Source organism: Bradyrhizobium sp. SRS-191 (genome assembly GCF_024586915.1).
In the GTDB taxonomy this organism is placed as follows: domain Bacteria; phylum Pseudomonadota; class Alphaproteobacteria; order Rhizobiales; family Xanthobacteraceae; genus Bradyrhizobium.
On sequence record NZ_JANBVS010000021.1, the window covers coordinates 1 to 113,364 of the forward strand.

The window sequence follows — 113,364 nt, forward strand, 5'->3', positions numbered from 1 at the left end:
GGATCTGTCCGGCTGTACCTGTGGTTCCTGCCCCGTGCATTTTTATCGCACGGGGGCCACGGGCCTCAGCCGAGGTCCGGCCTTCCCTGCGCCCTCTCGTCGCCGAGAGGGACACCGTCGATGCATCACCCGGGCGCCAGGCGTCGCGGGACTGCGATCGCATATCCCGTGCTGTCCTGATGTCCGTACTGATCCGTTACGCCGCGCTCTTTGAAATGTGAATCAGCCGTTCCCCCATCATCGTCCCGGACAAGCCGCGACGCGCGACAGCGCGTTGCGGCGCCGATCCGGGACCCATACTCCGCAGCGCTGGCGATGAGCAAGAAAGCCGATAACCAGCGTGCCTCGAACCGCTGCCTGGGGGTATGGGTCCCGGCTCAAGGCCGGGACGACAGCGGAGTTTGGAGCCGCCGTAGGGTGGGCAAAGCAGCCGTCCAAAGGACGGCAGCGTGCCCACCGTCGATCCGCTGACGCGGCGAGAATGGTGGGCACGGCGCGCGCTGGAGCTGCGCATCACGCGGACGGCGTCGGTGCGCCTTTGCCCACCCTACGGATCAAGCGCGTGCCGCCTGCTCAGCGATGTCTGCGCTTCTACTGCGCGCCCGCCCACGCCGCGAGCACTGCGCGCTCCTCGCCGGTGATCTCGGTGATGTTGCCGGGCGGCATGGCGCTCGACCACGCTGCATTGCGCGCGATCAGCCGTGCGTTGCGCTGGATGTTGTCGGCGGTGTCGAGCCGCACGCCTTTCGGCGCTGTGACGATGCCGTCCCACACCGGCTCGGCCGCGTGGCACATGCTGCAGCGGGAGGTCACGATCTCCTCGACCTGCGCGAAGCTCGGCTGCGTCGCGGCCGCCGTCTTGGCGTCGCGGGGCCCGGCGGCGGACAACAACAGGATCGCGATCATGCCCGCGGCGGCCACGCCCCACACCCACCACGGCGAGGGATGGCCCTTGTGACGCTCGTTGAAGAAATGCCGGATGACGGGGCCCAGCGCCAGCACGATGGCGACGATCGCCCAATTGTAGCGGGTGCCGAACAGCAGCGGATAGTGATTGCTGATCATCAGCACCACGACCGGCAGGGTCAGATAGTTGTTGTGGACCGAGCGCTCCTTGCCGGCCTTGCCGAGCCTGGGATCCGGCGCTTGACCCGCGAGCAGCGCGGCCACGATCTTCTTCTGATTGGGAATGATCACCGCGAACACGTTGGCGACCATGATGGTGCCGATGATCGCGCCGATCTGGTTGAAGGCGCCGCGGCCGCTCAGCACATGGGTGAAGGCGTAGGTGAGGGCGACGAGAAAAATGTAGCCGCCGATGGCGAATGGCAGCTCGTGCCTCGCCAGTCCGCTGCGGCAGGCGCCTTCGTAGAGCAGCCAGGCGAGCGCCAGCGAGCCGAAGCTGAACAGGCCCGCCTGCAACGGCGTCAGGTCGAGAATGGACTTGTCGATCAGGAACAGATCGGCGTTGAGATAATACACCACGATCATCAGCACGAAGCCGGACAGCCAGGTGGTGTAGGCTTCCCATTTGAACCAGGTCAGCTCGCTCGGCATCTGCGCCGGCGCCACCAGATATTTGACGATGTGGTAGAAGCCGCCGCCATGCACCTGCCAGGCCTCGCCCATCACGCCCTTTGGCAGGCCCTCGCGCGGCTTCAGGCTGAGGTCGAGCGCGATGAAGTAGAACGAGCTGCCGATCCACGCCACCGCCGCGATCACATGCAGCCAGCGGAAGATCAGGCTCAGCCATTCCGATATGATCGAAGCCAACATCGCGCGGTCATCTCCTTCAACAGGGCACGTCCGGCGACGCGCGCCTGCGTCTCATCTGTGGCATCGATCGCGCACGATTTCCAGCGCATCGCTGTGGCAGTCGGTGCACAACAGATTAGCTTCCACGCACGCGCGACATGGTGGACTTCAGCGACCCGATTGCGTTCAATGCGATGGTCGGCAAAGCGAGACGAGCGCGATGAAGAGATTGGCTGTGATCATGGTGGTCCTGGGACAGTTCGGCGCTGCATCTTCGGCGTGGGCGCAGACGGGGCCGAAGCCCAACTCGGCCAAGCGCGCCGATGCCTGCGCACCGATCGGCCGCACCGAGGACGGCAAGCTGGTCTATGCGATGAAGTGCGAGACCATTCCGAAGCCGGTCGCGCCCCCAACGCCACCGCAAGCCGCCGCTCAACCGGCACCGGAACCGGCGGCCGAGCCGGAGCCGGAGACCCAGCGCAGTGGCGTGTTCGGCTGGTCCTACGACCGTCGGCCCAAATAGGTGCGCGGCCATCTCCTGGCACTCCCCTGAACGCGTCAATCGCCGAAGGTCTCCTGCAGTTGCGGAAACAGCCGGTCCGGCTTGAACGGCACGGCGGTGAAGCGGATGCCGGTGGCGGCGCGGATCGCGTTGCCGAGGGCGGCGGCGACAGGATTGTACGGGCTCTCGCTCATCGACTTCGCGCCGAGCGGGCCGATGCTGTCATGGGTCGCGGCGAACAGCACTTCGGTGCGCGGCACGTCGGCGTAGGACGGCAAATGATAGTCGCGGAAGCGCGGGTTGACCACGCGCCCAGTGGCGTCGATGACGATCTCCTCATAGAGCGCTGCTCCCAGCGACTGCGCGACACCGCCCTCGATCTGGCCGCGGCACTGCATCGGATTGGCGACGCGGCCGGCATCCGCCGCCTGCACGCTCTTGAGAATCCTGACCACGCCGGTGTGCTTGTTCACGGCGACGCGAAAACCCTGGACGTTGAACGCAACCGAGCGCGGCGTGCCTTGCGAGTTGCCGGTCGCTGTCAGCCCGTCGCCGCCGAGGCTGGCGATGCTTGCGAAGGAGAGCCGCTGCGCCCCGCAACTGACGGCCTCGTCGGCGATCGCGCAGTCGGCCGGGTCAACCGTCCAGCGATCCGCTGCGAAGCGCTTGATGTTCTCCGCCATCGCTTCTGCCGCGGCCTGCGTCGCGCGTCCCGCCACGAAGGTGCCGGTCGAGCCATAGGCACCGGTGTCGTGACCGCCATGCGCGGTGTCGGATTGACGGAGGCTGATACGATCGACGGTCGTGCCCAGCACGCTCGCCGCGATCTGGCGATGCACGGTGCTGGTGCCGTTGCCGAACTCGGCGGTGCCCACGGTGAGCGTGAAGCCGCCATCGTCGCGCAGGCTGATGCTGGCGTCGGCAAAGTGGCCGTCAGGCGGCACGGTGTCGATCATGGTCAGTGCGATGCCATCGCCCGTGAGCCAATCGTCCGACAATTCCGGTGCCGGCGTGGCCTCGGCCATGGCGCGTTCGACCAGATCGAGGCACTGGTCGAGACCGTAGGAGCCGTACAACACGTCGCTATGGTCGGAGCCGGGCGGCGTCAGCATGGGATCGCCCGGCCTGACGATGTTGCGGCGGCGCATCTCGAATGGGTCGATGCCAAGCTTGAGCGCCAGCTCGTCGATCGCCGCCTCGACGGCGAAAGTGGTCTGCGGCAGGCCGTAGCCGCGATAGGCGCCGGCCGGCACCGTGTTGGTATAGACGGCGACGCCGTCGACCTTCTTGTTCGGGCAGTTGTAGACCGAGATCGACTCGCTGCAGGCGTGAAACAGCACGGGCCCGGCGTGATTGCCGTAAGCGCCGGTGTTGGAGAGCACGTCGAGCTGCAGCGCGGTCAGCCTGCCATCCTTGTCGGCACCGGCCCTGACCGTGACGCGCATCGGATGCCGAGTCGAGGTCGCGATGAACTGCTCTTCCCTGGTGAACTCGAGCTTGACGGGACGGCCCGTCTTCAAGGCCGCGAGCGCCAGGATGTCCTCGACGAACATTTCCTGCTTGCCGCCGAAGCCGCCGCCGACACGCGCACAGAACACGCGGACCTTGTCGGGCGCAAGATCGAAGATCTCGCACAGGGCCCGACGCGTCAGGAACGGCACCTGCGTGCTGGTGCGGACGGTGAGCATGCCGCCATCGTCGAGCCAGGCGAGACCGCCGTGGGTCTCCAGCGCAGCATGCTGGACGCGCTGCGTCGTGAAGGTGCCTTCGTAGGTCGCAGCGGACGACGCGAGCGCGGCCGCGACATCGCCGAATTCGCCATGGGTCTCGGCGGCGATGTTGCGGCTGACATCGGCGATGCGATGCTCGCTGCCATGGCCGGCGTGGATGACCGGCGCGCCCGGCGCGATGGCCGCTTCGGGATCGATCACGGCGGGCAGAATCTCGTAGTCGACGACAAGCCGCCTGCACCCTTCCTCGGCGGCGGCCTCGGACTCCGCGACCACGGCCGCGACCTTCTGGCCGATGAAGCGGACGGTGTCGTCGAGCACGCGGGTGTCGGCCGGATCCATCCAGGCCTGTTCGTGCCGCGCCGTCGAGAACAGCATGCCCGGCGCGTCCTCATGCGTCAGCACCGCATGCACGCCCGGCACCGCGAGCGCTTGAGCCTTGTCGATGCCGACGATGCGCGCATGCGCATGCGGCGAGCGCACGAGCTTGATGTGCAGCAGGCCCTCGACCGCGGTGTCGAAGGTGTAGCGCGCCTGGCCGCGCACCACGTCGGGGCCGGTGGGAGCCGGCAGGCTGCGGCCGAAGGCCTCGCCGGCCGCGACCTCCTCGACATGTGCGCGGCCGAGCAGCGCGTCCTCGATCGCGCGATAGCCGGTGCAGCGGCACAGATTGCCCTTGAGCGCCGCGTCGAGATCCTTCTTCTGCGCCTGGTTGAGCGAAGCGCAGGTCACGATCATGCCCGCGGTGCAGAAGCCGCACTGAAACGCCTGCGCATCCAGGAACGCCTGCTGCATCGGATGCAGGCCATCCTCGGTGGCGAGACCTTCGACCGTGGTGACCGCCTTGCCGTCGGCGCGGAACGCGGGGATCAGGCAAGAATGCACCGGCTCGCCGTCGAGCAGCACGGTGCAGGCGCCGCAATCGCCGGCGTCGCAGCCTTTCTTCACGCCGAAATGCCCGGTGTCGCGGAGGAATGTGCGCAGGCACTGTCCCGGGCGCGGCGCAGCCTCGATTGTCTTGCCGTCGACGATCAAGCTCATGGCCGCACGCCGCCTGCGAGCTCGGCGCGGATCTCCTCGGCGAGCCGCAGCGTCATCGCCTTTCGCCACGCCGGCTTGCCGTGGACATCGTCATGATAGAGCGCATCGGGAATCTCGCTGAGAATGCTTCCGCGCAGCGCGGCTTCGTCGGGCATGGCGCCGAAGTGGAGCTGCAGCGGCTTGACGGTCGAGCCGGTTACGGTGAGCATCAGGTCGCCGTCCCGCCCCAGCGTGCCGATCAGCAGCGCGCCGGAACGGCCGACCGGGCTCAGCGCGATCTGGCGGAACGCGGTCCGTCGCCTGAGCGCGGTCAAGGGAATGTCGATCTGGCGCAGCAGGTCGCCGGGCGCGAGCACGTTGCTGTTGTTGCCCGTGACGAAGTCCACGACCGCAATGCGCTGCTCGCTGCCGTCGGTCTTCCAGATCGTGCAGACCCCTTCGAGCGCGGCGAGCAGCGAGATCATCGGTCCGGCCGGCAGCGACATGCAGAGATTGCCGCCGACGGTCGCCGTCTTCCAGATCTTGAAAGAGGCCAGGAACGCCCGGCAGCATTGGTCGATCAGCGGCGCGGCGATCCAGTCGGCCGGGCAGGGCAGCGCGTCGAGCTCGGCGACGCTGCAGGTCGCGGCGATGCTCAGCCCGTCCTCGCTGATGGCGAGCGCCGGCCAGGCGAGATCGCCGAGATCGATCAGCCGCGACAGCTGCGCCTGTGGTTCCGAGAACAGCCAGGTGCCGCCGGCCAGCCAGGCATCGCCTGCCTTCCAGGCGGGCAGCTCGGCCCGTGTTCGCGGGCGCACTACCTCGGTGATGGTGTTCAGGTCCATGGTGACGCAAGCTCATTCGCGCAGCGGATCGCGGGGCAAATCCTTGCAAGACCGACGCCAACTGGCAATAGCATGACGCTGGCCCTGCGCTTGCAGGCCAGCCCGCGAGACGACCGCGCAATCAGCGAGACGAGGCAGCCATGAGCACCATGCCGATCTGGATCAAGGACCCGCTTGCCATCCTGGCGGAGGACGCCGCACGAGGCGTCGTCGTCAAGGACGGCCGCATCGTCGAGCTGGTGGCTGCCGGGAAGGAGCCTGCAACCGAAGGCGCCGTCGCGTTCGACGCGAGCGTGCATGTCGTGATCCCCGGGCTGATCAACACCCACCATCACTTCTATCAGACGCTGACGCGGGCGCTCCCGGCCGCGATGGACCGCGAGCTGTTCCCCTGGCTGAAGGCGCTGTACCCGGTCTGGGCGAAGCTGACGCCGGAGTCGCTGGACGCAGCGGTCACGCTGGCAATGTCCGAGCTGATGCTGTCGGGCTGCACCACGACGACGGACCATCATTACGTGTTTCCCGCCGGTCTTGAGGACGCCGTCGGCATCGAGGTCGCCGCCGCCAAGCGGCTCGGCATCCGCGTGCTGCTGACGCGCGGCTCGATGAACCTGTCGGAGCGCGACGGCGGCCTGCCGCCGGATAGCGTGGTACAGGACGAGGATACGATCCTCGCCGACAGCGAGCGCGTCGTCGCGACCCATCACGAGCGCGGACCAGACGCGATGGTGCAGATCGCGCTGGCGCCGTGCTCGCCGTTCTCGGTCACGGGCTCCTTGATGCAGAAGACGGCTGCGCTTGCCGACAAGCTCGATGTCCGCCTGCACACGCATCTCGCGGAGACCGAGGACGAGAACCGCTTCTGCGAGGCGATGTTCGGCTGCCGTCCGCTCGATTATCTCGAGAAGAACGGTTGGCTCGGCCCGCGCACCTGGCTGGCGCACGGCATCTTCTTCAATGCCGACGAGATGAAGCGGCTGGGCAAGGCGAAGACCACGATCAGCCATTGCGCCTGCTCCAACCAGCTGCTCGCCTCCGGCTGCTGCCCGGTGTGCGAGATGGAGGAGGCCGGCGTCGGCATCGGGATCGGTGTCGACGGCTCGGCCTCGAACGACGGCTCCAATCTGATGCAGGAGGTGCGTGCCGCCTTCCTGCTGCAGCGGGCGCGCTACGGTGTCAGCCGCATCAGCCACAAGGACGCGCTGCGTTGGGCGACGAAGGGTTCGGCGGCCTGCGTGGGACGGCCCGAACTCGGCGAGATTGCGGTTGGGAAGGCGGCGGATCTGGCGCTGTTCAAGCTCGACGAGCTGCGCTTCTCAGGCGCTGGCGATCCGATCGCGGCGCTGGTCTTGTGCGGCGCGCATCGGGCCGATCGCGTCATGGTCGGCGGCCGTTGGACAGTCGTCGACGGCGCCATTCCGGGGCTCGATGTCGCCGGCCTGATCGGCCGGCACAGCGCGGCCGCTCGTCGGATGCAGGCGGGGTGAATGCGATCGTCAGGCCGGTTGCGTGTCCAGGAGGCGTTCGGCGTAGTGGCAGGCGACGAGACGGCCATCGATCGGACGCAGCGGCGGGCGCTGCGCCCGGCAGAGATCCGTCACATGCGGGCAGCGGGTGGAAAACACGCAGCCGGCGGGCGGGGCGAGCGGCGAGGGCAGTTCGCCCTTGGGCACGATCCGCTGACGCTTGCGGCCGAGGCCCGGCGTGGCGTCGACCAGGGCCTGCGTATACGGATGCAGCGGCCGGGCGAAAATGCGCTGCTTCGGCCCGTGCTCCATCACCAGCCCGAGATACATGATCAGCACGTCGTCGGCGATGTGCCTGACCACGCCGAGGTCGTGCGAGATGAAGAGATAAGCAAGTCCCAACTCGCGCTGCAAATCGGCCAGCAAATTGAGCACCTGCGCCTGGACCGACATGTCGAGCGCCGAGACCGGCTCGTCGGCCACGACGAGCTTCGGCCGCAGCATCAGGGCGCGGGCGATCGCGATGCGCTGGCGCTGGCCGCCGGAGAACATGTGCGGGTAGCGGCCGAGATGCTCCGGACGCAGTCCGACCTTGGCCATCATGTCGAGCGCCTGCGCGCGCCGCTCCTGCTTCGACAGGCTGGTATTGATGACCAGCGGCTCCTCGAGGATGGCGCCGACGCGCTTGCGCGGGTTGAGCGAGCCATAGGGATTCTGGAACACGATCTGCACGGTCCGCCGCAACGTCCTGGCGGCGCCGGCCGGAGGATGGACGGCGTCGAGCCCATCGAGCGTGAGCGTGCCGGCATCCGGCGTCTCGATGAGCGTGACGAGTCGCGCGAGAGTCGATTTGCCGCAACCGGACTCGCCGACCACGGCCAGCGTCTTGCCGGCATCGATGGCAAAGGACACGCCGCCAACGGCGTGCAGATGCGCGGGGCTACGGAACAGGCCCTGCTTGACCTCGTAGCTGCGCTTGAGATCATGGGCGGTGACGAGCGCCGTCATGGCACGGCCTCGCCGGCAGGATTTGTCACGCCGGCACCGCGGCGATCGGCCGCGAGCCGCGCCTCCCTCGTTGGATCACCGAGCGGATAATGACAGCGCACCAGGCCATCATCCCACGGGCGCAGTTCGGGACGCACCGAATCAGTCAGCGGCGTCGCATAGGCGCAACGGGGGCTGAACAGGCAGCCGCGCGGTCGATCGTAGGCGCCGGGCACGACGCCCGGGATGGTGGCGAGCCGTCCGCCGTCGCTGGCTTCCGGCCGCGCCGCCAGCAAGGCGGCCGTATATGGATGCTGCGGCGAGGCGAACAGGCTCGCGGTCGGGCGCTGCTCCATAATCTGCCCGGCATACATCACGGCGACGCGCTCCGTCGTGTCCGAGACCACGCCCATGTTGTGGGTGATGAGAATGAGCGCCATGCCGCGATCGCGCTGCAGCGACAGCAGAAGATCGAGGATCTGGGCCTGGATGGTGACGTCGAGCGCCGTCGTCGGCTCGTCGGCGATCAGGAGCTTTGGATTGCAGGCGATCGCCATTGCGATCATGACGCGCTGGTTCATGCCGCCCGAGAGCTGATGCGGATAGGCCGACAGCCTGCTCTCGGCGGCGGGAATGCCGACCTGCTCCAGGAGTTCGATCACCCGCCGCCGCGCCGCCTTGCGGTCCATGCTCTCATGAATGCGCAGCGTCTCGGCGAGCTGATAGCCGATCGTGAAGGACGGATTGAGCGAGGTCGTCGGCTCCTGGAAGATCATCGCGACATCCTTGCCGGTGAGCGCGCGCCGCTCGCGGCCGGACAGAGCCTGCAGATCCCGTCCCTCGAACATCAATTTGTCGGCCTGGACCTGGCCGGGATAGGGCACCAGTCCCATCAGCGCGAGCATGCCGACGCTCTTGCCGGATCCGGACTCGCCGACGATCCCCAGCACCTCGCCCTTGTCGAGCGTGATGCTGACGCCATCAACGGCGCGGACCATGCCGTTGCGCGATGGAAATGCGACCGACAGATTTTCGATCTCGAGAAGCGGCATCGGATCGCCTTCACTCTCCAGCAGGCATCATCGTTTGAGCTTGGGATCAAGCGCGTCGCGCAACCCGTCGCCGAGCAGGTTGAAGGCCAGCACGGTGATGAGGATCGCGAGGCCCGGCAGCGTCACGACCCACCAGGCCCGCAGCACGAATTCGCGCGCGTCTGCCAGCATGGTGCCCCATTCCGGCAAAGGCGGCTGCGCGCCGAGGCCGAGGAAGCCGAGCGCGGCCGCGTCCAGGATCGCGGTGGAAATGCCGAGCGTCGCCTGCACGATCAGCGGCGCGGCGCAATTCGGCAGCACCTCCTTGAACATCAGCCTGAAACGGCCGGCGCCCGCGACCTTGGCGGCGATCACGTAGTCCTTCGAGACCTCACTGATCACGGCGGCGCGGGCGATGCGCACGTAATGCGGCAGCAGCACGATCGCGACCGCCAGCATGGCGTTCATCAGGCCAGGTCCGAGGATGGCGACGATGACGATCGCGAGCAGAAGGCTCGGCAAGGTCAAGGTGATGTCCATCAACCGCATGATCGCGATTTCGGTCACGCCGCGGAAGAAGCCGGCGATCAGTCCGAGAATGGTGCCCGCGATCACCGACAACGCCACGACAGCGATTCCGATCAGAAGCGACAGCCTTGCGCCATGGATGAGACGGGACAGAATATCGCGCCCGATCGCGTCGGTGCCGAGCGGGTAGGCGAGCGACCCGCTTTGCTGCCAGAACGGTGGCTTCAGGAAGGCGGCGTTGTTGGTGAGCACAGGCGAATGCGGCGCCACGATATCGGCCGACAGCGCGAGCAGGATCAGGACCGCGATCACCACGAGCCCGGCAACGGCGCCCGCGTTCTTCCTGAAGTCCTGCCAGAACTCCAGCGACGGCGAAGGCGGAGTGTCCGGCTGCGCCACGGCGATAGGGGGCTGAATGTTCTCGACGCTCATCGCGTATACCGGATGCGGGGATTGATCAGGCCATAGGCGAGGTCGACCAGCAGATTGACGCTCATGACGATCGCGCCGATCAACAGCGTGCCGCCCTGCAGCACGGGATAATCGCGGCGGTTGATGCCTTCGATCAGCCATTTGCCGACGCCCGGCCAGGAGAAGATGGTTTCGGTGAGGATGGCGCCGGTGAAGAGCACGCCGACCTGCAGCCCGATCACGGTCACGACGGGGATCAGCGCGTTGCGCAGGGCATGGATCGCGATCACGCGGAACGGCGGCAGGCCCTTGGCCCGGGCGGTGCGGATGTAGTCCTCGCCGAGAACCTCCAGCATCGCCGACCGCGTCATGCGCGCGATCACGGCGAGCGGCACGGTGCCGAGCACGATCGTGGGCAGAATCAGATGCGACAGCGCCGAGCGGAACGCGCCGACATCACCGTCCAGCAGCGTATCGATCAGCAGGAAGCCCGTGACCGGCTCGATATAGTATTGCACGGCGATCCGGCCCGACACCGGCGTCCATCCGAGCTGCACCGAGAACAGCAGGATCAGCAGCAATCCCCACCAGAAGATCGGCATCGAGTAGCCGGTGAGCGAAATGCCCATCACGCCGTGATCGAAGATCGAGTTTCGCCTGATCGCGGCGATGATGCCGGCCGGCAGCCCCACGCAGAGCGCAAACAGGATCGCGCAGATCGACAGCTCGACGGTGGCCGGGAACAGGCTCTGGAATTCAGCGATCACCGGCTCATGGGTGACGATCGACCGGCCGAGATCGCCATGCGCCAGCCGCGACAGATAGAAACCGTACTGGACCAGCACGGGCTGATCGAAGCCGTAATCCTTGCGCAGCTGCGCGAGGCGCGCCGGATCGATGCCGCGCTCGCCGGCCATCGTCTCGATCGGATCGCCTGGAATCAGTCGGATCAGCACGAACACGAGCAGCGTGATGCCGATGAATGTCGGAACCACGAGGCTCAACCGTGTGAAAACGAACCGCAGCATGCCGTTCTCTGCCAACGTCCTACGAAGGACCAAGATGCGCACGCATGTTGCGGTGGACCCGGTGCACCTCGCCCCGCTTGCGGAGAGAGGTCGGATTGCATCGGAAGATGCAATACGGGTGAGGGGGGACAGGTCTAACAACCAATACCGATCGGGCGTCTGCCCCTCACCCCAACCCTCTCCCCGTGAAGAACGGGGAGAGGGAGCCTACCGCCTTCTGCGCTACAGCTTGGCTATCATCGGGTCGCAGTGCGGAACGACGAAGGTCGCTCCACCTTGTGATCCGCTAGTCCTTGACGTCGACACCGTAGAAGACGTGTCGTCCGAACGGCGACAGCTTGAAGTCGACCACGCGCTTGCGGACCGGCTTCAACTGCACCGCATGCGCAATGGTGAACCACGGCGCCTGCTCCTTGAACACCACTTGCGCCTCGCCGTAGAGCTTGGCGCGCTCGCTCTGGTCGCTGACGGTCTTGGCCTTCATCACCAGATCATCGAACGGCTTGTAGCAGAACTTGGCGATGTTGGACCCGCCGGACTGGGCCGAGGCGCAGCCCAGCAAGGTGTGCAGGAAGTTGTCGGGATCGCCATTGTCGCCGGTCCAGCCGAACATGCCCATCTGGTGCTCGCCGGCCTGCAACCGCTTGCGATATTCCCCCCACTCGAACGACTTGATCTCGGCCTTGACGCCGATCTTGGCGAGGTCGGCCTGCATCAGCTCGGCAATGCGCTTGGCATTCGGATTGTAGGGCCGCTGCACTGGCATGGCCCATAGATCCGTCTCCAGGCCGTTCGGAAATCCGGCATCGGCCAGAAGCTTCTTGGCCGCCTCGGGGTCATAAGGGTCGTCCTTGACGGCGTCGTTGTAGGACCACATCGAGGGCGGGATCGGGTTCTTTGCCGCGATGCCGGTCGACAGATAGACGGCGTCGATGATCGCCTTCTTGTCGATCGCCATGCTCAGGGCCTTTCGCACGCGCACGTCATCGAACGGCTTCTTCTGCGTATTGAACGCGAGGTACCCGATGTTGAGGCCGGGCTGCTCCAGCACGGTGACGTTCGGATCGTTCCTGATTGCGTCGATGTCGGCCGGGTTTGGATAGGGCATCACGTCGCATTCGCCCTTCTGCAGCTTGGCCCAGCGAACGGACGAATCCGGGGTGATCGCATAGACGAGGTCGTCGATCTTGGCCTTGCCGCCCCAATATTGCGGGAACGCCTTGTACCTGATCACGGCGTCCTTCTGATACTGTACCAGATAGAACGGCCCGGTGCCGACGGGATCCTGGTCGATCTTCTCGGGCGTGCCGGCCTTCAGCATCGCATCGGCATATTCCTTCGACTGGATCGCGGCGAACGGCATCGCGAGGTCGGCGAGGAACGGGGCTTCCGGCTGATTGAGCGTCACCTTGATGGTGTAGTCGTCCATCTTCTCGACGGACTTCAAGAGTTTCGGCATCGCCATGTCGCCGAAATAGGAATGGTTCGGGCTCGTCACCTTGAAATAGGGATTATCTTCCTTCCATTGCCGCTCGATCGAGAACAACACGTCGTCAGCGTTGAAGTCGCGCGTCGGCTTGAACGATTTGGTCGTATGCCACTTCACGCCCTTGCGGAGGTTGAAGGTGTAGGTGGTGCCGTCGGGAGAGATCGTCCAGGATTCCGCGAGACCCGGCACGACTTGCGTGCCGCCGCGCTCGAATTCGACGATGCGGTTGTAGATCGGCTCATTGCCATCGAACGAGGTCCCGGTCGTATTGATGCCGGGATAAAAGTTCTCCGGGCTGCCTTCGGAGCAGAAAACCAGGGTCTTGGCGAACGCGGCCGGGCTGGTCAGAAGCGCCGCGGTGCAGACGGCAGCGAGCAGGATCGATCTGTTCACGGTTGGAACTCCCGTTTACGACTGTCGGTGGTACAACACGACATCCTCGGAAACGATCTACCGCAACATCCGTCGCAACAAAAGCACCAACTCTGAATCGCGAAGTCCGATGTGAGTTAGCACCACCCTGCCGCAAGGCAGCAGGGTGGTCAAAAGTCGAGTTGATTACTTGCCCGGCAGCTTGTCGTCGACGCCCTTGACGTAGAAGTTCATGCCAAGGATCTGCCCGTCGGCGAGATGATCGCCGCCCTTGCACTCGACCTCCTTGCCATCCTGGCCGATCACGGGACACTTGAAGGGATGCAGCTTGCCGGAGGTGATCGCGGCCTGGGTCTCCTCCGCCATCTTCTTCACGTCATCGGGCATGTTGGTGTAGGGCGCCATCTCGAACATCTTCGAGTCGAGGCCGCCCCAGGTGTCCTCCGACTTCCAGGTGCCGTCGAGCTCGGCCTTGACGCGGGCGATGTAGTAGGGGCCCCAGGTGTCGAGGATCGAGGTCAGCTGCGCCTTCGGGCCGAACTTGATCATCTCGGAATCCTGGCCGAAGGCAAGCTTGCCGCGCTCGGCCGCGACCTGCATTGCCGCCGGGCTGTCGGTGTGCTGCATGATGATGTCGGCGCCCTGGTCGAGCAGCGCCTTGGCGGCATCGGCCTCCTTGCCCGGGTCGAACCAGGTGTTGACCCAGATGATCTTGACCTTGATGTTCGGATTGACCGACTGCGCGCCCAGCATCGTCGCGTTGATGCCTGAGACGACCTCGGGGATCGGGAACGAACCGATATAGCCGAGCACGCCGACCTTCGACATCTTGGCCGCGATCTGGCCCTGGATGTAGCGGCCCTGATACCAGCGGCCCGAATAGGTCGACATGTTCTTGTCGCGCTTGTAGCCGGTCGAATGCTCGAAATGCACGTTCGGATACTTCTTGGCGACCTTCAGGGTCGGGTCCATGTAGCCGAACGACGTCGTGAAGATCAGCTTGTTGCCAGCGCGGACGAGCTGCTCGATGGCGCGCTCGGAGTCCGGGCCCTCCGGCACGTTCTCGAGATAGGTGGTCTCGATTTTGTCGCCGAGCTCCTTGACCAGCGCCTGGCGGCCGAGCTCGTGCTGATAGGTCCAGCCGAGATCGCCGATCGGGCCGAGATAGATGAAGCCGACCTTCAGCTTGTCGGCGGCGTGCGCCACGCCGGCGACGCTCCCCGCCAGCACCAGCGCGGCGGCCGCGCCCAGAAGCCTTTTCATCATGGTCATCGTCTCCAAACAGTCAGGGGAAAACGTGATGGTCCCGAGCGTCGCGCCCCATCGCAGGCGCCCGGGATGAAGTCTCTAGCGATCGGGCACGAACACCGTGCCGAGGGCCGCAGGCGCCGTCGAACCGCCGGTGCGGGCGCGCGACAGCAGCACCAGCACGATCACGGTCGCGAGGTAAGGCAGCGCTGACATGAACTGCGAGGGAATGCCGACGCCGGCGCCTTGCGCATGCAGCTGCAGGATCGTCACCGCGCCGAACAGATAGGCGCCGATCACGAGCCGTCCCGGCCTCCAGGATGCGAACACGACCAGAGCCAGTGCAATCCAGCCGCGGCCCGCGGTCATGCCGGGAATGAAGAACGGCGTGTAGGCAAGCGGCAGGTACGCGCCGGCGAGACCGGCACAGCCGCCGCCGAACAGCACGGCGAGCAGGCGGATGCGCAGCACGGGATAGCCGAGCGCATGCGCGGAGACGTGGTTGTCGCCGCAGGCGCGCAGCACGAGGCCGGCGCGGGTGCGATAAAGGAACCACCAGACGGCGACGATCAGCGCCAGCGACAGGTAGACGAAGGCGTCCTCGCCGAACAGGATGCGGCCGACCAGCGGGATATCGGTCAGACCGCGAATGGCGAGTTTGGGCGCGGTGGTGATACGTTCGCCGACGAAGCGCGCGCCGATCAGGCCGGACAGGCCGATCCCGAGGATGGTCAGCGCGAGGCCGGTCGCCACCTGGTTGACGGCGAGGCCGAGCGTCATGAAGGCGAAGATCACCGACATCAGCATGCCGGCGACGATGCCGCAGAGCGCGCCGATGATGATCGAGCCGGACATCCAGGCGCCGGCGAAGCCGCAGGCGGCGCCCACGATCATCATGCCCTCGACGCCGAGATTGAGCACGCCGGCGCGCTCGGTGACCAGCTCGCCGGTGGCGGCCAGCAGCAGCGGCGTCGATGCCGCGAGCACCGACAGGATGATGGCTTCAACGAGCAGCACGTTGCACCTGCGGCGCGGCGGAGACGAGCTTGAAACGGTAGAGGATGAGGGAATCGCAGGCGAGCACGTAGAACAGCAGAATGCCCTGGAACACCTTGGTGACGTCGAGCGGAATCTTCATCGTGATCTGGGCCTGCTCTCCACCGATGAACGTCAATGCGAGGAAAAGCCCTGCAATGAGTATTCCAACCGGGTTCAGCCGGCCGAGGAAAGCCACGATGATCGCCGTGAAGCCGTAGCCGGGGGAGATGCCGGGCTGCAGGTGTCCGATCGGTCCCGCGACCTCGATGATGCCCGCGAGACCGGCCAGGGCGCCCGAGACGGCGAAGGTGAGGAGGATGAGCTGATTGGCATTGAAGCCGCCGAAGCGCGCCGCGCGCGGCGCCACGCCGACCACGCGGATCTCAAAACCCTTGATGGTGCGATCGAGCAGCACGAAGGCGGCGGCGACCACAACGAGCGCGATGATGCTGCCGAGATGCAGGCGGCCGCCCTCGATCAGTACCGGCACCGTGGCGACAGGATCGAACTCCGCCGTCGTCGGGAAGTTGAAGCCGGCCGGATCACGCCAGGGGCCGCGGACGAGATAGTCGAGCAGCAGATCGGCGACATAGACCAGCATCAGGCTGGTGAGGATCTCGCTGGCGCCGAACTTCACCCGGCACAGCGCGGGGATCAGCGCATACAGCGCGCCAGCAGCAGCGCCTGCGACCAGCATCGCCGGCAGCACCCAATGACCGGCCTCGGTGCCTTGCGTCTTCACCGCGATCCAGCTGCCGGCGACTGCGCCGATCAGGAACTGGCCCTCGGCGCCGATGTTCCAGGCATTGGCGAGATAGCACAGCGACAATCCGATCGCGATCATCACCAGCGGCGTCGCCTTCACCGCGATCTCCTGCAGCGAGTAGCCGTCGGTGAGCGGCGCGATGAAATAGACGCCGAGCGCGGTGATCGGGTTCTTGCCGAGCACCGCGAACAGCACGCTCATGGTGACGAGCGTCAGCCCGATCGCGATCAGCGGTGACACCAGCGCAATGGTGCGCGAGCGCTCGGCACGTTTCTCAAGCACCAATTGCATGCGCGGCCTCCTTCTCGAGAGTGGCGCCGCCCATCAGCAGGCCGAGCTTCTCGCGCGTGGCGTCCGCGCGCGGCAGCGCTTCGGAGAGATGGCCGTGAAACATCACCGCGATGCGATCGGCGATCTCGATCAGTTCGTCGAGATCCTGGCTGGTGACGAGCACCGCGGCGCCGGCGCTGGCGAGATCGATCAGCGCCTGGCGGATGATTGCAGCCGCGCCGGCGTCGACGCCCCAGGTCGGCTGGTTGACGACAAGCACGGCGGGACCGCGCAGGATCTCGCGGCCGACGACGAATTTTTGCAGATTGCCGCCGGACAGGCTCGCGGCTTCCGGATCGCGCTTGGCCTTGCGAACGTCGAACGTCTCGGTTGTCAGGTCGACGGTTCGCAAAGTCGCCGCGGCGTTGATGAAGCCGTGCCGGACCATGTCGCCGGCGGCATGCCCGGTCAGCAGCGCATTTTCCGACAATCTCATGCGCGGCGCGGTGCCGTGCCCGAGACGCTCTTCTGGGACAAAGGCCGCACCCATCTTGCGACGCTGAGTGATCGAGAGATGGCCGCAGGCAAGGCCGTCGATGATGATGGTGCCAGGCTCCTTGACGAGGCGCTCGCCGGACAGCGCCGCAAACAGCTCGTCCTGGCCGTTGCCGGCGACCCCGGCGATGCCGAGGATCTCACCGCCTTTCAATTCGAAGGAGATGTTGCGCAGGCTGATGCCGTGCAGTTCGCTCGGCGCGAGGTTCAAATCGTTGACGACGAGGCGTGGCACGGTGGTTCGCCGTTCGGCCGGAGGCTTCACCTCCTTGATCTCGGTGCCGACCATCATGCGGGCGAGGGATGCCGCGGTCTCGCGCTTCGGATTGCAGGTCGCGACCTTCTTGCCGCCGCGCAGGATGGTCGCGGTGTCGCAGAGCCGCTTCACCTCATCGAGCTTGTGGCTGATGTAGAGAATGGCGCGCCCTTCTGCCTTCAGCCGCTCCAGCACCACGAACAGCTGGTCGGCCTCCTGCGGCGTCAGCACCGCGGTGGGCTCGTCGAGGATGAGGAATTTGGGGTTCTGCATCAGGGCGCGCACGATCTCGATGCGCTGCCGCTCGCCGACCGACAATTGCCAGACCTCGCGGCTGGGATCGAGCGGCAGGCCGTAGTCGCGGGCGACGTCGGCCAGCCGCGCCGAGATCGCCTTGAACGGCTCCTTGCCATCGAGCCCCAGCGCGACGTTCTCGGCAACCGTAAGATTGTCGAACAGCGAGAAATGCTGGAACACCATGCCGATGCCGAGCGAGCGCGCCTCGGCCGGTCCGGACAGTTTGATCGGTGCGCCCTGCCAGCGCAACTCGCCGGCGCTGGGCTGCACGAGCCCGTAGATGGTCTTGACCAGGGTCGACTTGCCGGCGCCGTTCTCGCCGAGCAGGGCGTGGATCTCCCGCGGAAATATCTCGATGTCGATGCTGTCGTTGGCCAGGAAGTCGCCGTAGCGCTTGGTCAATCCGACCGTCTGCAACAGCGGATGCGAGGTCTGGGGAGTGGCCGGCGCGGGGTCAAGCATGTGGGTCTGGGCAGAAATGGAACTGCCTCAATTGTGAGCTAATTTGCGGCGGCGCGTAAGAGGCGAAAAGCGCCATCTTGTGCCCAACTCTTGCCCAGCATTCGAAGCCGGCTCTCGCCCGCGAGCGCGGTTGCGGTGTCGGCCCGCCGCAACTTCTGTCGCCGCTCGTCTCAAACTAACATGTGGCACTTTTGCGACAGTCGTTAGGATTCCAAAGGGCCGCAGCAGTCTGCCCGTTGGATGAGCAGCGTCATGCCATGGGCGCTGAGGATCCGATCTCTCGGCCAGCGGGGATGCGAAAGCGTTCCGGATCCGGCGCCGCGCCGTTTCGGAAAAACTCAGCAATGTGAAGCGCGAAGATGGGATTCGCGCAGCGGAGGCGGCGCGACGAATCGTCCCACGCAAAGGACGTCCGCTCGGCGGTCCCGCAGTTCAATGCAGCGGAACTTTGGTCAAACCGCGGGCAAGACCTGGAGAAAGTTGAGGCTTCTCGCATGCAGGCAACGGCGCAATTGTGCATGCAAGTCGGGAATCGGCGCTCGTTAACTGGGGGTGTACTAAATGTCGTTTCGTCAAACCATTGCTGCTGCCTTGACGTTCGGCGCGGCTGTTCTCGCGTCGGCCGGTCTGGCCAGCGCTGCCGATCTGCCGGCCAAGGCGATCGCGAAAAAGGCTGCGCCGGAGCTGCCGTTCTTCCTCGTCGTCGACAACCGCGTCAGCTTCTCCTACATCTTCAACGCCCGCCAGCCGGGCGCCTGGACCGGCAATGCCAACGCCGGCTTCAACGCCAACACGGCCAAGCAGGTCTATTCGTTCAGCCACTTCGACGTGTGGGGCTACGGCACCAACTTCTTCACCATCTCTCTGTTCAAGTCGGATCACAACGACCCGGCCGGTCCGTGCACGCAGACGGGCGGCATCGTGTCGCCTGCCGCTGGCTTCGCGTTCACGCCGGCGAGCTGCGCCGGAGCGACCGAGATCTATGGACTGTTCCGCTCGACCTTCGGCTGGAACCAGATCTTCAACACCAAAGCCTTTACGATGGGCCCGCTGCAGAACATCTCGTTCGAGGTGGGCATGGATGCCAATACCGAGAACCGCTATTTCGGGGCGGCCAAGCGTGACGTCGTCGCCGGTCTGCAGTTCGCGTTCAATCTTCCCTACAAGGGCTATTTCAACGTCGCTCCCTTGATGTACTGGGAGTTCGCCAACCACAACTCGTTCTCGCAGTGTGGCGCGGGCTGGTCGAACCCCTGCATCGCCGACGGCAACACCTCGTTCAAGCCGACCTGGGCGGTCGAGACCAACTACTACATGGACCTCGGCTTCCTGCCGGAGAACATGCAGTTCTTCTCGATCTCGGGCCGCGCCGGCTGGTACGGCAAGAAGGGCTCGGACGCCGAGCCGCTGCCGGCGAGCGTCGCGAACGGCGTCTATCCGACCAAGGTCGAGTTCAACTCGGAGCCGATCCGTCTGACCTTCGACGCGTCCAAGGCCCTGTGGGGTGAGAAGCAGAGCCACATGATCGACGTCTGGGTGGCCTATCGCTACTGGCAGAACAAGTTCGGCAACGACCACAACAACGCGGCCGGCTGCTCCGTCGCTGGCGCCGGCGGCACCCGCGTCAGCACCGGCGCGTGCACCGAGTCCTCCCTGTACTCGGGCGTGACCGTCAAGTTCTGATCGGCGGATCGAGCAGATACGGCGCCGCAGCTTCGGCTGCGGCGCTTTTTTAATGCATCATTTGTCCCAGACCCCGACATGCAGCGCGGCGGCGTCGTCCTCGAGCATGGGGCCAACAATTTCGGTCGCCCGTTGCCCGCTTGCGAACACCTCGCGGCAGGGCAGGTCGAGCGTCGGGTTGTCAGGATGGTTGCCGGTGAAGTCGCGCAGCCGCCGTTCGCTCAAGCCATAGACCACGCGGCCGATGCCCGCCCAGTAGATCGCGCCGGCGCACATCGCGCAGGGCTCGGCGGACGTATACAACGTCGCGGTCGCTCGGATGTGGGGTGCGATCGACCTACAAGCTTGCGTGGCGACCAGCCGCTCCGCATGCGCCGTCGCATCGCGCTCCGGCATGTAGCCGTTCTCGGCCTCGACCAGCACGCGGCCGTCGGCGTCGACCAGAATGGCCCCAAATGGATGATTGCCGTGCGCCAGCGAGCGGCGGGCGACGGCAAAGCTGCGGCGCAGGAAGTGCGCATCACGTTCGCCGGCATCGACAAGATGGCTGTCGCTCACCGGCTCCGTGCCGTTCACCGTCATGACCTGTGCTCCGTTGTCACCGGTCGTGATCCTGACCGCTCCCGGTAAGTGATGCAAGGGAACCGGGATCGGCAGCCGGCGTTGCCCGGCGCACGGAAGACCTGCAGCAGGGTGTCATGGCGGCGAATTCGGATTCCAAAGTTGCCGTCTACGCGGCTCTGGCCGGCAATCTGCTGGTCGCCTGCACCAAGATCGCAGCGGCGGTCTGGACCGGCAGTTCGGCGATGATGAGCGAGGCGGTCCACTCGGTGGTCGATACCTCGAATGAATTGCTGCTGCTGTACGGCTTTCACCGGGCGAGCCGGCCGCCGGATCATCGGCATCCCCTGGGGTACGGCCGCGAGCTCTATTTCTGGAGCTTCATCGTCGCGCCGCTGCTGTTTGCACTTGGCGCCGGCGTCTCGCTGTATGAAGGCGTTTCGCACGTTTTGAATCCGCTGCCGATCGAAGACCCCACGGTGAACTTCATCGTGCTCGGCCTGTCGTTCGTGTTCGAGGCCGGCTCGTGGTGGGTGGCTGTGCGGCGCTTCCGCGCTGCTGCTCCGGGTCTCTCCTATGTCGAGGCGTTCAAGCGCAGCAAGGATCCGCCGGCTTTCATGGTCGTGTTCGAGGACAGCGCCGCGCTGATCGGCATCATGATCGCTGCAGCGGCGACAGCAGCGGCTGTCGCATTCGATGAGCCGGCGTGGGACGGCATCGGCTCGATCCTGATCGGGCTGCTGCTTGCGGTGACATCGATGGTGCTGGCGCGAGAGAGCAAGAGCCTGCTGATCGGCGAGCCTGCGGATCCCGAACTGGCGCATTCGGTTCTGGAGATCGCGCGGAAGTCGAACGGCGTACGCGCCGCCAATGGTCTGCTGACCGTGCAGCTATCCCCACAGCAGGTCGTGGTGGCGCTCAGCATCGAATTTTCCGACGCTCTGCGGGCCGACGATATCGAGCGCGCGGTCGTCGCGATCGAGAACGAGCTTCGCGCTCGTCATCCGGTGATCGCTGCGCTGTTCGTCAAGCCCCAGACTGGCGCGCGCTTTGAGGAATCGCGTGCGCGCCAGCTGCAGGGTGGTTCGGCGTCCGCATGACGGCTTCGGATCAGCGGTAGACGACGTCGTTTCGGGCGGAGGAGAGCCGCGCTAGCATGCCGATCTGATAGATCGCCGAGAGCGCGACGAGCACGTACACGATCCGGGCGATGGGCGAGGACGTTGCGGTCTCCGCGGCGCCATTGCCGAAAACGGCCGTGACGAGGTCGAAGTCGAACAGGCCGACAAGGCCCCAGTTCAAACCTCCGACGATGACGAGAATGAGCGTGATGATGTTGAGTGCGCGCATGAATCTGCTCCTTGGCCCAAGCATTTGATGCCGGGTCAAAGCGGTGTTGCGCGGCTCGTTCCTATCGCGGTCCTCTTGCGACAAAGGGCGCGCTCGCGAGCACGACCACGAGCAGCCCGGCGAGGATCCAGAACGCCGTCGGCAGGCTGGTGGCTCCGGCGACGAAGCCGATCCCCGCCGGCCCCAGCAGCACGCCGGAATAACCGGCCGTGGTGACCGCGGCGACTGCGAGGCCCACGGGCATCGCAGTCTGGGCGCCGGCTCTTCGGAAAAGGACTGGAACGAGATTCGATGCGCCCGCGCCGATCAGCGCGAAGCCTGCCATCGCAGCAACGATCGAGGGAACGGCCAGCAAGACCACGAAGCCGGCTATGGCGATGGCACTGCCCCATAGCAGGGTGGCGCGGTCGCCGACCCGCGCGACGATGCTGTCTCCGATCAGGCGACCGGCAGTCATCGCGATCGAGAACATGATGTAGCCGAGCCCGGCCTGTGCGGCCGGCAGACGACCCGAGCCGCTCAGCAGGAGCGCGCTCCAGTCGAGCATGGCGCCTTCGACCAGGAACATGATCGCCGCGAGGGCGGCCAGCAGCAGCACGGCGCCATGAGGCAATACCAGCAGCGGACCCGACTGCGCCGGCTTGTTCGCCACCAGCCGCGGTGCTGCGACGAGCATCGCGGCCAAGGCGAGCGCGCAGCAGGCGAGGGTGCCGAACAGTGGTGCAACCCCGAACGCGAGCAGCACGGTCATCACGCCCGAGCCGGCAAAGCCGCCGATGCTGAATTGCGCGTGAAAGCCGGACATCAGTGGCCGTTCGCTCAGCCGCTCGACTTCGATCGCCTGGATGTTCACGGCGACGTCGAGTGAGCCAAGCGCGCCGCCGAAAGCGAACAGGGCGAGCGCCAGGGTGAGGGGCGTCGCGGCAATCGTCAGCGGCGGCAGCAGAAGGCTGAGCGCGACGCCGCTGACGACGATTACGGGCTTGCTGCCAAACCGCGCGCTCAGCAGGCCCGCTGCCAGCATGGATGCGACCGAGCCGACGCCGAGCGAAAGCAGCAGCAGCCCGAGCGTGGCATCATCCACTCCGAGCCGCTGCTTGGCGAAGGGCACCAGCGGCGCCCAACAGGCGATGCCGAAGCCGGCGACGAAGAAGGCCAGGCGGGTCGCGAGGCGCGCCGCGCTGTGATCCGAACTCATGGGCGGTTTCCTGGATATATCGAAGGCGCCCTCAGCCGGGTGGCGCGGCCGTGATGATGGTGGCCCCCGCCCGTCTGAGCAGGGTGAGCCGGGCCGCCGGCGCATCATGCTCGACGGTGAACTGGCTGATCGTCTTGACGCCGGCAATCCGGTGAGGCGCTCGGGTGTCGAGCTTCTCATTGGTGACCATCGCGACGCTCACCCGGCTTAGCGAGAGCAGAGTGCGCTTGAAGGCGGCATCCGTCGGATCAACTGCGCTGATGCCGCCTTGCGCCGACACGGCGCAGGCGCCGATGAAGCAGCGGTCGATGTTCAAGCGCTGCACCTGCATGAGGGCGTCGGCATCGACACAGCCGCCGACCGCCGGGTGAACGGAGCCGCCGATCACGATCAATTGCAGGTCCTGCCGGTGCAGCACGGCCGCGGCAATGTCGATGGCATTGGTCGCGACGGTGAGATCGAAATCCTCGGGCAGGACTTCGGCGAGCGCGAGATTGGTGCTGCCGCTGTCGAGGAAGAGAAATTCGCCACGCGTGATGCTGCGTGCGGCCGTCCGGGCGAGCGCCAGCTTGCGGTCCCGGTCTTGTCCGATCCGCGCCGCGATCGGCGTCATCCCGCCGGCAAGAGGCAATGCGCCGCCATACACCCGGCGGCAGCGTCCCTCGGCGGCCAGCGCGCGGAGATCGCGCCGGATTGCATCCTCGGAAACGCCGAACTCGGTCGCGAGCGCGGCCGCGACCACCGCTTGTCCGGCAGAGAGACGGCCGGCGATCTGATCGCGGCGCGCCAGGGGAAGGTCTGACATGATGGCCGTCTAACATGCAAAAACAAGAATGACAACGTGCATAAACGTGCATGATGCAGATTGTTGTTTTCGCGGGCCGCCGAGCATGCCATTGCCAGGACGTTGAAGTGTTTCGGGAGCAGGATGTGACCGCCGCCCATTCGTCAGATACGCCGGCCTTTGTCGCGGTCGACTGGGGAACCTCCAGCTTCCGCGCTTGGCTGATGGCCTCGGATGGAGTGCAACTCGCCGAGACGCGCGGCAGCGAAGGCATGCTGCACTGCGCGACCGCGGGCTTCGGCCCCGTGCTGCATGATCATCTCGAGAAGCTCGGCGCCGCAGCCGACCTGCCCGTGCTGATCTGCGGCATGGCTGGCGCGCGGCAGGGCTGGGTCGAGGCGCCGTATCTGCACACGCCGACACGACTCGATGCGCTTCACGCCGGTGCGATCCGTGTGGACACCGATGGCGATGTCCGCATTTTGCCCGGGCTCGCTCAGGCCCGCGCCGACCGCCCCGATGTGATGCGCGGCGAAGAGACCCAGTTGCTGGGCGTCACCGAGCCGGAATTTTCAGGCCTCGTGTGCATTCCCGGCACCCACAGCAAATGGATCCGGATCGAGGCGGGCGCCGTAATCGAATTCGCGACCTACATGACGGGCGAACTGTTCGCCGTGCTCTCCCAGCACAGCATTCTGATGCACGCGGTCATGCCGGATGGGGAAGATGCCGCGGACGGCGTGGCATTCCACGCCGGCCTCGCGACGGCGCAGGCAGCCCCGACCGCTCTGAGCAGCACGCTGTTTCGCCTGCGTGCGGCGCAACTGCTCGGTTTCGAGCAACGCGCCGATGGCGCCGCGCGATTGTCCGGGCTGTTGATCGGCACTGAGATCGCCGACGCTCGCGCGCGGTTCGGCGCAGACTATCCGCTTCGGCTCATCGGAGCAGGCCGGCTCGGCCATCTCTATCGCGATGCGTTGATCGCAAGTGGATTCACTGTAAACGAATGCGACGCCGAACAGGCGTCACGCGGCGGCCTTGTGAAAGCAGCCCGGCAGATCTGGGGAGCGCGTTTCTCATGACACAGTCCATTCCCTGGCCGACCGTCAAGCGGTCGCTCGTGGCGATCCTGCGCGGCATCAAGCCCGACGAAGCCGAGGCGATCGTCGACGCCCTGATCGAGGCCGGCTTCGAGGTAGTCGAGGTGCCGCTCAACTCGCCCGATCCGTTCGTCTCGATCGAACGGCTGGCGAAGCGGTTCGGGACGAATTGCCTGATCGGCGCGGGGACAGTGGTGAATGCCCCGGATTGCGTGCGCGTCGCGGAGGCCGGCGGGCGGTTGATGGTCAGCCCGAATGTCGATGCTGAAGTGCTGGCAACGGCGCAGGCCTACGACATGGTGACCATGCCCGGCGTGTTCACGCCGTCCGAGGCGTTCCTTGCCCTGCGCTCCGGCGCGTCGGCGTTGAAGTATTTTCCCGCAGCGGTGCTCGGCCCTTCGGGAATCGCAGCGCAACTGGCTGTGTTGCCAAAGGGCGTCGTCGTCGGAGCCGTCGGGGGAGTGTCCGACAAAAATCTCGCGTCCTACGTTGCGGCCGGCGTCACCGCGTTCGGTCTCGGCTCGAGCCTCTACAAACCGGGGATGACGGCGAGCGATGTGCGGGAAACGGCGCGGGCCTCTGTTCACGCCTATGACGCGGCTGTTGCCAAAGGTTGATGGCCTATCGCTCGTACATGACGGTTCCGTGACGCATTTATGAAACTGGTGTCGGCCGTCGGCGTTGGAAAGGAACTTGTGTTTGTTCTCTCAACGCCACGGCAATGCGCAGCGCGATCGGAAGAAGCTTCACTCCGCGGACGCAATCGAAACGGCCCGGTCTTCGCGCCGCGATCCGCGTGAAGCCGACCGCGATCGACAGGACGATCGCGGATCTTGCGGCCCACGCGATCATGCCGTTCATTCAGACGCTCGGACGTGGTCTGTCCTGGGGCGCGGATGAAAAGGTCTGGCTGGCGCTGAGCGCGGTCGGATGGATCGTCAGCCGCGGACAAACCCGCTCTGTTCAACGCGCCGCGAACCACGCGCTCCTCGTGAGCGTCACCGTTTCGGCACTGCCGCATGTGATGAAATCGGTGTTCAACCAGACGCGGCGAGATCGAGAACAGTGCAAGGTCATCTCAACGGCGTGCAGCTGTCGGGCCACGCGGAGGACGCCTTCCCGTCAGGGCACGCGCTGCATATGGGAGCGCTGTACTCAGGAGCCGGCACGCTGCCGACTCCCGTGCGGATGGGACTCAGGAGCATCGCAGTCGGCCTCTGCGCCACCCGCATCCTCATCCTGGCGCATTGGGCCAGCGATGTCGCCGCGGGCTTCCTGATGGGGGCTCTGGTCGAACGCGGGCTGCGCCTGTGGACCGGCTATGGACAGGACAGAGCCAGTCCCACATGACCGAATATCTCATTCGCTTTCTGATCGGCGGCGTCATCGTCTCGGCTTTCGCCGTGATCGGCGACGTGCTGCGTCCGAAGAGTTTTGCCGGCCTGTTTGGCGCGGCGCCGTCGGTGGCCTTGGCGACGCTGGGCGTTGCGGTGGTGACGCATGGCGCCGCCTATGCCGCCGTGCAGGGCCGTTCGATGATGTTCGGCGCGGTTGCGCTCTGCCTCTACAGCGTCGCGGTGTGTCAGCTTCTGATGCGATTTCATCTGCGCGCGCTCACGGCGAGCCTGCTCGCAACGGTGGTGTGGCTGGTCGCCGCGTTCGGGCTGCAAGCGATTGTCTCCGGAGGCGCGTGATGCTGATCCGGTTGTCTCCGTCATCGCTGAAGGACGGCAGGTGGCACGAATACGTGGTTCGATTCGTGCTTGGCGGGGCCGCGACCGTCGTGACGGGACTGATCGCCAAGCGCTTTGGGGCTGCGGTCGGTGGGCTCTTCCTTGCGCTGCCCGCGATTTTCTGCGCCAGCGTGACCTTGATCGAGACGCATGAGATCAGGCGCAAGCGCCATGAAGGGCTGGCCGGTGACCGGCGCGGGCGCGAAGCGGCGGCGTTGGACAGCGCGGGCGCGGCGATCGGCAGCATCGGCCTGTTGGCCTTTGCTGCCGTGTTCTCTCTGCTCGTCCAATCCGGCGTCGCGATCGCCTTTGTTATGGCTATGGAAGCATGGCTCACGATCTCGGTGAGCGCGTGGTGGATCAGGCGCAAGCTCCGCATCACCACCGCGCGCAGGAGGGTGGGGCGATCGGAGGCGAATTTGCGGGCGAATAGGCCGCTGGCCAGTTCGCCCCCGCGCTGATCTTCCGCGAACTGCCGTCATCCCACCGCGCGGACACGTGCAGCGCTCCGCCGGGCGAAAAATCAGCCGCGGTCGAGAGGCCAACGGTCGCGGTGGACTGGGCCAGAAGCGTTCCCTTGCTGTGTGATACAACAGGATCGAGGTTACCCGGCGATCGCGCGGCCTCGTGCCCATGCGCCGGACGCGGAGCAGCTCGGCGCATGCCGATCCGAAAATAGATTGAATTCAAATCATTTTGGTCCAAGTGATTGCGCGCATGGCCTCGCCTCCGTCCACCGCCCGTCTTCGTTTTGGCTTCGCGCTCGTTGGGCTCGCCCGCCGCTGGCGGCGGGCGCTCGACGAGCGGATGGGCGCGCTCGGTCTGTCGGATGCGGCCTGGCCGCCGCTGGTGCATCTCGACCGGTTCGGCGACGGCATCACCCAGAATGAGCTGGCGGCGCGCTGCGGCATCGACGGTTCGAGCCTGGTGCGTCTCCTGGACATCCTAGGCGAGCGCGGCCTGATCGAGCGGCGGGTCTCCCCGAACGACCGCCGCTCGCGGCTGGTGTTTCTCACCGCAAAGGGCAGGCGGCTGCTGACCTCAGTGTATCTCGTCCTGCAGGAGGCCGAGAGCGAGATGCTCCGGGACATCGACGACACGCGCCTGCAGGCGACGCTCGACATGTTCGCCAGGATCGAGCTGCGGCTCGGCGAAGGAGACGATGACGAATGAACGCGCCAACCGCCTCGAGGCTCGGCTTCGATGGAGCCAAGCTGGCCTTCGGCTTTCGGACAGCGACCGCCGCCTGTCTCGCGCTCCTGCTGGCCTGGCTGGCCGGATTGGAGCACCCGCAATGGGCGGGCATGACGGTGTGGGCGGCATCGCAGCCGCTGCGCGGACATCTTCTGGAAAAGAGCGAGGCCCGGCTCGCCGGCACCATCATCGGTGTCGTGTTCGGCCTGGCGTTGATGCGCATCTCGCGCGGCGATCCGACAGTCCTCGTGATCGGCATCTCGCTCTGGATCGGCCTATGCGCCTTCGCCGGCAATCTCGTCCGCGGCTACGCGTCCTATGCCGCGCTTCTCTCGGGCTATTCGGCGGCCATGGTGGCGCTGCTCGACGCGGCTCATCCCGAGCATGTGCTGGCCCTGGGCGCCGATCGTGTGCTCACCGTCGCCGTCGGCATTCTGGCCGCGCTGCTCGTGGGCTGGCTGTTCGCCGCGCCCGGCGACGACGTGTCGGTCCTGGAGAAGGTCCGTCTTCTGAACGCGCGGCTGGTTGCCGATATCGTCGCGCGGCTGAACGGTGCGCCGGTCTCGGAGAACGGGCAGCGTTCGATTCTCACGGACATCTCCGCGCTCGAGGGCCTGCTCGACCTGCATGGCGCCGGCTCGCGCAACCGACGGCGATTGGTTCGCAAGGTCCGCGCTGTCCTGGCGGCGCAGGTGTCGGCCGTGCTCTGGCTGCGCTCGGACGACAGTCGCGCCATCGACGCATCGCTGGTCGGTCTATCGGCGGATACGAAGCTGTCCGACACCGGAGTTTCTGCGCCTGCGCTGCGGCACTTGTGCGAGGCGGTGGTCGCCGCGACTCCACAGGGCGCGCTGACCTCGGTGCTGAACGATCTGGTCGTGTCGACAACAAGCCTGGATGATCTCGACGACGGCCCGGCCACCGATCTGCTTCTTCATCGCGATTGGATGCTGGCGCGCCGCGCGATGTTGCGCGCCTTCGTCGCGATGCTCGCCACCGGTCTGGTCTGGCTCGTGACCGGCTGGGAGATGGGCGGCTTCATGATGCTCGGCGCGGCGATCATGCTGTCGGTGTTCTCGACCTTCGAGAAGCCGGCCGCGATCCTGCCTCACGTTCTGGCTGGACAGGTGCTGGGGGCGGGTCTCGCGCTGATCTGCCGCTGGCTGGTCTGGCCCCATGTCGGCGGATCGCTCGGAGCTGTTCTGGCGATGGTCCCCTTCATCCTGCTCTGTGCGCCGTTGTCGGCGCATCGCCTGACCCAGCGCATGGCGTTCGACGTCAGCATGGTGATGTTGCTGATGCTGCAGCCGAGCGGGCCGCAGACCATGACGTTCGGGCATTCGCTGATGGCCAGTCTGGCCGTGGTCGCAGGACCGGTGGTCGGACTGCTCGCCTTCAGCCTGATCTATCCCGTCGACAGCCGCCGGCGCTACGAGGCCGTGAGATATGCGATGATCGACGATCTCGAGCACCTCGCGGCGAGTGCCCTGCAGTCGGACCGCCGCAAGCAATGGCGCGCGCTGCTGCACCATCGCGTCCTGCTCGCCGTGTATTGGGGGGAACGCGCCTCCTATCCGACGCCGCGCCTCGCCGAGGATGCCCTGGCGTTGCTGCATGTCGGACAGGCGATCGAGCAGCTCGGCGAGCTCGCCGCACGTGCGACGTCGCCCGGCGTCAAGCGGCGCTGCGCGGCGACGCTGGAGCGGCTGCACCGGATCGGCACGGACCCGCTGCGCGCGGCGCGTGCCTTGCTCGCTATGGTCCGCCGGCTGCCGGCCGAGATGACCGGCGGCACGATGGTCCTGGCGCAGGCGGCGGCGAAACTCGCCGAGCGCCCGGCAGCCTTTCGCAAGACGGCTTCCGGCGCGCGCTAGCTCGCCGCGGCGTTGATCTCCGGCGAACTGCTGTCTTCCGCGGACTGCGTGAACGCTTGCAGCGCCTCGGCCATCTGGATGCGGCCGCCGACGCCGGTGATGACCACGTCCACCATCGTGAGCGATGAGTGGAAATGGCCGCGCGCCTTGAGCTGGCCGACCGGAACGCCGGCGGCAGAGAGCGCCTCGGCATAGGCGATACCCTCGTCACGCAGCGGATCGAACTCGCAGGTGACGATGTAGGCCGGCGGCAATCCCTTCAATTGTCCGCGCAGCGGCGACACGCGGGGATCGGTGCGGTCGGCCGGCGAGCAGTAGATGTCCCAGAACCAGTACATCAAGCCGCGCGTCAGGAAGTAGCCGGCCGCGTTGTCCACGTAGGACGGGCGATCGAAGCTGCAATCGGTCACCGGGCACACCAGCAACTGACCGCCGATCGCGGGGCCGCCGCGGTCGCGCGCCAGCTGACAGGTGACGGCGGCGATGTTGCCCCCGGCGCTCCAGCCCGCGACCAGTACAGGGCCCTCGCGACCGCCGAGCTCTGCCGCGTGCTCGGCAACCCATTTGGCCGCGGCATAGCCGTCCTCGGCGGCCGCCGGGAAGCGATGCTCGGGCGCGTGGCGGTAGTTCACGCTGACGAAGATCATGTTGGAGCGGCGGCACATGTCGCGGCAGAACGGATCGTCCGACTGCTCGTCGCCGAGCACCCAGCCGCCGCCGTGGAAGTAGACCACGATCGGATGCGGTCCCGGGGTTGCCGGCCGGTAGAGGCGGTAGGCGAGGGGGCCTTCGGCGCCCTGCAACGTCCCGTCCTTGACCTCGCCGACGGGGCGTCCCGGCGGCCTGGCCTTGTTGAATTCGGCGATGAAGTCGCGTGCGCCCTGCGCGCCCATCGATTCGATCGGCGGCAGGTTCATCTCGGTGAGCATGTTCAGCACCAACCGGACATCCGGCTGCAGCTTCACGATCTCGCCGTCATTGCATTGCGTCGCGCCGTCCGGACCCGTGAGTTTGAAGCCGAGCATGCCGCGGCTGACGATCTCGTTGCAGATGCCGCGATAGGGCCCGACGCCGCCGGTATAGGGCATCAAGGTCTGCGGCTTGCCCGGCACGTTGGCGCCCGTGTACCAGGTGTTGGCGAGCCGGTGCAGCGTGACTGTCGAGCAATCCGCCATGTGTCGCATCCAGCCGTCCTGCGCCGTCTCGGTCGGCTCGATCGTCGTAAAGCCGGCGTCGCGCATCGCGGCGAGCCGATCGACCACGAAGTCGACATGCTGCTCGATCGACACCGCCATGTTCGACAGCACCGAGGGGCTACCGGGTCCGGTGATCAGGAACAGGTTGGGGAAGCCGGCGACGGTGAGACCGAGATAGGTCTCGGGGCCATTCGCCCAGCTGTCGTCGAGCGACTTGCCGCCGCGGCCCTTGATCGGATGCACCGCGCGGATCGCGCCGGTCATGGCGTCGAAGCCGGTCGCGAACACGATGACGTCGACGTCGAAGCTGCGCTTGTCGGTCTTGATCGCGCCGGTGGTGATGGACGCGATCGGCTCCTTGCGCAGGTTCACCAGCGTCACGTTCGGACGGTTGAACGTCGCGTAGTAGTTGGTGTCGAGGCACGGACGCTTGGCGCCGAAGGGATGATCGTGAGGCGTGAGCGCCTCGGCCGTCTCGGGGTCCTTGACGATCTCGCGGATCTTTTCGCGGATGAGATCGGCGAGCAGCGCGTTGCCGTCGGCGTCGACGCCCTGGTCGGCCCACAGCTGCGTCAGCATGCCGACGAGATCGCCGGAGGCCCACATCTTCTCGAAGCGCTCGCGGCGCTCGGCATCGCTCAGCGCCCAGCTGAACTCGATGGCCGGCGGGATCGGCACGCCCGTCATCGACCAGCGCGCCTGCTCGCGCAGGCCGGCGCGATCCTGTGCGAGCTGCGCGGCGCGATCGGCCGGCAGCGGACCGTTATGCGCGGGGAGAGCGAAGTTCGGGGTCCGTTGGAAGACGGTCAGCTGCGCCGCCTGCTCGGCAACGATCGGGATCGACTGGATGGCCGACGAACCGGTGCCGATCACGGCCACACGCTTGCCCCGGAGGTCGACGCCGTCATGCGGCCAGCGGCTGGTGAAGTAGATCTCGCCCTTGAAGTCGTGCACGCCGTCGATTTCCGGCGGCTTCGGCTGCGACAGGCAGCCGGTGGCCATGATGTAGTGGCGGCAGGACACGGCGGGGCCGTTGTCGGTCGTCAGCAGCCAGCGCTCCTTGCCTTCATCCCAGGCGGCGCCGAGCACGCGGGTGCCGAAACGGATGTCGCGGCGCAGGTCATAGCGATCGGCCACGAAGCCGAGATAGCGCAGGATCTCCGGCTGGGTTGCGTATCTCTCCGACCATTGCCAGGCGGTCTCGAGCTCGGGATCGAAGGTGTAGCCGTAGTCGACGGTCTGGATGTCGCAGCGCGCGCCCGGATAGCGGTTCCAGTACCATGTGCCGCCGACATCATGGGCGGTATCGAGCGCCACGGTCGAGAACCCCGCCTTGCGCAGCCGATGCAGCAGGTACAATCCCGCAAACCCGGCGCCGACGACGGCAACGTCCACCGTCTGGGTTTCGCCGTGAGTCGATTCCTGTGCGCGTGCCTCGACCAGACCGTCTGACATGCTGACCTCCCGATGATTTTATGATTGCCGGGAAGGCTAGCCTTGCTCGTCTGGTTTGTCAGCACACAAAACAACGATCTGCGGTTGTTGCGCCGCAAGAGGCGGAGTGAATCCGGTATGCCAGGCGTTGATCTTGCATTGCCGCTCAAAACGCCGCTGCGGAGTGGACAAGACCCTGAGAAAGCGACAGAAAGCGCTTCTGCCGCTGCGCATTCACCAAGTTTCAACGCATCGCGACTGTAACAACCGCTACACTACGCCACACCCCGACTGAGTCAGGCCACGCCATGCCGCTATCGTTGCCCAAGCAAAAGATCCGCGTTCTGCTCCTGGAGGGCGTGAACGACTCGGCCGTCCGCATGTTCGAGGCCAGCGGCTATACTGAGGTCGAACGGCTGCCCAAGGCGCTCGGCTCGGCGGAATTGAAACGGATGCTGTCGGGCGTGCACATGCTCGGCATTCGCTCGCGGACCAATCTGACCGCCGACGTATTGCAGGCGGCCGACCGCCTCATGGCGGTGGGCTGCTTCTCGGTCGGCACCAACCAGGTCGATCTCGATGCCGCCAAGCGGCTCGGCATTCCCGTGTTCAACGCGCCCTATTCGAACACGCGCAGCGTCGCCGAACTGACCATCGCCGAGGTCGTGATGCTGATGCGGCGGATCTTCCCGCGCTCGGTGTCGGCGCATGCCGGCGGCTGGGACAAGTCCGCCAATGGCAGCCGCGAGGTACGCGGCAAGACGCTCGGCATCATCGGCTACGGCAATATCGGCTCGCAGCTGTCGAACCTCGCCGAAGCCATGGGCATGCGCGTGATCTTCTTCGATCTCACCGACAAGCTGCGTCATGGCAACACCGAGCCGGTCGAGAGCCTCGACGAGCTGCTGGCCAATAGCGACGTCGTCTCGCTGCACGTGCCGGAGACGCCGGCGACCGCGAACATGATTGGCGAGCGCCAGATCCGTCACATGAAGGACGGCGCTTACCTGATCAACAATTCGCGCGGCACGGTCGTCGACATCGACGCGTTGGCCAGCGCGCTGCGCGATGGCAAACTCTCGGGCGCGGCTGTGGACGTGTTCCCGGTCGAGCCGGCCTCGAACGCCGATCCGTTCGTGTCGCCGCTGCAAGGCCTACCCAATGTGATCCTGACCCCGCATGTCGGCGGCTCCACCGAGGAGGCGCAGGACCGCATCGGCGGTGAGGTCGCGCGCAAGCTGATCGATTATTCCGACGTCGGCTCGACCTTCGGCGCGGTGAACTTCCCGCAGGTGCAACTGCCGGCGCGTCCGACCGGCACGCGCTTCATCCACGTCCACCGCAACGTCCCCGGCGTGCTGCGGCAGGTCAACGAGGCGGTGGCGCGGCACAACATCAATATCCTCGCGCAGTATCTGCAGACCGATCCCGAGGTCGGCTACGTCGTGCTCGAAACCGACGTGGTCGGCGGCGAGGGTGAGGAGCTGCTGTCGGAGCTGCGGGCAGTGGAAGGCACCATCCGCGTCCGCGTGCTGTACGATCACGACCGGCCTTGAGCGCGGAAGGCTGACGTCGATGAGCGCACAGTCCCCATCCTCGTCAGCCTCCTCCGTCGTGCTCAGCACGACCGTTCCGGCGCGGGTGCTGCGGCATGATCCGCAATACGGCATGTCGACCTTGTTCTTCGCCGATGGCGAGCTGAGGGTGCCGATGGTCGATGCGGATGTCGATGCCGGAGTGTCGGTTACCATCGAGGCCCGCGACGTATCGATCGCGCTGTCGCGGCCGATGGACGTGTCGATCACCAATCGGCTGCCGGGCCGGATCGAAGAGATCCTGCCGCTCGATCCGCCCTACGTCCGCGTGACCTTCGATCTCGGCGCGACGAAGCTGCATGCGCTGGTGACCTTGGAGTCGGTCGAGCGGCTGGCGCTGGAGCCGGACCTCTCCGCCTGGGCCATGATCAAGAGCGTCGCGATCGGGCCCGGCGCGGTTCGGCCTTCGGAGCTGCCTCGGCCGCGCCGCTGGCCCGCTTCTGATAGCGGGGATCGGTAGCCTTCTGCAGCTCGCCCAGCGCCGCCGCGGTGGCGGTGCGCGTGCGTCGTTGCATCGATTGATACAGCGCGATCAGCCGCTCGCCGAACGGCGTGATCTCTGCGCCGCCGCCACGTCGACCCGGATGGGTCTCGAACACCGGCGTCTCGAAGGTGCGGTTGAGCGCATCGACCATCAGCCAGCACTTGCGATAGGAGATACCGCTCGCGCGCGCGGCGCCGAGGATCGAACGCTCCCTGCGGATGAACTCGATCAACTGCAGATCCTCCGGCGACAGGCTGCCGCCATTGCCGAAGTTGATGGTCAGTTCGATCTGCGCGGCGCGCTTCATGTCCATCCGATCAATCGTCACATGACCCTGATCATGTCATGCGCAAGCTCGCGATGTCATGACGCGACGAGACCAGTCCGTCAACCAGTCGGCGTGCCGAGCGACGTCCGCTGCAACGCATTCAGCCAAGCTGCCGGTATAATTTTGCCACTCGCTCATCATGGCCGGTGACACCGCAGTGATCACCGGAAGCCCTGCTGAGATCGCTGATCCGAACGCATCAGCAAGGCCGCCGCCCGCCGCTTCCTGTTTGCCGAACTTGCTGAGGATCACCACGTCGGTGCCGCGCGCGATCGACTGCTGCACGGCGGCGCAGGCGAGCACCAGGCCTTCGGGATCGAGGTTGCAGGCCAGCGACCCCGGACCGAGATCCTGCGAGATCGAGAACAGCCTGTTGTCATCGAGGCTGCGCAGCATCATGGCCTTGCACGGCTTGGCATTGTCCGCGCTGCTCTCGATCACGCCGGACACGCGCAATCCCGCGTCGGCGAGGCGCATGGCGAAATCGGCGAGCATCTCCTGGATCACGCTGGACGCGGCGCCTTGCAGCGCCACGATCTGGCACGACCCGATCTCAGCGACACCCATGGCAGTCCTCCTCACACTTTGGCGGAGACGCGGCCCGCCTTCCGACCGGTTTGCATGATCTGGTGAACGGCCGACACGACGCTCGCAGCGATCGATTGCCCGCGTTCGTCCATGCCGGTCCAGGCGGCGTGGCGTCCGCGCGGATCGATCTCGAGCAGCTTGACGTCGGCCGGCACCCGCATCCCGTCACGCGCGATGCCACGCAGCGCGCCGTCGAGCGGCGCCAGCACCGGCCTGCCGCCGAGCGAGCCGAGCTGCATCCCCTTGTATACGCGTGTGCCGATGTCGAGCGGCGTGTGCCAGACGGCGTCCTGGTCCGAGTAGACGAAGCGCTCGCGTCCGGCGCCGCCGAGATCGCGCGCCTTGCCGTCCGCGTTGCGCGTGGTGCCCTGCGCGACGATCGCACCGGTCTCGCACGGGTGCGTCTCGATCGCGACGTCGCAATTGTGCCCGACCGCGAAGCGCGGGCCGATGCCGACGGCAATGCCTGCGACGCCGCGCAGATCCGGCGTGGCCAGATGCTTCTGCATGCGGGCATCGACGATGACGGAGGGATAGCGGAAGGCGATGATGTCGGTGAGATGCATCCCGGTGACAACGACGAGGTTCGGCTCGCGATGAAGCCGGACGACGTCCGCGATGCTCTCGGCCCGGCCCCCGACCACGCCGCCGACCTTGCGCGCCTCGCCGAACAGCACGTCATGGAACGCCATGCCCCGGCGGATCACCGGAGGGAACGCGTCGTGACAGAGCACGATCGCGAAGCGGGCGTCACTGAGCTTTGCCGCAACTGCGGAGGCAATCTCGTTGGTGCCCAGCACCAGCGCCAGCGGCTTGGGCGCGTTCGGATGCCAGGTGACGGCGGCGGCTTTCATGCTGATGACCTCGTGTTGCGAGATCGAATTAGCAAGCGTCGGGCCAGCAGGCCGGGCGCGAGACAAGTCGTTCGAAGCCTTCACGAATCCCGGAACCATCGGGACGGCTTCGGGTATCAGCTGTATTGTTCAGGATATAACATGAGACGCTATATTGTCGCGTATACAACACGGCGTATTGCAGGAGGCGGGCGGGGACCTTCGATCTCAGGCGAGCGGCTCTTCGCGGCGGACCAGCGCGACGCCCTTGACCTGGGCATAGACGGGGAGCCCCTGCTGAAGCCCAAGCTCGTTCCACGAGCGCTGGGTGACGCGGGACAGCAGCCGCGCGCCCTGGCCATCCTCGCCGAGGCCGAGCAGGGCGGTGACGCGGTGATCCGACTGGCTGCGGATCTCGAGGATTCTGGCCCTGAGCACGTTGACGATGGTGCTGCGGCTCGGCGTTTCCAAGGCGAGGCTGACGTCGTCGGCCAGCACGCGCAGACGGCGGCGGGTCCCGAGCGTAAGCGGCTCGGCCGGCACCAGGAAGTATCCGCCGCCGACTTCGAGCGTCGCCATGCCGTCGGCCGCATCCTGCTTCAGCACGGTAGCGTCGAGGCTCACGGCGGCGTCGCGTGATAGCGCGAGCGGCAGCGACAGATCGGACTGCAGCTCTGACAGCGGACCCGACGCCAGCACGGCGCCATTGCGCATCAGCACCAGCTGATCGGCGAGCCGCTCGACCTCGGCGATGTCGTGGCTGATGTAGAGGATCGGCAGCACGAGCGCGGCGTGCAGCCGCTCCAGATAGGGCAGGATCTCGTCCTTGGTCATCTGGTCGAGCGCCGATAGCGGCTCGTCCATCAGCAGGAGCTTGGGCTGGCTGAGCAGCGCGCGGCCGATGGCGACGCGCTGCCGCTCGCCGCCGGAGAGATGCCGAGGCGAGCGTTCCAGCAGCCTGGCGATGCCCAAGAGCCCTACGATCTCGTCGAAGCCGATTGCGCCGGCTCCGGCCTTGCCGGGATGGCCATACATCAGGTTGCGGCGAACCGAGAGGTGCGGAAACAGATTGGCTTCCTGAAACACGTAGCCGATCGGACGCTGATGCACGGGACGGAAGGTCTTCTCGTCCTGCCAGACATCGCCGGCGACGGAGCACATCCCGTCCAGACGGTTGAGCCCGGCAATGCAGCGCATGACCGCGGTCTTGCCGCAGCCGGAGGGGCCGAAGATCGCGGTCACGCCGCGCGCCGGCACCTCGAAGCGTGCGTTCAGCTCGAAGCGCCCGAGCGTGCCGCGGAAGTCGACCTTGACCGTGCTCATGAGGTACTTTTCGTCATCTTCTTCTCGATCAGCATCATCGTGAGAATGACGGCAAACGAGAACACGACCATGCCGAGCGCCAGCACGGAGGCCTCGGTCCATTGCGACGTCTCGACATAGTCGTAGATCGCGACCGACAGCACCTTGGTCCTGCCGGGAATGCTGCCGCCGATCATCAGCACGACGCCGAACTCGCCCACCGTGTGAGCGAAGCCGAGGATCGCGCCGGTGAGAAAGCCCGGGCTCGCCAGCGGCACGGCGATGGTCCAGAACGCGCGCCAGGGCGAGGCACGCAAGGTGGCGGCCGCCTCCATCGGCTTCTCGCCCATCGCCTCGAAGGCATTGCGGATCGGCTGCACCACGAACGGCATCGAGAACAGCACCGAGCCGATCACGAGGCCCGGAAAGGTGAAGGCCAACGTGCGCGCGCCCCACAGCGAGGCCAGTGCGCCGCCCGGTCCGCTCGGGCCGAGCGCGACCAGCAGATAGAAGCCGAGCACGGTCGGCGGCAGCACCAGGGGGATCGCGACCAGCGCTGCAACCGCCTCCTTCCACCACGCCCGCGATCGCGCCAGCCACCACGCGATCGGCGTGCCCACGAGCATCAGGATGACGGTCGTGAGCGCCGCGAGTTCGAGGGTCAGCCGGATCGGTTGCCAGATATCGGCAGAAACGTGGAGGTTCATCCTTTGGGCATCATCGATCGATGGGCTCAGCTGCCGGACTTCGGATCCAGAGCATAGCCGAACTTCTCGATGACGGCACGGGCTTCCGGTGTCTTGAGGAAGGCCAGGAAGGCGGTTGCCGCCTCGTTGCCGGCCGAGGCCTTCAGCAGCACCGCATCCTGCCGGATCTCGCTATAGAGGTTCTGCGGCACTAGCCAGCGCGAGCCGCCTGCGTTCGGCATCAACTGCGACAGCGCGACGAAGCCGAGCTCGGCATTGCCGGTGTCGACGAACTGGAACGCCTGCGAGATGGTGTTGCCCTGGACGATCTTCGGCTGCACCGCCTCATACAGCTTGAGCGCGTTCAGCGCTTCGATGGCGGCAGCGCCATAGGGCGCTGCGGTCGGATTGGCGATCGAGAGCTTGTTGAACGCGTTCGCCTTCAGGGTCTCCTCGCCCTTCACCGTGTTCGGATCCTTGCTCCATAGCACGAGCTTTCCGATCGCATAGGTGAAGCGGCTGTCGGCGACACCCAGGCCGTCATCGACGAGCTTCTTCGGCCGCTCGTCATCCGCGGAGAGCAGGATCGCGAACGGTGCGCTCTCCTTGATCTGCGTGTAGAACTGCCCGGAGGAGCCGAAGCTCAGCACCACCTCGTGGCCGGTCTTGGCCTTGAACAGGCTCGCGATCTCCTTGGCCGGCTCGGTGAAGTTGGCCGCCACGGCAACGTTGGCGCTGCCGGCAAACGCGTTTGCGCTGGTCAGCAGGGCAAGGGCCGCGCCCAGGGCGGCAGTGGCGAAGCGCATCGATCTCATCATTTTGTCCTTATCGTATCCACCAAGACGGGTCGCGACGGTGAAATTGCAAGTCCCGTTCCGGCGCACCGGCCTGCGCCGATGCCATGCTGTATCCATTTGTATATATCAGAATAGACAGCTCGATCGGTTCCCGTCAACACGAGGGCAGCCTCGTGCCGAGGCGATGCGCGTCCCCTGTTCGACTTACGACAATGGCTGCGGCGGCGTGTCGCAAACACGACGGCCAGAGAATGAAGGGCGTGTCGGAATAGGCGCGTCCGCTGCAGAAGATCGCACCGAAGCGTCACGGCGTAGTGGGGCGATCGCCTTCGCGGGGTGATGACAGATGAATGCGTGGTGGGATTTTGCCCAGCTCATGCGCTCATGGGCTGCGAGTTGGAACGGCCCCACGACACATTCGGTGTCGTCCCGGCCTCGAGCCGGGACCCATAGCCACCGGCGGGTGTGTGAGGCAGGACGGTAGCTCAGGATGTGCCCCCCACGTCTGCCTGTGGTTATGGATCACGGATCTTCGCGCGCGATGCGCGCTCGTCGGGGATGACGGCGGTGGGTGGGGCGGTGGTAACGCCGAACGCTCGCTGTCATCGCCCGGGGGACGATGACAGCGAGGGTCAAATGGTTCATGTGGACGCGAACAGGACCTGGAACAGGTCGTCTAGCCCAGCGTCTGCCAGAGCTGCTTGACGAGCACACCGGCGCGCTTCTCGATCGCCGCTGCGGCGTCCAGCGCGAGGTCCTCGCGATAACGGCCCGCGATCAGCTGGACGCCGATCGGCTGGCCATTATGGACCGTGACCGGAACGACCGCGCCGGGCAGGCCGAGCACGTTGATCGCCGAAATGAAGCGGATCTCGTTGAAGAAGATCTCCTGCACCCGCTCGGCGCTGACGGTGTCGTCGCGCGGACCGGGCGTCGGCTTCACCGCGGTCGGCGCCAGCACCACCGGATAGTCCTCCAAGAACAGCTGCCAGGCGCGGATATGCGTCGAGCGCTGCGCCGTCGCATTCATCCAGCCGGCGAGGTCGAGGATCTCGGCCTTCGCCCGCATCCCGCCCCATGCCTTGTGGAAGTCCTCCGAGGTGACGGCGAGCATCTTCGCCTCCTGCATCACCACCACTTCGGTGGTGATGACATCGCACCAGGTCTGCCACACGCCGGAGATGTCGGGGACCTCGACCTCGCTGACGCGGTAGCCGGAGCGCTCCAGATGATCGGCAGCCTGCCGGAGCGCCGCGCGCACCGAGGGATCGACGTCCATGTCGTCGGGGATCTTGGCCAGCGCGACCTTGATCGGCCGCTTGGGCTTGTCGCCCTCGAGCGGCGCCGGCACCCACCAGGGATCGCGCGGATCGCGCCGGCTCATCACCTCCAGCGCCAGCCGGACATCGGCGACGCTGCGCGCCAGCGGACCCTGCGACGACATCAGATGCGCCAGCATCGGCCGCTCGCCCGCGGCGCTCTCATTGTAGGCGGGGATACGCCCCTGCGTCGGCTTGATCGTCACGACGCCGTTGCAATGCGCCGGCCAGCGCAGCGACCCGCCGATGTCGTTGCCATGCGCGATGGTGCCGATGCCGGCAGCGACGGCGCTGCCTGCGCCACCCGACGAGCCGCCGCAGGTGATCTCAGGATCCCACGGGTTCAGCGTCAGCCCGTGCAGCGGATTGTCGGTGAAGCCGCGAAACGAGAATTCCGGCGTGTTGGTGAGACCGAGCACGATCGCACCGGCCTTCTTGAGGTTGCGCACGACGGGCGCGTCCGACGGCGCGATGATCCCCATCTGCGCCGGGACGCCGTTGGGATTCGGCCGACCCTCGTAGTCAACGTTCTCCTTGATCGTGACGGGCACGCCGTGCAGCAAGCCGGACTTGTCGCGGGCCTTGTCGGCGGCGCGCGCGGCCTTCAGGGCTTCGTCGCTGAGATCGACAACGACCGCGTTGAGCTTCGGATTGACCTCATGCATGCGCGCGATGTGCGCCTGGGTCACCTCGACCGAGGAGACGACGCCCGAGCGGATCGCCGCCGCCGTCTCGACCGCCGACCATTGCCAGGCCGGCCCCTTCGGCAGCCGCGGCTTTGCCGCAGCCGCCTTCGCCGGCGGTTTGGGTGCCGCCTTGGTTACAGTCTTCGCCTTCGCCGAAGGTTTCGCCTTGGCCACGGTGCGCGCGGTGGCGCGCTTCGGAACCGGCCGGGCGGCTTTTGTCGCCGGCTTCTTTGCTGTCTTTGCCATTGTGTTCTCCCCCCGGGTTTTCGTCTCAGGCGACCGACATCGTCAGCGGCGGCTCGACATCTTCGGGCAGCGGGCTGACATAGGGCGTGCGCGTCGTCCGCTTGGTCAGGTCGGCCTTGGCGGCTGCGATCAGAGCGGGCTCGTTGAGCGCCTTGATGCCGAGTCCGGCCATCGCCTTGGCTGCCTGCACCATGGCCTTGTGGGCGGCTGGCGTCTTGCCTTGCGCGACCACCTGCCAGGTGTGGAACGGCGTGCCGATCGCGACCGTCGGGGCGTGGACCTGCACCGTCGGCACCACCCAGCTGACGTCGCCGACATCGGTCGAGCCGATCTGCGGATTGCGCTTGGTATTGAGCGGCACGAGGAAGTCGGCGAGCGGCTTGTCGGACGGCTCCATGCCGATGCTGTAGTAGACCGACTCGATGTCCTTGTCGGTCAAGGTCGCCTGGATCTGCCCGGCGAAATCCCTGTCGCTGTCGTCGAAATGCGGCGGCCCGAGCTCCTGCATCACCTCGTACAGCGCCTCTTCGAGCGGCGTGTTCGGCAGGATGTTGGAGACCGCCGAGATGATCTTCATCTCGACCTTGGTCTCGGTCATCATCGCCGCGCCCTGCGCGATCTTGTGCACGCGCCCGACCAGCTCGTTCATACCGGGCAGGTCGCGGGCGCGGATCGAGTAGCGCACGCGGGCATGCGCCTGCACGACGTTGGGCGCGATGCCGCCGGTGTCGAGCAGCGCGTAGTGCACGCGGGCGTCGCTCGGCATGTGCTCGCGCATGTAGTTGACGCCGACATTCATCAGTTCGACCGCGTCGAGCGCGCTGCGGCCGAGATGCGGCGAGGCGGCCGCATGGGAGGTGCGGCCGGTGAAGATGAAGTCCGCGCGGGTGTTGGCCAGAGACGGTGTCATCACCACTTCCCAGAAGCTGGAGGGATGCCAGGTGATGGCGATGTCGGCATCCTCGAACGCGCCCGAGCGCACCATGAAGGCCTTGGCGGCGCCGCCTTCCTCGGCTGGACAGCCGTAGTAGCGCACCCGTCCCGGAACCTTGTTCGCGGCGAGCCAGTCCTTCACGGCGGTCGCTGCGAGCAGCGCAGCCGAGCCCAGGAGATTGTGGCCGCAGCCGTGGCCATGACCGCCGGTCTCGACCGGCCGATGTTCGGCGACGCCGGCTTCCTGAGAGAGGCCGGGCAGGGCGTCATACTCGCCCATGAAGGCGATGACCGGACCGCCTTCACCCCATTCGCCCATCAGCGCGGTCGGAATCCCTGCGACCTTCTCGGTGATGCGAAAACCCTGGTGCTTCAGCTCGGCGAGATGTTCGGCAGAGGAGCGGGCCTCGGTGTAGCAGACCTCCGGCATGCTCCACACGCGGTCGCTGAGCTCGATGAAACGGGTCTTGATCGCGTCAACGCCGCGCCAGATCTCGCTGCGATTGTCCATCTCCGGTCTCGTCCTCTTTAGCCGATGGGAAGCCGGCATGGTTATCAGCTAAGTTCCCGCGCGCCTAGCGATCCCCGGCGGGAGCAGCCATGCGACCGGTGCCAAGCCGCGGGCGCGGGCTCCAAGCCTTGAGCAGGCGATGCCGGGATTGAATGCAGTGCGATGATTTCCGCGCCGCAACGTCGTGCGTCCTTGGCGCCGTGTTCTCACATTTCGGAACTGCCGACGTGCGCGGTTACCGCGCGCCGCTCCAGGAACGATCCCAGTCTCCTCCTGTTCTCGCTTCCAGGAGCGCGGATTGCTATGCGTGCAGGACCGATCACCATCATCGTTGCATTGCTGCTGATCCTCGGGGCCGTGGCCATGTTTGCCTATCAGGGGCTGACACTGCCCGGCGCCCCCATGCCGACCGACGGATGGATCGCGCTCACGCTCGGCGTGGTGTTTTCGCTGATCGTGGGGATCGGGCTGATGGTGCTGCTGTTCTACAGCAGCCGCAGGGGATACGACGAGCCGTCACATTTCACGCCGGAAGATCCCCGGGACTGAGCGGCTCATTCCGGCCGCGGCGGATGCTCCGTACGCGGATGCCGGTCGTGCAGCAGCTTCGCCAGCTGATGCCGCAGATCGTCGTGGCCGCGCATCGCGGTCTCGAACAGCGCCTCCTGGATATCGCGCGGCATGTCGCCCCATACGCCGATCGCGGCGTTGCCGAGCAGCTCGGCGAATCGATTGTCGTCCATGCGGCACCTCCGGACGATGTTACGCCCTGGTGCCGCGAAGGTTCCAAGCGGCTTACTGCAAGCGGCCTACTGGGTGACGAACAGGACAGTGGCGATCGCCACCGACGCCGCAATGGCTGACACGGTGCCGGCGGTCGACAGCACGCCCATGCGCCGCATCGCCGCGGCAAAGAGGATGATGATCGGCGTTGCGGTGACGAGGCCGAGCTGGGCTTCGGTCATGAGATCCTGCTCCCGGTGCTGTCGTCGATCACTAGCGCATTCCTGCGCCGCGCTGTTTGTGCACCGACAAAGAGGATGTCCAGTCTCCTGACTAGCTTCGCGACATCCAATCGGAGGCGGCGATGTCGGCACTCACATGCGAGCCACAGGAAGAGGAGCGCTGGGGCGCGTTCGACGGGCTGCCCGGCGACGTCATGATGTGGGTGCTGATCCTCAGCGAGCTCGTCGCCTTCGGCCTGCTGCTCGGCGCCTTTGTCGTCGCACGCGCGGTCAATCCGGCGGTGTTCGCTGACGGGCAGGCCACCCTCGACGGGCCGCTCGCCGCTTTGAACACGATCGTGCTGGTGACGAGCGGCTGGGCCGCGGCGCGCGCAGCCGCGGCCGCGCGGTGCGCATCGCCGCGCAGCGCGCGGCGCTGGATCGCGCTGGCCATGACGCTCGGCGTTGCGTTCATCGCCATCAAGCTGACCGAGTACGGCCACGAGATCGCGTCCGGCGCGAGCCTCGAATCGTCGGTCTTCTTCACGCTCTACTTCCTGCTGACAGGGTTCCACCTGCTGCACGTCGCGCTCGGGATCGTCATCCTCGCCGTCGTCGGCCGCAGCGCCGCGCCCCATGGCGTCGAGACCGGAGCCGCGTTCTGGCACATGGTCGACCTGGTGTGGATCGTGATGTTCCCGATCGTCTATCTGGTGGGGTGAGCCATGCTGCGCGACCGTCTCGATCTCGCCTGGCTTCAGCTGCTGGGCCTTGCCGCGGCCACCCTCGCCGCCCCGCTGCTGGTGCCGAACAGGTGGCTGCTCAATGCCCTGGTCCTTTCGCTCGCCGTTGCGAAGGGCAGGGTGATCGTCCTCGACTATCTCGGCCTGCGGCAGGCGCCAATGCTGTGGCGCGGGCTGCTCACCACCTGGCTCGCCGGCCTTGCGGCCTTTGCCGCGCTCGCGGTTGCGGCCCGTGCACTGGTCTGACGGCTGATCGTCGCGCTGGTTGCGCCCCGACAAAGAGCCCCTCGGCATCGCCGATAGATTGCCTGCACACCACGATTCTTCACCAACCGGAAAGGACGTGTCATGGCGGAACGCCTGACCAAGTCGGCCGCGCGGAACGTCTTCTACGGCGGTTCGGCCTTCTTCTTTGCGATCTTCCTCGGGCTGACCGCGCACAGCCATTACTACATGGTCACGACCTCGACCAAGGCGTCGACGCTCTCCGACGGCGTCGCGCGCGGCAAGCATGTCTGGGAGAAGAACTCCTGCATCAACTGCCACACCCTGCTCGGCGAGGGCGCCTATTTCGCGCCTGAGGTCGGTAACGTCTGGGACCGCTGGGGCGGCAGAGAGGATCCGGCGGCAGCCCGCGAGATGCTGAAGTCCTGGATGCAGTCGCAGCCCTCCGGCGCGCCGGGCCGGCGGCAGATGCCGCAGTTCAACCTGACCGACCAGGAGCTCAACGACCTCGCTGACTTCCTGCAATGGACCGACACGATCAAGCGCCAGGACTGGCCGCCGAACAAGGCCGGCTGAGCCCTGCATCCCGCCCTTCATCCACGAGAGAGATCCGCGATGAGATATGAGACCCAGAAGGTCGCGATGCTGTATTTCTACGGCGCGCTGACGCTCTTCCTCGCCCAGGTCCTGTTCGGGCTGCTCGCCGGCACCATCTACGTGCTGCCGAACACGCTGTCGGTCCTGCTTCCCTTCAACATCGTCCGCATGATCCACACCAATGCGCTGATCGTGTGGTCGCTGATCGGCTTCATGGGCGCGACCTACTTCCTCTTGCCCGAGGAGACCGAGACCGAGCTCTACAGCCCGCTGCTCGCCAAGATCCAGTTCTGGATGTTCTTCGGCGCCGCCGGAGCAGCCGTGGTCGGTTATCTCTTCCACTATCACGAGGGCCGCGAGTTTCTCGAGCAGCCCTTCATCATCAAGGTCGGTATCGTCGTCGTCTGCTTGATGTTCCTGTTCAACGTCACGATGACGGCGCTGAAGGGCCGCAAGACCACTGTCACGAACATCCTGCTGTTCGGGCTGTGGGGCGTCGCGATCTTCTTCCTGTTCGCGTTCTACAACCCGGCCAACCTGGCCGTCGACAAGATGTACTGGTGGTACATCGTCCATCTTTGGGTGGAGGGCGTCTGGGAGCTGATCATGGCCTCGATCCTGGCCTTCCTGATGATCAAGCTCAACGGCATCGACCGCGAGATCGTCGAAAAGTGGCTGTATGTCATCATCGGTCTGGCGCTGTTCTCCGGCATCCTCGGCACCGGCCATCACTTCTATTGGATCGGCGCTCCCGGCTACTGGCAGTGGATCGGCTCGCTGTTCTCCACCCTCGAGGTCGCGCCGTTCTTCACCATGGTGATCTTCACGGTGCAGATGACCTTGAAGGCCGGCCGCAAGCATCCGAACCGCGCGGCGCTGCTGTGGTCGGTCGGCTGTTCTGTGATGGCGTTCCTCGGGGCCGGCGTGTGGGGCTTCCTGCACACGCTGTCCTCGGTGAATTACTACACTCACGGCACTCAGGTCACCGCGGCGCACGGCCATCTCGCCTTCTTCGGCGCCTATGTGATGCTCAACCTCGCCGTGATGGCCTATGCAGTGCCGCAGCTGCGCCAGCGCGCGCCCTACAACCAGTGGCTCTCGATCGCGAGCTTCTGGATCATGTGCACCGCGATGATGGTGATGACCTTCGCACTGACCTTCGCCGGCATCCTTCAGGTGCATCTGCAGCGCGTCCTCGGCCAGAGCTACATGGACGTGCAGGACCAGCTCGCGATGTTCTACTGGGTCCGGCTCGGTTCCGGCGTGTTCGTCGCGATCTCGGCGCTGATGTTCGTCTGGGCCGTGCTGGTGCCCGGCCGTGCGAAGCCGGCCGTCATCCCCGGCGCGCTGCAGCCCGCGGAGTGAATGCTGGCAGGCGGCGGCTGTGATGCCGCCGCCTGCATTCCCCGATTTTGGAGAGTGACCATGAAAGCCGCGCTGCACGCGATTGACACCGTTCCCGCGCTTCCGCCGTATACGCCGACCTCCAACGAATGCGCGCTGTTCGAGCATGCGTTCCGGCACCGGTTGCCGGTGCTGCTGAAGGGCCCGACCGGCTGCGGCAAGACCCGCTTCGTCGCGCATATGGCCGCGCGGCTCGGCCTGCCGCTGCACACGGTGGCCTGTCACGATGACCTCACTGCCGCCGACCTCACCGGACGCTACCTGCTTAAGGGCGGCGACACCGTATGGGCCGACGGTCCGCTGACCCGCGCGGTCCGCGAGGGTGGCATCTGCTATCTCGACGAGGTCGTCGAGGCGCGCAAGGACGTCACCGTGGTGCTGCATCCTCTCACCGACGACCGCCGCATCCTGCCGCTGGAGCGCACCGGCGAGGAGCTGGTTGCGCCCGACGGCTTCATGCTCGTCGTCTCCTACAATCCCGGCTATCAGTCGCTGCACAAGGCGCTCAAGCCCTCGACGCGGCAGCGCTTCATCGCCATCGAATTCGGCTTTCTGCCCGCCGAGCAGGAGATCGCCGTGGTCGCTGCCGAGAGCGGTCTGTCGCCTGAGCGCGTGCGGCCCCTGGTGGCGCTGGCGCATCGGCTGCGCGCGCTCCAGGGACACGATCTCGAGGAGGGCGTCTCGACCCGGCTGCTGGTCTATTGCGCCACGCTCGTCGCCGCCGGAACGCCCGTTGCCGAGGCCGTGCTTGCCGCGATGATCGAGCCGCTGACCGACGACGCCGACGTCAAGGCTGCCCTGCGCGAGGTCGCGCACGCCGTGATCGGGTGAGCCATGCTCGACTTTCTCGAACTGGAGGAGACCGTCGGCCGCGCCTGGCATCGTCTCGTCGGCACGACGTCGAGCTATCCGGTCCATCCCGATCACGCGGTCGCGCTGAACGACGTCAGCGGGCGCATCGCCGTGATGTTCCGCGGGCTCGGCGGTGAGACCGGCGTGCAGATCGCGGGCGCCAAGGCGCGCAAGTCGGGCCATCGGCTCGGCTGGCGCCAGCGCATCGGGCTGGGTGACGAGTGCCTCGACCAGGCCGGCCGCGATGGCGCCACCGTGTTTCTCCCGGACAGCATCGCGCTGCTGCCGGATCGTGCGCTCAACGCGCAGCTCTATCACTGGCTCGCGGCGTGGTTCGCGGCCATGCCGACCGACCCGATTGCGGAGGTCGATCCGCTGCGGCGTGATCTTCTCGCACTGCGCCGGGCGCGTGAGACCACCATGATGGTGCTCTCGCGTTTTCCCGGACTGAACCGAACCTACGCCCGGCTCGCGCGGGCCCTGGCCGCCGCCCGGCCGCGACGTCCGCTGCCGCGTCTGGAGCAGCAGGTCGAGACGATCGTCATGGCGCTGCTCGGGGCCGCCGTGCCACCGAAGAGCGCATTGTGGGACGCCGTGGTCGCCAACGGCGAATTGCCGGACACCGCGCCGCCCGGCTACCGGCCGATGCTGCCGTGTCCCTTGTGGGGCGATTGCTGGAGCCGTGAGGCCGTCGCGGCCGAACGCGACGACGACGAGATGCAGACGACGGCCGAGCAGGCCGAGACGCCTGATCCCCGCAAGCGCTTCGCGCGGCGGGAGCGCGACGATGCCACCAAGCGCGATCCATTCATCCTGAACCGCTTCGAGAAGATCCTCGCGATGGCGGAGATGGTGAATGTCGATCGTCCCTCTGATGACACGGACGATGACGATGCGCGCAAGGCAGCCGATGATCTCGATGAGCTTGCGATCAGCAGGCGCAAGGGCCGGCCGGCGAGCAAGCTGAAGTTCGATCTCGATCTGCCTCCCGAGGCGGTCGACACCGCGCGGCTCGACAGCGGACGGCTGTACCCGGAATGGAATTATCGCAGCGGGAACTATCTGCCCGATCATTGCCGCGTCGTCACCGGCGACGCCGCCGAGACAGGCGAGACTTGGGCGCCGGACGAGGCGATGCGCCGGCGCATCCGCAGCGTGCGGCGAAGGTTCGAGACCTTGCGGCCGCGCCACGAGGTGATGCGTGCGCAGGCCGACGGGCATGACCTCGATATCGACGCGCTGGTCCGCGCACGCTGCGATCTCAACGCCGGCCATGGCGCACTCGATCGCGTCCACCTCGCGATGCGTCCGCTCGCGCATGATCTTGCGGTGACCCTGCTGGTCGACGTCTCGCTGTCGACGGATGCGTGGGTCGACGGCGTTCGCGTGCTCGACGTCGAGAAGGAGGCGCTGCTGGTGCTGGCTCACGGCCTGTCGGCCTGCGGCGACAGCCATAGCATCGTCACCTTCACCTCGCGGCGCAACTCGTGGATCCGCCTCGAGACAGTCAAGGCGTTCGGCGAGAAGATGAGCGGGCAGGTCGAGCGCCGCATCGGCGCCCTGCGGCCCGGCTACTACACGCGCATCGGCACCGCCGTACGCCACGCCGCCGCCGGTCTCGCCGAGCGCCCCGAGCGCAAGCGGCTTCTGCTGGTGTTGACCGACGGCAAGCCTAACGACATCGATCACTATGAGGGACGGTTCGCGATCGAGGACACCCGCAAGGCCGTTCAGGAGGCGCGCCGTGCCGGCGTGGCGGTGTTCGGCGTCACCATCGACGCGTCGGCGCAGTCGTATTTTCCAACGCTGTTCGGCCGCGGCGGCTACGCCATCGTCGGCAACATCCGCCGCCTGCCGGCGGCGCTGCCGGCGCTCTACCGGCAGCTCGCGCATTGAGTTCGCTGTCGTCAGGTCGCCGGTTCGCGCAGGTTCCTGAGCGACACCGGCAGGTGGCCCATCAGCTTGTCGAACTCGCCGGGATCGAGCTTCTCCCACAGGATCTCGAAGATGCCGCGCGCCGCCTTGAGCGGATCGACCGGGAATTGCGGCGGCAGCTGGCGGAAGATGTCGTCGACGAACTCTTCGAGATGCCGGTCCTTGGTCGGCGTTGCTGCGTGCTGCCAGCTCTCGTAGTAGATGCCGCGGACCAAGAGCGGCAGCTGTACGCCGAAATTCGCCGCGGTGGCGAGCGGCAGGCGGTCGCGCAGCACGTGCAGCACGGCGCGTAGCGCGTTGTAGGCCTGCTGGCGGCTCGCCAGCCCGAGCCGCTGCTCGATCGCCTTCAGCCAGATGTTGGTTTCCTGGACGGTATGGTCCAGCGCCGTGACGCCGATCTCGCTCATCTGATTCTCCATGGCCATGCACAGGGACCGTTGGCGGCACGCTGAACCAGGGAACCGCAACGTGATTCGCTTGGACGTACCGGGAGTAGGCGGCGCGTTCGAGCCGAGAATATTGACATGAATCAATGTCACAGGCTCGTGGCCGACCGCGAGGTAAACGAACGGTCAAGGGCGAGCTTCGGCGTTTACCGTTCCGGCTCCCGGAACGAAGCAGCCTCAAATGTTCGCAGCGCGTTGTCACGCCATCAGGTTGAACCGTAATCGTCCTGCTTGTGCAGAACGCGTCTTCGCTTGCTCGTCGCGACAGACTCACCTTACATCGGTGTCGTTCGAGGCGCGGAGACCCGCGCACCCGGCACCCCCGCAACTCACGAATCGACGTCGGCTCGCAATGCTCAAGTCTGCCCAAGAGAAGTCTGTTCACAACAAGCCTGCTCAAGACAAATCCGGCAACGACCTTCCGCTGACCGGCTATGCGGTCGTGGTCGATGGCCAGATCAAGACCGAGTTCAAGACCAAGGACGGTGCGCATAACGGCGCGCATGACCTCAAGCGCCGGTTTCCGATGTTGCAGATCAAGGTGTACGACGCCGAGACGAAGCAGACGCATGAGATCGAGCTCGCGCGGGCGTGAGGCTTTCCGTGTCGTTGCTTGTGGCTCGGCGAACATTTTAGAAATGCTGCCGCAAGCGCGCTGGTTGTGAATGCGCCCTCGCCCCTTGTGGGAGAGGGCATGCAAGGCAGATCAGCGAGCCCACTCGGGTGAGGGGTCTCTCTCGACGAGTCGCGCTTGTGGAAAGATACTCCTCACCCAACTGAGTCTGTGGAGGCGCTGGCGATGCCCTCTCCCACAAGGGGAGAGGGCGCTGTATTTGGCAGCGTCGTTGCGGAAACAATTGTGTTTGCCTCCTTCGTAAAACTCCGGCTCGCATTCCGCACCTCATTCCGAAACGTCTTCGCCAGATTCGACAGCGGCCGCGCCTCCGACCACAGCACATAGGCTGACACCGCCGTGCTCGGCGTGAACGGGCGCACCACGAGATCGTGCCCGCCCTGGCGCGGCGAGAAGGGATCGACCACGGCGATGCCGACGCCGGTTGCCGCCAGCACGCAGGCGGTGTTGCAGTAGCGGACTTCGACGGTGGGCTGATAGTCGGCATCCGCTTCGCGAAAGCTGTCACGCACCGCTTCGCCGAGGCGCGTGCCGCGCTCCAACCCGATCAGCGGGAAGCCGGCGAGATCGCGCGCTGAAATCTGATCCCGCTCCGCAAGCGGATGCTGCGGCGGCATCACGCAGACCATCTCGCCGGTATGCACCACCTCATGCGCGATGCCGGGATGATCGGACAGGCCGAGTGCGAAGCCGAGTTCGGCCACGTTGCCGAGCACGCCTTCGATGACGCCCTCATAGCGCCTGACGTCGAAGAACATCCGCGTCTGCGGCCGGCGCCGCAGGAAACCCGACAAGGTTGGCGGGATGATGCTGTAGGCGAGCGGCGGCGTGGCGACGATCGACAGATGGCCCATCTTCTGCTCACGCAGGTCGCGGACGCGGTTCTCCAGCCGCGCATGCAAGGTGAAGATCGCCTCGCTTTCCTCATACAGCGTCATCGCCTCCGGCGTCGGAAACAGCCGGTTATTGACACGCTCGAACAGCGTGAAGCCGGCCTGCGCCTCCATCGCCTTCAGCGCATTGCTGATCGCCGGCTGCGACAGCGCAAGCTCCTCCGCCGCGGCGACGGTCGTGTGATGGCGGATGACGGCCCGCAGGATCTCCAGCTGACGCAGGTTCATGTGAACGCCCTATAAGCCCGGGTTATGGTCTCGGCCAAAATATCATAGCGCGCGGCCGTAGGAGCGGATTGCAAATCCCACGCCGGTTTCGCCAAGATGATCCCTTCTTTCGGTGCGCGTCTCCAGGCGATCTTCGCCTGCTCGTTCGGCATGGCGCACAGATCGGAGGCAGTCTTGAGCCGTATTTTCCGTGCCGCCGCCGCCCAGATGGGGCCGACCCAGCGCGCCGACAGCCGGGCGCACACGCTGTCCCGCCTGATAGAACTCCTGGAGCAGGCAGCTCGCCAGGGCGCGAAGCTGGTGGTGTTCCCCGAGCTCGCCTTCACGACCTTCTTCCCGCGCTGGATTCTGGAGGGCGATGCGCTGGATCAGTACTTTGAGCGCAGCATGCCGAATCCTGCCGTCGCCGCATTGTTCGATCGCGCGCGGGCGCTCGGTGTCGGCTTCTATGTCGGCTATGCCGAGCTGACGCCCGATGGCCGCCGTTTCAACAGCTCCATTCTGGTCGATCCCGACGGTGAGATCATCAGCAAGTACCGCAAGGTGCATCTGCCGGGCTCGGTCGAGCCGCGCGAGGGGGCGAAGTACCAGCAGCTCGAGAAGCGCTATTTCGGATACGGCGATCTCGGCTTTCCGGCCGTGCGCGCAGGCTCCGATTGGGGCGGGGCGATCATGGGCATGATGATCTGCAACGACCGGCGCTGGCCGGAGTCGTGGCGCGTGCTCGGCATGCAGGGCGTCGAGCTGGTCTGCGTGGGCTACAACTCCGCAGCCTATGATCCGAACGGCGGCAACACCGAGGATGCAGCGCTGCGCACCTTCCACTCGACCCTGGTCGCGCAGGCCAATGCCTACATGAACGCGACCTGGGCGATCGCGGTCGCCAAGGCCGGCGACGAGGACGGCAGCGGCCTGATCGGCGGCTCCTGCATCGTCGATCCCAATGGCTGCATCGTCGCTCAGGCCAAGACGCTCGGCGACGAGGTGCTCGTTGCCGACATCGATCTCGATTTGTGCCGGCAGGGTAAGGATAAGATGTTCAACTTCGCCGCGCACCGCCGGCCGGATCAGTACAAGCTCATCACCGAGCGTGCCGGCGCGGTCGAGCCGGTTGCCGTCGACTAGCCATTTCGCCCGAAGGAGTCTTGCACGATGAGCCGTTCGTTGTTCGCTGGTTTCGTCACCTTCGCATTGCTCGGCGCAGCCGGCGCGGCCGAGCTTCCAGCCGACATCAAGCAGGCGGGAGCGCTCAAGCTCACGGTCAACTCGACCTACGCTCCGATGGAGTATCATGACCCCGCCACGAACGAGCTGAAGGGGCTCGACGTCGATCTCGCCAACGAGCTGGCGAAGCGTCTGGGTGTAAAGATCGTCTGGAGCGAGACGCCGTTCGCGGAGTTGATCCCTTCGCTGCAGACCAGGCGTGCCGACTTCATCATCTCGGGCATCTCCGACCGGGCCTCGCGCCGCGAGACGGCCGACTTCGTCGACTACCTCGTCACCGGCCCGCAATTCTTCGTGCTCGCCGAGAGCGATGCGAAGGCCGCGGCTGATCTGTGTGGCAAGAAGATCGGCACGACCCGCTCGACCAGCTTCCCGCAGGAGATCGAGAAGTGGAGCAAAGCGACTTGCGAGCCCGCCGGAAAGCCGGCCGCGCAATATGTGCCGGGGGAGAACTCGATCGACGTCCGCAACCAGCTGAAGCAGGGCCGCATCGATGCGGCGGTGCAGGGCAGCGAGACCTTGCCCTATGCGCAATCGCAGGAGGCCGGCAAGTACCGCGTCGTGGGTGAGCCCATTGCGTTCGGCTATCAAGGCATCATGTTCCGGAAGGATGACGCTGCGCTGCGCGAAGTTGTGACGGATCAGCTCAAGGCGATGATCGCCGACGGCAGCTACAAGGCGATCCTCGACAAATGGGGCCTCGGCGCCAATGCGGTGCGCGAGCCGATGCTGAACGCGGCGCCGCAATGAGCCGCAGCGAAGCGCTCGCCGACGGTTTCCCGGATATCTCCGGCCATGCGATCGCGCGGCGGGCGCATTGGGGACGGTGGATCGCAGCTGCCATCATCATCCTCATTCTCCTCGCGATCGGCCGCGCTTTCGCGCGCGGGCAGATCGAATGGCCGTTCGTCGAGCGCTTCATCACCGCGCCGGTCATCCTGCGCGGCATCGTCAACACCATGGTCATGGCGGTGGCGGCGATGGCGCTCGGCATCGCGCTCGGCGTGGTCGTCGCGATCATGCGGCTGTCGCCGAATCCGGTGCTGCGCTCGGTCGCCGCTGGATATACATGGCTGTTCCGCGGCACGCCGCTGATCCTGCAGCTGCTGCTGTGGTTCAATCTCGCGCTGGTGTTTCCGACCATCGGCATTCCCGGCCTGTGGAGCGCGCGCGCCGTCGACGTGATGACTCCGTTCCTCGCCGCGCTGCTCGGGCTCGGCATCAACCAGGGCGCATACACCTCGGAGGTGATGCGCGCCGGGCTGCTGTCGGTCGATATCGGCCAGTACGAGGCGGCGCAGGCGATCGGCATGGGTCGGCTGCAGGCGCTGCGCCGGATCATCCTGCCGCAGGCGATGCGCGTCGTGATCCCGCCGCTCGGCAACGAGTTCATCGGCCTCGTCAAGGCGACCTCGCTCGCGAGCGTCATCCAATATCCGGAAGTGCTGCATTCGGCCGAGAACATCTACTACGCCAACTCCCGCGTCATCGAACTGCTGATCGTCGCCGGCCTCTGGTATCTGCTGGTGGTCTCCGTTTTGACGCCGTTGCAGATGCTGCTCGAACGCCGCTTCGCCCGTGGCGTCGCGAGGAGCCGCTGATGAAGCCGCTGGTCGCGATCCGCCAAGTCAGCAAGCGCTTCGGCGAATTCCAGGCGCTGAAGCAGGTCTCCCTCGATGTGTTCGAAGGCGAGGTAGTGTGCCTGATCGGCCAGTCCGGCTCCGGCAAGACCACCTTGCTCCGCTGCGTCAACCAACTCACCACGGCCGATAGCGGCGGCATCTGGCTCGACGGAGAGCTGCTCGGCTTTCGCGAGCGGGACGGCCGGCTGCATCGGCTGTCGGAGCGCGAGATCGCGCGGCAGCGGCTCGCCTGCGGCATGGTGTTCCAGCGCTTCAATCTGTTCCCGCATTTGACGGCGCTGGAGAACGTCATCGAAGGACCCGTGCAGGTGCAGCGGCGCAAGCCGGCCGAGGCGAAGGACGCGGCGATGGCGCTGCTGCGCCGGGTCGGGCTCGCCGACAAGTCCGGTTCCTACCCCTCGCAGCTGTCCGGCGGCCAGCAGCAGCGCGTCGCCATCGCGCGCGCGCTCGCGATGACCCCGCGCCTGGTGCTGTTCGACGAGCCGACCTCGGCGCTCGATCCGGAGCTGGTCGGCGAGGTGCTCGGCGTGATGAAGGAGCTCGCGACCTCCGGCATGACCATGCTGGTCGTCACGCATGAGCTCGGCTTCGCGCGCGAAGTCGCCGACCGCGTGGTCTACATGGACCAGGGCGTGATCGTGGAGAGCGGTCCGGCCGGCGAGGTGCTGCGTGCGCCGCGCGAGGCGCGGACCAAGGCATTTCTGGCAGCTGAAGTGGGGTGAGATCATGAAATTGAAATCAATCATATTGGCCGCCGTCGCGAGCGCGGCCGCGCTGGGAGCGGCTGCCGCCGAGGTGCCGGCCGACATCAGGCAGAACGGCCTGCGTATCGCCGTGGTGCCGAACTATCCGCCGATGGAGTTCAAGGACCCGGCGACCGCAACCCTGACAGGCTTCGACGTCGAACTCGGCGAGGCGCTGGCCAAGAAGCTCGGCATCAAGGCGGTGTGGCAGGAGACCAGCTTCGATCAGCTGATGCCGGGGCTTGCCACGCAGCGCTTCGACATCATCCTGACGGGCATGACCGACTACAAGAGCCGGCAGGAGACCGCGACCTTCATCGACTATCTGCGCAGCGGCCCGCGCTTCTTCGTGCAGGCCTCGCGCGCCGCCGAGTTCAAGGAGCCCACGGCGTTGTGCGGCAAGAAGGTCGGCGCAAGCAGGCGCACGATGTTTCCCAAGGACATCGCCGCCTGGAGCGAGAAGAACTGCGGCGCGACTCCGATCGAGTTCGTCGGCACCGAGGGCTCGGCCGATGCGCGCACGCAGCTCAAGCAGGGCCGCATCGATGCCGCCGTGCAGGGCAACGAGACCTTGCCCTACATCATGGACCTCGAGCCCAACACCTATGTGCCGGTCGGCACGCCGATCGCCTTTCAGTATACCGGGCTCGCGACGCCAGCGAAGGCGGAGGAGCTGCGCGAGGCGCTGCGTGGCGCGCTGGAGGCGCTGATCGCCGACGGCAGCTACAAGGCGCTGCTTTCGAAGTGGAAGCTTGGCGATAACGCGATCGAGAAGGTGTTGATCAATGCCGGACAGTAAGGCGCTCGCGGGCATTCCGCTGATCCCCTCCAATACGGCGCCCCCGGCGCCGGAATATCCCTGGCCTGCGCCTTATCGCGCGGCCATGTTCCTGTCGTTCGACATCGACGCCGAGAGCGCCTGGACGTCGAAGGACCCGGCGCATGCCGAGCGTCTGGTCACGATGAGTTTCGGCGGTTTCGAGGCCCGCGTCGGCACGCCGAAGCTGCTCGAACTGCTCGCCGACCTCGATCTGAAGGCGACGTTCTTCATCACGGGATGGGCGGTCGATGCGCATCCGGCGATGGCCGAGGCGGTGCTGAAGGCCGGGCACGAGATCGGGCATCACGGCTATCATCATCTGCTGCCGGACCCCGGCGATCCCTTCATCATCGAGGAGATCGAGCGCGGTTTTGATGCCCTCCAGCGCCGGCTCGGCGTCCGTCCGATCGGCTACCGCGCGCCGTTCGGCGAGTTCTGCGAGGAGCTTCGCGTCGCGCTGGTGCGCCAGGGCATCGTCTACACCTCGTCGTTCCGGGACGACGTCAGGCCGTATCGCCATCGTCTCGCCGACGGCAAGCCCGGCACGATCGAGATCCCGGTGACGTCGAGCTACGACGACTGGATGCACGGCCTGTCGGCGCGGTTCTCGCCGCGCTCGATCTTTCCCAAGGAGCACGTCCTGTCGATGTGGAAGGACGAGCTCGACGAGGTCCGGGACTGGGGCGCGATGGTCACCACCGTGCTGCATCCGCAGGTCTCGGGGCGGCCGATGCGCTTCCGTCTGCTGCGCGAGTTCCTGAACTACACGAAGTCGTGCCAGGACGTCTGGATCACCACCGGCGCGGAGATTGCGGCGAACTACCAGCGTCATGAGGCAGCGGAAGCCAAGGGCGCATGAGCACCACGGCGATCTTCGGCAGCTATGTGCTGACCCGCGAGGATGGCGTGCAGGGCGTGCTGCGCGACCATTGGGTGCTGGTCGAGGGCAGGCGGATCGCGGCGGTGACGCGCGATCGTCCCTCGGCCGACGAGGTGTTCGACCGGCCCGGCCGCTTCGTGCTGCCGGGTCTTTTGAACCTGCACAATCACATCTTCAGCGAAGCGATCGCGCGCACGCTGACGGAGGATGGCAACGGCCGCCGCAACAACAAGAGCATCGTCTACACGGTGCTGCTGCCGCTCTCGAAGCGCGGGGCGGAGATCCTCACCGCGGATGAGCGGCTGGCGATCGGCCGCATGGGCGTGCTGCAACTCTTGAAGGGCGGCGCGACCACGGTGATGGAGCCGTTTCGGAACACGATCCCCGAACTGTTCGATGCGGCGCTCGAGATGGGCCTGCGCTTCTACGGCGCGCCCTATCTGTTCTCGACCTCGGATGCCAAGGCGGATGCTTCGGGCGTCGTGCACTATGCCGGCGATGACGGCGGGGCCGACATGGCGACCTGGAACGCGCTGTACCAGCGCTGGCAGGGGCAGGGCGACGGGCGCATTCGCCTGGCGATGAGCCCGCATGCGACCGACACCTGCGGACCTGATCTGTTGCGTGCTGCCGCGGCGCGGGCACGCGAGCTCGACGTTCCCATGACGACGCACATGGCGCAGAGCCCGGGTGAGGTCGCCACCATCGGGCAGCGCTATGGTGGGAGGACGCCGGCCGAATATCTCGATTGGCTTGGTCTGCTCGGGCCGGATCTGCTCGCTGCGCACTGCCACGCTTCGACCGACGCGGATTTGAAGCTGATGGCAGCGCGCGGCGCCGGCGTGCTGAATTGCCCGCGCGTGTTCGCCCGCGCCGGCGTCACCGCCGCGTTCGGCCGCTTCGCCGCGCACGGCGTGCGCACCGCCGTCGGCACCGACGGCTACAACATGGACCTGCTCGGCGAGCTCAACGCGGCGTCGCTGATCTCGAAGGTCGCGCTCGGCAGCGCCGAAACCGCGAGCGCGCCGGAGCTGATCGATGCGGTCACCGCGACGGCGGCCGCCATGATCAAGCGCGACGATCTCGGCGTGATCGCGCCGGGCGCCACCGCGGATCTGACTGTCGTCGACATGACGCATCCACATCTCCAGCCGTTGCACGACCCCCGCCGCGGCCTGATCGCGCTCGCCAACCGCGCCAACATCGATCAGGTGATGGTCGACGGCCGGCTGCTGATCCACGATGGCCGCTATCTGCATGGCGACGAGGCGGCGATCACGGCGGCCGGCGCGGCCGCGATCGAGAAGATCTGGGCGCTGCCGGAGGCGCAGGCGGCGTTCGCGGGCTGAAGCGCTTCCTTCATCTCAGTGAGCCTCGTCAGACACTGCGCAAGCCGCATCGTTGCCGCGGCGCGGAGCGCGCCCGGGTGATGCTGAACTCTCGGCCCTCGACATGATGAGGGCGCAGGGAAGGCCGGGTGCCGGTCGCACCCATGGTCCGCGTGCAGAAAAAAGCACGCGGCAGAACCACAGGTACGGACCGGAGCATCCGGCCTTCCCTGCGCGATGGCTTACGGCTTATACGCGATCTCCCCGGCGCCCGGCTTGTTGGCCGCCGTCATCGGTCCGATGCGTCACACCGGCCGACTTGATACCGGCTTCGGGGTATCAGGACCACGCGACTTCGCCGTCCGCAGAGCACCGCTCGTCCGCGCAAGCGCATCCGATGCTCCGACGTCCACCGCATTGCCGATCCAACGTATCGTGACGACGCGTACGCCCCTCGTCCGGACCGGAACAGGGGAGGAATATCCGATTTTTCTGATTTACGGAAGCTGCTTATTTTTCGCACCGCCTCTTGAAGTCTGGTTTGTCGTTGAAGCGGCGTGCGAAATCAGCCTCGGGGCGCACGGCGGGGCCGCCGCGTGACTGAGCAACAGAGACGTCGGCACGCAGCCAATTCTGCTCGTCGGGCAAATCAGTGTATGTGAACACGACGCTTGCCCCCGATGGGTACCGTAAAGCTCGAGGCCGCAATGAGCACTGAACGCTATTTTGACGGGGAGATCGACGTGCTGCTCGCCGACGGCTCGCGAGAGCGGTCCAGAGTGACGGCAGATGAAATCATGGCCGAGGGAAAAGAGGTCTACTGCATCTCGCTCGTCCAGGGCAGTGAGGTCGAGACGGCGCAATCCGACGTCGACTTCTTCGAAGCCTTGATCGAGCTACGGCTGGAGTTGGAAAAGCGCGGTGCGCTGCTGTGCTGCTTCGGCGCCAGCGAGAACGTTTATCCCTCGGGAATGCAGCGCGACATGGGACCGGCGATCCTGGCTTACAGGATGCGTCTCGGCGAGCCGAGCCTGAGGAAAGACTTGGTCAACATCTTCCATGCCGACGAGACCGTGGTGCCGGCGACGGTGGAGCAGCAGGCGCGCTTTCATCGGCAGTGGGCCGACGGGTTCAGGAAGCGATGACGGGCAGCATGGGGCCTCATGGTTCGAGACGCGTCGCGAGGGCGACGCTCCTCACCATGAGGGGCAAGAGCCGAGGGCGGCACTGCACCGACCATGAACACGCCAAGAGGCGTGTTCATGGAGAGGGTTTCCAGTGATGCCGCGGCAGCAGTTCAATTCGATCCGCAAACCTGACCTCATCCTGAGGAGCATCGCGAAGCGATGCGTCTCGAAGGATCGGCCACGACGGGACTGACAGCGTCACCGCGTCCCATACGCGCGGTCGCCGGCGTCGCCGAGGCCGGGGACGATGAAGGCGTCGTCGTCGAGGCCCTCGTCGATCGCCGCGGTCCACAGCGTGACGTCGGGATGCAGGCCGCGGACGCGCTCGACGCCTTCGGGGGCGGCGATCATGCACACCATGCGGATGTCCTTGGCGCCGCGCTCCTTGAGCCGGTCAACCGCGGCCACCGCGCTGTTGCCGGTCGCCAGCACGGGCGTGACGACGACGGCGAGGCGCTCCTGCAGGTCGGAGGGCGCCTTGAAGAAGTACTCGACGGCGGTGAAGGTCTGCGGCTCGCGGTACAGGCCGATATGGGCGACGCGCGCGGTCGGCACCAGGTCGAGCATGCCGTCGACGAAGGTGACCCCGGCGCGCAGCACCGGCACGAACACCAGCTTCTTGCCGGCGATCTTGGCCGACTGCATCCGCGCCAGCGGCGTCTCGACTTCCACTTCCGTGAGCGGCAGGTCGCGCGTGACCTCGTAGCACAGGAGCATGCCGATCTCCTTGAGCAGCTCGCGGAACGACTTGGTCGAGATCGACTTGTCGCGGATCAGGGTCAGCTTGTGCTGCACCAGCGGGTGATCGACGACCGTGACGCCTTCCATGGCTTTCATCTCCGTAGGGTGGGCAAAGGCGCAAAGCGCCGTGTCCACCGCGATCCTAACTCAGATGGGAATGGTGGGCACGCTGCGCTTTGCCCACCGTACGAACTGAGTATTAGTTGAACCGACGTAGCGCAGTACGGACGGTGTACCCTCTCCCTCGCGGCAATCGCGTAGCGATTGCCTGAGTGGGAGAGGGTGGATCGAACTCGCGGAGCGAGTTCGAGCCGGGTGAGGGGTCTGTGTCCGCGGAAAGAACCCCTCACCCGGCGCGCATTCGCTCCGCTCATGCGCGCCACCCTCTCCCGCAAGGGGAGAGGGCGCACCGTCTCTGCCGCACGAGAGCTATATAATCTCAACACCCCTTAAAACACCGTGCCGTCGCTGATGATGGTCAGTGGCGGCGAACCGTCCGGGCGGCGGGCGAAGGCGAGCTTGCGGCCGGCGGCCCAACTGCCGCCTTCGAGGATGCGGGCCAAAGGCAGCTGCTCAGGCGTCTGGCCGGTGCGCTCGCGGATCAGCGCGGCGAGCCGATCGAGCAGGGCGACGGTGAGCGCGCGCCATTCCACCACCAGCGGGGAGTCGACCGCATGCGCGCGCGTGGCATCAGCTGGATCCCGCAAGCTCAGCACGTCGCCGTCGACGAACAGGCCGCCGTTTCGGTATTCGGCAAGGCCCGTGAGGCCGTCGATGTCATCGACCACCAGGCCCGCGCGCTGCAGCGGTTCGATCAGCGAATAACTCAGCCATTGCGACAGCTTGTGCAACGGGACGAGGCCGGTGGTCTCATCGGCCGTGACCAGCGACGGATACCGCCAGCAATCGCCGAGCGCGACGCCTTGCAGCGCCAGGCGCGACGGCCAGATCGGGCCGAGCTGCAGCAGCACCTGCTGCAGGATGTCGGCAGCGTGAAGATGGCCGCTTGTCGCCACTGTCGCGAGCTCATCGAACAGACCACCGGGACGCGGGCGATCTTTCGCGCCGAAGATCCCAGGCTGTGCAGCAATGACCTCGCCGAGTCGGCGCAGCAGCGCGACGCGGCCTTGCAGCCCGACCAGCGGATTGCCGGGGCCGACCTGAAAGCCGCGTTCGAGATCGGCGACGGTGAGCTGCATGAGCTTGGCCGCATCGGCGCGTAGAGGATTATTCGCGTCGGCGGAGAATGCGCCGCTCGCGAACATGTCGAGGCTCGCCAGCGCGAGCCCCTCGGAGCGGCCGATACGCGCGTCCGTCACGGCGTCTTGATAGCGCCAGGCTGCGCCGGCGCCGGCATCGAGCAGCACGCTGGTGATGGCGAGATCGAACTCGGCGCCCGCGCGCGACGCCGCATCCGGCCAGCTCACTCCGGCGGCGATCTCGGCCCAGCGATCGACGCCGGCGACTACGAAATGCCGCCAGCGCGAATGGAACGGCACCTCGCCGTTGGGGTAGGCCTTGCTCGTGACATCGAGCACGAGATCGGCGATCGCGTCGAGCTTTGCGAGATCGATGCGGAAATGCGGCAGCTTGCCGTCGAGGCCGAGCGCAAGCAGTTGATGCGCCCGCTCGCGCACGGCGCGGGCGGACAGGAGATATGAAACGTCGGTCATGATCAGCCGCTGGGCTCAGTACTTCTCGAGCGGGCGGCCGACGGTGTCGCCGAGCGCTTCGGGCTTCTGCGGCTCCAGCGAGAAATAGCCGGCGGCCTTCTTCGCCGCGATCTCGACATGGGCGTCGGCCGGGATCAGCTCGTCCGGGATCGGCACGCGCTCGACGATGTCGACGCCCTGGCCTGTCAGCGCGTCGTGCTTCATGTCGCTCATCGAGATGAAGCGGTCGATGCGGGTGATGCCGAGCCAGTGAATCACGTCGGGCATCAGCTGCTGGAAGCGCGCATCCTGCACGCCGGCGACGCATTCGGTGCGCTCGAAATAGGCCGCGGCGGCGTCGCCGTCCTCCTGGCGCTTGCGCGCATTGTAGACCAGGAACTTCGTCACTTCGCCGAGCGCGCGGCCTTCCTTGCGGTTGTAGACGATGATGCCGAGCCCGCCATTCTGCCCGGCCGCGACGCATTCCTCGATGCCGTGGATCAGATAGGGGCGGCAGGTGCAGATGTCGGAGCCGAACACGTCGGAGCCGTTGCACTCGTCATGCACGCGGCAGGTGATCTTCGTCCTCGCGTCGTTCAGCTTGGTGACGTCGCCGAACAGATAGACGGTGGTGCCGCCGATCGGCGGCAGAAACACCTGCAGGTCCGGCCGCGTCACCAGCTCCGGATACATGCCGCCGGTCTGCTCGAACAGGCCGCGGCGCAGATTGGTCTCGCTGGTGCCGAAGCGCGCGGCGACGCCGGGCAGGTACCATACCGGATCGATTGCGATCTTGACCACCGACACACTGCCATTGGCATGCACGACCTCGCCGTCGTGAACGAGGCGCTTAGCGGCAAGCGCGGCATGCAGTTCCGGCAGCTCGATGCGCGCCTTGGTCACCGCGATCGACGGCCGGATGTCGATACCCTCGGCGATCTCGCCGCCGAAATTCTCGGCGACCAGATGCCCCCACGGATCGAGCGCGACGATCTTGGCCGGATCGCGCCACTGGCCGAACGGGCCGATGGTGGCGGCGGGATGGGTGTTGGTGAGATCGGGGCGGCGGATCGGATCGAGCGCGCCGGAGGACACCGCGAGCGCGCGGTAGACGGTGTAGGAGCCACCATGGCTGCCGATCACGTTGCGGTCCTGCGGCCGCGACACCGTGCCGATGATCGGTCCGCGCTCGCGCGCGGTCTCGGCGCCCCAATGGAGCGGGAAATTATGCTTGGCGCCTGGCACCGGGTGCGAGGTCAGGCGGATGTGATCCGTGCGGTTGGAGCGAGTCATCGGACAGCTACCCCCAAAACGGCAACGGCCCGCCTTGACGACGGGCCTGAGCAGAACGCGTTCACGTTTTCCATACACGAATATAGCAGCTTTTCCGCAGCAAACAAGGGTGTCCAGGGCGGCATCTATTTGTAAACGAATGGTGACGAAGCCCGGCTTGCAATGCAGCGCAGCCTGGGCCGCTGGCATGGCGCTTGCCTTTTGGACGCGGCGCCGCCAGCTTGGCGCGCGCATGGATTCTTCGGCGGCAAAGGCGGCATGGACCTGATCATTCGCAACGCGGTGCTGGCGCAGCAAGGCGAGCTGCGCCGCGCCGATATCGGAATTTCCAAAGGCCTGATCGTGGCGATCGAGGCTGGGCTGCAGGCGGACGGCGAGGAGCGCGATGCGGAGAATTGCCTCGTCGTGCCCGGCTTCATCGAGACCCATATTCATCTCGACAAGACCTGCATCCTCGATCGCTGCACCATCAAGGAGGGCACGGTCGCCGAAGCGGTGCGCGAGACTGCCGCGGCCAAGCGCAACTTCACGGCTGACGATGTCTACACCAGGGCGAAGCAGACCGTGGAACGCTGCGTCAGCCATGGCACGATGCGGATGCGCACCCATGTCGAGCTCGATCCGGGCATCGGCTTCATTGCGTTCGAGGCGATCCAGCAGCTCGCGCGCGACTACGCCTGGGCGCTCGATCTCGAGATCTGCGTGTTTCCGCAGGAAGGCCTGACGAACTATCCGGGCACCGAGGAGCTGTTGATCGAGGGCCTGCGCCGCGGCGCGCGCACCATCGGCGCCGCGCCGTATTTCGACACCAATCCGCCGGCGCAGATCGATCGCATCTTCGCGATTGCGCGCGAGCACGATGTCGACATCGACATGCATCTCGATCTCGCCGAGACGCTCGATCACATGCAGATCGAATATGTCTGCCGCAAGACGGAGGAATATGGCTGGGGCGGCCGCGTCGCCGTCGGCCATGTCACGCAATTGTCGCTGCTGCCGCCGGAGCGCTTCAACGCGATCGCGGTGAAGCTTGCCGATGCCGGCGTCGCCGTGACGGTGCTGCCCTCGACCGACCTGCATCTGATGGGACGGCGGCAGGATCATGCGATCCCGCGCGGCGTGGTGCCGCTGGAGCCGCTGCGCGCCAGGGGCGTCACCTGCTCGCTCTCGACCAACAATGTGCTCAATCCGTTCACGCCCTATGGCGACGGCTCGCTGATCCGCATGGCCAATCTCTATGCCAATGTCTGCCACGTCTCGCGTCCCGACCATCTCGCCGGCTGCCTCGACATGGTGACTCACGATGCGGCGAAGTTGATGCGGCTGGAGGATTACGGTGTGAGGATTGGCGCGCCGGCCGATCTCGTCTGCATCGATGCGCGCGATCCGACGGAGGCGGTGGCGACGCTCGCGCAGCCGCTTTGGGGCCTGAAGCGCGGTCGCCCGTCCTTCTCACGCACGCGCCCGGTCCTGCACCGGCCGGTGTGACAATGAGGTCCGGAGGGTGGGCAAAGGCGCAATCGAAGGTGCTGCGGTGTTCGCAGGCCGATTGCGCGCCATGCCCACCATCTCGAACTACGGAGCGCGGCTGCGGTGGGCACGCTTCCGCCGTAGGTTGCCGATGCACCGAGCAAGACGTCGCTTTGCCCACCCTACGGACTGATTGTGGAGCTCCATGATGCGCATCATCAACGTCGCCGCGGCCCAGATGGGGCCGATCCAGCGGGCCGACAGCCGCGCGGCGGTCGTCGCGCGCATGATCGCGCTGCTGGACGAGGCCAAGCACAAGGGGGCCGATCTCATCGTCTATCCCGAGCTCGCGCTGACGACGTTCTTTCCGCGCTGGTACATGGAGGACCAGGCCGAGGTCGATACATGGTTCGAGGCGGCGATGCCGAACGCTGCGGTGCAGCCGCTGTTCGACCGCGCCGCGCAGCACGGCATCGCAATGTATCTCGGCTATGCCGAGCTGACGCCGGACGGGCATCATTACAACACGGCCGTTCTCACTGACCGCGCCGGCAACATCGTCGGCAAGTATCGCAAGGTGCATCTGCCCGGGCACGAGGAGTTCGAGCCGGAGCGCAGCCATCAGCATCTGGAGAAGCGCTATTTCGAGCCGGGCGATCTCGGCTTTCCGGTCTGGCGCAATCTCGGAGGGATCATCGGCATGGCGATCTGCAACGATCGCCGCTGGCCGGAGACCTATCGCGTCATGGGACTGCAGGACGTCGAGCTGGTGCTGATCGGCTACAACACGCCGTCGGTGAATTCATTGAAATCAGCGGAAGGATTGCAGCAGCGGCTGTTCCACAATCGTCTCTCCGCGCAGGCCGGCGCCTATCAGAACTCGTGCTGGGTGGTGGCGGTGGCCAAGGCCGGCGTCGAGGACGGCCATCACCTGATCGGCGGCAGCCTGATCGTCAATCCCGACGGCGAGATCGTCGTGGAGGCGGTGACGGAAGGCGACGAGGTGCTGGTGGCGGCGTGCGATATGGATGCGACGCGGTTCGGCAAGCAGACCATCTTCGACTTCGCGAGGCACCGGCGGGTCGAGCACTACGGGCTGATCACCAGCCGCACGGGCGCGGTGCCGCCGGAGTGAGGCGACACCTGAGATCGACGAAGCAGTGGTGCATGTACGATAGAGGCGGGAGAGCGCCGCTACAAACTCGGTGTCGTCCCGGCCCAGTGCGCAATTGCGCACGCGACGCCGGGACCCATACAGCGGAATCTATCGAGGAACGTAGCTGACAGTTGCCCGCCTCACGACGGCCGGTGGTTATGGGTCCCGGCTCAAGGCCGGGACGACAGCGGAGAATAAGGCAGCCGGTTGGGCAGATTTGATCGGTGTGAGTTGCGCGCTGCGTCTACACAAAAAGTGTCGTCCCGGCGAACGCCGGGACCCATACCGCGGAATCTGTCGAGGGGCGTCGCTGACAGTTGCCCGCCTTACGACGGCCGGTGGTTATGGGTCCCGGCTCAAGGCTGGGACGACAGCTGAGTGTGGAGCTGCCAACGCGGCAGATCCTTGAAGCGTCGATTGCGAGATGAGCGAACCGCCACTCACCCCGCAAACGCCACCGCGCCGAGTGCCATCGCCACCGCGGCCTGGGTCGGATCGATCACGGGAATCCCCAGCGCGTCCTCCAAATTCTTCCGATGCCGCGCCATGCCGGCGCAGCCCATCACGATGGCGCCGGCGCCGTCCTTGTCCCGGAGATCACGGCCGACTGAGATCATCTTGGCGAGCGTGCCTTCGCCGGACGCGGTCTCGGCCACCGTCATGTCCAGCGGCCGCTCGGCGGCGAGCCGGTCCATGAGCCCCATCTGGCGGAGGTAGCGGATGTGGCGGCGGATCGAGCGTTGCGCGATCGCGAGCACACCGAACGTGTCGGCGCGGGTCAGCGCCGTCAGCACGCCGCATTCGGCGATGCCGAGCACCGGCCGCGTCGTCGCCTCGCGACAGACATGCAGGCCGGGATCGCTGTAACAGGCGATGACGAACGCGCTCGAGGCATTGTCGCCCTCGACGAAGCGGCGCAGCGGCAGCGCGACGCTGTCGGCATCCTTCTGGCTCTCGACGCCGTAAGGCCCTTCCTTCAACGTCTCGCAGACGATCTCCGGGCCCTCCGCGAACATCAGCGGCTTGAGTGCTGCCGCGAGGCCATCGGTGACCACCTGGTTGGAGTTCGGGTTGATCACGGTGATGCGCGGGCGGGACATGGGAGCTACCTGCTTCTTCGGAGTTGACGTCGCGCGACAGGCAACCACTATGCCACGGCGGACGCAAGGAGGCCGACGCGGCTTCGTCGCGTCCACGCCGTTCCATCTGGCAGAACTAGGAGATCGCGATGACCGAGCCGGCCTATGACCTGATCATCCGGGGAGGGCGCGTCGCCACCACCACCGACACGTTCGAGGCCGATGTCGCCATTACAGGCGAGACCATCGCGGCGATCGGCCGCGGGCTTGGGCCGGCCAAGCGAGAGATCGATGCGCGCGGCAAATATGTGCTGCCCGGCGGCGTCGACAGCCACTGCCATATCGAGCAGCTCTCGGCCGCCGGCATCGTCAATGCTGATACATTCGAGAGCGCAACGACCTCCGCGGCGTGCGGCGGCACCACCTCGGTGATCTCCTTCGCCGCGCAACACGTCGGTATGCAGCTGCCTCAGGTGCTCGAGGACTACCACGCGCTGGCGCGCAAGGGCGCGGTCATCGACTACGCGTTCCACATGATCATCGCCGATCCGACCAAGGAAACCCTGGAGCGCGACCTGCCGGCGCTGATCCGCCAGGGCCACGGCTCGATCAAGATCTTCATGACCTATGACCGGCTCAAGATCGACGACGAGCCGCTGCTCGACATCCTCGTCGCCGCGCGCGAGGGCGGCGCAATGCTGTGTGCGCATGCCGAGAACCACGGCATCATCTCCTGGATGGTGAAGCGGCTCCTGGCGCGCGGCTACACCGCGCCGAAATATCACGCCATCAGCCACGCGCGGTTCTCGGAGGCCGAGGCGTTCAACCGCCTGATCGGCATGGCGGCGCTGGTCGATCAGCCGATCATGATCTTCCACGTCTCGACGGCCGAAGGCGCCAAGGTCATCCGCGATGCGCGCGGGCAGGGGCTTAAGGTGTTCGCGGAAACCTGTCCGCAATATCTGTTCATGACGGCTGACGATCTCGACAAGCCGGGCATCGAGGGCGCGAAATGGATGTGCAGCCCGCCGCCGCGTCGCGTCCCCGACCAGGAGGCGCTGTGGCAGGCGCTGTCGCTCGGCGATCTGCAGACGATCTCCTCGGATCACGCGCCGTATCGCTTCGACGAGACCGGCAAGCTGCGCGCCGGTCCGAATCCGAACTTCAAGCAGATCGCCAACGGCCTGCCGGGCCTCGAGCTGCGGCTGCCTTTGCTGTTCGACGCGATGGTGTCGAAGGGCCGGCTCGGCCTCAACAAGTTCGTCGAGCTGACATCGACGGCGCCGGCCAAGATCTACAATCTGCATCCGCGCAAGGGCGCGATCGCGATCGGCGCGGACGCCGATATCGCACTGTGGGATCCGGACAAGCGCGTCACGATCACGGATGAAAGCATGCACGACCTCGCAGGCTACACGCCGTTCGCGGGGCGCAGCGTACAGGGCTGGCCGGTGACCGTGCTGTCGCGCGGCCGCGTCATCGTCGATGACGGCAAGCTGTCGGTGCAGCCCGGTTCGGGGCAGTTCCTCGCCCGCAGCGGCGGGGAAGCCGCGAAGCCGACGGGGCGCCTGGTGGCGGACATGGATCCCGAGCAGAATTTCGGGGCGACGCTGCTGTGAGCGATCTGGCTATATTTCAGGGGCCTCGTCCTTCGAGACGGTCGCTTCGCGACCTCCTCAGGATGAGGGGCGAGAGCTGGATGCGCGATATCTACGCTGCTCGCCCTCATGGTGAGGAGGCTGCGTCAGCAGCCGTCTCGAACCATGAGGCCCCGATGGAGAGGCTCTTCGCATGCATGTCCTGATCTTCGGTGGCGCAGGGTTCGTCGGGCTCAACATCGCGCAAGGACTGCTCGAACGCGGGCATGCGGTGACGGTGTTCGATGCTGCACCTCTGCCGAACGCGGCGCAGCGGGCCTTCGCGCCGTTTGGCGGCCGGCTGCATGTCATCACGGGCGATGTGACCGACGCGGCTGCCGTCGCAAGCGCGGTCGGCAATGGCTGCGACGCAGTCGTCATGGGGGCTGCGATCACTGCGGGGGCCGAGCGCGATGCGGCCGATCCCGAGCGCATCCTCGCGGTCAATCTGCTGGCGCAGGTGCCGATCCTGCAAGCGGCGCGGCGCAGCGGTGTTCGCCGCGTGATCAATCTGTCTTCCGCGGCGTCCTATGGCGCCAGCGGCCAGCATTTCGCGGTGTTGGAAGAGACGACGCCGTGCGAACCCGTGTCGCTGTATGCAATCACCAAGTTCACCTCCGAGCGCGTTGCCGCGCGGCTGTCGGACCTTTGGCAGACCGACGTCATCAGCGTGCGCCTGTCGGCGGTGTTCGGGCCGTTCGAGCGCGGCGGCGGCGTGCGTGATACGCCGTCGCCTCAGGCGCTGATCGCGGCCTGCTGCGCGCGCAACGAGCCGGCGCTCCTGAACGAGCCGGGCGACAAGGACTGGGTCTACGCCGTCGACGTCGCCGACGCCGTCTGCCTGCTGCTCGAAGCCGAGAAGCCCGAGCAGACGCTCTACAACATCTCCAACGCGGCGACCTTCACGGCCGAGGCTTGGGGCCGCGCCTTCGCGAGCGGTCGGGCCGGCTTCACGTGCCGGCTCGCGGAGCAAGGCGAGACGCCGACCGTCCCGGTGTTCGCGCCGGTCCGCGGCCGGCTGTCGACGACGCGGCTGGCCGATGAGTTCGGCTGGCGCGCGCGATTCGACTGCGCGGGCTCGGCCGAGCATTTCGGTCGCTGGTTCGATCAGTACGGGAGAGACTGAGATGAGGCTGAAGGACAAGGTCGCGGTCATCACCGGCGGCGGTTCCGGCATCGGCCGCGCCAGCGCCGTGATGTTCGCGCGCGAGGGCGCGTATCTCGCACTGGTCGATCGCGATGCTGCCGGCGCCGAAGAGACGCTCGCGCTGGTGCGTGAAGCGGGCGGCGACGGCAGTATCCATGTGGGCGATGTCGGTGATGCCGAGTTCGCCAAGGCAACCATTGAAGGCGTGGCCGCGAAGCGTGGCCGTGTCGATGTGCTGATGACCGCGGCGGGCTTCTCCTGTGGCGGCACCGTCGTGACCACCGATCCTGCCGATTGGGACGCGGTCTTCCGCGCCAATGTCGGCGGCACCTGGCTGTGGGCCAAGGTCGCGGTACCGATCATGCAGGCGCAGAAGGCGGGCTCGATCATCACCGTGGCCTCACAGCTCGCGGTCGCCGGCGGCAAGGGCAACAGCGCCTATATCGCCGCCAAGGGCGCGATCATCAGCCTGACCCGCACCATGGCGGTCGACTTCGCCACCGACGGCATTCGCGTGAACGCGCTGGCGCCGGGCGCGATCGACACGCCGCTGCTGCGCAGGAGCTTTGCGCGGCACGCGGATTCCGAGCCGGTGCGCGAGGCTTCGCGTCAGCGGCATGCGATGAAGCGGTTCGGGGAGGCGGACGAAGTTGCTGCGGCGGCGCTGTTTCTGGCCAGCGACGAGGCATCGTTCACGACGGGTGTGGTGCTGCCGGTGGATGGTGGGTGGTTGGCGGCGTAGGAGGCGACTGCGGTTCGCGCTGTAGGCGACTCCTGATTTCTAGTTGAAAGCTGAGCTATCGCCACGATCGCGGTCGGCTCCCCTCCCCCTTGCGGGGAGGGGTTGGGGGTGGGGGTCTCCGGGCGCTGAACTTAGTTAAGCGCGCGGGGCCGTCCGAGGTGGAGCTCTTAGAGCGAGGCTCCTTTCCACACTCTTCGATCGTCAGCACTTGTTTGAGCGCCTCATGTCGAGCGTGACTCGTGGACCCCCACCCCCGACCCCTCCCCGCAAGGGGGAGGGGAGCTCACCGTCTGCTTGGTGAGAAGTCGAATCCCAATACTCCGGATCGGTCACCGCTTCCCCGCTGCGCCCTTCCGATCCCGCCCCCGCAAGATATCCGCCAGCGCCGCGGCGTTGCGTGACAGCGGCTCGAAGCGCGGGGTCAGCAGATACGCCCGCATCGGAATCTTCGGCATCAGCGGGCGCGCGGTGAGGTCGGGCCAGGCGCGGCCGCGCAGGACGAACTCGTCGACCACCGCAAGGCCGGCGCCGGCGCGGACCATGGCGCAGGCGTCGGGCGTGTAGCGCACGATGGTGGTGGGTTCCGGGCCGCCGGCCAGGGCATGCGTGACGATGTGGCCGTAGGGCGTTTGTGGGCCGAAGCCGACCAATGGATAGGGCAGCATGTCCTTTGGCCGGATGCTGCGCAGCTTCGCCAGTGCATGATCCGTCGGCATGATGACATGCAGCGCGCCCTCGGCGATCGTCTCCACAGCCACCGTGGGCTCGTCGACCGGCAGCACGGTGACGCCGACATCGGCGCGCGCGGTGCCGACGCGGCTGACGATTTCCAGTAGTGTCAGCGATTCGAATTCGACGCGCAGATCGGGAAAGCGGCTGCGCAGCCGCGCCACGGCATCCGGCACCATGCCGTATCCAGCGCTCGGGCTGGCGACGACGCGGATGGTGCCGGTGCCGCCGGCGCGCAATTCGTCGGCGAGATCGTTGATGCGCGCGACGCCGCGGTGGATGTGCTCGACCTCGGCGAAAAGCCGCTTCGCCTCGGGCGTCGGCTGTACGCGGCCGCTGATCCGCTCGAACAGCTTCAGCTTCAAGCCGTCTTCGGTATAAGCGAGCAGCCGGCTGATGGCGGGCTGCGAAACCGACAATAGCCGCGCGGCGCCGCTGATCGAACCTGAGATCATGATGGCGCGGAAGACCTCGATCTGGCGCAGGTTGAGCGGCATGCGACCTCTTGTCTCGCTGCAATTGCGAGTGGACTGTACGCGCGGGACCCATTCCATAACAAGCTGTTATGGGCAGCGGACAAATCGGTATGGAAGGCTCAGGGCTCGCTTTGCTAAGCTTCGTTGGCCGGGTGACATGACTGATGGAGAGAGCGTGAGCGACAGCAAGCGTGTCGAGCGCGATTGCGCGTGTTTCATCCGGTGGACGGCATGAGCGACGGTCTCGCCGCGCTGACGGCCCAGGTTCGCAGCGACCTTTCGAAAATCGCGCATCCCACCATGCCATGGTTGACGCCCGTCGCCGGTCCCGACGGCCGGGCTGCACTCGACGTGCTGATCGTCGGCGGCGGCCAGTCGGGGCTTGCGACCGCGTTCGCGCTGCTGCGCTCGCGCGTCAGCAACATCCTCGTGCTCGACAAGGCCGAAGAAGGCCGCGAAGGGCCGTGGATGACGTATGCGCGCATGCCCACCCTGCGCAGCCCGAAGGATTTCACCGGACCCGATCTCGACATTCCCTGCCTGACCTATCAGGCTTGGCACGAGGCGAAGTTCGGCAGCGACAGCTGGCGCGATCTTAACCTGATCCCGCGCGAATATTGGGCAGACTATCTCGCCTGGTATCGCGAGGTGCTCGATCTCCCCGTGCGCAACGGCTGCGAGGTCGTCGACATCGCGAAGGCCGCCGATGGACTGCTCAGGGCGACGGTGCGCGGCAAGGACGGCGAGACCGTGCTCCATGCGCGCAAGATCGTGCTTGCGACCGGCCAGGAAGGCATGGGCGACTGGAGCATCCCGGAACCGCTGCGCCATCTGCCTCCGACACGTTGCACGCATTCCGGCGCGGAGATCGATTTCGATGCTCTGCGTGGCCGCCGCGTCGCCGTGATCGGCGCCGGCGCGTCCGCTTTCGACAACGCGGCCGTTGCCCTCGAGGCCGGTGCTGACAGCGTCGATCTGTTGTGCCGCCGCGCGGAAATCCAGCTGATCCAGCCGTATCGCTGGCTCACCTTCCGCGGCTTCCTGCGGCACTTCTCCGAGCTCGATGACACCTGGCGCTGGCGCTTCATGAACGCAGTCCTGGGACTCCGCGAGGGCTTTCCGCAACACACCTACGATCGCTGCGCCCGCCATGCCGCTTTCCACTTGCATGAAGGAGCGCCCTTGATCGCCGCGCGCGAGACGGCCGACGGCGTCGTGCTCCAGACGGCGAAAGGCGAGATCACGACGGACTTCGTGATCAGCGCGACCGGCATTTCGATGGACTTCACCAAGCGGCCGGAGCTGCATCGCTTCGCCGCGAACATCGCGCGCTGGTCGGACCGCTACACGCCCGACGAGAGCGAGCGCAACGATCGGCTCGGCGCCTTCCCCTATCTCGCCGACGACTACGCGTTGTGCGAGCGCCGCGCGGGCGAGACGCCGTGGATCCGCGACATTCATGTGTTCGCGATTGCCTCGACGATGAGCTTCGGCGCATCGGGATCATCCATCAACGCGATGACGACGGCGGTGCCGAAGCTCGTGCATGGCCTGACGCGTGGATTGTTCACGGCCGATATCGACAAGCATTGGGCCAACTTCCAGGCCTATGATGTGAGGCAGGCCGAGGTGCGTCGTGGCACGTGATTTGCTGACGATTTGAGCTGCTAGTGAGCTGCTCACGCGCGGACATCGCTGGTGACCGCTGACCAATGTTTTTAGTCCCGGATTTTGAGACTGATGAGGGAACAAGGGCGATGAGTTTCGAAATGTCCAAACGTTCGTTGTTCGCGGCGACCGCGTTGCTCGCGGTGACACTGGCGGTGCCGTCGGCGCATGCGCAGAGCCGCGCGGAGACGCTGCGCTACGTCACCGGCGCGACCGTCAACACGCTCGATCCGAACATTCCGGGCTCGACCCGCGAAGCCTTCGCGCTGTCGATGTCGAGCTATGACCGCCTGGTGTCGTTCGGCCGCAAGCAGCTCAATGGTAAGTGGGTGTTCGATCTCGACACGATCACCGGCGAGCTCGCCGAATCCTATTCTGTGAGTGCTGATGGCCTGAAGATCACCTTCAAGCTGCGTTCCGACGCCAAGTTCCAGGACGGCTCGCCGGTCACCGCCGAGGACGTCAAATGGTCGCTCGACCGCTGCGTCACCGCGCCGATCCTCGGCAAGGCGCAGCTGCTGACGGGCTCGCTGACCTCGGCCGATCAGTTCAAGGTCATCGATCCGCTGACGATCGAAGTGACGCTGCCGAAGCCGGACAAGCTGGCGTTGCCGAACCTCGCGACCGTCTATCCGATCATCATCAACTCCAAGCTCGCCAAGGCGCATGCGACGGCTGAAGATCCGTGGGCGCTGAACTGGACCAAGGAGAACGCTGCCGGCAGCGGCGCCTACATCGTCGAGACCTTCAAGCCCGGCGAGCAGGTGATCGCCAAGCGCAACGACGCCTGGAACCGCGGTACGCCGGATAAGCCCGCGGCGTTCAAGCGGCTGATCATCCAGTCGGTGCCGGAGCCGGCGACGCGCGCCAACCTGGTCGAGCGCGGAGACGCCGATCTCGTGATCGACCTGCAGGCCAGCGACGTGCAGTCGCTGGAGGGCAAGGGCAAGCTGAAGGTGATCTCGACGCCGCAGTACAATGCGGTGACCTTCATCTCGATGAACAACACCATTCCGCCGTTCGACAACGTCAATGTGCGCCGCGCGATCGCCTATGCGCTGCCCTATGACGACATGTTCAAGGCGGCGTTGTTCAGCCGCGGCGCGCCGCTGTATGGCGCGACCTGGGCCGACGGCAAGCCGCCGAGCGGCGGCTATCCGATCCCGCAGCCGATCAAGCTCGATCTGGAGAAGGCCAAGGCCTATCTGAAGGACGCCGGCATGCCTGACGGCTTCTCAACCACCTTCAGCTTCAATGTCGGCCAGGCCGCGACCGCCGAGCCGATGGCGGCGCTGGTCAAGGAGTCGCTGGGCAAGATCGGCATCAAGGTCGACATCCAGAAGCTGCCGGACGCGCAGATGTCGACTGCGATCAACGAGAAGAAGCTGCCGTTCTTCATCGAAGGCATCGTCGCCTGGTTGCCGTCGACCGACTACTTCTACCGCAACTTCTACACCGGCAAGCAGCGCTGGAACTACTCCTCGACCGACAATGCCGAGCTGGAGAAGATCGCGCAGGAGGCGCGCTTCGAGGCCGACAAGGCGAAGTATGAGGAAGAGGGCAAGGCGCTCAACGCGATCCATTTCGACCAGATGTTCCAGATCCCGATCTGGCAGGCGGCGCAGGACGCGGTGATGCAGCCGACGGTGGACGGCTACGTCTACCAGTTCACCCGGCAGGTCGATTATCGTAACCTGAGCCGCAAGTAAGGACGACTGGCTCTGCTCCGGATCGTCATGGCCGGGCTTGTCCCGGCCATCCATGCGGTTCGCAGGCTTGGAGAGACGTGGATGCCCGGGACGAGCCCGAGCATGACGGAGTGACAAACCACGACTGGACCGGGGTCGTGAGAGGTTTGGATCGCGGCAGGCGCTGCGGTTCAATTGATAGTTGATCGGGTTAGGAGAACCAAGCGACATGGGCACGATCGGCGCAACTCTGCTGCGGGCGGGACGACGCTTCGTCTCGTCGCTGCCGGCGCTGTTCGGCGTCCTGGTTTTCACTTTCCTGTTGATGCGCGTGCTGCCGGGCGATCCGGCCGTGTTCTTCGCCTCCGGCCCGAATGCCGGCAAGGAGGAGATCGAGGTCATCCGCCGGCAGCTCGGGCTCGACAAGCCGCTGCCGAACCAGCTGGTGATCTATCTGACCGACGTCGCCCGCGGCAATCTCGGCCGCTCGATGATGACAGGGCAGGCGGTCGCCAAGGATCTCAAGGAGCGCCTGCCGGCGTCGCTGGAACTGACCTTGACCGCGCTGCTGATCGCGCTGGTCTCAGCCGTGCCGCTCGGCGTCATCGCCGCGCTCAGGCCGGGCTCGCTGGTTGATCACGGTGTACGGCTGTTCTGCTCGCTCGGCGTCTGCGTGCCGACCTTCGTTTCGGGCCTGCTGCTGATCTACGTGTTCTACTATCTGTTCGGCCTGGCACCCGACCCCACGGGCCGCATCGACATCTTTGCGAGCCTGCCGCCGCAGCGGACCGGTTTCCTGATCATCGACTTCCTGCTCGCCGGCGATGTCGAGGGCTGGTGGGCGGCGGCGCGGCAGCTGATGCTGCCGGCCGTCACGATGGCGCTGTTCGTGATCGCGCCGCTGGCGCGCATCACCCGCGCCTCGATGCTGGTCTCGCTCGGCAGCGATTTCGTCCGCACCGCGCGATCCGTCGGGCTGTCGTGGTGGCGCATCGTCGTCACCTATGCCCTGCGGAACGCGATCCTCCCCGTGATCACCATCGCCGGGATCGTGTTCTCGACCATGCTGGGCGCGAACGTGCTGGTCGAGAAGGTGTTCTCCTGGCCCGGCGTCGCGTCCTACGCGCTCGATGCGCTGCTGGTCTCCGACTACGCGCCGGTGCAGGGTTTCGTGCTGCTGATGGCGACGATCTTCGTGATCGTCAATCTCCTGGTCGATGTGCTCTATGGCATCGCCGATCCCCGCGCGACGGTGGCGTGAGCATGAGCACGATCGAGACGTCATCGACCTTGCGCCACACCGCCTTCGTGCTGCGCGGCAACCCCGTCACCGCCATTGCAGCGGCCCTCGCGCTGCTGCTGGCGCTGATGGCCATCTTTGCGCCGTGGCTCGCGCCTTACGACCCCATTGCGTCCGAGGTCTCTGCGGCGTTGCAGCCGCCGAGCGCAGCGCACTGGTTCGGCACCGACCAGCTCGGCCGTGACGTGCTGAGCCGTCTCATCGTCGCCAGCCGGCTCGATCTGACGATCGCTGTGACCGCGGTCGCCGTGTCCTTTGCGCTTGGCTCGATCGTTGGCGCGCTGTGCGGCTATGCCGGCGGCCGGCTCGACAAGGCGGTCGGCCGCTTCGTCGACGTGCTGATGGCGTTTCCGCTGTTCGTGCTGGCGATGGCGATGGTCGCCGCGCTCGGCAACCGCGTCGAGAACATCGTGATCGCGACCGCGATCATCAATCTGCCGTTCTACATCCGCTTCGCGCGTGCCGAGGTCAACATCCGCCGCAACCTCGGCTGGGTCGAGGCCGCGCGCGCCTGCGGCGAGAGCCACGTGGCCGTGGTACTGCGCTTCCTGCTTCCGAACGTGCTGCCGGCGATGGCGGTGCAGATGTCGCTCAATCTGGGCTGGGCGATCCTCAATGCCGCGGGCCTCTCCTTCATCGGTCTCGGCGTCAAGCCGCCGACGCCGGAATGGGGCATCATGGTCGCCGAGGGCGCGCGCTTCATCTCGACGGGACGCTGGTGGCTGGTGGCGTTCCCGGGCTTGGCGCTGATGAGCGCGGTGCTGTGCTTCAACCTGCTGGGCGACGGACTGCGCGACATCCTGGATCCGAGGATGAGAACGTGATCGGATCTGATAACTCCAAGCCGCTGCTCGAGGTCGAGAACCTCAAGGTCACCTTCTCCACGCGCCGCGGCTTGGTCGAGGCCGTGCGCGGCGTGTCGCTGTCGCTGCAGCCGGGCGAGATGCTCGGCCTCGTCGGCGAGAGCGGCTCCGGCAAGTCGGTCACCGGCTTTGCCATCACCCATCTGCTGGACAAGGCCGGCCGCATCGCCGACGGTGCTATCCGCTTCAAGGGCCAGGACATCACCCGCGCCGGCGGCGCCGATCTGCGCAGCCTGCATGGGGCTGCGATGTCGATGATCTTCCAGAACCCGCGCGCGGCGTTGAACCCGATCCGCACCATCGGCCAGCAGGTCGCGGACGCGATCCTCGCGCATCGAAGGCTGTCGCGGCAGGAAGCTCAGGCCGAGGCGCTGAACCTGCTCAAGGCCGTGCAGATCCGCGATCCCGAGCGGCGCATGAGCGCCTATCCGCACGAGCTCTCCGGCGGCATGTGCCAGCGGGTGATGATCGCGATCGCCATCTCCTGCAGCCCGCAGCTTCTCATCGCCGATGAGCCGACCACGGGACTCGACGTCACCACGCAGAAGGTGGTGATGGACCTGCTTGCCAAGATCGCGGCCGAGCGCGGCATGGCGACCATCCTGATCACGCATGATCTGGGTCTCGCCGCGCGCTATTGCGCGCGCGTGGTGGTGATGGAGCAGGGCCGGCTGGTCGAGGAGGCCGCGCCGCTGACCTTGTTCCACCGGCCGCAGCATCCCTACACCAAGCGGCTGGTCGCGGCGTCGCCGACCGCGACCTCGCGCATCGAGGACCTCGTGCCCGATGGCGACGGGATTCCGCTGATCGAGGTGACCGAGCTGCCGCCTCCGCCGCACGGCACGCCGCTGCTGCTCGACGTCAAGAACATCGTCAAGCGTTTCGACGACGGCACCATCGGCGTGGCCGACTTCTCGATGACGATGCGCGGCGGCGAGAGCGTTGGCCTGGTCGGCGAGAGCGGCTCCGGCAAGAGCACGACCTCGCGGATGATCTGCCGGCTGCTCGACCCGAGCGAGGGCGAGATCCTGTTCGACGGTCAGTCGATCGGCGGCATTCCGGCGCGGGACTTCCACCGCTCCGAGCTGCGCAAGGACATCCAGATCGTCTTCCAGGATCCGAACGACAGCCTCAACCCGCGCTATACGGCGTTCGATTGCATCGCGCATCCGCTGTATCGGTTGATGAACATGCGCTCGGGCGACACGATGCGCCAGCGGGTCGAGGAATGCGCCGAGCGCGTCGGCCTGCCGCGCGAGCTGCTGTCGCGCTTTCCGCATCAGCTCTCCGGCGGGCAGAAGGCCCGCGTCGGCATCGCCAGGGCCATCGCCTGCAAGCCACGGCTGCTGGTGCTGGACGAGCCGACGGCCGCGCTCGATGTCTCCGTCCAGGCGGTGGTGCTGCAGCTCCTCAACAAGCTCAGGCGCGAGGACAATCTCGCCTTCCTGTTCGTCAGCCACGATCTCAACGTCGTGCGCATGATGTGCGACCGCACCATCGTGCTGCGCACCGGGGCCATCGTCGAGCAGGGCGAGAGCCGGGCGCTGTTCGCCAATCCGCAGACCGACTACACCCGCGAGCTGGTCGACGCGGTCCCGCACATCGCCCCGCCGATGGCGCTTCAGGTTTGTACTGTGTGACGAGGACGCGGAAAAGTTGGCGTGTCCTCCACCGTCCTTCGAGACGCCCGCCTGCGGCGGGCTCCTCAGGACGAGGCCGGTTTTGGACGCACGAGTCCAACTCCTCTCCACGAACACGCCTCTCGGCGTGTTCATGGTCGGTGTGCAGGACCCCCTTGGGTGCCAACTCCTCATGGTGAGGAGCGCCGCGTGCGGCGCGTCTCGAACCATGAGGCCCAGCTGTCGCCACCCATAACAATCGATTATGGACGGCGGATAACTTGGTATTGGGGCCGATGCCGCCCATCCTGTTAGTTTGCGGGCATCGCAAAACGATCTCCGACAAAGGTCCCCTCGCGCGTCATGACGAAGCTGATCACCACGTTGCAGGGCATTGTCGGTGCCTCTCATGTCCTGACCGCGCCGGAGGATCAGACGAGCTATCTGCGTGACTGGCTCGGCAAGTATCACGGTGCGGCCCTTGCGGTGGTGCGCCCGGGCTCGACGGACGAGGTCGCATCCGTGATGGCAGCCTGCGCCGAGGCGCGCGTCGCCGTGGTGCCCCAGGGCGGTCATACCAGCCTGTCGGGCGGCGCCACGCCGGATACGAGCGGGAGCGCGATCGTGCTGTCGCTGTCGCGGATGAACAGGATTCGCGCGGTCGATGCGATCGGACAAACCATCGTTGTCGACGCGGGTGTCGTGCTGGCCAAGGTGCAGGATGCGGCGCGCGAGGCGGGCCTGTTCTTTCCGCTCAGCCTGGGGTCCGAGGGCAGTTGCACGGTCGGCGGCAACCTCGCGGCCAATGCCGGCGGCGTGGCCGTGCTGCGCTATGGCGTGATGCGCGAGCTGACGCTCGGAATCGAGGTGGTGCTGCCGGACGGCCGCATCTGGGACGGCCTGCGCGCCTTGCGCAAGGACAACACCGGCTATGCGCTGCGCGATCTCTTCATCAGTTCGGAAGGGACGCTCGGCATCATCACGGGCGCGGTGCTGAAGCTGTTCCCGCAGCCGACCGCCCGCGCCACCGCCTTCGTTGCTGTGGCGGACGCGGCTGCCGCGCTGAAGCTGCTGCAGCGGTCGCGCGCCCGTTGCGGCGATCGCCTCACCGCGTTCGAATTCCTGACCGCGACGACGCTCGAGATGATCACGCGGCAGATCCCGGATGCGCGGCTGCCGTTCGCAGGCCTGCCCGAGGCGGCCGTGCTGATCGAGCTCAGCGATATCGGTGAGGAGGCCGCGCTGATGGCGCGACTCGAGACCACGCTGACCGACGCCATGACGGAGGGGCTCGTCGCCGACGCCGTCGTCGCGCAGGACGGCACGCAGGCGAAGGCGTTCTGGCGCGTGCGCGAGAGCGTCTCGGAGGCGCTGGTGCGTGAGGGCAAGGCGCTGAAGCACGACATTTCGGTGCCCGTCGCCGAGATCGCCGATTTCGTCGCAATCATGGACGCGGCAGTCCGCGCTGCGCTCCCTGGCATCCGCCCCATGGTGTTCGGTCATCTCGGCGACGGCAATCTGCACTATAACCTGATGCGCCCGCTCGACATGAGCGAGGCCGAATTCTACGAATGCGGCCCGCGCATCACCCGCCTCGTCCACGACGAGATCACCCGCCGCCGTGGCTCCATCAGTGCCGAGCATGGCATCGGCCAACTCCGGACCGCCGAGATGCCGCTGTGCAAGCCGCCGCTCGAGCTGGAGCTGATGCGTCAGCTCAAGCGCACGCTCGATCCGCACGGGCTGATGAACCCGGGCAAGCTGCTGCCAAACGTGTAGTTCAGCCTCGCGGTCTCAGTCCGCCTCGTAGCCATACACCTCCGGCAGGATGAAGATCGCGGCGAGCAGGCCGGCCAGCGGAAAGATCGCGACGAACAGCGTGGCGTTGGCCTGGCCGATCGCGGTGAACAACGCCGGGAACAGGAAGATCGCCAGGAACGATGGCAGCTTCACGAACATGTAGGCGAAGCCGCTTGCGGTGCCGCGATAGCGTGGGCGCGCCACCATGGTCGGGATCGTCATGCAATTCGAGGCGTCCCAATAGTGGCCCCACAGCATGGCGGCGGCCGCGAACGGCAGGATGATGGTGTGGCCGGTGTAGAGTGCGCCGGCGGCCACGATCAGGGACACCAGCACGATGGAAAAACCTGCGATGCCGATGCCGCGGTGGCCGATTTTTGGCGTCAGCAGCGGCCCAACCCAGCCTGAGACAGCGGCAAGGCAGAACAGCGCCATGGTGACCAGGTTGTTGCCGAGCGTGGTGGAGACACCGACCATGGTGAACAGCACGGGCAGATAGAAGCCGAAGGTCGCGAATTCGGCGCCTTGCGCGAAGCAGGCGATCCAGCCGTAGATCGTCGCGCGCCAGCGGATCGGATCCTTGCGCAGGTCCGAGAGGAAGTCCCAGGTGCTGGGCTTCTCCACCGCCATGTCCTGGTTCGGCAGCATCGCGAGCTCGTCATTGTACATCTGCCGCGCGACTTCCTTGGCTTCGCGGAAGCGGCCGTGCTGCACCAGCCAGACGGCGGTCTCCGGCACGTCGTGGCGCAGGAACAGGATGATCAGCGCCGGGACCGCGCCGAGGCCGAGGGTGACGCGCCAGACCGTCTCATGGTTGATGTTGGCGACGAGGAAGAGCGCGATGACGCCGAGCGTCAGCACTTCACCCACGGCGAACATGAACTGCCAGCGATTGCCCATGACCTCGCGCTGGCCCTTGGCCATCGACTCCATGATATAGGTGTAGCCGGTGGAGATGTCGCTGCCGAGCGGCAGGCCGAGCAGGAAGCGCACGACGATCAGCCAGGCGACGTTCGGAACGAAGGCCTGGGCGACCGCGAGGACGACGAACATCGTCATCGTGCCCAAGAACATCCACCGCCGTCCAATCTTGTCGGACAGCCAGCCGCCGAGCAGGGCGCCGATCAGGGCGCCGCCCTGCGTGCCGGCCGCGGCGAGGCCAAGCTCCAGCGGGCCGGGATTGAACTGCTCCTTGATGAAGATCAGCACGAACGCGATCGAATAGAGGTCCCAGGCCTCGACCAGGATGGAGGCCATCATCAGCCAGCCGACGCGGTTGCCCTTGGGGCTGTAGTTCTGGACGAGATAGCGCACGGCGTTGTCGATCGAGGCGCGCTGAGGAGACAGCTCCGTCGCTGCTGCGAGGCTCATGGCGGGTCCTTTCGCGATCCGAACGATGAGGCGCGCCGGCGGCGTGCCGCAGCGATCACCGGTTCTGGTGTTCGGCATCTTGACGGCGGAAACCCGTCAAAGTTCCTTCAGCCCCGCCTGAAGATCCCCGCCTCGGCGAACGGGAACTCTCTCTGCACGAGATCAGCGCGCCGACCGGCGGCTCTGCATCACGGTCAGCCGTGTGCCTAGCTGGAAAAGCTGATCGAGCGCCGCCTCGACTGCGGCTGAGAAGCGCGGATCATTCGGCAAGTCGCTGCCGAACACTGACCTGAGCGACAGCAGCGCTGGCGCGAGGCGGCTCGCCACCGGGCCGGCGTCATCTGCCAGCGCACGCAGTTGCGCTGACAGTGGATCGCGCAGATCGATCGACCGGCCGTTTTCGTCGGTGCCGCTGACGTAGCGCATCCATCCGGCCACGGCGAGCGCGAGGCGGGAAATCGGCAGGCCGCGCGCGAGCCGGTCGCTGATGGTGCCGAGCAGGCGCTGCGGCAGCTTCTGCGAGCCGTCCATTGCGATCTGCGCCGTGCGGTGCTTCAGCGCCGGATTGCGAAAGCGCTGCAACAGCGCGGCGCGATAGGCTGCGACGTCGAAGCCGCCGAGGGCAGGCAGTGCCGACGTGACCTCCTCGCGCATCATGTCCTCGACGAGGCCCGCGAGATCGGGCTCGGCCATGGCGGCGGCGACGGTCTCGCAGCCCATGAGATAGCCGAGATAGGCCAGCGTCGAATGCGCGCCGTTGAGCAGCCGCAGCTTCATCAGTTCGAACGGCGCGACGTCCTGGACGAATTGGGCGCCGGCGACATCCCAGGCCGGACGGTCGCCGCCGAAATCGTCCTCGATGACCCATTGGCTGAACGGCTCGGTGACGACAGGCCATGCGTCCATGAGGCCGAGAGCGGCGCCGACATCGGCGCGGTCGGCGTCGGCGGTGGCGGGCACGATGCGGTCGACCATGGTCGAGGGGAAGCGGACGGTGTCCGTAATCCACGTGGCGAGATCGCGGTCCACCAACTCGGCAAAGGCGATCACGAGGCCGCGCAAGGTATGGCCGTTGGCAGGAAGGTTGTCACAGGCCAGCACGGCAAAGGGCGGCAGGCCCTGCTGGCGCCGCAGCCGCAGGCCGCCGACGATGAAGCCGAGCGTGCTGCCGGGATGCGTGAGGTTGGTGACGTCGTGACGTATGCCGGGATCGTCGGCGCGGAGCGCGCCGGTCGCGGGATCGTGGCCGTAGCCCTTCTCGGTCACGGTCGTCGAGACGATGCGCACGGCCGGATCAGCGAGACGCGCCAACAGGCCTGCGGGATTCTCCGGCGCCACGGCAAGGCCGGTGAGCGCGCCGATGATACGGCGCTGATCGGTTTCGCCGTCGCTCGCCGTCACGCTGTAGAGCCCGCCCTGCGGCTGCAGCGCGTCCCGGGTCTCGGGCGAACGCAGCGAGACGCCGAGAATGCCCCAGCGCGGATCGTGCTTCAGCAATGTATCGGTGTAGACCGCCTGATGGCCGCGATGGAACGCGCCGAGGCCGAGATGGACGATGCCGGTCGCGACCGCCTCGCGGTCGTAGTCCGGGATGCGAATGCCTGCTGGCAGGCGGGCGAGCGTGGCTGGGCTGAGGCGGTCCATGCGGGACGTCTAGAAGATCAGCTGCACTTTGCAGCATTCGGTTGGGTTGTGCTCGAACGTGTCGAACGCGGTGGCATAGGCATCGAGGCCGAAGCGGTGGGTGATCAGGCGTTCCGGCTGCAAGGTGCCGCTGGCGAACCAGTCGATCACCTTGGCGAACTTGCCGCTGTTCAGCCTGGAGGCGTGGATCGCGAGCTCCTTGGCGGTGACCTTCTGCTGCACGATCGTCGACGGCTCGGCGGAGAAGCCGAGCAGGCCGATGCGCGCGGCGGGCGAGGCGATCTCGATGGCCTCGGCAAGAATGGCGGGATGGCAGGCGGCATCGATGATCAGCGTTGGCCTGACGCCGGCGTCCGCGAGGGCCGCGGGCAGGGCGGTCGTGGCCGTGTTGATGACGACGTCGGCGCCGTTGTGCCGCGCCGCTTCGAGTCTCGTATCGATACGATCGGTGACGATCAGCTGCTTGACGCCATAGACGTGCTTGAGCACCTGGATCACCGTCAGCCCGATCGGGCCGGCGCCATAGACGAGTGCAACGTCGGAGGCGAACACGCGTGTGTGGTCGGTGATGTTGGCGGCGATCGAGAATGGCTCCACCAGCGGCGCCTTGTCGTCGTCGACGCTGTCGGGCAGCAGATGCGCATTCCCGGCCGGCACGCAGGCATATTCGGAGAAGCCGCCGTCGCGATGCACGCCGAGCACGGCAAGCTCGGCGCAGACGTTGGGCCGGCCGACCGAGCAGGGATAGCAGGTGCCGCAGGCGACGACAGGATCGACCACGACCCTTGCGCCGATCTTCGCGCTGACGCCGTCGCCGAGCTTGTCGATACGGCCGAAGAACTCATGGCCGATCACGCGCGGATAGCGCGCGAACGGGTTGCTGCCGTGCAGGATGTGGATGTCGGAGCCGCAGATTCCGGCACGCTCGACCTTGATGCGGACCTCGCCGGCGGCGGGTTCGGGGATCGCGCGGGTTTCGATCGACAGGCGGCCGGGCCGCTCTACCACCAGGCTCTTCACGCGTTCCTCCGTGTCTTCGAGGCTCATGTCGGCATTGAGCTGGCGTCGTATAGCAATGTCAAAACTTGGATACAAGTTATCTGTTGAAACATATTTTGGTATCCATTATAGGCCTTGAGGATAGGAATGACATACAAAAGGCTCCCAAGTGGGCCGGCAGGGGAGGTTTGCCAATGTCTTCAGCCACATCAATGTCCCGTCGCCGTTTCGTCGGCACCGCGCTGGCAGGCGCCTCGGCGCTCGCGTTCGGCCCCGCGCAGGCGCAATCGGCTAAATATCGCCTGCGCTACGGCACCGCGTTTCCTGCCACGCATCCCGGCGTCGTCCGCATCATCGAGGCGTCAGAGGTCATCAAGAAGCAGACCAATGGCTTGGTCGACCTGCAGGTCTATCCTAACAGCCAGCTCGGCAGTGAGCCCGACATGTTCTCGCAGGTGCGCTCCGGCGCGCTCGACTTCATGTCGACGTCGGGCGTGAACCAGACGGTGGTGCCGATCGGCGGCATCAATGCCGTCGCCTTCGCGTTCGAGAGCTACGATCAGGTGTGGTCGGCGATGGACGGTGATCTCGGCAATCACGTCCGCGGCGAATTCGCCAAGGTCGGCCTGCACGTGCTGCCGAAATGCCTCGACAACGGCTATCGCAACATCACGTCCGGTGCGAAGCCGATCGCCTCGCCTGACGACCTCAAGGGTTTCAAGATCCGCGTGCCCGGCAATCCCCTGTGGGTGACCCTGTTCAAGACGCTCGGCGCCGCGCCGACGCCGATCAATTTCGGCGAGCTCTATGCTGCGCTGCAGACCCGCATCGTCGACGGTCAGGAGAATCCGCTGGCGCTGATTCAGAGCGCCAAGCTCTACGAGGTGCAGAAGTACATCGCGCTGTCCGGCCACATCTGGGACGGCCACTACATCTTCGCCAACGCGACGCGCTGGGGTACCCTGCCGGCTGATGTCCGCGACGCCGTCACCGCGGCCTTGTCCGATGCCGCCGTCAAGGAGCGGCAGGACATCCAGAGCTTCAACGAGAAAGCGCAAGCCGAGATGCAGGGCGCCGGCGTCACCTTCAACAAGGTCGATACCAAGCCATTCCGCGACGCGCTGCGGACCGCCGGATTCTATACGGAATGGAAGACCAAGTTCGGTGCTGAGGCGTGGGGCCTGCTGGAGAAGTCGGTGGGGCAGCTCTGAGGTCACGCGCAGTCAGGCGCCGGGCGGCGGTGGTGGGAGTAGCTCACCGTCATTCCGGGGCAATCGCCGATGCGCGGTAGCGCATGGGCGATTGAACCCGGAATCCCGAGATTGTCGGGGACGGCTGCTAGGCAATGTCGAGATTCCGGGTTCAAGGCCTGCGGCCTTGCCCCGGAATGACGGGATGGGGTGACGAGAATGAGCCGGGGAGGCTACCATGGCCGTTGACATCACCGCGACGACCTCAGCGCCATCGCATGGCGCATTCGCGCGGTTCGATCATCTGCTCGGCCGCACGGTCGAGGCGGTCGCTGCCGCGCTGGTCGTTGCAGAGCTCGTTCTGCTCGGTGCCGCGACCGCCGCACGCTATCTCTTCAACGCGCCGCTGATCTGGTCGGACGAACTCGCCACCGTGCTGTTCGTCTGGTTGGCCATGCTCGGCGCGGTCGTGGCCTTGCGCCGCTCCGAGCACATGCGGCTGACCGCCTTCGTGCGCAACCTGTCGCCGGCGTGGCGCGCGCGCACCGATGCGCTCGGCCTGATGCTGGTCTGCACCGTGCTGGTCGCACTGGTGATGCCGTCCTGGCATCATCTCGACAGCCATCTGATCGCCAAGATGCCGGTGCTCGAGATCAGCGAAGGTTATCGCGAGGCGGCGATGCTGGTCGGCGTGCTGCTGATGCTGCTCACGGCGGTCGACCGGCTGATCCAGCAGGCGAGCCTGCCGCAGATCATCGGCGCGCTGGCGCTGGTGCTCGCCGGGGCAGGGGCATTGTATGCGGCCGCGCCGGTGCTGGAGGATCTCGGCAACATCAACCTGTTCATTTTCTTCTTCGTGCTGGTCGCAAGCGCCATGGTGATCGGCACGCCGATCGCCTTCACCTTCCTGCTCGCCACCGTCGCTTACCTGCATTTCAGCACCACGGTGCCGGTGCTGATCGTACCCGGCCGGGTGAGCGAGGGCATGTCTCACATGGTGCTGCTGGCGGTGCCGATGTTCGTGCTGTTGGGCGCGCTGATCGAGATCGCAGGCCTGGCGCGCGCCATGATCCTGTTCCTGGTCTCGCTGATCGGCCATCTCCGCGGCGGCCTACAATATGTGCTGCTCGGCGCGATGTACCTGGTCTCCGGCATCTCCGGCGCCAAGGCGGCCGACATGGCGGCAGTCGCGCCGGCGCTGTTTCCGGAGATGAAGCAGCGCGGCAGCCGCGAGGGCGATCTGGTCTCGCTGTTGTCGGCCTCGGCCGTGATGTCGGAGACGATCCCGCCTTCGATCGTGCTGATCACGGTGGGCTCGGTGACGGGCGTCTCGATCGCCGCCTTATTCACCGGCGGATTGCTGCCGGCGGTCGTCGGCCTGCTCGCGCTCTCCGTCGTGGTCTACCTGCAGACGCGCAAGGAAGACATGAGCGGTGCGCAGCGGTTCGACGCCAAGACGCGGCTGAAGCTGTTCGCCGTCTCGATTCCCGGGCTGGGTCTGCCGATCGTGATCCGCTCGGCGGTCGTCGAGGGCGTCGCCACCGCGACGGAGGTCGCCGCGATCGGCGTGATCTACACCGTGCTGGTCGGCATCTTCGTCTACCGCCAGTTCGACTGGAAACGTGTCTACCCGATCCTGGTCGACACGGCTTCGCTGTCCGGCGCGATCCTGCTCGTCGTCGGCGCCGCCACCGGCATGGCCTGGGCGCTGACCCAGTCCGGCTTCTCGCAACAGCTCGTCGACCTCATGGTTGCCGTGCCCGGCGGCCGCTGGGGTTTTCTGCTGATCTCGGCGTTGGCCTTCGTGGTGCTCGGCAGCGTGCTCGAAGGCGTGCCGGCGGTGGTGCTGTTCGGGCCGCTGCTGTTTCCGATCGCGCGCATGATGGGCGTGCACGAGGTGCACTACGCCATCATCGCGGTGTTCGCGATGGGGCTCGGCCTGTTCACGCCGCCGTTCGGCGTCGGCTTCTACCTCGCCTGCGCGATCGGCCGCGCCTCGCCCGACGAGGTCATCCGCCACGTCTGGCCGCATCTCGCCGCGCTGCTGGTGGCGCTGCTGCTGATCGTGTTCCTGCCGTGGATCTCGATCGGCTTCCTGTGAATCGGATAGACTGCCGCCATGGATGACGATCAGACACCGCTGACGCGACTGGACGGCAAGGCCGGGCGGCGGCTCGCCGACCAGGTCTATGAGCGCCTGCTCGAGGACATCGTCTCCGGCGCGCTGCCGCCGGGCACGCCGATGGCCGAGCTCGATTTGTGCGAGCGGCTCGGCGTCAGCCGCACCCCCGTGCGCGAGGCGCTGATCAAGCTCGCCGATGTCGATCTCGTGCGCATCTATCCGCAGAGCGGCAGCGTCGTCGCGCCGGTGTCGCGCGAGGCGTTCGGTGAGGCGCAGTTCATCCGCGAGCATCTCGAATGCGCGCTGGTCGCAGAGGCCGTGCGCTACATGGATGCGACGTCGCTGCGCGAGCTGACCGAACTGATCGAGAAGCAGAAGGCGGCGGCCACGCCGGCGGAGTTCTACGCCCATGACGAGGCGTTCCACCAGACCATCGCCCGCACCAGCCGGCATCCCCATGTCTGGCAGGTGATCCGCCAGACCAAGATTCATTTCGACCGCGTCCGTCATCTCACGCTGATTGAGGACGCCGGCCATATTCCGCTCCTGATTGCGCAGCATCAGGAGATCCTGGACGGGCTCGCGGCCTGTAACGAGGCCCAGGCCGTCGCGGCAATGCGGCGGCATCTGCGCGAGGTGTTCCGCCGCGCCGACGGCATCTTTGCGCGTCAGGAAGAGATGGCGCAGGCGGAGCCGCGCACGCGCGCACGGCGGCGGCGCTGATCGCGCCAGCATTCAGTTTGGAGAGGTCGACGACATGGAACAGACGTGGCGCTGGTTCGGGCCCGAAGATCCCATCACTCTGCCGCAGGTCCGCCAGACCGGCGCCACCGGGATCGTCACGGCGCTGCATCAGATTCCCTATGGCGTGGTGTGGAGCAAAGACGAGATCATCAAGCGCATCGGGATGATCGAAGGCGATTCATCGCTGCGGCTGCGCTGGAGTGTGGTCGAGAGTCTTCCCGTCTCCGAGGCGATCAAGCTCGGCGAGGGCGATCTCACCGAGCTGTTCGACAACTACCGGCAGTCGCTGCGCAACCTCGCGGCCTGCGGCGTCACCACCGTCTGCTACAATTTCATGGCGGTGCTGGACTGGACCCGGACCGAGCTCGCCTTTCGACTTCCGAGCGGCGCCACGGCGCTGCGCTTCGATCTCGACCGCTTTGCCGCCTTCGACTGTTACATCCTGCGGCGCCCCGGCGCCGAGGCGGAGTTCTCCGCCGACGTCCTCGAGCGCGCCAAGGCCTGGGTGGCGCAGGCTTCCGAATCCGACAAGGACCGTCTGCTCGCGACCATCATGGCGGGCCTGCCCGGCGCCTACGACCGCTACGACGTGCCCGGCCTGCGCCGGATGCTGGAGAGATATCGCGGCATCGGCCACGCCGAGCTGCGCGCCAACTACGCGCGCTTCCTGCGCGAGGTGGTGCCGACGGCGGAGGAGTGCGGCGTCAGCCTGTGCGTGCACCCGGACGACCCGCCGCGCGATCTGTTCGGCCTGCCGCGCGTGGTGTCGTCGGCCGATGATCTGCAGTTCATCGTCGATGCCGTGCCGTCGAAGGCCAATGGCATCACCTTCTGCACCGGCGCGCTCGGCGCCGGCGGCCAGAACAACGTGCCGGCCATGGCCGAGCGCTTCGCGCGGCACATCCGCTTCGTGCACCTGCGCAACGTGACGAAGATGCTCGACGGCTCGTTCATGGAGGCGGAGCATCTGCGCGGCGATGTCGACATGGTTAACGTGGTCACAACGCTGCTCAAGGAGCAGGCGCGCCGCAAAGCCGAGGGCGAGCCGGATTGGCGCATCCCGTTCCGGCCCGATCACGGCCATGAGCTGGCCGACGATATCGGCCGCGGCACTCATCCCGGCTATCCGCTGGTGGGCCGGCTCAAGGGCCTCGCCGAGATCCGCGGCGTGATGACGGCGGTTGCGGCGATCAACCGCTTGCCGGTCTGATCGCGTCGTGATCTAGGATCGACCGACAAGACCAGACAGGGAGAACCGGCCGATGCGTGCCGTCGTGATTCACGCGCCCAAGGACCTGCGCATCGACAGCTTCCCCGATCCGGCGCCGGGCGCCGGCGAGGTCCGTGTCAAGATCGCGGCAGGCGGCATCTGCGGTTCGGACCTGCATTACTATCATCATGGCGGCTTCGGCACGGTGCGGATCAAGCAGCCGATGGCGCTCGGTCACGAGATTGCCGGCGTGGTCGCCGCGGTCGGCGCCGGCGTGACCGGCCTCTCCGAAGGCACCCGCGTCGCCGTCAATCCGAGCCTGCCCTGCGGTCACTGCGCCTATTGCCGCGAGGGCCTGCGCAACCAGTGTCTCGACATGCGCTTCATGGGGAGCGCGATGCGCGATCCTCATGTGCAGGGCGGCTTCCGCGAGTTCATCACCGTCGACGCCTCGCAGGCGGTGCCGATCGCGACGTCGCTGTCGCTTGGCGAGGCGGCGATGGCCGAGCCGCTGTCGGTGTGCCTGCACGCCGCGCATCAGGCTGGCTCCCTGCTCGGCAAGCGGGTGCTGGTGACCGGCTGCGGCCCGATCGGGGCGCTGTCGATCCTGGTTGCTCGCTATGGTGGCGCCGCCGAGATCGTGGCGACCGATGTGGCCGAGGCGCCGCTCGCGGTGGCGCGCAAGCTCGGCGCCAGCCATGCCTTCAATGTCGGTGCCGAGCCGGCCGCGCTCGACCCGTGGCGCGCGGGCAAGGGCACGTTCGACGTGTTGTTCGAGGCCTCGGGCAATCAGGCCGCTTTGCGGGCCGCGCTCGATGTCATGAGGCCGGGCGGCGTCATCGTCCAGCTCGGGCTCGGCGGCGAAATGACCCTGCCGCTCAACACGCTGGTCACGAAGGAGCTGCAATTGCGCGGCACCTTCCGGTTCGACCGTGAATTCGATCTGGCGGTGCGGCTGATGGGCGAGGGACTGCTCGACGTGAAGCCGCTGATCTCAGCCACGCTGCCGTTCCAGGAGGCAATTTCCGCCTTCGAGCTCGCCAGCGATCGAAGCCGCGCGATGAAGGTTCATTTGACGTTTTGATCGTGGGATTACGCCGATGAGAGTCGCCTGCATCGGAGAGTGCATGGTGGAGTTCGCGCAGGAGGAGGGCAGCCTGTTCAGGCGCGGCTTCGGCGGCGACACGCTCAACACGGCGCTCTATCTGTCCCGGCTCGGCGTGCCCACCTCCTATGTGACGGCCCTCGGCGACGATCCGCTGAGCGCGATGATGCTGGCGGCGTGGCGGGCGGAGGGCATCGACACCGCCGAGGTGCTGCAGGTCGAGGGCCGCGTGCCCGGCCTCTACATGATCGAGCGCGACGCCCGGGGGGAGCGCAGCTTCCTGTATTGGCGCGACCGCGCGCCGGCGCGCGAACTGTTCGACCGCGCCGATCGCGACATGCTCGACCGGCTGTCGCGCTTCGACTGGATCTATCTCTCCGGCATCAGCCTGTCGCTGTATGGCGAGACCGGCAAGGCCAAGCTGCGCGAGCTGCTCACGGTCGCCCGCAAGCGCGGGGCGCGCGTGGTGTTTGACGGCAACTACCGGCCGCGCGGCTGGGCGAGCCGGGAGGTGGCGCAGCGCGCGTTCCGCGCGATCCTGCCGCTGGTCGACATCGCGCTGCCGACGCTCGAGGACGAGCAGATGCTGTTCGGCGATGCCGATGCCTCGGTGTGCCTGCGGCGCTTCAAGGATGCCGGCGTCAATGAGGTCGTGGTCAAGCGCGGCCCGCGCGGCTGCCTGATCCATGCCGATGGCGTGCTGGTCGACATCGCGCCGCCGGCCGTGCTGCAGCCGATCGACACCACGGCGGCCGGCGATTCCTTCAATGCGGGTTATCTGGCCGCGCGGATCAAGGGCGCGCCGCCGCGCAAGGCGGCGCTGGCGGGCCATCGGTTGGCCGGCGCCGTCATCATGGCGCCGGGCGCCGTGATCCCGGCGACGGCGATGCCGCGGGACATTCTGGCACTGAGCGAGGCATGATGAGAAGTCTGGATAAGCGCGCGAAGCTCGATGCCGTGTTCGGGCTGGCGCCGGTCATCCCGGTGATCACGATCGATGACGCCACACAGGCCGTGCCGCTGGCGCAGGCGCTCGTCAGCGGCGGCCTGCGGGTCATCGAGATCACCTTGCGCACGCAGGCCGGGCTCGACGCAGCGCGCGCGATCATCAACGAGGTGCCCGACGCCGTCGTCGGCATCGGCACGGTGCTGACGCCGGCGGACTACGAGCGCGCCGCCAATCTCGGCGCTGCATTTGCGATCAGTCCGGGGATGTCGATTGGATTGCTGGACGCCGCCAACGCCGGCGAGCTGCCGTTCGCGCCGGGCATCCAGACGCCCTCGGACCTGATTGCCTGCGTGACGCGCGGCTATGAGTTGGTGAAGTTCTTCCCCGCGGTGCCGGCCGGTGGGCTCGCTGCGCTCGATGCGTTGGCAGGGCCGTTCCCGAACGTGCGCTTCTGTCCGACCGGCGGCATCAATGCCGGCAACGCCGCGCAATGGCTCGCGCACAAGAAGGTCGTCGCCATCGGCGGCTCCTGGGTGGCGCCCGCAGCCGACATCAAGGGCGGCGCCTGGGCTCTGATCGAGCAGCGTGCGCGCGAGGCTACGACGCTACGCTGAGGCGGCCCCTAATCCCCGCGAAGGGCGGATTTGCTGCACTGCGCTAGGGGCGGAGGCGAGGTCCATACACAGGCTTCGCAAAAAGTATTACAGTCAAATAATATGACTAGTCAGGCCGGAGGTTCCGTGGAATAACGGCCCCGTCAGCCGTCGCGGCTGGCGTGAACGGTGCGAAGACACCGCTATTAAGCGGCGCCGCATCTACAACAGAGACTCTTGTGGGAGAGAACGCCTGATGACCCTGAAAGCCCTTTTTGCGGCCTCGGCAACGGCCGCCTTGCTGCTTGCGACCTCCGCCAGCGCCGCTGAGCTGACCGTCGGCTTTTCGCAGATCGGATCCGAATCCGGCTGGCGCGCCGCCGAGACCTCGGTCTCGAAGTCGGAAGCCGCCAAGCGCAAGATCAACCTGAAGATCGCCGACGCGCAGCAGAAGCAGGAAAACCAGATCAAGGCGATCCGCTCCTTCATCGCCCAGAACGTCGACGCCATCTTCCTGGCGCCGGTCGTGGCCTCGGGCTGGGACGCCGTGCTGAAGGAAGCCAAGGAAGCCAAGATCCCGGTCGTGCTGCTCGATCGCGACATCGATCCCTCCGGCAAGGACCTCTATCTGACCGCCGTCACCTCCGACAGCGTGCATGAAGGCGCGGTTGCCGGCGAGTGGCTCGCCAAGACCGTGGCCGGCAAGGACTGCAACGTCGTCGAGCTGCAGGGCACGGTCGGCGCCAGCGTCGCCACCAACCGCAAGAAGGGCTTCGACTCCGTCGTCGCCAAGAACGCCAACCTGAAGGTCGTTCGCAGCCAGACCGGCGACTTCACCCGTGCCAAGGGCAAGGAAGTGATGGAGAGCTTCATCAAGGCCGAGAATGGCGGCAAGTCGATCTGCGCCGTCTACGCCCACAACGACGACATGATGGTCGGCGCGATCCAGGCGATGAAGGAAGCCGGCCTCAAGCCGGGCAAGGACATCCTGACCGTCTCGATCGACGCGGTGCCGGATATCTTCAAGGCGATCGCCGCCGGCGAGGCCAATGCGACCGTCGAGCTGACGCCGAACATGGCTGGCCCCGCATTCGATGCGATCGTCGCCTTCAAGGAGAAGGGCACGGTGCCGCCGAAGTGGATCCAAACCGAGTCGAAGCTCTACACGTCGGCCGACGAGCCGATGAAGGTCTACGACAGCAAGAAGGGTCTGGGCTACTGAGCCTCGCCTTCTGATACTGCCGTCGTCCTGGCCTGGTGCGCAATCGCGCACTTGGAGCCAGGACCTATGACCACCGTCGCTGATGAGGCCATGGTATTAGCCAAGTGCCTCAATCGACTATTCTGCGGTATGGGTCCCGGCTTTCGCCGGGACGACGGAGATAGATCGCTGACGCCCGCACGTTTTGCGGACGTCAGCTTTCCGAATGTTGGCCAAGTAGTTCGTGTCGTTCGTCATGTCTGATCCTTCAGCTCCGCCGGCCGCACGTCCAGCCCTGCTGGACATCCGCGGTCTGTCGAAGAGCTTCGGTACGCTGAAAGCGCTTGATGGCGTCGACTTCACCCTCGGTGAAGGCGAGATCCATGCGCTGCTGGGCGAGAACGGCGCCGGCAAGTCGACCCTCATCAAGGTCGTCACCGGCGTGTTCGCGCGTGACGCCGGCACGGTGCGGCTCGCCGGCCGCGAAATCGCGCCGCGCTCCGCCAAGGACGCCGTCGATGCCGGCATCGCCACCGTCTATCAGGAAGTAAACCTGCTGCCGAATTTGTCGGTGGCGCAGAACCTCTATCTCGGCCGCCAGCCGACGCGCTTCGGCGTCGTGCGCGAGGGCGAGATGAAGCGGCGGGCGCGTGCGCTGCTGCTGGATTACGGCCTGGACATCGATGTCGGCGCGCCGCTTTCGAGCTACTCGGTCGCGGTCCAGCACATCACAGCGATCGCGCGCGCGGTCGATCTCTCCGCGCGGGTCCTCATTCTCGATGAGCCGACCGCGAGCCTCGATCGCCATGAGGTCGAGATCCTCTTCAGCGTGATGCGCAAGCTGGCGGATCGCGGCATCGGCATCGTCTTCGTCAGCCATTTCCTCGACCAGGTCTATGAGATCTGCGACCGCGTCACCGTGCTGCGCAACGGCCGGCTGATCGGTTCGCGCGACATTGCCGACTTGCCGCGGCTCGACCTTATCCGAATGATGCTCGGACGCGAGCTGGCCGAAACCACGCATGAGCGTGCGGCCAGCCAGCCCGACACCGCCCGCGAGGTCTGCGTCAGCTTCAAGGGCTTTGGCAAGCAGGGCTATGTCGCGCCGTTTGATCTCGAGCTGCGCCGCGGCGAAGTCGTCGGGCTCGCCGGGCTGCTCGGCTCCGGCCGGACCGAAACGGCCCGGCTGGTGTTCGGCGCCGAGCGCGCCGACAGCGGCGAGGCCACCATCGACGGCAAGGCGATCAAGCTGAACTCCCCGCGCGATGGCGCCGGGCTCGGCTTCGGCTACTGCCCGGAGGAGCGCAAGACCGAGGGTATCGTCGCCGATCTCACCGTGCGCGAGAACATCGTGCTGGCGCTGCAGGCGCGGCGTGGGCTGCATCGTCCGCTGTCGCGGCGCGAGCAGGACGAGATCGCGATGCGCTACATCCGCATGCTCGACATTCGCCCGCCGGACCCGGAGCGGCCGATCGGGCTGCTGTCCGGCGGCAATCAGCAGAAGGCGCTGCTCGCGCGCTGGCTGGCGACGTCGCCGAAGCTGCTGGTGCTGGACGAGCCCACGCGCGGCATCGACGTCGGCGCCCATGCCGAGATCATCCGGCTCGTCCGCGAGCTGTGCGACCAGGGTCTGGCGCTGCTCGTCATCTCCTCGGAGCTCGATGAGATCGTGACCTACTCGAACCGGGTCGTGGTGCTGCGTGATCGCGAACACGTCGAGGAACTGAAGGGCGAGGCGATCGAGGTATCCAGCATTCTCGCGGCGATTGCCGCAGATAGTGCGCCGGCGCACGAGGCCGCATCATGACGCTCCGCATTCCCCGCCGCGGCATGGCGCAGGTGCTGGCCTTGATCATCATCCTGATGATCGATCGCCTGGTGTCGCCGCAGTTCTTCAACCTGCATCTGCAGGACGGCCGGCTGTTCGGCAGCGTGATCGACGTGCTCAACCGCGGCACGCCGGTGGCGCTGCTGTCGCTCGGCATGGTGCTGGTGATCGCCACCGGCGGCATCGACCTCTCGGTCGGCGCGGTCATGGCCATCGCCGGCGCGACCGCGGCGAGCCTTGCCGACACGCACTCGCTGCCGGTGGTGATCGCCTCCGCGCTGGCCGTCGGCCTCGCCTGCGGACTGTGGAACGGCATCCTCGTTGCCGTGCTGCGCATTCAGCCGATCGTCGCGACACTGATCCTGATGGTCGCCGGCCGCGGCATCGCGCAGCTGATCACGGAGGGGCGCATCGTCACCTTCACCTCTCCCGACCTCGTGTGGATGGGCAACGGCGCCGTGCTCGGCCTGCCCACGCCCGTCGTCATCGCGCTCGGCATGCTGCTGCTGACGGCCGCGGTCGTGCGCGGCACCGCGCTCGGCCTCCTGATCGAGGCGACCGGCGGCAACGCGCGCGCCAGCGAGCTGTCCGGCGTCGGCACGCGCGCGATGATTCTGTCGGTCTACATCTGGTGCGGCTTGTGCGCGTCGCTCGCGGGCGTCATCGCCGCCGCTGACATCATGGGTGCCGATGCCAACAATGCCGGCCTCTGGCTCGAGCTCGACGCGATCCTCGCGGTCGTGATCGGAGGCACCTCGCTGTTCGGCGGCCGCTTCAGCCTTGTGCTCGCGGTGGCCGGCGCGCTGATCATCCAGGCCATGAACACCGGCATTCTGCTGTCGGGCTATCCGCCGGAGCTCAATCTGCTGGTGAAGGCGGTGGTCGTGCTCGCTGTTCTCCTGGCGCAGTCGCCGCGGCTCGGCGATCTCTCGCGCTTCACCGCGCGCTGGCGGAGGACCAAGCCATGAAGGCCTCGACCTCGGTTGCGATCACCGCCTTCGTGCTGGTCGCCGGCTTCGCGCTGTGCGCGCTGCAATTCCCGAACATCGCCTCGACCCGTGTCGTCGCCAATCTGCTCACCGACAACGCCTTCCTCGGGATCGTCGCGGCCGGCATGACCTTCGTCATCATCTCCGGCGGCATCGATCTCTCCGTCGGCTCGGTGATCGGCTTCACCACCGTGTTCACGGCGCTGGCGATCGAGCGCTGGGGCATCCCGCCTTTCGCCGCGTTCGCAATGGTGCTGGTGCTCTGCGCGCTGTTCGGCGCCGCCATGGGCACCGTCATCCACGTCTTCGAGCTGCCGCCGTTCATCGTGACGCTCGCCGGCATGTTCCTGGCGCGCGGCGTGAGCTTCCTGCTCTCGACCGAATCGATCCCGATCACTGCCCCGATCTACAGCGCCGTTTCCGATTTTGCGATCAGGTTGCCCGGCGGCGGGCGGCTCACCGCGATCGCGATTGCGATGCTGGTCATCCTCGTCGTCTGCGCGCTGCTGCTGCACCTGACCCGATTCGGCGCCAACGTTTATGCGCTCGGCGGCAGCCGGGCTGCGACGGCGCTGATGGGCATTCCGGTGGGGCCGATGACGGTCCGCATCTATATGCTGTCCAGCGTGCTCGCGGGCCTCGCCGGCATCGTCTTCTCCTTCTATACCGCGGCCGGCTATTCGCTGTCGGCGGTTGGCGTCGAGCTCGATACCATCGCCGCTGTCGTGATCGGCGGAACTTTGTTGACGGGCGGGCAGGGCTCCGTCATCGGCACCTTTCTTGGCGTCCTGATCCAGGGCATGATCCAGACCTACATCAATTTCGACGGCACGCTGTCGAGCTGGTGGACCAAGATCGCCACGGGGGTTCTGTTGTTCGTCTTCATTGCGCTGCAGCAAGGTCTGATGGCGCTCGCGCGCCGCTCATCGCTCAAACCGGCAGGCGCCAAGCCTGTGGACGTCAAGCCCGTCGAGGCCACGCCCGCGGGGGCGCCGACATGACGTCGTCGCACATCGTCTCGATCCCGACGCGGCGCGCCCATTCCAACCACGCCGAGGTCGCCCGCAGCATCGGCATCGACATCATCTCGGGTCGTCTCGGCGAAGGTGCGCGGCTGCCTGGCGATGCCGAGCTGACCGCAACCTTCGGCGTCTCCAGGCCGGTGCTGCGCGAAAGCGTCAAGACGCTGGTCGCGAAAGGCCTGCTCTCGACCAAGGCACGCGTCGGCACCGTTGTGCGCGAGCGCTCGGCCTGGAACATGTTCGATCCGGACGTGCTGGCGTGGCATCTCGACGCGGGCATCGACAAGCGCTTCCTCTCCGACCTCGCCGAGATCCGGCTGGCCATCGAGCCGCGCGCTGCCGCGCTCGCGGCCGAACGCCGCACCGACGACGACGTCGCCGAGATGCGCAAGGCGATGGCGCAGATGGAGCGCGAGCCGTCGACCTCGGTGGCGTTCGCCGAAGCCGATCTGGCGCTGCACATCGCGGTCGCCAACGCCTCCGGCAATCCCTTCATGCGCTCGATCGGCGCGGTCATCGAGGCGGCGCTGCGCGCGTCCTTCGTCTTGAGCGCGCCCGTCGAGACCGCCGATCGCGACACCGTGCTGGTCTGGCACCAGCGCATCATCGATGCGATCGCCGACGGCAATCCCGAGGGCGCCTCGGAAGCCATGATCGAAGTCATCTACAACGGCCGGCGGCGTCATGCGCAATCGGCTGCACGAACGGACCAGGAATGAGCAACGACAAATCAGACAAGCAGCTGCGCAGCCAGGCGTGGTTCGGCCGCCAGGACAAGATGGGCTTCTATTATCGCTCATTCCTGAAGAACAGCGGCACGCCGCAGGACCGCTTCGAAGGCCGCCCGGTCATCGGCATCTGCAACACCTGGTCGGAGCTGACGCCCTGCAACGCGCATTTCCGCGTCATCGCCGAGCATGTCCGCCAGGGCGTGCTGGATGCCGGCGGCTATCCGCTCGAATTCCCGGTCTCCTCGCTCGGCGAGGTGACGATGCGCCCGACCGCGATGCTGTTCCGCAATCTCGCCTCGATGGATGTCGAGGAGGCGATCCGTGCGCATCCGCTCGACGGCGTCGTGCTGCTGATGGGCTGCGACAAGACCACGCCGGCGCTCTTGATGGGCGCGGCCTCGGCCGACCTGCCGGCGATCGGCGTCTCCGGCGGTCCGCAGCTGCGCGGCGTCTATCGCGGCCAGATCATCGGCTCCGGCACCAACATCATCTCGATGAGCGAGCAGCTGCGCGCCGGCGAGATCACCTTGAAGGAATTCCATGAGGCCGAGGCGGGCATGAACCGCTCCGCCGGCAGCTGCATGACCATGGGCACGGCCTCGACGATGGCCTCGATGGTCGAGGCGCTCGGCATCGGTCTGCCCGAGAATGCCGCGATCCCCGCTGCCGACGCGCGCCGCAATCTGCTGGCCCGGATGGCCGGCCGGCGCATCGTCGAGATGGTCCACGAGGACCTCAAGCCGTCGGACATCCTGACGCGCCAGGCGTTCGAGAATGCGATCCGGACGCTGGCGGCGATCGGCGGTTCGACCAATGCGGTGGTGCATCTGCTCGCCATCGCCGGCCGTATCGGCGTCGAACTTTCGCTCGATGATTTCGACCGGCTGTGCCGCGACGTGCATTGTCTCGTCGACCTGATGCCGTCGGGCCGCTTCCTGATGGAGGACTTCTACTACGCGGGCGGCCTGCCGGCGGTGCTGCGCGCGCTCGGCGAGCGCGGCCTGCTGCACAAGGACGCGCGGACGGTCAACGGCAAGACGCTGTGGGACAACGTCGCCGAGGCGCCCAACTACAACGCCGAGGTGATCACGCCGTTCGAAACCCCGTTCAAGACGGAAGCCGGCATCGCCATTCTCAACGGCAATCTTGCGCCCAACGGCGCGGTCATCAAGCCGTCGGCGGCCTCGCCGGAGCTGATGAACCACACCGGACGCGCGGTGGTGTTCGAGAGTGTCGAGGAGATGCATGACGCTGTCGACGACGACAATCTCGACATCGACGCGTCCTGCATCATGGTGCTGAAGAACTGCGGTCCGAAGGGCTATCCGGGCATGGCCGAGGTCGGCAACATGCCGCTGCCGGCGAAGGTGCTGCGCCAGGGCGTGCGCGACATGATCCGCATTTCCGACGCGCGCATGTCCGGCACAGCCTACGGCACGGTGGTGCTGCACGTCGCCCCCGAAGCCACCGTCGGCGGCCCGCTGGCGCTGGTGAAGAACGGCGACATGATCACGCTCGACGTTCCCGGCCGCCGCCTGCATCTGCATGTCAGCGACGAGGAGCTGGCCGCGCGCCGCGCCGCCTGGACGCCGCCGAAGCCACATGCCGACCGCGGCTATCAGAAGCTTTACATCGATCACGTGCTGCAGGCCGATCGCGGCGTGGATTTCGACTTCCTGGTCGGCCGCACCGGCTCGCCGGTGCCGCGCGACAATCACTAAGAGGGGCCCATGACCGCTTCCGCCAAAAAGCTCTACAAGGGCGTCTTCCCGGTGGCGCCGACCGTGTTCGACGCCGACGGCCGTCTCGACCTCGAGGGCCAGAAGCGCGCGATCGACTTCATGATCGACGCCGGCTCGCACGGCATCTGCATCCTCGCCAATTTCTCCGAGCAGTTCGTGCTGACCGATGACGAGCGCGATCTGGTCATGACCACAGTGCTGGAGCATGTCGCGGGCCGCGTGCCGATCATCGTCACGACCACGCATTTCTCGACCTTCGTCTGCGCCGAGCGCTCGCGTCGCGCGCAGGACAAGGGTGCGGCGATGGTGATGGTGATGCCGCCCTATCATGGCGCGACCTTCCGCGTGCCCGACAGCGCGATCTATGAGTTCTATCGCGGCGTGTCGGATGCGATCTCGATTCCGATCATGGTGCAGGACGCACCCGTCGCCGGCACGCCGCTGTCGGTGCCGCTGCTGACGCGCATGGCCAAGGAGATCGAGAACCTCGCTTATTTCAAGATCGAGGTGCCGCGCGCCGCCGACAAGCTGCGCGCGCTCATCGAGGCAGGCGGTGAGGCCATCGAAGGTCCGTGGGACGGCGAGGAGGCGATCACCCTGATGGCCGATCTCGACGCCGGCGCCACCGGCGCGATGACCGGCGGCGGCTATCCCGACGGGATCAGAAAGATCATCGATCCGTATTTCGCGGGCGATCGTGACGCTGCCGCCGCGGCCTATGAGCGCTGGCTGCCGCTGATCAACCACGAGAACCGGCAGTGCGGGCTTGCGACCTGCAAGATCCTGATGAAGGCGGGCGGCGTGATCAAGCACGACACGCTGCGCAGCCCGCAGCCGCCGATCCATCCGGCGACGCAAAAGGGCCTGATCGAGATCGCGCGCCGGCTCGATCCGCTCGTGCTGCGCTGGGGACGCTAGAGATGAGCGAGCTTCGTGTCGCCATCGTCGGCTTCGGCAAGATCGCCAAAGACCAGCACGTGCCGGCGATCGCCGCCACCGAGGGCGTGACCTTGACGGCGGTGGCGAGCCGCAACGCCTCGCTGCCTGGCCTGCCGCATTTCGGCTCGATCGAGGAGCTGCTGCGCGACGGGCCGGAGATCGATGCGGTCGCGCTGTGCACGCCGCCGCAGGTGCGCCGCGCCCAGGCGCTGGTCGCGCTCGAGGCCGGCAAGCATGTGATGCTGGAGAAGCCGCCGGGCGCCGCCGTGAGCGAGCTCGATCCGCTGGTCACGCTCGCTGCCAAGAAGCAGCGCACGCTGTTTGCGACCTGGCATTCGCGCTATGCGCCCGCCGTCGAGCCGGCGCGCGAGTGGCTGGCGTCGCGCGAGATCCGCAGCGTCCGTATCGACTGGAAGGAGGACGTGCGCGTCTGGCATCCGGGACAGGCCTGGATCTGGCAGCCGGGCGGGCTCGGCGTGTTCGATCCCGGCATCAACGCGCTGTCGATCCTGACCCGCATCCTGCCCGAGCCGGTGTTCGTCACCGAAGCAGAGCTGTCGTTCCCGTCGAACTGCCAGGCGCCGATCGCGGCGAACCTGTCGATGTCGACGGCGAACGACCTGCCGATCGCGGCCGAGTTCGACTTCCGCCAGACCGGGCCGCAGAGCTGGGACATCCGGATCGAGACGGACGCCGGACAGCTGAAACTGTCACTCGGCGGCGCGCGCATGACCTTGGATGACCAGGTGATGATCGACGAGAAGGAGCGGGAATATCCCGGTCTCTATCGCCGCTTCGTCGAGCTTGCGAAGACCGGCGCCAGCGACGTCGATCTCGCGCCGCTGCGGCTGGTGGCCGATTCCTTCCTGCTCGGCCGCCGCAACATCGTCGAGCCGTTCGAGGACTGAAGCTATGGCTGAGCCTGATATCACCAGGGATGTGTTTGGCAGCCTGCCGGATGGCCGCGAGGTCGAGCGCGTCACCCTGCGTGGCGGCAACGGTTTCGAAGCCCGGATCATCACCTTCGGCGCCGCTCTGCAGGCGCTGCTGGTGCCGGATGCGCATGGCGCCGTCGACGATGTCGTGCTCGGCCATGACGACCTGCTGAGCTACGTCAAGCTCCGCAAATTTTTCGGCGCAACCGTCGGCCGCTACGCCAACCGCATCGCCGGCGCGCGCTTCACGCTCGATGGCGACGATGTGCGCCTGGAGGCCAATGACGGCGCGCATGCGCTGCATGGCGGCCCGGATGGTTTCGACCGCAAGCTCTGGCAGATTGTTGCCACCGAGGACGGCGAGCAGCCCTCGGTGACGCTGCTCTATGTCAGCCCGGACGGAGAGGCGAACTATCCGGGACGGCTCGACGTCCGTGTCACCTATCAGCTCACCGGGCCGGCGGAGTTGTCGGTGATCTTCGCGGCACGCACCACCCGCACCACGATCGTCAATCTGACCAATCACAGCTTCTTCAATCTCGACGGCCTTTCGGCCGGCACCGGCATTCTCGACCATCGATTGACGGTCGCGGCCGACCATTATCTCGCGATCGACGAGACCGCGATCCCGCTGCCGGGACCGCCGCATGACGTTGCCGGCACGCCGTTCGATTTCCGCGACGCGCAGGCGATCGGCGCGCGCATCCGCGCTGACGATGCGCAGATCAAATGCGGCCGCGGCTATGATCATAATTTTTGCCTGCGTGCTGGCGATGGCGTCCGCCTCGCGGCCCGGCTCGAGTCGCCACGCTCGGGGCGAGTCATGGAGCTGCTGACGGATCAGCCCGGCCTGCAGGTCTATTCCGGCAACTACATCGATGCGACCGTCAGCGGGAAGGGCAGGGTGTTCCGGCAGTCCGATGCGCTCTGCCTGGAGCCGCAGGTCTGGCCTGACACGCCGAACCGTCCGGATTTTCCGAGCGCCCGGCTGGCGCCCGACGACGTCTACAAGCACCAGACCGTGTACCGCTTCTCGGCCGCGGGAGCGCCGGCATGATGGAGCAGGTGCCCACCACGATCCTCTGCGCCGAGCATTGCCATCTCGGCGAGGGGCCGACCTACGATCCAACAACCGACACCGCCTGGTGGTTCGACATCCGCGAAGGCCTGCTGTTCGAAGCCGGCATTGCCAGCGGCGAAGTTCGCCGCCATCTGCTCGGCAAAATGGCGAGCGCGCTCGGCCGCATCGATGCGAAGCGGCAGCTGATCGTGACCGAGGACGGGCTTTACATCCGCAGCATCGCCGACGGCGCGCTGGAGCTGTACCGGCCGCTCGAGGCCGACAATCCGGCGACGCGGTCGAACGACTCGCGCGTGCATCCCTCCGGCACGTTCTGGATCGGCACCATGGGCCGCAAGGCCGAGCGCGGGCTGGGCGCGATCTACGCGCTGCACCGCGGCGAGATTGTCCGCCTGTTTCCGAACGTCACCATTCCCAACGCGATCTGCTTCTCGGCGGACGGCGCGATCGGCTATTTCGCGGATACCGACGATAACGTGCTCTACCGCGTTGCGCTCGATCCGCAGACCGGCCTGCCGCGTGGCGCGCCGGAGGTGCTGCTGCGCCATACCGGCAAAGGCGGCCTCGACGGCGCGGTCGTCGATGCCGAGGGACGGATCTGGAACGCGCGCTGGGGCGGCGGTTGTGTCGACGTGTACAGCCCGCAGGGCGAGCATCTGCGGTCGGTCTCGGTTCCCGCCAGCCAGGCGAGCTGCCCGGCCTTCGTCGGCTCCGATCTCTCGCGCCTGCTGGTCACGTCGGCCTGGCAGGACATGGACGCCGCGGCCAAGGCGGCCGATCCCGGCCACGGCCAGACCTTTCTGCTCGACGTCGGCGCCCGGGGGCGCGCCGAGCCTGACGTCGTGCTGTCGATCTGAGAGGAGGAACAATCAAGTCGAGCGTCGTTCAGCCTAACAGCTAACTGGTATCAGCATACGCAATCGCGTATGTCTTATTGAAATTCGAAAATCCAACAGTTCGAAAATCCAAGAGGGAGTGAAGCATGCTGAATTTGAAGACCATCATGGCCGCCGCTTTGGCCGGCCTCGGCGCCCTGGCGCTGTCCAGCGCCGCCATGGCGCAGAGCAAGGGGACCGTCGGCATCGCGATGCCGACCAAGTCCTCGGCGCGCTGGATCGACGACGGCAACAACATCGTCAAGGTGCTGAAGGAGCGCGGCTACAACACCGACCTGCAATATGCCGAGGACGACATCCCGAACCAGCTCTCGCAGATCGAGAACATGGTGACCAAGGGATCCAAGGTGCTGGTCATCGCCGCGATCGACGGCACCACGCTGTCCGACGTGCTGAAGCAGGCCAAGGCCAAGGGCATCACCGTGATCGCCTATGACCGTCTGATCCGCGATACGCCGAACCTCGACTATTACGCGACCTTCGACAACTTCCAGGTCGGCGTGCTGCAGGCGCAGTCGATCGTCGACAAGCTCGGCCTGAAGGACGGCAAGGGCCCGTTCAACATCGAGCTGTTCGGCGGTTCGCCGGACGACAACAACGCGTACTTCTTCTACAACGGCGCGATGTCGGTGCTGCAGCCCTATCTGGACTCCGGCAAGCTCGTGATCGGTTCCGGCCAGAAGGGCATGGACAAGGTCGCGACCCTGCGCTGGGACGGCGCCACCGCCCAGGCCCGCATGGACAACCTGCTGAGCGCCTTCTACGGCAAGAAGCGCGTCGACGCCGTGCTGTCGCCCTATGACGGCCTGTCGATCGGCATCATCTCCTCGTTGAAGGGCGTGGGCTATGGCAGCGCCGATCAGCCGATGCCGGTGATCTCGGGTCAGGACGCCGAGGTGCCGTCGATCAAGGCCATGCTGCGCGGCGATCAGTATTCGACCATCTTCAAGGACACCCGCGATCTCGCCAAGGTGACCGCCGACATGGTCGATGCCTCGCTCAGCGGCAAGGAAGTCCAGGTCAACGACACCAAGACCTATAACAACGGCGTCAAGGTCGTTCCGTCCTACCTGCTCAAGCCGGTCGTGGTCGACAAGAGCAATTGGGAGAAGGTTCTGATCGACAGCGGCTACTACAAGAAGGCCCAGTTCCAGTAATCCTGGTTGAGGACTCAAGCACCCCTTCCCGGTCTTCCGGGGAGGGGGAATCCTATTGAAGCTCGCGCGGCGGGGGCGGGCCGGCGTCATGAACAGAGACACGAGACGATGACCGCAATCCTGGAAATGCGAAACGTCAGCAAGAGCTTCGGCAACGTGCAGGCCTTGCGCGACGTCAGCTTCGCCGTCGAGCCCGGCGAGATCCACGCGCTGGTCGGCGAGAACGGCGCCGGCAAGTCGACCCTGATGAAGGTGCTGAGCGGCGTCTATCCGCACGGCCGCTACGAGGGCCAGATCATCTTCGAGGGCGAGGAGCGGAAGTTCCGCGACATCAATGATTCCGAGGCGCTCGGCATCATCATCATCCACCAGGAGCTCGCGCTGATTCCGCTGATGACGATCGCGGAAAACATCTTCCTGTCGCATGCGCCGCAGCGCTTCGGCGTCATCGATCGCGACGAGGTCTACCGCCGCACCCAGCAATTGCTGGCGCAGGTCGGCCTGAAGGAATCGCCGGATACGTTGATCACCGATCTCGGCGTCGGCAAGCAGCAGCTGGTCGAGATCGCCAAGGCGCTGTCCAAGCGCGTCAAGCTCCTGATCCTGGACGAGCCGACCGCCAGCCTCAACGAGGCCGACAGCCAGGCACTGCTCGACCGTCTCGTCGCCTTCCGCGAGCAGGGCATCTCCTCGATCCTCATCACGCACAAGCTCAACGAGGTCGCGCGCGTCGCCGACCGCATCACGGTATTGCGCGACGGCCGCAGCGTCGACGGCATCGACTGCCGGGCCGAGCCGGTCCTGGAGGACCGCATCATCAAGAGCATGGTCAACCGCGACATGGCGCACCGCTTTCCCGAGCGCCAGCCGAAGATCGGCGAGCCTGTGTTCACCGTCGAGAACTGGTCGGTGTTCCATCCGCAGCATCCGGACCGCCGCGTCATCAAGAACGTCGATTTCCAGGTGCGCCGCGGCGAGATCGTCGGCATCGCCGGGCTGATGGGCGCCGGCCGCACCGAGTTCGCGATGAGCCTGTTCGGCCGCTCCTGGGGCGTGAACATCTCGGGCCGCGCCAGGCTCGAAGGCCATGACGTCAATCTCACCAGCGTGCCCGCCGCGATCGATGCCGGCCTTGCCTATGTCACCGAGGACCGCAAGCAGCTCGGCCTGATCCTGGCTGACGACGTCCGCAAGAACATCACGCTCGCCAGCCTCGCCCAGGTCGCCTCGAAGGGGGTGATCGACGACATCGCCGAGCTCAAGGCGGCCTCCGGCTACCGCGGCCGCATGCGCATCCGCTGTTCGGACGTCTATCAGGAGGCCGGCCAGCTCTCCGGCGGCAACCAGCAGAAGGTCGTGCTGTCGAAATGGCTGATGACCGATCCCAAGGTGTTGATCCTGGACGAGCCGACCCGTGGCATCGACGTCGGCGCCAAATATGAGATCTACTGTATCATCCAGGAGCTTGCGGATGCCGGCCGGGGTGTGGTGGTGATCTCGTCGGAAATGCCGGAGCTGCTCGGAATCTGCGACCGGATCTGCGTCATGAACGACGGCGCCTTCGTCGGCGAGTTCGCAGGCGCAGACGCCACGCAGGAAAAGATCATGCGCGCCATCATGCGCAACGAAGCCATCAAGAACCAGGAGACGGCCGCTTAAGCGGTCGGGAGGACACCAGCCATGACCGACAAGACGGTTTCACTCCCGGAAGAGAAGCCCCACGCCGGCTTCCTGAAGAACAATCTGCGCAGCTACGGCATGCTGATGTCGCTGTTCGTCATCATGCTGTTCTTCCAGATCATGACCGACGGCACCTTGCTGCAGCCGCTCAACCTGACCAACCTGGTGCTGCAGAACAGCTACATCGTCATCATGGCGCTGGGCATGCTGCTGGTGATCGTGACCGGGCATATCGACCTGTCGGTCGGCTCGGTCGCCGGTTTCGTCGGCGCGGTCGCGGCCGTGCTGATGGTCCGCTATCACGTCGACTTTCCGCTCGCCATCATCGCCTGCCTGATCGTCGGCGGCGCGATCGGCGCGGCGCAGGGCTATTGGGTCGCCTATTTCGGCATTCCGTCCTTCATCGTCACGCTGGCCGGCATGCTCGTGTTCAAGGGCCTCGCGCTGGCGCTGCTGCAGGGACAGTCGGTCGGACCGTTCCCGGGCACGTTCCAGAAGCTCTCGTCAGGATTCATTCCGGAGCTGATTTCCAGCTCCGGAAATCTCAACCTGACCTCGATCCTCATCGGCGCGGTGCTGACGCTCGTCCTGGTCTATGCGAGCGTCAAGGGACGGGCCCGCGAGGTCGAGCATGGCATCGAGGTCGAGCCGTTCGGCCTGTTCGCCGCCAAGAACGTCGTGCTGGCCGGCGTGCTGATGTACTTCACCTACCTGATCGCCTCGCATCGCGGCCTGCCGAACGTGCTGGTCATCATGATCGCGTTGATCGCGCTGTACGGCTTCATGACGCGCCGCACAGTGGTCGGCCGGCAGATCTATGCGGTCGGCGGCAACGCCAAGGCGGCGAAGCTGTCGGGCATCAAGACCGAGCGGCTGGTGTTCCTGACCTTCGTCAACATGGGCGTGCTGGCGGCCCTCGCCGGCCTGATCTTCGCGGCCCGTCTCAACACGGCGACGCCGAAGGCCGGTCTCGGCTTCGAGCTCGACGTCATCGCGGCCTGCTTCATCGGCGGCGCCTCGGCCTATGGCGGCGTCGGCCGTGTCGGCGGCGCGGTCATCGGCGCGATGATCATGGGCGTGATGAACAACGGCATGTCGATCCTCGGCATCGGCATCGACTATCAGCAGGTCATCAAGGGCCTGGTGCTGCTCGGCGCCGTCTGCATCGACGTCTACAACCAGCGCCGCTAGCCGCGCGCCGGCACTTCGCTGTCGGCCGCTCCCGGCGATCCGTCAGAAGATGTAGAGAGGCCAGCGTTTCCGACGCTGGCCTCTCTGCACATCAGCGTGCATGCGAGAGCAGCCCGTAAAAGCCCGGTCGGATCGCCTAGCCGTAATCTCCCGGGTCGTGACTGCGACAGTTCGGACCAATTCCCTTAACACCCGCGTTGCTATCAGCCTGGTGAACGAGCCGGGTGGATCACGCATGTCTAGCTATCATGGCCTCACGACATCTCGCGCAAGCGCCTCGGGCGTTACGAACGACGATGCTGTCGTAGCTGCGATCGATCCGCCTGTTCCGGCCGGTCATCATGGATCCGAGCACGCCAAGGTAGAGGAGCCGTACTAATACGGCTCTGATATTTAACAGTCCAACAATCGCTTCCCACGCAATTTGAACGAGTTGACGCGCGCAAACGCTGAGTCTGTCGGGTGAACTCAAGGTCGTTTTTCAGTCCGTGGCGTCACCGGCGCCGCGGCCGGAGCTCGAAGGCCCCAGCTCGAAGGCCCCATGGAATTTAAGGCATGACGGACGCCAACGCTACAAACCCTGCCGCGACCGATGACACTCCGGACGTCGCTCATGCGCTGCCTCAGATGCTCGATCTGACGCAGGCCGCGCCGTTGCGCGACGAGATGGTCCGACTGGCGGGCGCCGGCGGCATTGCGCTCGATGCGAGTGGCGTGGAGCGGATGTCGACGCCGTGTGTGCAGATCCTGCTCGCGGCGGGACGTGGCGCGGAGGCGGCAAGCAAGTCCTTCAAGATTACGCAGGCATCCGAGCTGTTCCGGACGGCGGTGGCCGAACTCGGACTTCGGAGCGAATTTGACAAGTGGATGGAGTGACATGACCAAGCGAATTCTGGCAGTCGACGATTCGAAGACCATGCGCGACATGGTGACCTTCACCTTGAAGAAGGCCGGCTTCGAAGTGGCGGAAGCCGAGGACGGCAAGGCGGCGCTGAACGTGCTGACCGGCAGCAAGTTCGACTTGATCATCACCGACCTGAACATGCCGAACATGGACGGCATCTCACTGATCAAGAACGTGCGCGCCGGAAGTCAGCACCGTGGCGTGCCGATCCTGATCCTGACGACCGAAAGCGATGGCGCCAAGAAGGCCGACGGCAAGGCGGCCGGGGCGACGGGATGGCTGGTGAAGCCGTTCAATCCCGAGCAATTGATCGCGACGGTCAACCGCGTATGTCCGTGACATCCGAGCAAGAAACCTATCCCGTCGCGCAGTTTCGCAAGACCTATTTCGAGGAATGTGCGGAGCTGCTCGACGCGCTGCAGTCGAACCTCGAGCTGTTGTCCAGCGGGCAGGAGGATGAGGAGACGCTGCACGCGATCTTCCGGTCGGTGCACTCGATCAAGGGGGGAGCCGGCGCTTTCGGCTGTACCGATCTCGTAGCGTTCTCGCATACGTTCGAGAGCCTGCTCGACGCGCTGCGTGACAACAAGATCGCCGCGACCCAGGAGATCAAGCAGTTGCTGCTTCGCGCGAGCGACGCGCTCGCCGACATCGTGAACGCGGCGCGGCTCGAGCAGCAGCTGCCGCCCAATTTTGCCGCCGATATCAGCATTGCCATGCGAGACGCGCTTCAGAGCGCGGGCCAGGCAGTCGAGGCGGCGGTCGGGTCTGTCGCGACCGAGACGAAATCGCTCGGCGAGCAGAAATATCGCATCCGCTTTCGGCCGCATACGGAGATGCTGAAGAAGGCGAACGAGCCGCTGCTGCTGATCAGGCAGCTGCGCAAGCTCGGCACGCTCTCAACCGAGGTGGACAGCTCCGGCCTGCCGGCGCTCGATCAGCTCGATCCGGAAGCGGCCTACTTCAACTGGACGTTCACGCTCGAGACGGCCGTCCAGCGCAGCGCCATCCAGGACGTCTTCGAGTTCGTCGAGGATGATTGCGATCTCGAGATCGAGCTGATCGAAGCCGCGGCCGGCCCGGCCGAGACGGTTGCCAGCGAGGCAGGCGGTCCGCTCGCTTCCGCCGTGGCCGCGGTCAGTGTGGCCCAATCCATCCGCGTCGATGTCGACAAGGTCGATCGGCTGGTCAATCTCGTCGGCGAGCTCGTGATCAGCCAGGCCATGCTGACGGAGCAGGGCCTTGGGTTGCCGGCCGACAAATATCCGCAGCTCATCCAGGGCATCGAGGCGCTCGCCCAGAGCGCCCGTGAGCTGCAGGAAAGCGTGATGGCGATCCGCGCGCAGCCGGTGAAGTCCGTGTTCGCGCGGATGCCGCGGATCGTGCGCGAACTCGCGGCGACGCTGGGAAAGGAGGTCCGCATCGTGACCTCCGGAGAGATGACGGAGATCGACAAGACGGTCATCGAGCAGCTCAACGATCCCTTGACACACATGATCCGCAATGCGCTCGATCACGGCATCGAGCCGCCGGCGGAGCGCGCGGCCGCCGGCAAGCCGCGTCAGGGCACGATTCACCTGTCGGCCGCGCAGCGCAGCGGCCGTATCGTCATCGAGGTTTCGGACGACGGCCGGGGCATCAACCGCGAGAAGATCCTCGCCAAGGCGAGGGCGCGCGACCTGGTGCCGGCGGGCGCCAGTCTGACGGATGAGGAGATCGACAATCTCATCTTCCTGCCGGCGTTCTCGACCGCCGATGTGATCTCGAACATCTCGGGTCGGGGTGTCGGCATGGATGTCGTCAAGCGCAACGTGCAGGCGCTGGGCGGCCGGATCTCGGTGCGCTCGCGCTTCGGGCAGGGCTCGTCCTTCACGCTGTCCTTGCCGCTCACCCTCGCGGTGGTCGACGGCATGGTGGTGTCGGTCGGGCGCGAGACCTTCATCATTCCGCTCGTCGCCATCGTCGAGAATCTGCGGCCGCAGACGGCCGACATTCATCCCGTCGTCGGGCGCGGCCACGTCCTGGCGTTGCGCGGCGAGTATCTGCCGCTGGTCTATCTGCATCGTGTGTTCTCGATCGGCGATGCGATCGGTGATCCGTGCCGCGGCATCGTGATCATCGTGCAGAGCGAAAGCGCCGGACGCGTCGGCATCGTCGTCGACGAACTCCTCGGCCAGCAGCAGGTCGTCGTGAAGAGCCTGGAGGCGAACTACGAGCCGGTCGAGGGCATCAGCGGCGCCACCATACTCGGCAATGGCCGGGTTGCGCTGATCCTCGACGTCGCACGCCTTCACGAGATCGATGTGCGCGGAGCAGCCGGGCGGCTGCCAACGCCGGACTCATCGAAAGCCGAACCCCCAAAGGACCTGATCCATGCAGCCTGACAACAAGCCGGCCGCGAATTTCGGCCAGGACGCAGCCGTCAGCGAGAACGTGCAGCAGTTCATCACCTTCACGCTCGGCGAGGAGGAATACGGTATCGACATCATGGTGGTCCGCGAGATCAAGGGGTGGACCGAGACCACGATGATCCCCAATGCGCCCGCCCATGTGCGCGGCGTGATCAATCTGCGCGGCGTCATCGTGCCGATCTTCGATCTGCGCGCCCGCTTCGGCACCGGCGTCACCGTTCCGACCAACATGCATGTGGTCATCATCGTGGCGGCGGGAACGCGTACGGTGGGGCTGCTGGTCGATACGGTCTCCGACATCATCTCGGTCGATCCCAAGCAGATCCGCGACGTGCCCGACATGGGCGTGCCGATCGAGGATCAGTTCCTGGAGGGCTTGGTGGCGATCCAGGAGCGGATGGTGACCCTGGTGTCGCTGTCCGGCCTGTTCGGGATGTCAGCTGAGTCCGTCAAGCGTGCGGCCGCTTCGGCCGATGCGGCAGTTGCCGCTTGAACTCATTCACAAGTCATTCTGAGAGATCGTCATGAGCGACACATACGAGGACAACATCATGCAGGATTTCACCGCTGACGGCGCTCCGGGCGAGGACAAGGCGAAGCCGAAGGCACGATCACGCTCGCGCAGCAGCCGTTCGCAGCCCGCGGCCGTCAAGGCGCCTGCCGCGCGCGCGACGCCGCGTGACGATCTCATGGCCATGGTGGCTGAACGGGTGACCAGCGCCGTCATGCTGGTCGACGGCGACCTCAAGATCACTTATCTCAACGCCGCCTCGAAGCAGTTGTTCGGCCAGCATCTCTCCGAATTCCGCAAGGTCTGGCCGAGCTTCGACCCGACGGCGATGATCGGCACGTGCATCGACGTCTTCCATCGTAATCCGGCGCATCAGCGGACGATGCTGGCCAACCCGGCCAATCTGCCGTTCAAGACCGACATTTCGGTCGGTCCGCTCAAGATCTCGCTGAGCGTCAATGCGATGCGCGGCGCTCACGGCAATCACGGCTTCATGCTCGAATGGGCCGACGTGACCGACATCCGCAGTCAGGCGTCGCAGCTCGCGGCGATCGATCGCTCGCAGGCGATGATCATGTTCTCATTGGATGGCACGATCCTGGAGGCGAATGAGAACTTCCTGCGCACGCTCGGCTACTCGCTCGCGGAGATCAAAGGGCAGCACCACTCGATGTTCGTCGAGCAGAGCTATCGGCAGTCGTCGGAATACCGAATGTTTTGGGACAAGCTCGGTCGTGGCGAATATGACGCGGGCCAGTACAAGCGGATCGGCAAGGGCGGCCGCGAGGTCTGGATCCAGGCGAGCTACAATCCGATCCTGGATCAGTCGGGCAAACCGTTCAAGGTGGTGAAATACGCCACCGACATCACCGGCGAGGTGACCCGCAACGCCGATTTCGCCGGCCAGATCGACGCCATCAACAAGGCCCAGGCGGTGATTCAGTTCACCCTGGATGGCAAGATTCTGGAAGCCAACGACAATTTCCTCAACACGCTCGGCTACTCACTGACCGAAGTCAAGGGACAGCATCACTCGATGTTCGTTGACGCGGTCCAGCGCAGCTCGACTGAATATCGGATGTTCTGGGACAAGCTCGGGCGTGGAGAATACGACGCGGGTCAGTACAAGCGGATCGGCAAGGGTGGACGCGAAGTCTGGATTCAGGCCAGCTACAATCCGATCCTGGGCCCCGACGGCAAGCCGTTCAAGGTCGTCAAATATGCCACCGACGTGACGGATCAGGTCAAGGCGGCCGAGGTGCTTCAGACGGCCGTCCGCCAGACGCAGGCCGTGGTCGATGCGGCCAAGAACAATGATCTGCGCGAGCGCATTCCGCTCGATGGCAAGACCGGGGAGATCGCTCAGCTCTGCGATGGCGTCAACGGGCTGTTGGATACGATGTCGTCGATCCTCGCCGACGTCATGGAAAGCTCGCACACCTTGTCGAGCGCCGCGCGCGAGATTGCGAACGGCAACACCGACCTGTCGCAGCGGACCGAGGAGCAGGCGGCCAGCCTGGAAGAGACGGCCGCCAGCATGGAGGAGTTGACCTCGACCGTGCGTCAGAACGCCGAGAATGCGCAGCAGGCCAACAAGCTCGCGTCGTCGGCGTCCGACGTCGCGATCAAGGGAGGCACGGTTGTTGCCGAGGTGGTGCAGACCATGGACGGCATCACACATGCGAGCCGCAAGATCGCCGACATCATCGGCGTGATCGACGAGATCGCGTTTCAGACCAACATCCTTGCGCTCAACGCCGCGGTCGAAGCCGCGCGCGCGGGCGATCAGGGCCGCGGCTTCGCAGTCGTCGCGGCCGAGGTGCGCAACCTCGCTCAGCGCAGCGCCAATGCGGCCAAGGAGATCAAGGGGCTGATCTCGGATTCGGTCTCGAAGGTGGAGTCCGGCTCGCGCCTGGTCGATACCGCCGGCAAGACGATGGAGGAGATCGTGCAGTCGGTGAA

103 protein-coding genes (1 of these 103 only partly in view) are annotated in these 113,364 nt (G+C 66.2%); 65 read left to right on the forward strand and 38 right to left on the reverse strand.

What is annotated here, in order from left to right; genetic code table 11:
- Positions 1 to 591 precede the first annotated feature (591 nt).
- A complete protein-coding gene (locus tag NLR35_RS28460; RefSeq protein ID WP_257169862.1) occupies positions 592 to 1,776 on the reverse strand; it encodes a urate hydroxylase PuuD in 1,185 nt (394 codons plus the stop codon).
- Between the two features lie 199 nt (positions 1,777 to 1,975).
- Here NLR35_RS28460 and NLR35_RS28465 point away from each other — a divergent pair, with 199 nt between their 5' ends.
- Positions 1,976 to 2,278 carry a hypothetical protein gene (locus NLR35_RS28465; protein ID WP_257169863.1) on the forward strand — a complete coding sequence of 101 codons (303 nt, stop codon included), beginning with the start codon at positions 1,976 to 1,978 and terminating at the stop codon, positions 2,276 to 2,278.
- A 35-nt stretch (positions 2,279 to 2,313) separates the two neighbouring features.
- Here the strand turns inward: NLR35_RS28465 and NLR35_RS28470 are convergent, their stop codons facing one another.
- Both NLR35_RS28470 and NLR35_RS28475 read right to left on the reverse strand, forming a co-directional pair.
- Positions 2,314 to 5,028 (reverse strand): molybdopterin-dependent oxidoreductase, encoded by a 2,715-nt coding sequence (locus tag NLR35_RS28470; RefSeq protein WP_257169864.1) that lies wholly within the window; start codon positions 5,026 to 5,028, stop codon positions 2,314 to 2,316.
- The gene (locus tag NLR35_RS28475) at positions 5,025 to 5,852 is read right to left on the reverse strand and encodes an FAD binding domain-containing protein (RefSeq protein WP_257169865.1); all 828 of its coding nucleotides are present in this window, start codon (positions 5,850 to 5,852) and stop codon (positions 5,025 to 5,027) included. The genes NLR35_RS28470 and NLR35_RS28475 overlap by 4 nt, the downstream gene beginning before the upstream one ends.
- A gap of 140 nt (positions 5,853 to 5,992) precedes the next feature.
- On the opposite strand from NLR35_RS28475, the gene NLR35_RS28480 reads away from it, so the two are divergent.
- Positions 5,993 to 7,339, forward strand: coding sequence for an 8-oxoguanine deaminase (locus NLR35_RS28480; RefSeq protein WP_257169866.1), 1,347 nt, complete (start codon positions 5,993 to 5,995; stop codon positions 7,337 to 7,339).
- 9 nt (positions 7,340 to 7,348) lie between these two features.
- On the opposite strand, the gene NLR35_RS28485 is transcribed toward NLR35_RS28480, so the two are convergent.
- From NLR35_RS28485 to NLR35_RS28525, 9 genes are all read right to left on the reverse strand, one after another.
- Entirely contained in the window at positions 7,349 to 8,326 is a 978-nt protein-coding gene (locus NLR35_RS28485; RefSeq protein ID WP_257169867.1) for a peptide ABC transporter ATP-binding protein, read from the reverse strand.
- Positions 8,323 to 9,357 (reverse strand): ABC transporter ATP-binding protein, encoded by a 1,035-nt coding sequence (locus NLR35_RS28490; RefSeq protein WP_257169868.1) that lies wholly within the window; start codon positions 9,355 to 9,357, stop codon positions 8,323 to 8,325. Before NLR35_RS28490 ends, NLR35_RS28485 begins: the two co-directional genes overlap by 4 nt.
- A 27-nt stretch (positions 9,358 to 9,384) precedes the next feature.
- A complete protein-coding gene (locus NLR35_RS28495; RefSeq protein WP_257169869.1) occupies positions 9,385 to 10,296 on the reverse strand; it encodes an ABC transporter permease subunit in 912 nt (303 codons plus the stop codon).
- A complete protein-coding gene (locus tag NLR35_RS28500) occupies positions 10,293 to 11,303 on the reverse strand; it encodes an ABC transporter permease subunit (protein ID WP_257169870.1) in 1,011 nt (336 codons plus the stop codon). The genes NLR35_RS28495 and NLR35_RS28500 overlap by 4 nt, the downstream gene beginning before the upstream one ends.
- Positions 11,304 to 11,589: 286 nt before the next feature.
- Positions 11,590 to 13,185, reverse strand: coding sequence for an ABC transporter substrate-binding protein (locus NLR35_RS28505; RefSeq protein ID WP_308774778.1), 1,596 nt, complete (start codon positions 13,183 to 13,185; stop codon positions 11,590 to 11,592).
- A 165-nt stretch (positions 13,186 to 13,350) separates the two neighbouring features.
- Positions 13,351 to 14,430, reverse strand: a complete 1,080-nt coding sequence (locus NLR35_RS28510) for a BMP family ABC transporter substrate-binding protein (protein WP_257169871.1) — start codon at positions 14,428 to 14,430, stop codon at positions 13,351 to 13,353.
- Positions 14,431 to 14,511: 81 nt separating this feature from the next.
- On the reverse strand, positions 14,512 to 15,429 hold the full coding sequence (locus NLR35_RS28515) for an ABC transporter permease (protein WP_257169872.1): 918 nt from the start codon (positions 15,427 to 15,429) through the stop codon (positions 14,512 to 14,514).
- On the reverse strand, positions 15,416 to 16,507 hold the full coding sequence (locus NLR35_RS28520) for an ABC transporter permease (protein WP_257169873.1): 1,092 nt from the start codon (positions 16,505 to 16,507) through the stop codon (positions 15,416 to 15,418). The genes NLR35_RS28515 and NLR35_RS28520 overlap by 14 nt, the downstream gene beginning before the upstream one ends.
- A complete protein-coding gene (locus NLR35_RS28525) occupies positions 16,491 to 18,056 on the reverse strand; it encodes an ABC transporter ATP-binding protein (protein ID WP_257169874.1) in 1,566 nt (521 codons plus the stop codon). Before NLR35_RS28525 ends, NLR35_RS28520 begins: the two co-directional genes overlap by 17 nt.
- 561 nt (positions 18,057 to 18,617) lie before the next feature.
- On the opposite strand from NLR35_RS28525, the gene NLR35_RS28530 reads away from it, so the two are divergent.
- Positions 18,618 to 19,739 carry a hypothetical protein gene (locus NLR35_RS28530; protein ID WP_257169875.1) on the forward strand — a complete coding sequence of 374 codons (1,122 nt, stop codon included), beginning with the start codon at positions 18,618 to 18,620 and terminating at the stop codon, positions 19,737 to 19,739.
- 57 nt (positions 19,740 to 19,796) lie between these two features.
- Here the strand turns inward: NLR35_RS28530 and NLR35_RS28535 are convergent, their stop codons facing one another.
- On the reverse strand, positions 19,797 to 20,321 hold the full coding sequence (locus tag NLR35_RS28535) for a nucleoside deaminase (protein WP_257169876.1): 525 nt from the start codon (positions 20,319 to 20,321) through the stop codon (positions 19,797 to 19,799).
- Positions 20,322 to 20,437: 116 nt separating this feature from the next.
- On the opposite strand from NLR35_RS28535, the gene NLR35_RS28540 reads away from it, so the two are divergent.
- The gene (locus NLR35_RS28540; protein ID WP_257169877.1) at positions 20,438 to 21,400 is read left to right on the forward strand and encodes a cation diffusion facilitator family transporter; all 963 of its coding nucleotides are present in this window, start codon (positions 20,438 to 20,440) and stop codon (positions 21,398 to 21,400) included.
- A gap of 10 nt (positions 21,401 to 21,410) precedes the next feature.
- Here the strand turns inward: NLR35_RS28540 and NLR35_RS28545 are convergent, their stop codons facing one another.
- The 3 genes from NLR35_RS28545 to NLR35_RS28555 all read right to left on the reverse strand — a co-directional run bounded on the left by NLR35_RS28545 (position 21,411) and on the right by NLR35_RS28555 (position 23,653).
- Complete coding sequence (locus NLR35_RS28545) at positions 21,411 to 21,650, reverse strand: DUF378 domain-containing protein (RefSeq protein WP_257169878.1); 240 nt, start codon at positions 21,648 to 21,650, stop codon at positions 21,411 to 21,413.
- A 61-nt stretch (positions 21,651 to 21,711) separates the two neighbouring features.
- Entirely contained in the window at positions 21,712 to 22,848 is a 1,137-nt protein-coding gene (locus tag NLR35_RS28550; protein ID WP_257169879.1) for an MFS transporter, read from the reverse strand.
- Positions 22,849 to 22,879: 31 nt separating this feature from the next.
- Positions 22,880 to 23,653 (reverse strand): DeoR/GlpR family DNA-binding transcription regulator, encoded by a 774-nt coding sequence (locus NLR35_RS28555; RefSeq protein WP_257169880.1) that lies wholly within the window; start codon positions 23,651 to 23,653, stop codon positions 22,880 to 22,882.
- A 125-nt stretch (positions 23,654 to 23,778) separates the two neighbouring features.
- On the opposite strand from NLR35_RS28555, the gene NLR35_RS28560 reads away from it, so the two are divergent.
- Complete coding sequence (locus NLR35_RS28560) at positions 23,779 to 24,714, forward strand: 2-dehydro-3-deoxygalactonokinase (RefSeq protein WP_257169972.1); 936 nt, start codon at positions 23,779 to 23,781, stop codon at positions 24,712 to 24,714.
- Positions 24,711 to 25,349, forward strand: coding sequence for a 2-dehydro-3-deoxy-6-phosphogalactonate aldolase (locus NLR35_RS28565; RefSeq protein ID WP_257169881.1), 639 nt, complete (start codon positions 24,711 to 24,713; stop codon positions 25,347 to 25,349). The genes NLR35_RS28560 and NLR35_RS28565 overlap by 4 nt, the downstream gene beginning before the upstream one ends.
- 37 nt (positions 25,350 to 25,386) lie before the next feature.
- Here NLR35_RS28565 and NLR35_RS28570 read toward each other — a convergent pair whose 3' ends face one another.
- Entirely contained in the window at positions 25,387 to 25,593 is a 207-nt protein-coding gene (locus NLR35_RS28570; protein WP_257169980.1) for a hypothetical protein, read from the reverse strand.
- A gap of 204 nt (positions 25,594 to 25,797) precedes the next feature.
- Between NLR35_RS28570 and NLR35_RS34270 the strand changes: the two genes are divergently transcribed.
- The 5 genes from NLR35_RS34270 (at position 25,798) to NLR35_RS28595 (ending at position 29,533) form a co-directional block, all read left to right on the forward strand.
- Positions 25,798 to 26,082: a phosphatase PAP2 family protein gene (locus NLR35_RS34270; protein WP_308774782.1), complete on the forward strand. Its 285-nt coding sequence runs from the start codon at positions 25,798 to 25,800 to the stop codon at positions 26,080 to 26,082.
- Positions 26,079 to 26,426, forward strand: coding sequence for a DUF3147 family protein (locus NLR35_RS28580; RefSeq protein WP_257169882.1), 348 nt, complete (start codon positions 26,079 to 26,081; stop codon positions 26,424 to 26,426). Before NLR35_RS34270 ends, NLR35_RS28580 begins: the two co-directional genes overlap by 4 nt.
- The gene (locus tag NLR35_RS28585; protein ID WP_257169883.1) at positions 26,426 to 26,926 is read left to right on the forward strand and encodes a DUF3147 family protein; all 501 of its coding nucleotides are present in this window, start codon (positions 26,426 to 26,428) and stop codon (positions 26,924 to 26,926) included. The genes NLR35_RS28580 and NLR35_RS28585 overlap by 1 nt, the downstream gene beginning before the upstream one ends.
- A gap of 256 nt (positions 26,927 to 27,182) precedes the next feature.
- Complete coding sequence (locus NLR35_RS28590; RefSeq protein WP_257169884.1) at positions 27,183 to 27,638, forward strand: MarR family winged helix-turn-helix transcriptional regulator; 456 nt, start codon at positions 27,183 to 27,185, stop codon at positions 27,636 to 27,638.
- Complete coding sequence (locus NLR35_RS28595; RefSeq protein ID WP_257169885.1) at positions 27,635 to 29,533, forward strand: FUSC family protein; 1,899 nt, start codon at positions 27,635 to 27,637, stop codon at positions 29,531 to 29,533. The genes NLR35_RS28590 and NLR35_RS28595 overlap by 4 nt, the downstream gene beginning before the upstream one ends.
- Here NLR35_RS28595 and NLR35_RS28600 read toward each other — a convergent pair.
- A complete protein-coding gene (locus NLR35_RS28600) occupies positions 29,530 to 32,184 on the reverse strand; it encodes an alpha/beta hydrolase fold domain-containing protein (RefSeq protein ID WP_257169886.1) in 2,655 nt (884 codons plus the stop codon). The genes NLR35_RS28595 and NLR35_RS28600 overlap by 4 nt on opposite strands.
- A 287-nt stretch (positions 32,185 to 32,471) precedes the next feature.
- On the opposite strand from NLR35_RS28600, the gene serA reads away from it, so the two are divergent.
- Positions 32,472 to 33,719 (forward strand): phosphoglycerate dehydrogenase, encoded by a 1,248-nt coding sequence (gene serA, locus NLR35_RS28605; protein WP_257169887.1) that lies wholly within the window; start codon positions 32,472 to 32,474, stop codon positions 33,717 to 33,719.
- Positions 33,720 to 33,738: 19 nt separating this feature from the next.
- Entirely contained in the window at positions 33,739 to 34,218 is a 480-nt protein-coding gene (locus NLR35_RS28610; RefSeq protein ID WP_257169888.1) for a TOBE domain-containing protein, read from the forward strand.
- Here the strand turns inward: NLR35_RS28610 and NLR35_RS28615 are convergent.
- From NLR35_RS28615 to NLR35_RS28650, 8 genes are all read right to left on the reverse strand, one after another.
- Positions 34,127 to 34,549 (reverse strand): winged helix-turn-helix domain-containing protein, encoded by a 423-nt coding sequence (locus NLR35_RS28615; protein WP_257169973.1) that lies wholly within the window; start codon positions 34,547 to 34,549, stop codon positions 34,127 to 34,129. The genes NLR35_RS28610 and NLR35_RS28615 overlap by 92 nt on opposite strands.
- 36 nt (positions 34,550 to 34,585) lie before the next feature.
- Positions 34,586 to 35,137: a DUF2478 domain-containing protein gene (locus NLR35_RS28620; protein ID WP_257169889.1), complete on the reverse strand. Its 552-nt coding sequence runs from the start codon at positions 35,135 to 35,137 to the stop codon at positions 34,586 to 34,588.
- An 11-nt stretch (positions 35,138 to 35,148) separates the two neighbouring features.
- The gene (locus NLR35_RS28625; RefSeq protein ID WP_257169890.1) at positions 35,149 to 36,012 is read right to left on the reverse strand and encodes a xanthine dehydrogenase; all 864 of its coding nucleotides are present in this window, start codon (positions 36,010 to 36,012) and stop codon (positions 35,149 to 35,151) included.
- Between the two features lie 207 nt (positions 36,013 to 36,219).
- Positions 36,220 to 37,314 carry a molybdenum ABC transporter ATP-binding protein gene (gene modC, locus NLR35_RS28630; protein WP_257169891.1) on the reverse strand — a complete coding sequence of 365 codons (1,095 nt, stop codon included), beginning with the start codon at positions 37,312 to 37,314 and terminating at the stop codon, positions 36,220 to 36,222.
- Entirely contained in the window at positions 37,311 to 38,000 is a 690-nt protein-coding gene (gene modB, locus NLR35_RS28635; protein WP_257169892.1) for a molybdate ABC transporter permease subunit, read from the reverse strand. Before modB ends, modC begins: the two co-directional genes overlap by 4 nt.
- Positions 38,001 to 38,026: 26 nt before the next feature.
- On the reverse strand, positions 38,027 to 38,794 hold the full coding sequence (gene modA, locus NLR35_RS28640) for a molybdate ABC transporter substrate-binding protein (protein ID WP_257169974.1): 768 nt from the start codon (positions 38,792 to 38,794) through the stop codon (positions 38,027 to 38,029).
- A 658-nt stretch (positions 38,795 to 39,452) separates the two neighbouring features.
- A complete protein-coding gene (locus NLR35_RS28645) occupies positions 39,453 to 41,027 on the reverse strand; it encodes an amidase family protein (protein ID WP_257169893.1) in 1,575 nt (524 codons plus the stop codon).
- Between the two features lie 25 nt (positions 41,028 to 41,052).
- Positions 41,053 to 42,471, reverse strand: a complete 1,419-nt coding sequence (locus NLR35_RS28650; protein ID WP_257169894.1) for a M20 family metallopeptidase — start codon at positions 42,469 to 42,471, stop codon at positions 41,053 to 41,055.
- A gap of 303 nt (positions 42,472 to 42,774) precedes the next feature.
- On the opposite strand from NLR35_RS28650, the gene NLR35_RS28655 reads away from it, so the two are divergent.
- Positions 42,775 to 43,020, forward strand: a complete 246-nt coding sequence (locus NLR35_RS28655; RefSeq protein WP_257169895.1) for a hypothetical protein — start codon at positions 42,775 to 42,777, stop codon at positions 43,018 to 43,020.
- 5 nt (positions 43,021 to 43,025) lie between these two features.
- Here NLR35_RS28655 and NLR35_RS28660 read toward each other — a convergent pair whose 3' ends face one another.
- Entirely contained in the window at positions 43,026 to 43,214 is a 189-nt protein-coding gene (locus NLR35_RS28660) for a hypothetical protein (RefSeq protein ID WP_257169896.1), read from the reverse strand.
- Positions 43,215 to 43,280: 66 nt separating this feature from the next.
- Entirely contained in the window at positions 43,281 to 43,436 is a 156-nt protein-coding gene (locus NLR35_RS28665; protein ID WP_257169897.1) for a hypothetical protein, read from the reverse strand.
- A 122-nt stretch (positions 43,437 to 43,558) separates the two neighbouring features.
- On the opposite strand from NLR35_RS28665, the gene NLR35_RS28670 reads away from it, so the two are divergent.
- From NLR35_RS28670 to NLR35_RS28695, 6 genes are all read left to right on the forward strand, one after another.
- A complete protein-coding gene (locus NLR35_RS28670; protein WP_257169898.1) occupies positions 43,559 to 44,137 on the forward strand; it encodes a cytochrome c oxidase subunit 3 family protein in 579 nt (192 codons plus the stop codon).
- Between the two features lie 3 nt (positions 44,138 to 44,140).
- Positions 44,141 to 44,404, forward strand: a complete 264-nt coding sequence (locus NLR35_RS28675; RefSeq protein WP_257169899.1) for a cytochrome C oxidase subunit IV family protein — start codon at positions 44,141 to 44,143, stop codon at positions 44,402 to 44,404.
- 102 nt (positions 44,405 to 44,506) lie between these two features.
- Positions 44,507 to 44,959 (forward strand): cytochrome c, encoded by a 453-nt coding sequence (locus NLR35_RS28680; RefSeq protein ID WP_257169900.1) that lies wholly within the window; start codon positions 44,507 to 44,509, stop codon positions 44,957 to 44,959.
- Between the two features lie 39 nt (positions 44,960 to 44,998).
- Entirely contained in the window at positions 44,999 to 46,345 is a 1,347-nt protein-coding gene (locus NLR35_RS28685) for a cbb3-type cytochrome c oxidase subunit I (RefSeq protein ID WP_257169901.1), read from the forward strand.
- A gap of 60 nt (positions 46,346 to 46,405) precedes the next feature.
- Entirely contained in the window at positions 46,406 to 47,215 is an 810-nt protein-coding gene (locus tag NLR35_RS28690) for a CbbQ/NirQ/NorQ/GpvN family protein (protein ID WP_257169902.1), read from the forward strand.
- A 3-nt stretch (positions 47,216 to 47,218) separates the two neighbouring features.
- Positions 47,219 to 49,132, forward strand: coding sequence for a nitric oxide reductase activation protein NorD (locus NLR35_RS28695; protein WP_257169903.1), 1,914 nt, complete (start codon positions 47,219 to 47,221; stop codon positions 49,130 to 49,132).
- Positions 49,133 to 49,143: 11 nt separating this feature from the next.
- Here NLR35_RS28695 and NLR35_RS28700 read toward each other — a convergent pair whose 3' ends face one another.
- Positions 49,144 to 49,578 carry a DUF2267 domain-containing protein gene (locus tag NLR35_RS28700; protein WP_257169904.1) on the reverse strand — a complete coding sequence of 145 codons (435 nt, stop codon included), beginning with the start codon at positions 49,576 to 49,578 and terminating at the stop codon, positions 49,144 to 49,146.
- A 391-nt stretch (positions 49,579 to 49,969) separates the two neighbouring features.
- Here NLR35_RS28700 and NLR35_RS28705 point away from each other — a divergent pair, with 391 nt between their 5' ends.
- Entirely contained in the window at positions 49,970 to 50,212 is a 243-nt protein-coding gene (locus tag NLR35_RS28705) for a hypothetical protein (RefSeq protein ID WP_011924883.1), read from the forward strand.
- Positions 50,213 to 50,385: 173 nt separating this feature from the next.
- Here the strand turns inward: NLR35_RS28705 and NLR35_RS28710 are convergent, their stop codons facing one another.
- Positions 50,386 to 51,372, reverse strand: a complete 987-nt coding sequence (locus tag NLR35_RS28710) for a LysR family transcriptional regulator (RefSeq protein WP_257169905.1) — start codon at positions 51,370 to 51,372, stop codon at positions 50,386 to 50,388.
- Positions 51,373 to 51,522: 150 nt separating this feature from the next.
- Between NLR35_RS28710 and NLR35_RS28715 the strand changes: the two genes are divergently transcribed.
- The 8 genes from NLR35_RS28715 (at position 51,523) to NLR35_RS28750 (ending at position 59,155) form a co-directional block, all read left to right on the forward strand.
- On the forward strand, positions 51,523 to 52,497 hold the full coding sequence (locus tag NLR35_RS28715; RefSeq protein WP_257169975.1) for an N-carbamoyl-D-amino-acid hydrolase: 975 nt from the start codon (positions 51,523 to 51,525) through the stop codon (positions 52,495 to 52,497).
- A 27-nt stretch (positions 52,498 to 52,524) separates the two neighbouring features.
- Complete coding sequence (locus tag NLR35_RS28720) at positions 52,525 to 53,346, forward strand: ABC transporter substrate-binding protein (protein ID WP_257169906.1); 822 nt, start codon at positions 52,525 to 52,527, stop codon at positions 53,344 to 53,346.
- On the forward strand, positions 53,343 to 54,197 hold the full coding sequence (locus NLR35_RS28725; RefSeq protein ID WP_257169907.1) for an amino acid ABC transporter permease: 855 nt from the start codon (positions 53,343 to 53,345) through the stop codon (positions 54,195 to 54,197). Before NLR35_RS28720 ends, NLR35_RS28725 begins: the two co-directional genes overlap by 4 nt.
- The gene (locus NLR35_RS28730; RefSeq protein WP_306577782.1) at positions 54,194 to 54,961 is read left to right on the forward strand and encodes an amino acid ABC transporter ATP-binding protein; all 768 of its coding nucleotides are present in this window, start codon (positions 54,194 to 54,196) and stop codon (positions 54,959 to 54,961) included. The genes NLR35_RS28725 and NLR35_RS28730 overlap by 4 nt, the downstream gene beginning before the upstream one ends.
- Before the next feature lie 4 nt (positions 54,962 to 54,965).
- Positions 54,966 to 55,781: an ABC transporter substrate-binding protein gene (locus tag NLR35_RS28735; RefSeq protein WP_257169909.1), complete on the forward strand. Its 816-nt coding sequence runs from the start codon at positions 54,966 to 54,968 to the stop codon at positions 55,779 to 55,781.
- Positions 55,768 to 56,661, forward strand: coding sequence for a polysaccharide deacetylase (locus tag NLR35_RS28740; RefSeq protein WP_257169910.1), 894 nt, complete (start codon positions 55,768 to 55,770; stop codon positions 56,659 to 56,661). The genes NLR35_RS28735 and NLR35_RS28740 overlap by 14 nt, the downstream gene beginning before the upstream one ends.
- Positions 56,658 to 58,031, forward strand: coding sequence for an amidohydrolase family protein (locus NLR35_RS28745; RefSeq protein ID WP_257169911.1), 1,374 nt, complete (start codon positions 56,658 to 56,660; stop codon positions 58,029 to 58,031). Before NLR35_RS28740 ends, NLR35_RS28745 begins: the two co-directional genes overlap by 4 nt.
- 686 nt (positions 58,032 to 58,717) lie before the next feature.
- Positions 58,718 to 59,155, forward strand: a complete 438-nt coding sequence (locus NLR35_RS28750; protein ID WP_257169912.1) for a hypothetical protein — start codon at positions 58,718 to 58,720, stop codon at positions 59,153 to 59,155.
- A gap of 240 nt (positions 59,156 to 59,395) precedes the next feature.
- Here the strand turns inward: NLR35_RS28750 and upp are convergent, their stop codons facing one another.
- The 3 genes from upp to NLR35_RS28765 form a co-directional block, all read right to left on the reverse strand.
- Entirely contained in the window at positions 59,396 to 60,025 is a 630-nt protein-coding gene (gene upp, locus NLR35_RS28755) for a uracil phosphoribosyltransferase (RefSeq protein ID WP_257169913.1), read from the reverse strand.
- Positions 60,026 to 60,387: 362 nt separating this feature from the next.
- Entirely contained in the window at positions 60,388 to 61,611 is a 1,224-nt protein-coding gene (locus NLR35_RS28760) for a URC4/urg3 family protein (protein WP_257169914.1), read from the reverse strand.
- A gap of 15 nt (positions 61,612 to 61,626) precedes the next feature.
- Positions 61,627 to 62,883, reverse strand: a complete 1,257-nt coding sequence (locus tag NLR35_RS28765) for a GTP cyclohydrolase II (protein WP_257169915.1) — start codon at positions 62,881 to 62,883, stop codon at positions 61,627 to 61,629.
- 258 nt (positions 62,884 to 63,141) lie between these two features.
- Here NLR35_RS28765 and NLR35_RS28770 point away from each other — a divergent pair, with 258 nt between their 5' ends.
- Positions 63,142 to 64,371 carry an amidohydrolase family protein gene (locus NLR35_RS28770; protein WP_257169916.1) on the forward strand — a complete coding sequence of 410 codons (1,230 nt, stop codon included), beginning with the start codon at positions 63,142 to 63,144 and terminating at the stop codon, positions 64,369 to 64,371.
- 190 nt (positions 64,372 to 64,561) lie between these two features.
- The gene (locus NLR35_RS28775; protein WP_257169917.1) at positions 64,562 to 65,488 is read left to right on the forward strand and encodes an N-carbamoyl-D-amino-acid hydrolase; all 927 of its coding nucleotides are present in this window, start codon (positions 64,562 to 64,564) and stop codon (positions 65,486 to 65,488) included.
- 461 nt (positions 65,489 to 65,949) lie between these two features.
- Here the strand turns inward: NLR35_RS28775 and NLR35_RS28780 are convergent, their stop codons facing one another.
- A complete protein-coding gene (locus NLR35_RS28780) occupies positions 65,950 to 66,609 on the reverse strand; it encodes an aspartate/glutamate racemase family protein (protein WP_257169918.1) in 660 nt (219 codons plus the stop codon).
- A 128-nt stretch (positions 66,610 to 66,737) separates the two neighbouring features.
- On the opposite strand from NLR35_RS28780, the gene hydA reads away from it, so the two are divergent.
- The 3 genes from hydA (at position 66,738) to NLR35_RS28795 (ending at position 70,114) form a co-directional block, all read left to right on the forward strand.
- On the forward strand, positions 66,738 to 68,207 hold the full coding sequence (gene hydA, locus NLR35_RS28785; RefSeq protein WP_257169919.1) for a dihydropyrimidinase: 1,470 nt from the start codon (positions 66,738 to 66,740) through the stop codon (positions 68,205 to 68,207).
- Between the two features lie 172 nt (positions 68,208 to 68,379).
- Positions 68,380 to 69,351, forward strand: a complete 972-nt coding sequence (locus tag NLR35_RS28790) for an NAD(P)-dependent oxidoreductase (protein WP_257169920.1) — start codon at positions 68,380 to 68,382, stop codon at positions 69,349 to 69,351.
- A gap of 1 nt (position 69,352) precedes the next feature.
- The gene (locus NLR35_RS28795) at positions 69,353 to 70,114 is read left to right on the forward strand and encodes an SDR family oxidoreductase (protein WP_257169921.1); all 762 of its coding nucleotides are present in this window, start codon (positions 69,353 to 69,355) and stop codon (positions 70,112 to 70,114) included.
- Between the two features lie 329 nt (positions 70,115 to 70,443).
- On the opposite strand, the gene NLR35_RS28800 is transcribed toward NLR35_RS28795, so the two are convergent.
- Positions 70,444 to 71,340 (reverse strand): LysR substrate-binding domain-containing protein, encoded by an 897-nt coding sequence (locus tag NLR35_RS28800; RefSeq protein WP_257169922.1) that lies wholly within the window; start codon positions 71,338 to 71,340, stop codon positions 70,444 to 70,446.
- A gap of 210 nt (positions 71,341 to 71,550) precedes the next feature.
- Here NLR35_RS28800 and NLR35_RS28805 point away from each other — a divergent pair, with 210 nt between their 5' ends.
- From NLR35_RS28805 to NLR35_RS28830, 6 genes are all read left to right on the forward strand, one after another.
- Entirely contained in the window at positions 71,551 to 72,966 is a 1,416-nt protein-coding gene (locus NLR35_RS28805; RefSeq protein WP_257169923.1) for an NAD(P)-binding domain-containing protein, read from the forward strand.
- 110 nt (positions 72,967 to 73,076) lie between these two features.
- Entirely contained in the window at positions 73,077 to 74,696 is a 1,620-nt protein-coding gene (locus tag NLR35_RS28810; protein ID WP_257169924.1) for an ABC transporter substrate-binding protein, read from the forward strand.
- A gap of 208 nt (positions 74,697 to 74,904) precedes the next feature.
- The gene (locus NLR35_RS28815; protein WP_257169925.1) at positions 74,905 to 75,936 is read left to right on the forward strand and encodes an ABC transporter permease; all 1,032 of its coding nucleotides are present in this window, start codon (positions 74,905 to 74,907) and stop codon (positions 75,934 to 75,936) included.
- A 2-nt stretch (positions 75,937 to 75,938) separates the two neighbouring features.
- Complete coding sequence (locus tag NLR35_RS28820) at positions 75,939 to 76,799, forward strand: ABC transporter permease (protein ID WP_257169926.1); 861 nt, start codon at positions 75,939 to 75,941, stop codon at positions 76,797 to 76,799.
- Positions 76,796 to 78,478 carry an ABC transporter ATP-binding protein gene (gene nikE / locus NLR35_RS28825; protein WP_257169927.1) on the forward strand — a complete coding sequence of 561 codons (1,683 nt, stop codon included), beginning with the start codon at positions 76,796 to 76,798 and terminating at the stop codon, positions 78,476 to 78,478. The genes NLR35_RS28820 and nikE overlap by 4 nt, the downstream gene beginning before the upstream one ends.
- Positions 78,479 to 78,820: 342 nt before the next feature.
- The gene (locus NLR35_RS28830; protein WP_257169928.1) at positions 78,821 to 80,236 is read left to right on the forward strand and encodes an FAD-binding oxidoreductase; all 1,416 of its coding nucleotides are present in this window, start codon (positions 78,821 to 78,823) and stop codon (positions 80,234 to 80,236) included.
- Between the two features lie 15 nt (positions 80,237 to 80,251).
- On the opposite strand, the gene NLR35_RS28835 is transcribed toward NLR35_RS28830, so the two are convergent.
- The 3 genes from NLR35_RS28835 to NLR35_RS28845 form a co-directional block, all read right to left on the reverse strand.
- Positions 80,252 to 81,628: a sugar porter family MFS transporter gene (locus tag NLR35_RS28835; protein ID WP_257169929.1), complete on the reverse strand. Its 1,377-nt coding sequence runs from the start codon at positions 81,626 to 81,628 to the stop codon at positions 80,252 to 80,254.
- A 162-nt stretch (positions 81,629 to 81,790) separates the two neighbouring features.
- The gene (locus tag NLR35_RS28840; protein WP_257169930.1) at positions 81,791 to 83,272 is read right to left on the reverse strand and encodes a mannitol dehydrogenase family protein; all 1,482 of its coding nucleotides are present in this window, start codon (positions 83,270 to 83,272) and stop codon (positions 81,791 to 81,793) included.
- A 9-nt stretch (positions 83,273 to 83,281) separates the two neighbouring features.
- Complete coding sequence (locus NLR35_RS28845) at positions 83,282 to 84,319, reverse strand: Zn-dependent oxidoreductase (RefSeq protein ID WP_306577777.1); 1,038 nt, start codon at positions 84,317 to 84,319, stop codon at positions 83,282 to 83,284.
- A gap of 146 nt (positions 84,320 to 84,465) precedes the next feature.
- Here NLR35_RS28845 and NLR35_RS28850 point away from each other — a divergent pair, with 146 nt between their 5' ends.
- From NLR35_RS28850 to NLR35_RS34275, 25 genes are all read left to right on the forward strand, one after another.
- The gene (locus tag NLR35_RS28850; RefSeq protein ID WP_257169931.1) at positions 84,466 to 85,482 is read left to right on the forward strand and encodes a TRAP transporter substrate-binding protein; all 1,017 of its coding nucleotides are present in this window, start codon (positions 84,466 to 84,468) and stop codon (positions 85,480 to 85,482) included.
- 217 nt (positions 85,483 to 85,699) lie between these two features.
- Positions 85,700 to 87,562: a TRAP transporter large permease subunit gene (locus NLR35_RS28855; protein ID WP_257169932.1), complete on the forward strand. Its 1,863-nt coding sequence runs from the start codon at positions 85,700 to 85,702 to the stop codon at positions 87,560 to 87,562.
- Between the two features lie 18 nt (positions 87,563 to 87,580).
- Positions 87,581 to 88,306 (forward strand): GntR family transcriptional regulator, encoded by a 726-nt coding sequence (locus NLR35_RS28860; RefSeq protein WP_257169933.1) that lies wholly within the window; start codon positions 87,581 to 87,583, stop codon positions 88,304 to 88,306.
- Positions 88,307 to 88,340: 34 nt separating this feature from the next.
- Complete coding sequence (gene uxuA, locus NLR35_RS28865) at positions 88,341 to 89,537, forward strand: mannonate dehydratase (RefSeq protein WP_257169934.1); 1,197 nt, start codon at positions 88,341 to 88,343, stop codon at positions 89,535 to 89,537.
- Between the two features lie 52 nt (positions 89,538 to 89,589).
- Positions 89,590 to 90,621 carry an L-idonate 5-dehydrogenase gene (locus NLR35_RS28870; RefSeq protein ID WP_257169935.1) on the forward strand — a complete coding sequence of 344 codons (1,032 nt, stop codon included), beginning with the start codon at positions 89,590 to 89,592 and terminating at the stop codon, positions 90,619 to 90,621.
- A gap of 46 nt (positions 90,622 to 90,667) precedes the next feature.
- A complete protein-coding gene (locus NLR35_RS28875; RefSeq protein ID WP_374940870.1) occupies positions 90,668 to 91,564 on the forward strand; it encodes a sugar kinase in 897 nt (298 codons plus the stop codon).
- On the forward strand, positions 91,561 to 92,205 hold the full coding sequence (gene eda, locus NLR35_RS28880; protein ID WP_257169937.1) for a bifunctional 4-hydroxy-2-oxoglutarate aldolase/2-dehydro-3-deoxy-phosphogluconate aldolase: 645 nt from the start codon (positions 91,561 to 91,563) through the stop codon (positions 92,203 to 92,205). Before NLR35_RS28875 ends, eda begins: the two co-directional genes overlap by 4 nt.
- A gap of 235 nt (positions 92,206 to 92,440) precedes the next feature.
- Positions 92,441 to 93,406, forward strand: coding sequence for a galactofuranose ABC transporter, galactofuranose-binding protein YtfQ (gene ytfQ, locus NLR35_RS28885; RefSeq protein WP_257169938.1), 966 nt, complete (start codon positions 92,441 to 92,443; stop codon positions 93,404 to 93,406).
- Positions 93,407 to 93,641: 235 nt separating this feature from the next.
- Positions 93,642 to 95,192 (forward strand): sugar ABC transporter ATP-binding protein, encoded by a 1,551-nt coding sequence (locus NLR35_RS28890; protein WP_257169939.1) that lies wholly within the window; start codon positions 93,642 to 93,644, stop codon positions 95,190 to 95,192.
- Complete coding sequence (locus NLR35_RS28895) at positions 95,189 to 96,181, forward strand: ABC transporter permease (RefSeq protein WP_257169940.1); 993 nt, start codon at positions 95,189 to 95,191, stop codon at positions 96,179 to 96,181. Before NLR35_RS28890 ends, NLR35_RS28895 begins: the two co-directional genes overlap by 4 nt.
- Positions 96,178 to 97,203 carry a galactofuranose ABC transporter, permease protein YjfF gene (gene yjfF / locus NLR35_RS28900; protein WP_257169941.1) on the forward strand — a complete coding sequence of 342 codons (1,026 nt, stop codon included), beginning with the start codon at positions 96,178 to 96,180 and terminating at the stop codon, positions 97,201 to 97,203. The genes NLR35_RS28895 and yjfF overlap by 4 nt, the downstream gene beginning before the upstream one ends.
- On the forward strand, positions 97,200 to 97,943 hold the full coding sequence (locus NLR35_RS28905; protein ID WP_257169942.1) for a FadR/GntR family transcriptional regulator: 744 nt from the start codon (positions 97,200 to 97,202) through the stop codon (positions 97,941 to 97,943). Before yjfF ends, NLR35_RS28905 begins: the two co-directional genes overlap by 4 nt.
- The gene (locus tag NLR35_RS28910; RefSeq protein ID WP_257169943.1) at positions 97,940 to 99,676 is read left to right on the forward strand and encodes an IlvD/Edd family dehydratase; all 1,737 of its coding nucleotides are present in this window, start codon (positions 97,940 to 97,942) and stop codon (positions 99,674 to 99,676) included. Before NLR35_RS28905 ends, NLR35_RS28910 begins: the two co-directional genes overlap by 4 nt.
- Positions 99,677 to 99,685: 9 nt before the next feature.
- Positions 99,686 to 100,615 (forward strand): dihydrodipicolinate synthase family protein, encoded by a 930-nt coding sequence (locus tag NLR35_RS28915; protein WP_257169944.1) that lies wholly within the window; start codon positions 99,686 to 99,688, stop codon positions 100,613 to 100,615.
- Between the two features lie 2 nt (positions 100,616 to 100,617).
- Positions 100,618 to 101,544, forward strand: a complete 927-nt coding sequence (locus NLR35_RS28920; RefSeq protein ID WP_257169945.1) for a Gfo/Idh/MocA family protein — start codon at positions 100,618 to 100,620, stop codon at positions 101,542 to 101,544.
- Between the two features lie 4 nt (positions 101,545 to 101,548).
- On the forward strand, positions 101,549 to 102,628 hold the full coding sequence (locus NLR35_RS28925; RefSeq protein ID WP_257169946.1) for an aldose epimerase family protein: 1,080 nt from the start codon (positions 101,549 to 101,551) through the stop codon (positions 102,626 to 102,628).
- Positions 102,628 to 103,509 (forward strand): SMP-30/gluconolactonase/LRE family protein, encoded by an 882-nt coding sequence (locus NLR35_RS28930; protein ID WP_257169977.1) that lies wholly within the window; start codon positions 102,628 to 102,630, stop codon positions 103,507 to 103,509. Before NLR35_RS28925 ends, NLR35_RS28930 begins: the two co-directional genes overlap by 1 nt.
- A gap of 125 nt (positions 103,510 to 103,634) precedes the next feature.
- Positions 103,635 to 104,705, forward strand: coding sequence for a multiple monosaccharide ABC transporter substrate-binding protein (chvE, locus tag NLR35_RS28935; protein WP_257169947.1), 1,071 nt, complete (start codon positions 103,635 to 103,637; stop codon positions 104,703 to 104,705).
- 108 nt (positions 104,706 to 104,813) lie between these two features.
- Entirely contained in the window at positions 104,814 to 106,364 is a 1,551-nt protein-coding gene (mmsA, locus tag NLR35_RS28940) for a multiple monosaccharide ABC transporter ATP-binding protein (protein ID WP_257169948.1), read from the forward strand.
- 21 nt (positions 106,365 to 106,385) lie between these two features.
- On the forward strand, positions 106,386 to 107,576 hold the full coding sequence (gene mmsB / locus NLR35_RS28945) for a multiple monosaccharide ABC transporter permease (RefSeq protein ID WP_257169949.1): 1,191 nt from the start codon (positions 106,386 to 106,388) through the stop codon (positions 107,574 to 107,576).
- 555 nt (positions 107,577 to 108,131) lie between these two features.
- A complete protein-coding gene (locus NLR35_RS28950; protein ID WP_257169950.1) occupies positions 108,132 to 108,452 on the forward strand; it encodes an STAS domain-containing protein in 321 nt (106 codons plus the stop codon).
- 1 nt (position 108,453) lies between these two features.
- Positions 108,454 to 108,819: a response regulator gene (locus tag NLR35_RS28955; protein ID WP_257169951.1), complete on the forward strand. Its 366-nt coding sequence runs from the start codon at positions 108,454 to 108,456 to the stop codon at positions 108,817 to 108,819.
- Positions 108,810 to 110,864: a chemotaxis protein CheA gene (locus NLR35_RS28960; protein WP_257169952.1), complete on the forward strand. Its 2,055-nt coding sequence runs from the start codon at positions 108,810 to 108,812 to the stop codon at positions 110,862 to 110,864. Before NLR35_RS28955 ends, NLR35_RS28960 begins: the two co-directional genes overlap by 10 nt.
- Complete coding sequence (locus NLR35_RS28965) at positions 110,854 to 111,384, forward strand: chemotaxis protein CheW (protein ID WP_257169953.1); 531 nt, start codon at positions 110,854 to 110,856, stop codon at positions 111,382 to 111,384. Before NLR35_RS28960 ends, NLR35_RS28965 begins: the two co-directional genes overlap by 11 nt.
- Positions 111,385 to 111,415: 31 nt before the next feature.
- Positions 111,416 to 113,364: the 5' portion of a methyl-accepting chemotaxis protein gene (locus tag NLR35_RS34275; protein ID WP_306577778.1), read on the forward strand. It continues 433 nt past the right edge of the window; 1,949 of the gene's 2,382 nt are visible here — the first part of the coding sequence; its start codon is at positions 111,416 to 111,418; the stop codon falls past the right edge of the window.

Bases quoted from the DNA above. Each gene is read 5' to 3' on its own strand.
- NLR35_RS28580 (WP_257169882.1), top strand. From the start codon at position 26,079: ATGACCGAATATCTCATTCGCTTTCTGATCGGCGGCGTCATCGTCTCG.
- NLR35_RS28525 (WP_257169874.1), bottom strand. From the start codon at position 18,056: ATGCTTGACCCCGCGCCGGCCACTCCCCAGACCTCGCATCCGCTGTTG.
- NLR35_RS28625 (WP_257169890.1), bottom strand. From the start codon at position 36,012: ATGAAAGCCGCCGCCGTCACCTGGCATCCGAACGCGCCCAAGCCGCTG.
- NLR35_RS28585 (WP_257169883.1), top strand. From the start codon at position 26,426: ATGCTGATCCGGTTGTCTCCGTCATCGCTGAAGGACGGCAGGTGGCAC.
- NLR35_RS28705 (WP_011924883.1), top strand. From the start codon at position 49,970: ATGCTCAAGTCTGCCCAAGAGAAGTCTGTTCACAACAAGCCTGCTCAA.
- NLR35_RS28490 (WP_257169868.1), bottom strand. From the start codon at position 9,357: ATGCCGCTTCTCGAGATCGAAAATCTGTCGGTCGCATTTCCATCGCGC.
- NLR35_RS28855 (WP_257169932.1), top strand. From the start codon at position 85,700: ATGGCCGTTGACATCACCGCGACGACCTCAGCGCCATCGCATGGCGCA.
- NLR35_RS28565 (WP_257169881.1), top strand. From the start codon at position 24,711: ATGACACAGTCCATTCCCTGGCCGACCGTCAAGCGGTCGCTCGTGGCG.
- NLR35_RS28965 (WP_257169953.1), top strand. From the start codon at position 110,854: ATGCAGCCTGACAACAAGCCGGCCGCGAATTTCGGCCAGGACGCAGCC.
- NLR35_RS28870 (WP_257169935.1), top strand. From the start codon at position 89,590: ATGCGTGCCGTCGTGATTCACGCGCCCAAGGACCTGCGCATCGACAGC.
- modB (WP_257169892.1), bottom strand. From the start codon at position 38,000: ATGAACCTCCACGTTTCTGCCGATATCTGGCAACCGATCCGGCTGACC.
- yjfF (WP_257169941.1), top strand. From the start codon at position 96,178: ATGAAGGCCTCGACCTCGGTTGCGATCACCGCCTTCGTGCTGGTCGCC.
- NLR35_RS28860 (WP_257169933.1), top strand. From the start codon at position 87,581: ATGGATGACGATCAGACACCGCTGACGCGACTGGACGGCAAGGCCGGG.
- NLR35_RS28780 (WP_257169918.1), bottom strand. From the start codon at position 66,609: ATGTCCCGCCCGCGCATCACCGTGATCAACCCGAACTCCAACCAGGTG.
- NLR35_RS28695 (WP_257169903.1), top strand. From the start codon at position 47,219: ATGCTCGACTTTCTCGAACTGGAGGAGACCGTCGGCCGCGCCTGGCAT.
- NLR35_RS28760 (WP_257169914.1), bottom strand. From the start codon at position 61,611: ATGACCGACGTTTCATATCTCCTGTCCGCCCGCGCCGTGCGCGAGCGG.
- NLR35_RS28710 (WP_257169905.1), bottom strand. From the start codon at position 51,372: ATGAACCTGCGTCAGCTGGAGATCCTGCGGGCCGTCATCCGCCATCAC.
- NLR35_RS28735 (WP_257169909.1), top strand. From the start codon at position 54,966: ATGAAATTGAAATCAATCATATTGGCCGCCGTCGCGAGCGCGGCCGCG.
- NLR35_RS28535 (WP_257169876.1), bottom strand. From the start codon at position 20,321: ATGACGGTGAACGGCACGGAGCCGGTGAGCGACAGCCATCTTGTCGAT.
- eda (WP_257169937.1), top strand. From the start codon at position 91,561: ATGATGAGAAGTCTGGATAAGCGCGCGAAGCTCGATGCCGTGTTCGGG.
- NLR35_RS28835 (WP_257169929.1), bottom strand. From the start codon at position 81,628: ATGAGCCTCGCAGCAGCGACGGAGCTGTCTCCTCAGCGCGCCTCGATC.
- NLR35_RS28750 (WP_257169912.1), top strand. From the start codon at position 58,718: ATGAGCACTGAACGCTATTTTGACGGGGAGATCGACGTGCTGCTCGCC.
- NLR35_RS28495 (WP_257169869.1), bottom strand. From the start codon at position 10,296: ATGAGCGTCGAGAACATTCAGCCCCCTATCGCCGTGGCGCAGCCGGAC.
- NLR35_RS28715 (WP_257169975.1), top strand. From the start codon at position 51,523: ATGGCGCACAGATCGGAGGCAGTCTTGAGCCGTATTTTCCGTGCCGCC.
- NLR35_RS28745 (WP_257169911.1), top strand. From the start codon at position 56,658: ATGAGCACCACGGCGATCTTCGGCAGCTATGTGCTGACCCGCGAGGAT.
- ytfQ (WP_257169938.1), top strand. From the start codon at position 92,441: ATGACCCTGAAAGCCCTTTTTGCGGCCTCGGCAACGGCCGCCTTGCTG.
- mmsA (WP_257169948.1), top strand. From the start codon at position 104,814: ATGACCGCAATCCTGGAAATGCGAAACGTCAGCAAGAGCTTCGGCAAC.
- NLR35_RS28530 (WP_257169875.1), top strand. From the start codon at position 18,618: ATGTCGTTTCGTCAAACCATTGCTGCTGCCTTGACGTTCGGCGCGGCT.
- NLR35_RS28650 (WP_257169894.1), bottom strand. From the start codon at position 42,471: ATGGACAATCGCAGCGAGATCTGGCGCGGCGTTGACGCGATCAAGACC.
- NLR35_RS28800 (WP_257169922.1), bottom strand. From the start codon at position 71,340: ATGCCGCTCAACCTGCGCCAGATCGAGGTCTTCCGCGCCATCATGATC.
- NLR35_RS28655 (WP_257169895.1), top strand. From the start codon at position 42,775: ATGCGTGCAGGACCGATCACCATCATCGTTGCATTGCTGCTGATCCTC.
- NLR35_RS28660 (WP_257169896.1), bottom strand. From the start codon at position 43,214: ATGGACGACAATCGATTCGCCGAGCTGCTCGGCAACGCCGCGATCGGC.
- NLR35_RS28690 (WP_257169902.1), top strand. From the start codon at position 46,406: ATGAAAGCCGCGCTGCACGCGATTGACACCGTTCCCGCGCTTCCGCCG.
- NLR35_RS28725 (WP_257169907.1), top strand. From the start codon at position 53,343: ATGAGCCGCAGCGAAGCGCTCGCCGACGGTTTCCCGGATATCTCCGGC.
- NLR35_RS28820 (WP_257169926.1), top strand. From the start codon at position 75,939: ATGAGCACGATCGAGACGTCATCGACCTTGCGCCACACCGCCTTCGTG.
- uxuA (WP_257169934.1), top strand. From the start codon at position 88,341: ATGGAACAGACGTGGCGCTGGTTCGGGCCCGAAGATCCCATCACTCTG.
- NLR35_RS28665 (WP_257169897.1), bottom strand. From the start codon at position 43,436: ATGACCGAAGCCCAGCTCGGCCTCGTCACCGCAACGCCGATCATCATC.
- NLR35_RS28850 (WP_257169931.1), top strand. From the start codon at position 84,466: ATGTCTTCAGCCACATCAATGTCCCGTCGCCGTTTCGTCGGCACCGCG.
- NLR35_RS28790 (WP_257169920.1), top strand. From the start codon at position 68,380: ATGCATGTCCTGATCTTCGGTGGCGCAGGGTTCGTCGGGCTCAACATC.
- NLR35_RS28510 (WP_257169871.1), bottom strand. From the start codon at position 14,430: ATGATGAAAAGGCTTCTGGGCGCGGCCGCCGCGCTGGTGCTGGCGGGG.
- NLR35_RS28810 (WP_257169924.1), top strand. From the start codon at position 73,077: ATGAGTTTCGAAATGTCCAAACGTTCGTTGTTCGCGGCGACCGCGTTG.
- NLR35_RS28925 (WP_257169946.1), top strand. From the start codon at position 101,549: ATGGCTGAGCCTGATATCACCAGGGATGTGTTTGGCAGCCTGCCGGAT.
- NLR35_RS28680 (WP_257169900.1), top strand. From the start codon at position 44,507: ATGGCGGAACGCCTGACCAAGTCGGCCGCGCGGAACGTCTTCTACGGC.
- NLR35_RS28815 (WP_257169925.1), top strand. From the start codon at position 74,905: ATGGGCACGATCGGCGCAACTCTGCTGCGGGCGGGACGACGCTTCGTC.
- NLR35_RS28765 (WP_257169915.1), bottom strand. From the start codon at position 62,883: ATGACTCGCTCCAACCGCACGGATCACATCCGCCTGACCTCGCACCCG.
- NLR35_RS28770 (WP_257169916.1), top strand. From the start codon at position 63,142: ATGGACCTGATCATTCGCAACGCGGTGCTGGCGCAGCAAGGCGAGCTG.
- NLR35_RS28795 (WP_257169921.1), top strand. From the start codon at position 69,353: ATGAGGCTGAAGGACAAGGTCGCGGTCATCACCGGCGGCGGTTCCGGC.
- NLR35_RS28930 (WP_257169977.1), top strand. From the start codon at position 102,628: ATGGAGCAGGTGCCCACCACGATCCTCTGCGCCGAGCATTGCCATCTC.
- NLR35_RS28600 (WP_257169886.1), bottom strand. From the start codon at position 32,184: ATGTCAGACGGTCTGGTCGAGGCACGCGCACAGGAATCGACTCACGGC.
- NLR35_RS28595 (WP_257169885.1), top strand. From the start codon at position 27,635: ATGAACGCGCCAACCGCCTCGAGGCTCGGCTTCGATGGAGCCAAGCTG.
- NLR35_RS28460 (WP_257169862.1), bottom strand. From the start codon at position 1,776: ATGTTGGCTTCGATCATATCGGAATGGCTGAGCCTGATCTTCCGCTGG.
- NLR35_RS28520 (WP_257169873.1), bottom strand. From the start codon at position 16,507: ATGCAATTGGTGCTTGAGAAACGTGCCGAGCGCTCGCGCACCATTGCG.
- NLR35_RS28740 (WP_257169910.1), top strand. From the start codon at position 55,768: ATGCCGGACAGTAAGGCGCTCGCGGGCATTCCGCTGATCCCCTCCAAT.
- NLR35_RS28890 (WP_257169939.1), top strand. From the start codon at position 93,642: ATGTCTGATCCTTCAGCTCCGCCGGCCGCACGTCCAGCCCTGCTGGAC.
- NLR35_RS28720 (WP_257169906.1), top strand. From the start codon at position 52,525: ATGAGCCGTTCGTTGTTCGCTGGTTTCGTCACCTTCGCATTGCTCGGC.
- NLR35_RS28555 (WP_257169880.1), bottom strand. From the start codon at position 23,653: ATGTCAGACCTTCCCCTGGCGCGCCGCGATCAGATCGCCGGCCGTCTC.
- NLR35_RS28475 (WP_257169865.1), bottom strand. From the start codon at position 5,852: ATGGACCTGAACACCATCACCGAGGTAGTGCGCCCGCGAACACGGGCC.
- NLR35_RS28675 (WP_257169899.1), top strand. From the start codon at position 44,141: ATGCTGCGCGACCGTCTCGATCTCGCCTGGCTTCAGCTGCTGGGCCTT.
- NLR35_RS28610 (WP_257169888.1), top strand. From the start codon at position 33,739: ATGAGCGCACAGTCCCCATCCTCGTCAGCCTCCTCCGTCGTGCTCAGC.
- NLR35_RS28805 (WP_257169923.1), top strand. From the start codon at position 71,551: ATGAGCGACGGTCTCGCCGCGCTGACGGCCCAGGTTCGCAGCGACCTT.
- NLR35_RS28685 (WP_257169901.1), top strand. From the start codon at position 44,999: ATGAGATATGAGACCCAGAAGGTCGCGATGCTGTATTTCTACGGCGCG.
- modA (WP_257169974.1), bottom strand. From the start codon at position 38,794: ATGAGATCGATGCGCTTCGCCACTGCCGCCCTGGGCGCGGCCCTTGCC.
- NLR35_RS28570 (WP_257169980.1), bottom strand. From the start codon at position 25,593: ATGAACGGCATGATCGCGTGGGCCGCAAGATCCGCGATCGTCCTGTCG.
- NLR35_RS28670 (WP_257169898.1), top strand. From the start codon at position 43,559: ATGTCGGCACTCACATGCGAGCCACAGGAAGAGGAGCGCTGGGGCGCG.
- mmsB (WP_257169949.1), top strand. From the start codon at position 106,386: ATGACCGACAAGACGGTTTCACTCCCGGAAGAGAAGCCCCACGCCGGC.
- NLR35_RS28485 (WP_257169867.1), bottom strand. From the start codon at position 8,326: ATGACGGCGCTCGTCACCGCCCATGATCTCAAGCGCAGCTACGAGGTC.
- NLR35_RS28590 (WP_257169884.1), top strand. From the start codon at position 27,183: ATGGCCTCGCCTCCGTCCACCGCCCGTCTTCGTTTTGGCTTCGCGCTC.
- NLR35_RS28620 (WP_257169889.1), bottom strand. From the start codon at position 35,137: ATGGGTGTCGCTGAGATCGGGTCGTGCCAGATCGTGGCGCTGCAAGGC.
- NLR35_RS28540 (WP_257169877.1), top strand. From the start codon at position 20,438: ATGGCGGCGAATTCGGATTCCAAAGTTGCCGTCTACGCGGCTCTGGCC.
- NLR35_RS28960 (WP_257169952.1), top strand. From the start codon at position 108,810: ATGTCCGTGACATCCGAGCAAGAAACCTATCCCGTCGCGCAGTTTCGC.
- NLR35_RS28545 (WP_257169878.1), bottom strand. From the start codon at position 21,650: ATGCGCGCACTCAACATCATCACGCTCATTCTCGTCATCGTCGGAGGT.
- NLR35_RS28845 (WP_306577777.1), bottom strand. From the start codon at position 84,319: ATGAGCCTCGAAGACACGGAGGAACGCGTGAAGAGCCTGGTGGTAGAG.
- chvE (WP_257169947.1), top strand. From the start codon at position 103,635: ATGCTGAATTTGAAGACCATCATGGCCGCCGCTTTGGCCGGCCTCGGC.
- NLR35_RS28910 (WP_257169943.1), top strand. From the start codon at position 97,940: ATGAGCAACGACAAATCAGACAAGCAGCTGCGCAGCCAGGCGTGGTTC.
- NLR35_RS28920 (WP_257169945.1), top strand. From the start codon at position 100,618: ATGAGCGAGCTTCGTGTCGCCATCGTCGGCTTCGGCAAGATCGCCAAA.
- NLR35_RS28775 (WP_257169917.1), top strand. From the start codon at position 64,562: ATGCGCATCATCAACGTCGCCGCGGCCCAGATGGGGCCGATCCAGCGG.
- NLR35_RS28500 (WP_257169870.1), bottom strand. From the start codon at position 11,303: ATGCTGCGGTTCGTTTTCACACGGTTGAGCCTCGTGGTTCCGACATTC.
- NLR35_RS28700 (WP_257169904.1), bottom strand. From the start codon at position 49,578: ATGAGCGAGATCGGCGTCACGGCGCTGGACCATACCGTCCAGGAAACC.
- serA (WP_257169887.1), top strand. From the start codon at position 32,472: ATGCCGCTATCGTTGCCCAAGCAAAAGATCCGCGTTCTGCTCCTGGAG.
- NLR35_RS28470 (WP_257169864.1), bottom strand. From the start codon at position 5,028: ATGAGCTTGATCGTCGACGGCAAGACAATCGAGGCTGCGCCGCGCCCG.
- NLR35_RS28915 (WP_257169944.1), top strand. From the start codon at position 99,686: ATGACCGCTTCCGCCAAAAAGCTCTACAAGGGCGTCTTCCCGGTGGCG.
- NLR35_RS28905 (WP_257169942.1), top strand. From the start codon at position 97,200: ATGACGTCGTCGCACATCGTCTCGATCCCGACGCGGCGCGCCCATTCC.
- NLR35_RS28550 (WP_257169879.1), bottom strand. From the start codon at position 22,848: ATGAGTTCGGATCACAGCGCGGCGCGCCTCGCGACCCGCCTGGCCTTC.
- NLR35_RS28950 (WP_257169950.1), top strand. From the start codon at position 108,132: ATGACGGACGCCAACGCTACAAACCCTGCCGCGACCGATGACACTCCG.
- NLR35_RS28645 (WP_257169893.1), bottom strand. From the start codon at position 41,027: ATGGCAAAGACAGCAAAGAAGCCGGCGACAAAAGCCGCCCGGCCGGTT.
- NLR35_RS28955 (WP_257169951.1), top strand. From the start codon at position 108,454: ATGACCAAGCGAATTCTGGCAGTCGACGATTCGAAGACCATGCGCGAC.
- modC (WP_257169891.1), bottom strand. From the start codon at position 37,314: ATGAGCACGGTCAAGGTCGACTTCCGCGGCACGCTCGGGCGCTTCGAG.
- NLR35_RS28480 (WP_257169866.1), top strand. From the start codon at position 5,993: ATGAGCACCATGCCGATCTGGATCAAGGACCCGCTTGCCATCCTGGCG.
- hydA (WP_257169919.1), top strand. From the start codon at position 66,738: ATGACCGAGCCGGCCTATGACCTGATCATCCGGGGAGGGCGCGTCGCC.
- NLR35_RS28465 (WP_257169863.1), top strand. From the start codon at position 1,976: ATGAAGAGATTGGCTGTGATCATGGTGGTCCTGGGACAGTTCGGCGCT.
- NLR35_RS28830 (WP_257169928.1), top strand. From the start codon at position 78,821: ATGACGAAGCTGATCACCACGTTGCAGGGCATTGTCGGTGCCTCTCAT.
- NLR35_RS28895 (WP_257169940.1), top strand. From the start codon at position 95,189: ATGACGCTCCGCATTCCCCGCCGCGGCATGGCGCAGGTGCTGGCCTTG.
- NLR35_RS28840 (WP_257169930.1), bottom strand. From the start codon at position 83,272: ATGGACCGCCTCAGCCCAGCCACGCTCGCCCGCCTGCCAGCAGGCATT.
- NLR35_RS28615 (WP_257169973.1), bottom strand. From the start codon at position 34,549: ATGAAGCGCGCCGCGCAGATCGAACTGACCATCAACTTCGGCAATGGC.
- upp (WP_257169913.1), bottom strand. From the start codon at position 60,025: ATGGAAGGCGTCACGGTCGTCGATCACCCGCTGGTGCAGCACAAGCTG.